Raw genomic sequence first — 111,757 nt, 5'->3', positions numbered from 1 at the left:
GACCGGTGAAGGCTTGATCGGCAGCCTGCTTGGCGGCGAGGGCGTCCGACGGCCTTGAGACCTCGACCTCCTCGGGTGCAGCAGGGTTCACGGTGCGGGGGAGGAGCTCGCGGACGGCCTCGACGCGTTCGTCGGAGGACCGTTCGTAGACCGTGGTCGGTTTGCCGTCGTACCCGAAGCGTTCGGCGGCGACGGTCTCACCGATCATCACCGTGGTGTCGAGTTCCGGGGCGAGGTCGAGCGGATCCAGGATGCCCACCACCGTGAAGTACTGGTCGCCGAGCTGGATCATCGAGCCGACCGTAGCGATACCCAGCCGTTCCGCGGCTTTCGACCCCAGGACGACCGCGGGGTAGCTCGCCGTCGCCCGGTTCAGCCACTCACCGGTGGCGAGGGTACCGCCCACGACGTCCAACAGGCTCTCCGTCACCGCCGCTGCGCCGAGGCCCCCACTCGACGCCCGGTCGATGAGGCTGCTGCGGTAGACGAGGACGCCGTTCAGCACTGCGGCGGAGCCGGCTTGTTCCACACCGTCGACCAGTCCCACCTTGCCGACGGTGTTCGTGGGCAGGGTCGCTGCCTCACCGAAGAGGTTCTGGCCCGGTTGGACGGTCAGCAGATTCGTCCCGAGAGCGGAGAGCTGCGCCTGCAGTTTGGCCTGACTGGATGAGGAGATGCCGACGACCGCGATCATCGCCGCGATGCCGATCGCGATCCCGAGGGCGGACAGGACCGCGCGCGTCGGCCGTGCCCGCAGACCCGTCGTCCCGAGCCGGAGGATGTCGCGACCGAGGAGCCGCGACCGTCGATCGTGGTCGGCGTTCATGTGGTCCTCGTTCATGCGGCCAGCCCCGAATCGCTCACGATCCGGCCGTCGCGGATCGCCACCTGGCGGGGGAGTCGCGCGGCGAGTTCGGCGTCGTGCGTGATCACGACGATGGTCGTGCCCGCTGCGTGGAGTTCGTGCAGCAGTTCGACGATGCTCGCCCCGGACACGGAGTCCAGGTTGCCGGTGGGCTCGTCGGCGAGGAGCAGCGGCGGGTCACCGACCACGGCGCGCGCGATCGCGACACGTTGGCGTTCACCACCGGAGAGCTGCGTCGGGCGGTGTCCGAGACGGTGTCCGAGGCCGACGCGTTCGAGGGCGACGACCGCTCGGCGGCGGCGCTCGGCCCGGGGGACCCCTGCGTAGATGAGGCCGTCGGCGACGTTGTCGACCGTGGTCGAGCCGTCGGCCAGGTGGAACTGCTGGAAGACGAAGCCGATGCGGTACGCACGGAGGGCCGAGAGCCTCGCATCGGAGAGACGTCCGACGTCCGAGCCCGCGATGCGGGCGGTTCCGCCGGTGGGCCGGTCGAGGGTCCCGATGAGGTTGAGCATCGTCGACTTGCCGGAGCCGCTCGGCCCGACGATGGCGACGAACTCGCCCTCATCGATCGTCAGGTCGACGCCCGCGAGCGCGAGGGTGGGTGGCTCGCCGTACTCACGGGTGACCCCCTCGAGGTGGATGATCGGCGGTCCGGCCGGCGGTGGCGGTACCGCTGCCGATGTCGTCGCGGCGTCGGTCATGAGACCGGCACCACGACGTCGAGGCCCTCGCGGATGCCGTCACCCGAGACCTCGACGCGACCATCGGCGAACAGGCCGGTCGTGACCGGGACCTGACGGCGCTTCCCCTTCCCCTCGACGACCTCGACGCCGAAGGTCTCGTCGTCGATCGCGATGAGCGCTTCCACCGGGACGGAGAGGACGTTCTCGCGTCGTTCCGTCGGGAAGCCCACCGTCACGGTCGCGCGCTGCAGCTCGGCTGCGGCCGCCGGATCGTCGAGCGTGATGCCGACCGGGATCGTGACCTTCTTCTGTCCGTCCGCATCCGACTCGGTCGGGACGCCGACGTCGGTGACCGTGCCGGTGGTCCGCTGTCCGCCGGGGAGGTTGACGTCGACCTTGGTCCCGACGACACCGAGACGCTGATCCGCGAGCTTCAGCGGGACGTCGATGCGCTTGTTCAGGGATGACACGGTGACGACCTTGTCGGATGCGGCGGTGCCGACCGCGGCGTCGACCGATGCGATCCGGACGTCGCCCGGCATGAAGACGATCGATCCGAGCTCCAGGCGTCCGGTCTCCTCGACGCCGAGGGCTTTCTGCCAGCGCTCGATGGCGCGCGCCGTCGACGCGGCGAACTCGCCGTCCGGTTCGCGGTCGAAGTAGCCGAGCGCCGCGAGGCTCATCTCGAGTTGCCGGACGTCCGGTCCGTCGCTCATGCCCGACTCGAACGCCCGCCAGGCGGGCAACGGCCCGTGGAGGAGCGTGACCGGGACGTTGGCGACGGCGTAGAGGGTGCCGCCGAGCGACACGGTGCTGCCCGGGGCGGGTACCGCCGTGACGATGCCGGCTCCGCCGCCGATGGTCCGCTGATCGGCGTAATCGAGGGTGCCGGTCGCCTGGGTCGTCCCGGCGAGGTCGCCGGCGGTGATCGGTGCGGTGCCCGTTCGAACGGTGTTCGAGGGCTCCTCCTGGTTGGACGCCTCGGCGGAGGAGAGCATCGCGATGCTCGCGACGGCGCCGCCCGAGATCAGGACGGTGCCGACGCAAAGGGCTGCGATGATTCGACGACGGGCGCTCATCGGCCGGTCGAACCGAGTGAACTGCTGTTGCTCAGGTCGAGTCCGCAGGCGTCGAGTACGTCTTCAGGGACGTCGCTCGGAATGCTCATCGCCTCGCCCTTGACCGGGTCGGGGACGTCGATGCCGTTCTCACGGAAGCACTCGGCCATCTGCAGCTGCTCGTCGAACCGGTCCGAGACGGACATGTCGCCGCCCGACGGTGCGGGCGGGGCCCCGAGCTTGTCGGTGCACGTCTTGGACGCAGCCGTGAAGGCTTCCTGGTCCGCGTCGCCGAGACTGATCGCGGCACCTGAGCCGTCCTTGCTGGGGTCGGGCATGTCCACGCCCTCGTCGCGCATGCAGGAGGCGAAGGCGAGCTGCCAGTCCTCGAAGCTCTGAACCGTGGACGGCGTCTTCGAGCCGGACTCGGATCCCGGTGAGCCCGATGCGCACGCGGCCAACGATCCCACGAGGATCGGGATGGCGATCAGTGCGGCGAGCGTGCCGAACGGGCGGCGGGTGAAACGGGCGGTGGCGGTGTCGGACATCTGCACTCCTCTGGGTGGGCTGACTGGTGACGACCAGTCCACTCGGCGGCGCGTTGCCCGGGCGTCAAGGAAAACGTTGACGTTCTCTGAACATGCGGCCCGGGAGCATAGATAACCGACATTCGGGGGATGCTCGACCGGCCTCCGTACGCTCCCCGTGTCATCACCACCCCACCCCACCCCACCCGAGAGGAACCCCCATGCGCGTCCTGGTTGCCGAGGACGAGGTCTATCTGGCCGAGGCGATCCGAGCCGGTCTCCGCCAGGAGGCCATCGCCGCCGACCTCGTCCACGATGGCGACGCAGCCCTTGAGGCGCTCACGATCAACGACTACGACGTCCTGCTCCTCGACCGGGACCTGCCGGGCACCCACGGTGACGACGTCTGTCGGCAAGTCGTCGTCGGGCACCCCGGTGTCCGGATCATGATGCTCACCGCTGCTCGCCGTCTCGATGACAAGGTGTCGGGACTGGGGCTCGGAGCAGACGACTACCTCGCGAAGCCGTTCGAGTTCCCAGAGCTCGTGGCCAGGCTCCGCGCGCTCGCCCGGCGCACGGCGGAGTCGCGCCCTCCGGTCCTCGAGCGCGCCGGAGTGCGACTCGACCCGTTCCGTCGAGAGGTCTTCCGCGACGGCGTGTACGTGAAGCTCTCGCGGAAGGAGTTCGCGGTCCTCGAGCAGCTGCTGCTCGCCGACGGCGGGGTCGTCAGCGCCGAGACCCTCCTCGAGAAGGCCTGGGACGAGAACGTCGACCCCTTCACGAACACCATCCGGGTGACCATCTCGAACCTCCGCCGACGCCTCGGCTCGCCGTGGGTGATCACGACCGTCCCGGGCGCGGGCTATCGGATCGAGGGCGACTGATGCCCCGTTCCGACGCCGCGGGGTTGCTCAGCCGCCCGAACCGCTTGACAGTGCGTATGCGCTTGACGCTGACGTACGCGCTGCTGTTCACCGTCGCCGGCTCGATCATGCTCGCGCTCATCTACGCCTTCATGCGGTACGTCCCGACGTACGCGATCACCGCGGTGCGGGCCGATGCGGCCATGGACGGCGCGACCCGTTGGCGGGCGACCGTGCCGAGCGAGGTCGCCGGGGCGGCCACCTACCAGCCGGCCGAGGGGCTGACCTCGGCGAACGGTGCAGCGGCACTCGTCGTCTCGGACCAGAGTGACATCCTGAACACCCTCCTCGTCTGGTCGCTCATCGTGCTCGTCATCCTCGCCGCGGCGAGCGCGTGGGGCGGCTGGATCCTGTCGGGCCGGCTGCTGCGTCCGCTGCACGAGATCAACGTGGCCGCGCAGCGGGCGGCGACCGGATCGTTCGACCATCGGGTCGCCCTCGCCGGCCCGCGGGACGAGATCACCGACCTCTCCGACACCTTCGACCACATGCTCGACCGGCTCGACCGGTCGTTCCGCGCCCACCAACGGTTCGCGGCGAACGCCTCGCACGAGCTGCGGACCCCGCTCGCGACGACCCAGGCGATGCTCGACGTCGCGGCGACCAGCGACGACCTCGACGACGAGACCGTCAGGGGACTGATCGCCCGGCTCCGTGAGACGAACACGCGCAGCATCCAGACCGTCGAGGCCGTCCTCGACCTCGCCGACCTCGAGCACTCGGAGCTGCGGGGTGAGACCGTGGCACTCGGAGAGCTGGCTTCCGAGGCCTGCGTCGCCGCCGCCTCCGCGGCTCGAGCGCGCGGGCTCGACTGCTCGGCCGAGGTGCAGGACCTCGCGGTCTGGGGCGACGAGGCCATGCTGCACCAGCTGTGCGGCAACCTCCTGCAGAACGCCGTCCGGCACAACGTCGACGGCGGCTTCGTGCGGGTCTCGGTGCGCCGGTCGGGCGGTCCCGCGGGCGGCGCGGTGGTCCTCCGGGTCGAGAACTCCGGGGAGTCGATCCCGGCGGACGTGGTCGCGAGGCTCACCGAACCGTTCTATCGCGCCGGCGGCCGGGTCGCGCGCGGACCGGAGCGGTCACGTGGGCTCGGACTCGCCATCGTGGAGAGCATCGCCGAGGTGCACGGGGCTTCGCTCGAGCTCACCGCGCGCTCGGAGGGCGGGCTGGTGGTGACGGTCACGTTCCCGCCGAGCGACCCGGACGCCGGCACCGAGGCGTCAGCTCAGCGCGCCGTGACGACGCGCTCGCCCCGTGCCCACACGAAGAATCCGGCGAGGGTGAACGCCCCGTAGAACAGGTACATCGACGCCGAGACCCAGTACCCGGCGCCGAACAGGAGCGGGACGCCGACGAGGTCGACCGCGACCCAGATGAGCCAGAACTCCACCCAGCGTTTCGCCATCCCCCAGGTCGCGAGCAGGGAGCCCATGAAGATCCACGCGTCGGCCCAGACCGGCTCGTAGGAACCGAGTGCCCGGAACACGGGGATCAGGAGCAGCGTGCCGCCGAGCAGGAGGCCGAGGAGGACGAGCCGCACACACCAGCCGGCCCAGCGGGGCCGGATCACGGCGACCGGACCGGTCGTCGCCTCGACCCGCTCGACCCGTCGCCACTGCACCCAGCCGTAGATCGACACGACGATGAACATGAGCTGGCGGCCCGCCTGCCCGAGGAGGTTGGTCGGGTTCGGCGTGTGGAAGACCGCGCCGAGGAAGACGGTCAGGAGGAGTGCGTTGCCGATGATGCCGACGGGCCAGGCCCAGGCACGGCGACGCATGCCGCCGAGGGCGCTCGCCAGGCCGAACAGGTTGCCGACGACCTCCCGCCAGAGGACCACCTGGTCGCCGACCCTGAACGTCGCGTCGAAGAGCCAGAGGAGGATCCCCACTGCAGTGCTCCGATCGGGTCCGTTGCCAGATGATGCGCGGTCACGCGACCGACGGTCCACCGTACAACGTGCAGAGCCGCCTCCCGATCGGGAGGCGGCTCTGTGACGATCTGCGGCTCAGGAAGTCTTTCGTGGGCACTTCGACAAGCTCAGTGACCGGGAGGAGTGTGTGGCTCAGTGACCGGGCGAGGTGTCCGCGGAATGTTCCGGTCCCTGAGCCTGTCGAAGGGCGGTCGGCGCTTCGACAGGCTCTGTGACGTTCCGCTGTTCGTCAGCGGTCGCCGGCTAGCTCGCGGCGGGCAGTCCTCCACCGGCGGCGATGACCTGCTCGAGGAAGGCGTCGGTGGCCTCGGCCTGCTTGCGCATGACGCGCTCGGCCTCCCCGGCGCTACGTGCCTCGGCAGCCGCGACCAGCCCGGTGACGTAGGCGGCGAAGATGTCCCACTGGAAGAAGCCGATCGTCGGCAGCGAGGTGTAGGTCACCCGGGTGTTCATCTGACGGGCGACCTGCTGCAGCAGCGAGTTGCCCGAACGCTCGACCATGAAGTCGGCGAAGGCGGAGGACGACCGGAGGACGTGCTTGTCACGCGCCTCGATGTCCGCGAGCACCGCGTCGCCGAGCTCGCGGAACGCCGCGACGTCCTCGTCGGTGAACTGCGGGATGCTCCACCGTGCGCTGAGCTCGTGGAAGCCGTTCAGGAGGCGCAGTGCTTCGGCGTACTGCTCGGCGGTGGGTTTCGCGACTCGGGTGTACCGCTGCGGTGCGGTCTCGACCAGTCCGATGTCGGCGAGCTTGCTGATCGCTTCGCGGATCGGGGTCCTCGAGACGCCGAGCCACTTCTCGAGCTCTTCGTCGTTGAGGCGCTCGCCGGGCTCGAGGGTGCCGTCCTCGATCGCGGTCAGGAGCTGCTCGAAGACGATGTCGCGCAGGAGCTTCCGAGGGCTCGTCTCGACGGTTTTGGGAACAGGCATGGGACTCCGATCGTCGAGCTGGGATATGACCAGTTCAGAATACCGATATCCAAGGTGTGTTGGATAGTTTTGTGCCTCATGTGTTGGTGAACATGCCGGATGCACAGGTGTAGCCGAGTGCGCCGGGCCTTGCTATCCTGGCGCGCACGGGCGCACCCCGGAGCGGCAGGAAGGTGGGACGCATGTCGACGGACTCGACGGCCAGCAGGCCCCGCCATCGGCGGATCCATCTCTTCCAGACGCTCGGGGCGCTGCTGGGCGGCGTGACGCGGGTGACCGTGCCCGTCCTCGAGGACGCCGACCGAGCGGCGCTCGTCGCCGAGCTGGACGAGGTGTCGCGAGTGATCGGCTTGCAGGACCCGGTCGCCTACGCCGAGCTCTCGTGGCCGCTCATGGACCATCTCGTCGCCCTCTGCCCGAATCGCATCCTGGTCACGACCGCTCGCGACGCACTCGCGCTGCTCTCGCCGCAACTCGAGGTCACCGCCGACACCGACTGGCTCGATTGGCCGTCACTCGCGGTGGACTTCCCGATCCTCCGGGACGCGGTCGCGGAGGGGGACGCGATCGCCGCGGAACTGGCCGTGGAACGACTGTGGGGCATGGCCGCGACGCTTCCGTGAAGCATTCCAAATGCTGATATGCTGAAGTCGTCGCTTGCGACACCACTGCCGGAGACGCCGGTCAGGACATTCGGGTTCCTGGCTCGAGCGCCCGGTGGTGAGTCGGGTGGGTGGGTTTCGGGTATCCGCCCACCCGGCGTCTCGAACCCCATCCAGAAACGACACAGCCCCCACGCCGTCGGGCGCAGGGGCTGTGTGGGGGCGGGTCGCTCAGCCGATGACCGGGCCGAACCGCTCGGGGAGCACGCTCTTGGACACCCGACGCAGTTCGGAGACCGGGATGGTCAGGACGTCCTGGATCTCGAGGGCGGGCTCGGTCGCGTCGCCGACGGCCGAGGCGTCGGTCACGCCGATGCGGAGCACCGGGTAGCCGCGGCCCTCGCACAGACCCTGGAACTTGACGTCGTCCTCGCGCGGCACCGAGACGATGACGCGTCCGGTGGACTCGGAGAAGAGCGCCGTCGTGAGGTCGACGCCGTCGCGCGTGAGCAGCTCGCCGAGGAACACCCGGGCACCGACACCGAAGCGCATGACGCTCTCTGCGAGCGCCTGGGCGAGACCACCGTCGGAGAGGTCGTGGGCGGAGGACACGAGACCCTCCTTAGCTGCGGCGTGCAGCAGCTCGGCCAGCGTCTTCTCGCCGGCGAGGTCGACCTTCGGCGGCAGGCCACCGAGGTGGTCGTGGATCGTCCCGGCCCAGGCGGAGCCGTCGAGCTCGAGTGACGTGGTGCCGAGGAGGTAGAGGTTGTCGCCCTCGTCCTGCCATCCGCTCGGGATGCGGCGCGCGACGTCGTCGATCACGCCGAGGACGCCGACGACGGGCGTCGGGAAGATCGGGACGTCGCCCGTCTGGTTGTAGAACGACACGTTGCCGCCGGTGACCGGCACGCCGAGCTCGAGGCAGGCGTCCGACAGGCCGGCGACGGCCTCGGAGAACTGCCACATGACCTCGGGGTTCTCCGGCGAGCCGAAGTTCAGGCAGTCGGTGACGGCGGCCGGGACGGCACCGGTGACGGCGACGTTGCGGTAGGCCTCGGCGAGCGCGAGCTGCGCGCCCTGGCGCGGGTCGAGCTGGCAGTAGCGGCCGTTCGCGTCGGTCGCGATGGCGAAGCCGAGGCCGGACTCCTCGTCGACACGGATCATGCCGCCGTCGTCGGGGAAGGACAGCGCCGTGTTCCCCATGACGTAGTAGTCGTACTGGTTGGTGATCCAGCTCTTGTCGGCGAGGTTCGCCGAGCCGAGGAGGGAGCGGAACTGCTGCTCCAGCTCGGCAGGGGCGTCCGTGCGGGGGAGGGCCGACGCGGAGTCGGCCTGCAGGGCGTCGATCCAGGTGGGGTAGGCGACCGGGCGCTCGTAGACCGGGCCGTCGACCGCGACGGTCGAGGGGTCGACGTTCACGATCTCCTCGCCGTGCCAGTTGATGACGAGGCGGCCGGTGTCGGTGACCTCACCGAGCACCGAGGTCTCGACGTCCCACTTGTCGGTGACGGCGAGGAAGGCGTCGAGCTTGCCCGGCTCGACGACCGCCATCATGCGCTCCTGCGACTCCGACATGAGGATCTCCTCGGGCGTGAGCGAGGGGTCCCGCAGCAGCACGTGCGACAGCTCGACGAACATGCCGCCGTCGCCGTTGGCCGCGAGCTCGCTCGTGGCGCAGGAGATGCCGGCGGCACCGAGGTCCTGGATGCCCTCGACGAGGCTGTCGCGGTAGAGCTCGAGGCAGCACTCGATGAGCACCTTCTCGGCGAACGGGTCGCCGACCTGGACGGCCGGACGCTTCGTCGGGCCGTTCGCGTCGAAGGAGTCGGACGCGAGGATGGAGGCACCGCCGATGCCGTCGCCACCGGTGCGGGCACCGAAGAGGACGATCTTGTTGCCGACGCCCGAGGCGTTGGCGAGGCGGAGGTCCTCGTGACGCAGGACGCCGACCGACAGGGCGTTGACGAGCGGGTTGCCCTGGTACACCTTGTCGAAGTAGGTCTCGCCGCCGATGTTCGGCAGGCCCAGGCAGTTGCCGTAGGAGGAGATGCCGGCGGTGACGCCGTGCACGACGCGCGCGGTGTCGGGGTGGTCGATGTCGCCGAAGCGGAGCTGGTCCATGACGGCGACCGGTCGGGCGCCCATCGAGATGATGTCGCGGACGATGCCGCCGACGCCCGTGGCCGCACCCTGGAAGGGCTCGATGTAGGAGGGGTGGTTGTGGCTCTCGACCTTGAAGGTCACGGCCCAGCCCTCGCCGACGTCGATGACGCCGGCGTTCTCGCCCATGCCGACCATGAGGTTCTTCTTCATGTCGTCGGTGACCTTCTGGCCGAACTGGCGCAGGTAGATCTTGCTGGACTTGTAGGAGCAGTGCTCGCTCCACATGACCGAGTACATGGCGAGCTCGCCGCTCGTGGGACGACGGCCGAGGATCTCGCGGATCTTCGCGTACTCGTCGGCCTTCAGGCCGAGGGCGCCGTAGGGCTGCTCGCGGTCCGGTGTCGCGACGGCGTTCTCGACGGTGTCGGCGACGGCGGAGCTGGTGGGGGTGGTGGTCGTCACGAGGGCAGGACTCCAAAGGAAGTGGTGGGATGCCGGACCCACCAATCTTAGCGGCGCGCGGCGACGAACAGATCCTCGGATGGGCGTCGGAGGTCGACGCCGATTCGTCACGGTGCGGTGCCTGATTCGCGGTCTCTTCACGAGCTTCGAGATCGACCGTGACGATCGGTGCGATGGTTGCGTCCTATCACCAACGAAGCGATCAACCGCTCGCTCGAGACGAACCAGGAAGGGCAACACCATGTCGAACACCACCAACTCCCCGAAGCCCACCGTCACGAAGGGTGTCGTCGGCGAGAACAACGCCGCCACGCAGACGAACACCCACGGCAAGACGGTCATCGACAACGGCGTGGTCGCGAAGATCGCCGGCATCGCAGCCCGCGAGGTCCGCGGCGTGCACGCCCTCGGTGGTGGCGCAGCCCGTGCCTTCGGTGCCATCCGCGACGCCATCGGCTCCTCCGACCTGTCGCAGGGCATCCGCGTCGAGGTCGGCGAGACCCAGGTCGCCGTCGACGTCGTGATCGTCGCCGACTACCCGGTCGACCTGCAGGCCGTCGCGAGTGAGGTCCGCGCCTCCATCATCCGCGCGATCGAGCAGTTCGTCGGCATGGAGGTCACCGAGGTCAACGTGACCGTCAGCGACGTCTTCATCCCGTCCGACGACGAGGACCAGAACGCCGAGGCGCGAGTCCAGTGACCGCCACCAACACCGGCATCCTGATCGGTGCCGTCCTCGCACTCAGCTGGGTGGCCTTCGGGTTCTGGGCGTTCGTGTTCGTCGCGGTCGCGATGGGGATCGGCGCCCTCGTGGCCCGCATCGTCACCGGCCAGACCGACCTGAACGCGATCGTCGACGCCGTCCGCGGGAAGCGCGTCTCGTCATGACCACCGCCGTCCTCGACCGGGGTGTCCCCTCGGTCGCCGAAGCTCCCGGCGTGCACCCGCACGGCGGGCCGGGCCGGACGCGGATCACCGCGAAGGCCCTCGAGCACGTCGCCGTGAACATCGCGGCCGAATCGCTCGGGGTCCCGGCGGGACGCGTGAAGGTCGAGCTCGCCGACGACCGGGGTGCACTCGCGCTCATCGTCACCTCGCCGATGCGCGCGATCCCACTGGCGCGCGTCTCGGCCACCCCCGACGCGCTCCAGCGTTCAGGGGGCTCCATCGTCGAACGGGTCTCGGCCGCCACCGGTGCCATCGCCGCTCGCGTCGAGCAGTTGTCCGGTTCGAGCGTCTCGCGCGTCTCCATCCGCGTGAGCGGACTCGAGATCGACCAGGAAGGACGCGTCTCATGACCGCAACAGCAGCCACGACCCCGGTCACCGGCCCGACGCGGGTGCTCCGGCGCCTGGCTCGCCGCGAACTGCACTCGCCGCGCTCGACCGCCGCGATCCTCCTCGCGGTCCTGCTCGTGCTCGTCGCGCTCTGGATCGCCGTGGAGACGGTGCTCGCCCTCATCGGCGTCCGCCCGCTCCTCGTCGCCCCGGGTGAGATCCCGGGAGCCGCGGCCAGCCTGCCGACGACGCAGCCCGTCATCCTCGCAGTCGCAGGCGCACTCGTGCTCCTGCTCGGGGTGGTCCTCATCGGGATCGCGCTCGGACCGGGGCGTCGTCACCGCCATCTGTTGTCGACCGGGCGCGTACTCGCGGTCGTCGATGACGAGGTCATCGCGTCGGCCCTCGCACAGCGCGCTTCGACGACGGCTGCCACGCATCCTGACGGCACCTCCGTGGCCGTCGGCCGGCGGAGCGCCGCGATCCGGATCACCCCCGCCAGCGGCATGCCCGTCGACCGGTCCGAGGTCGACCGCGCCGTCGCCGCCGACCTCGACGCGTTCGGCCTGCAGCCGTCGCTCCGGGCGACCACCTCCATCTCGTCGAACGGGAAGGTCGGACAGTGAACTCCACCAACCGCGGACTGAACCGTCTGCTCATCCTCCTCATCGGACTCGTGTTCGTCGTGATCGGGGCGGCGGCGCTCGCCGTCGTCACCGTGCCCGTCGTCGCCGACTGGTGGCGCGACAACCGTGACGCGGTGCTCGACACGATCGACGGCTGGTTCGCCTGGAACCCGTTCGCCGCTGCGCCCGGCGCGGACGCCGGACAGACGGCCCCGGTCCTCGTCCCGATCGCCGGGATCGTGCTGCTCGTGATCGTCGCCGCCCTGCTCATCCCGTTCGTCCTGCGTCAGGGTCGTGGCCGTTCCGGCGTCGTGCATCGCGCGACCGTCGAGCACGGCGACATCGTGCTCGAGACGGACGTCGCGGCCAACGCGCTCGGCGATGCGCTCGACGACACCGAAGCGTTCTCATCCGTCCGCGTCTCCGCCTGGAACGTGAACCGGGCGCAGGCGCTCAAGGTCGCCGTCACCTGCCGGCGCGGCGTCTCGCCCCGCACGGCGGTGGAGACCGTCAGCACGGCGGTGGAGTCGCTCGACCGCCTGCTCGGCGTCGAGCTCCCCGTCCTCGTCGAGGTCGGTGGCGGCTTCCGCGCCGCCAAGCCGAAGCGCGTCCTCCAGTGACCGTCACTGATCCGGACGTGCCGGCGCAATTGCAAGCCCCCGTCCGAATCGGCTGATCCGCAGCCGCGCGTCGCAGAATGCCAGTGTCGCGGGAAGAACCATCGGGACACATCAACGCCCCACGGCGATCCGTGGGAGAGGGAGCAACACCATGGGTAAGAAGATCCTCCTCATCATCGTCGGCCTCATCGCCTTCGGTGCCTACACGCTCGGCGCGAAGGCCGGACGCACCCGGTACCGCGAGATCAAGCACGCCGCAGAAGAGTTCTGGAACGACCCTCGCGTCGAGAAGGCGCGCAAGAAGGCCGTGAAGAACGCGAAGAAGGCCACGGCGAAGGCCCAGAAGGAAGTCCAGAAGAAGCTCCACTGAGTCCCGTCGCCCGCCCGTCCCCGGGTGGAACGCCGCCCGCTCGCCCCAGTCTGGGGGAGCGGGTGGCGTTCGTGCTCACAACACCTTCGAGAGGAACGCCCGCGTCCTGGCGTGCTGCGGGTTGGCGAGCACCTCGCGAGGTGCTCCCGTCTCCACGACGACGCCGCCGTCCATGAACACGAGTGAGTCGGCCACCTCCCGGGCGAACCCCATCTCGTGCGTGACGACGATCATCGTCATGCCGTCCTTCGCGAGTCCCTTCATGACGTCGAGGACCTCGCCGACCAGCTCCGGGTCGAGTGCCGAGGTCGGCTCGTCGAACAGCATGAGCTTCGGGTCCATCGCGAGGGCCCGCGCGATCGCGACCCGCTGCTGCTGACCGCCTGACAGGTGGCCGGGGTACGCCGCCGCCTTGTCGCTCAGACCGACCCGGTCCAGGAGTTCCCGGCCGCGCTGCTCGGCGACCGCGCGCCGTTGGCCTTTCACCTGCATGGGTGCCTCGATGATGTTCTCGAGCGCCGTCATGTGGGGGAACAGGTTGAACCGCTGGAACACCATGCCGATGTCGCGCCGCTGCTTCGCCGCCTCCTTGGGCTTCAACTCGTAGAGCTTGTCGCCCCGCTCGCGGTAGCCGATGAGGTCACCCTCGACGAGCAACCGTCCGCCGTCGACCCGCTCCAGGTGGTTGATGCAGCGCAGGAAGGTCGACTTGCCGGAGCCCGACGGCCCGACCAGGCACATCACCTCGCCGCGTCGTACCGTGAGCGAGATGTCCTTGAGGACCGTGTTCGAGCCGAAGGACTTCACCACGCCCTCGGCGCGGACCATGTCGGTCGTGTCCGTGATCGTCATCGTCGTTCTCCGCTCTCGCCGTCGGCAGGACTCTGCTTGGCGCGCGCCTCGGTCTCCTGGACCTGGATGGCCTCGGTCGTGACCGGTGCCCCCGCGTCGATCCTGGTGAGCCCGCGCGCGAACCGCTTCTCCAGGAAGTACTGACCCACCATCAGGACCGAGGTGAACAGCAGGTACCAGAGCGACGCGACGATGAGCAGCGGGATCGGGTTGAACGTCTCGGACGAGATGTCCCGCGACCTCGTGTAGAGCTCCTGCGTGAACGGGACGGCCGTCACGAGCGAGGTGGTCTTGAGCATCGAGATCACCTCGTTGCCCGTCGGCGGGATGATGATCCGCATCGACTGCGGCAGGATGACCCGCCGCATCGTCTGCGCCCAACTCATCCCGAGCGCCGTCGACGCCTCCTCCTGTCCGCGGTCCACCGACAGCAGACCGGCGCGCACGATCTCCGACATGTAGGCGGCCTCGTTGAGCGCCAGCCCGATGACGGCGATCCAGAAGGTGTTCAGCGCGGCGTCCGTCGGCAGCTGCGCGATCGGCGGGAGGAACGGCAGGCCGATGTTGAGCGTCGGATAGATCGTCGCGAGCAGGCCCCAGAAGACCAGCTGCACGTAGACCGGCGTCCCGCGGAACAGCCAGACGAAGCCCCATGCGATGGCCTTGAGCACCGGGTTCGGCGACAGTCGCATGATCGCGAGCACGACGCCGAGGACGATGGCGCCGATCATCGAGTACACCGTCAGCTGCAGCGTGATGAGCGCTGCCATGGTGATCCGCCGGTCGAAGACGTACTTGCCCACGGCCGGCCAGTCGTACGCCGGTCGCGTCGCCGCGTCGACCACGAAGGCGACGAGCAACAGCACGATGATGACGGCGAACACGTTCCGCCACGGATGGCGGAGCTTGACGACCTTCAACGGCACCGGGGGCGCGGACGCCGTTCCGGTGGTTCTGGAGTCGCTCACGGTCAGCTCGTCGCGCCGTTGATGTCGATCTTGTCGATGGCGCCGGACTCGACGCCCCACTTGCTCAGGATCGAGCCGTAGGTGCCGTCGTCCATGAGGGACTGCAGGGCGGCCTGGAGGGCCTTGCCGAGGTCGCCACGGTCCTTGGCGATCGGCATGCCGTAGAGGAACGTGGAGTAGACGTCACCGGAGAGTTCGAGCTTCCCGTCGCTCTGCTGGACGGCGTACTGCACGACCGGGGAGTCGGCGGTCATCGCGTCGGCGCGGCCGAGCGTGACCGCTGCCGTCGCCTCGTCCTGCGTGTCGTAGCCGAGGGCCTCGATCGCGGGCTTGCCGGCGTCGGTGCAGGCCTGTGACTTGGCGGGGACGTCGTCGAGGGCCTCCGTCGTGCCGTTCTGGACGGCGACCTTCAGCCCACAGGCGTTGTCGGGGTCGACGGACTTGCCCGCGAGGGTCGCCCACTGGATCCCGGCCGTGAAGTAGTCGACCATGTCGACCTGCTGCTGACGCTCCTTGGTGTCGAAGAAGGACGACAGCCCGACGTCGTACTTGCCACCGGTGATGCTCGGGATGATGTTGTCGAACTTCGCAACCTGGTAGTCGGTGGTGAGGCCGAGCTTGCCGGCCATCGCGTCGGCGAGCTCGATCTCCCAACCGATCGGGTCGCCGTTCGCGTCCTTGAACTCGTTGGGCGCGTAGGTCGCGTCGGTGCCGAGGATGAGCTTGCCGGCCTGACGGATGTCGTCGGGGAGCAGGGCCTCGGCGGCCTTGTCGACGGTCACCGCGGCCGTGGAGCCGGTGGCGTCGGGTGTGGCGACCTCGTTGTTGACGCAGCCGGTGAGCAGCAGCGCGGCGGCGGCCGTGAGTGCGGCCGGGAGCAGGTATCGGTTCTTCATGTCAGGTTCCTTGCTCGGTTGATGTGGTGGTGGAGGTGAAGACGCGGCGTCCGGCGATCCAGGTCCCGACGGTCCTGGTGTGCGCGATCTCGGTGGTGGGGCCGGCGAACGGGTCGCGATCGACGAGGACGAGGTCTGCGACGGCGCCGACCTCGATCACTCCGGTGTCGTCGCGGTGGTCGATCCGGTTGGACCCGTGCGTGTACGCGGCGATCGCCGCCCCGAGCGTCAGCGACTGTCCCGGGTTGAGCGGTTCGGGGTGGTGGTCGGGATCGTCGGCCGGGAGCGTCCGATTGACCGCCACATGCAGGGCCTGCCACGGGTCGGGGGTCGTGACGGGCCAGTCCGATCCGGCGCAGAGCAGGGTGCCGAGTCGTGCCGCATCGCCGAACGGATACTGCCAGGAGGCGCGTTCCTCGCCGAGCAGGGGCAGGTTCAGCTCGACCATCTGGGGCTCCCACGTGGCCCAGAGCGCCTGCATGTTCATCGTGACGCCGAGTCGGGCGAACCGCGGCAGGTCGTCGGGGTGGACGATCTGCACGTGCGCGATGTGGTGCCGGTTGTCGCTCTCGCCGTTGCGCTCCCGCGCGGCCTCCAGGGCGTCGAGGCACTCGCGGACCGCCCGGTCGCCGATCGCGTGGAAGTGGACCTGGAACCCCGCGGCGTCGAGCCTCGAGACCGCCTCGATGAGGATCGCGGGCTCCAAGAAGGAGATGCCGCGCTCGGGCGCGGTGTCGCCGCAGTGGCAGGTGTGAAGGTAGGGGTCGATCATCGCGGCGGTCCGGTTCTCGGGGATGCCGTCCTGCATGATCTTGACGGTGCCCGCGGTGAAGCGCCCGGTCGTCGTCCCGAGGGCTGCGGCGCGGCGTGCGATCGCGTCGCGGCGTGCGATGAGGTCGTCGATCTGCTCGAGTCCACGATCCCGGTCCCACCAGAGCGCGCCCACGACGTCGCTGGTGAGCGACCCGTCCGCCATCGCCTGCAGGTAGGCGTCGCTCGTGTCGGTGTGGCTGCCGTAGTCACCGACGATCGCGTCCTGCCAGCCGGTGACGCCGAAGCTGTGGAGGGTCTGCTGGGCTGCGATGAGGGCGGCCGCGACGTCCCCGCCGGTGTCGACGGGGACGAACCGGGACACGAGCGAACGGGCACCCTCGTGGAGCATGCCGTTCGGGGTGCCGTCCGCGTCCCGCTCGATCCGGCCGTCGGCGGGGTCCGGTGTGGTGTGGTCGATGCCGGCGAGGCGGAGTGCCGCGGTGTTCACCCAGGCGCCGTGGTGGTCGCGGTTCTGGAGGAAGACGGGGCGGTCCGGCACCACCCGGTCGAGGTCAGCGGCGAGCGGGGTGCCGCCGGGGAAGGCGGCCTGTTGCCAGCCGCCGCCCACGATCCACGGGCGCTCGGGGTGGGCCTCGGCGTAGGCCGCGATCGTGGCGAGGTACCCCTCGGGTGTGCGCTCGGCCGACAGGTCGCACGCGAGTTGTTCGAGTCCGGCCTCGACGGGGTGGACGTGCGCGTCGACGAAGCCGGGGAGCAGGAGACCGCCTCGGAGGTCCACGATCTCGGTGTCGGGACCGATCGCCGCGTGTGCGGCGGCGTCGAGGGCGACGATCCGGCCGTCGGCGACGGCGACGGCTCCGGTCTGCGGCGTGAGCAGGGCGTTCCGGAAGACGGTGCCTCCGGTGAAGACCGTGTCCGCGTTGCTCGTCATATCACCTGCTCGAAGCGTCGGTGGTGCCGTCTGGCCGGCGCGTCATCCTCGGCGCGCTAGCGGTATCGAGAGCATAACCCGGATCGAGGTGACGGATTCGTGCGTCCGATCGCGTTTCTGCAACGGAATCCTTCAGCCGAAGCGTCAGCGCACGCGAACGGGCCCGGAGCAAGCGCTCCGGGCCCGGCTGATTGCAGGAGGTGTCGACGTGGCTCAGGCGACGAGCGTGCGCAGTCCTTCGACCAGCGGCGTCGTGGGACGTCCGATCAGTCGACCGAGGTCGCCGCTCGCGTCGGCGAGGAGTCCGTCACGGGTGTTGCCGTCGAGGGCGACGACGAATCCCGCGGTGCCCTCGTCGAGACCGGCGGCCAGCAGCGCCTGCAGGTGGTCCTCGGGGGAGAGGTCCTGGTAGACGACCTCGCGGCCGACGACCTCGCCGATCGCCTGCGCCAGCTCGGGGTGCGACCACGCGACGTCGCCGGCGAGCTCGTAGGCCTTCCCCTCGTGGCCCTCGGTGGTGAGGACGACGGCGGCCGCCTCCGCGTAGTCGGTGCGCGACGCGCTCGACACGAGACCGTCGCCGACGCTCCCGACGAACGATCCGGCCGCCTTGGCCTGGTCGACGGACTGGCCGTAGTTCTCGGTGTACCAGCCGTTGCGGAGGATGGTGAAGGGGAGGCCGGACGCGTGGATGAGCTCCTCGGTCGCCTTGTGCTCGGGGGCGAGGATCAGCGGGGAGGTGTCGGCCCGGAGCGCGCTCGTGTAGACGAGGCGGGCGACGCCGGCGCGCTTGGCGGCGTCGATGACGGCGGCGTGCTGGGCGACGCGCTGGCCGACCTCGCTGCTGGAGACGAGCAGGACCGTGTCGCCGGCCTCGAGGGCGGCCTCGAGAGTGGCCGGGTCGGCGAAGTCGACCTTGGCGGTGCGGACGCCCTGCGCGGCGAGATCGGCGAGCGCCTCGGTCCGGCGGCCGGTGGCGACGATGGTGGCGGGGTCGGTGCCGCGGGCGAGCAGGTGCTCGACGACGAGGTGGCCGAGCTGGCCGGTGGCTCCGGTGACGACGAGAGACATGTGAGGGTCCTTTCGATGGGGTTCGCTGAGGAGGAACCCGCTTCCGATCACATTACTTCCCGATCTGCAGTACCCACTTTGAGGTAAGCTACTGTCCGATGAGTAAGGAATGAGTCATGACAAGCGTAGACACGCAGCTGGGAAGACGCCCCGGATTCACCGACGGCATCCTGCCCGCCGCCTGCCCCTCGCGCACGATGCTCGACCACGTGACCAGCAAGTGGGGCGTCCTCGTCCTCCTGGCGCTGTCCGACGGCACCCATCGCTGGGGTGAGCTGCGACGGGTGGTCCAGGGCATCAGCGAGAAGATGCTGGCCCAGACACTCCGCACGCTCGAGGAGGACGGCCTCGTCGTCCGCGTCGCGCACCCCGAGATCCCGCCCCGTGTCGAGTACAGCCTGAGCGACCGCGGTCGCGACCTCAACGAGCACCTGATGCCCTTGATGGCGTGGATCGACCACAACGCGTCGGAGATCCTCGGACGCTAGGCGGTCCGGCCGAGTGCCGCAAGGACGTCCACGAGCGTCGACGGGTCGCCGACGTTCCCCGGGACGACCACGTAGAGCTTCTCCTCGTCCTCGGGTGTCACCACGCTCCACACCGAGACCCCGGGCAGCACCTGCCCGAGGACGCGTGCGCGCCTGGCGCCGAGGCCGACCCGGGCGACCTCGGCGGAGGTGATGCCGCCCTTCGACACGACGACCTCCACCGATCCTCGGAGCGCAGCGGTCGCCGACGTCAGTGCGGTCATCACCCGCTCGCCGTGGTCGAGCGTATTGTGCGAGGCGTCCCGTTCCCGCTCGGACGAGATCGCGGCGAACCCCGTCGCGGCGAGTCTCGCTCGAGCGGCCTCCGCCACGGCCCGTCCTGTGGCGACGGCATCCTGGAGGGCGTCGCTCGTGGGGACGATCTCGGCGGGGCCGAACGCCGCCTCGACGGGCGCGAGCTGTCGAGTCGCACCGATGGTGTGGGAGCCGCAGACGAGGAGCGCGGCGACCGGCTTCGTGACGAGCGGCGAGGGGAGGAGGCCGTCGCTCTCGACGCCCGCGATGGCCGCAGCGAGGGGTGACGCTGACCGGACGACCACGTCGGCTCCGTCGGCCCAGGCCGCCGTGATGGCCTGCGCGATGATCCGGACGTCGTCTCCCGTCTCCGCGTCCGGAAGGAGCACCGTTCCGGGAACGGCTTCGCGGAGAGCTGCACGGAACTCGGCGGCGCCGTCGCGGAGGCCCGCCAGACCGAAGTGGGTGGCCTCCCGCCCGGACTGTTCGCGCACGTAGTCCGGCAGGTGTCCCGAGCGGAACGGGAACACGGGGTCCTGGGCGTACTCCGTCTCGTGGGCCGGCAGTGTCTCGTCACCGATCCGGACGTAGTGGGTGCCGTCGATCGTCGTGCGCCCGCCCTCCGGGAAGGCCGGGACGAACACGATGACGCTGCGGTCCCCGGTGAAGACGGCGGTCTCGGGGAACACGTGCCCGCGCAGGGTCGAGTCACCTCGGAGGACGATGTGGATGCGTTCTCCGAGACGACGGCCGGCCTCCGCCGCCTGCTCGCGGGTGCGTTCCAGGAGCGCGACGGCCTCGTCCTCCGGGACGGCGCGGGTGTTGGTGAGCAGGTAGACCGCGTCGGCTCCGTCGAGGGCCTGCTCGATGAGGTCGGCGTCCCACTCCAGCAGGACGTCGACGCCGGAGGCCGACTGCGTGCCCGTGGGGTCGTCGTCGAGGATGAGGGTCTTCATGCGTCGGTCTCCTGGGTGGTGGAACGTGCGGCTCCGAGGGGCTGGGGCGTCATGCGTGGGGCTCCTGGGCGGTGCGACGTGCCGTCGTCGAGAATCAGGGTCTTCATGCGTGCGTCTCCTGGCGGGGGTGGCCGGCATCCTGGTAGGTCTCGATCACTCGGGAGTCGTCGCGTGCGCCGAGGCCGGACGCCGCAGCGGCGAGGAAGCGTTCGCGCGCTGCGTCGAGGACGGGGGTCGCGGCTCCGGCGGCGCTCGCCGCATCGGCGACGAGGCCGGTGTCCTTGACGAAGATGTCGACGCGGCTCATCACCGGGGCATCGGTGTCCTGCAGCATGCGGGGTCCGCGGTCCGACAGCATCCAGGACGCGGCCGCACCGGACTCGACGAGGGGGAGGACGGCCGCCGGGTCGAGGCCGAGCGAGGACGCGAGGGCGAGGGCTTCGGCGGCTGCGGCGATGTGCACGGCGCAGAGGTGCTGGTTGACGACCTTGATCGCTTGGCCGTCGCCGATCGCTTCGCCGACGATCCTGGCGGTGCCGAGGGCGGCGAGCGGCTCCGCTGCGGCCGCGGTGGCGGCGGGGGATCCGGAAACGAACATGGTGAGCTCGCCGGTGCTGGCGCGTGCCACGCCGCCGGTGACAGGGGCGTCGACGACCGCTGCGCCCGCGGCTTCGAGGCGAGCGGCCTGCTCGACGACGGAGGCGGGACCGACGGTGCTCATGATGATCCAGGTCTGGCCGGAGGGATCGGTGGCGGCGAGGGCGAGGGTGACGAGTTCGGCGAGCTGGTCGGGCGTCGCGACCATGACCACGACGGTGTCGGCCTGTGGCGCCTCGGTGATCGACTCGACCGCGCTGATGCCGGCGGCGTCCGCGCGTTCCCGTGCAGCGGGGAAGGGGTCGACGCCCGTGACCCGGTGGCCGGCCGCGGCGAGCTGGGTGGCCATCGGCAGGCCGATCGCGCCGACGCCGACGAAGGTGATGGTGCGTGCGGGCAGTGGCGTCGATGCCATGGCGTCCTCCGGTGGATTGGTTGGACCAATCGTAACCGCGGATGTCGGGACGAGCAAGCGCCCGGTGGTGGGTGCCCGGCTGTCCGTCGACACGGGGTACGCGGCTTCTTCCGGCCATTGAGCTTGTCGAAATGCCCCCGAGGACCCGTCGACAGGCGCACTGCGGCGCAGCTCAGCGATCGAGGGTGATTCGGGCGACGCTAGCCCGATGACCGAGGTGGCGCGGCTCGGCTGCCCTTCGACAGGCTCAGGGACCGAAAAGCGTGCGAGCACAGTCCAGCCCGGTCACTGAGCCTGTCGAAGTGCCCACGAGGAACCCTTCGACTGGCTCGTGTACCGAAGCGTTCCGGGTTCACCTCTGCCGGTCACTGAGCTTGTCGAAGTGCCCACGAGGACTCCTCGTCGTTCCGGGTACACCTCTTCCGGTCACTGAGCTTGTCGAAGTGCCCACGAGGAACCCTTCGATTGGCTCGGGTACCGAATCGGTTCCGGGTACACCTTTCCCGGTCACTGAGCCTGTCGAAGTGCGCACGAGGAACCCTTCGACAGGCTCAGGGACCGGCGGGGGTTAGAAGGGTGCGGGGTCCGGTTCGGTGCGGTGGTGTTTGCCGTCGGGTGTGGTCCAGTCGAGGACCCCGCCGGGCCCGTGGTAGAGGTTCCATCCCGGGAGGTGTTTCATGCGGTGGTGATGTCGGTAGAGGCAGGCGAGATTGCCGACATCCGTCGTCCCGCCGTCCTCCCAGGCAACCGAGTGGTCGAGGTCGCAGGCCCTGGCTCGCCTGCCGCAGCCGGGTGCGCGACAGGTGCCGTCCCGGAGGCGGACCGCGCGTTGCAGGTCGGCCGGAACGCGGTACTGGTTCCGCCCGACGGAGAGCACCGCACCGGTTTCCGGTTGGACGAGGATCCGGGTGAAGCTCGGTGCGTTCACCGCGATACGTGCCGCGGTCTCGGGGTCGATCGGACCGTAGCCGTCGAGCATGCCGGGTGCGTCGGAGACGCCGGCCATGGTGAGTGCCGGGACCGTGATCTGCACGGTCGGCTTGATGTGCTCCTGGACCTCGATCGGGTGCGGGAGCACCGAGCTCGACATCACGTCTTCCGGGGTCACGCCGGTCAGGGCGAGCGCCGCCAGGGCGTCCGCCTGCAGCTGTCCGCAGGCGCGAGTGTCGCCAGCTGCGCGTGACTCCACTGCCGCGGCCTCGACGCGCTCCATGATGCCCTGGGCGATCGGTGCAGTGGTGAACAGGTGCACCCAGGCCATGCCGTCGGCGGCCGGTTCGAACTCGACCCGGCGGTCGGTCTCCGAGCGGACCGCTCGGGCGGTGATGGACTCGGGGTGGAGGCGTTCGCGCAGGACGCGGGCTCGCCTGCGGAGGTTCGCGTTGGTGGACTCCTCCGCAACCGGCAGGACCTCAGCGAGGAATGCCGCCCGCCCCGCGGTCGGCACGTCATTGAGTTGGTCGATGATCGTCTGTGCGTGCCGGGCTGAGATGCGACCGGCCTCGAGCGAGGCGAGCACGGCGGGTGCGTCGTTGAGGAGACGTTCCGCGTCGTTCGTCGCCCGCTGGACCGTCTGCTCGGGCGTGCGGGTCGCCATCGCGAGGGCCGCGCAGGTCGAGCGGCGGGAGAGCGCCTGCCGTTCGGCCGGCGGGAACACGGCCGGAACGACCGAGTCCGCGAGGGCGTCCGCATATGCGGCAGAGCGAGCCAGCAAGCGCGCCTCGCGCGCATCGAGAGCCGCCCGCAGCCGGTGGATCTCCGCGTACTCGTCCGAGAACTCCGCAAGCTGCGCGGCGCGCTCGTCGCTCGCGCGGATCGCTGCGGAAGTGGTCTCGGTCATGACTTCAGTCCACCATGGACCACTGACATTCCAGATGCTGAGTCGGCCCGGTTGTGGAAGTTGCTCGTGAGCCCTTCGACAGGCTCAGGGAGCGGAGGAGGCGTACCGGATTCGCAAGGTTCTCCGCGTGCCCTTCGACAAGCTCAGGGGCCGGAGGGGGTATGCCGGATTCGCGGGGTTCATCCGTGTGCCCTTCGACAGGCTCAGGGACCTGAGGGGGTATGCCGGATTCGCGGGGTTCACCCGTGTGCCCTTCGACAGGCTCAGGGACCGGAGGGGGTTGCTCAGGGACCGGAGGAGGTTGCTCAGGGACCGGCGAGGGTGGCTCACGGACCGGAAGGTTTTCGCGCGCGCCTCTTCCGGTCACTGAGCTTGTCGAAGTGCTGACGTGGGCACTTCGACAGACTCGGAGGCCGGAGGGGTGTGGCCGGACTCGTGGGGTTCCATCGTTGGCCCTTCGACAAGCTCAGGGAGCGGGGAAGGGTTGCTCGTCGACGGGGTTGGTGAGTGGGAGGGTGCGCCGGTTTGGATGTGTTCCGCGGGCCCTTCGACAGGGGCAGGGACCGGTTGAGGTGGCCCGAACGGCGTGGCGGCCGCGACGCGTCAGCTCGCGCCGTCGTCGGCTTCGAGCTGCAACCAGTCCTCGAAGTGCCGGCGCATCGCGCGTCGGGCGGCCTCGGCGTCTCGAGCGGCCAGGGCGTCGACGACGGCGTAGTGCACGCTGTCGGTCCGCCGGACGCCGCGCTCGTCCGGCTGCTCTACCTCGATCGCGCGGAGTCGACGCTGCCGGATCGTCTCGCGGAGCACGTGACTGAAGCCCTCGTGCATGAGTCGGAAGATCGGGTCGTCGACGATGGCGTTCAGTCGGCTGTGGAAGTCGACGTCGGCCTCGAGCGCCGCATCGTGATCCCCGGCGAGCGTCGCGGCGATCATGCGATCGACGTCGTCGCGCAGCACCGCGACCGCTTCGTCGGTGACGAGCCCGGCCGCCGCCTCGGCGACGGTCTCCTCCAGCATCATGCGCGACCGGGCGAACTGATCGTCGGACAGGTAGCCCAGCTGACGGGAGATGGTGAACCAACTGCGGACGAAGTCGTCGCCAGGAGCGTCGATGGAGGTGCCCCGACCCTGAGTGCGGTGGAGGAAGCCGAGCCGTTCGAGGACCGCGAGCTGTTCGCGAAGGGCACCGCGGCTCATCTGCAGTGCCTCGCCGAGTTCGCGTTCCGGCGGCAGTCGCCGCGCGGTGGTGCCGGGCTCCGGCGTGGCCAGTTCGACGAGCCTCGCCACGAGCGCTTCGAGCGGCTCCGCCATGCTGCCCCCTCGATTAGTCCGACCAGTGTTGATGGTAGCCGGTGGTGCGGGCCGCCCTTCGACAAGCTCAGGGACCGGATTGGGGCTCAGGGACCGGATTGGGGCTCGGGGACCGGATTGGCGCTCTAGGACCGGATTGGGGCTCAGGGACCGGGGTGGTAGGGATCTGGGACCGGGGTGGGGCTCAGGGACCGGGGCGGCGCTCAGGGACCTGGGTGGCACTGCGGGATCCCTCCACCGACGCAACACGCCCGCCCCGACGGATCGGGACGGGCGTGAAGACGACGGGTGTTTGCTAGACCGCCTGGAGGGCCTGCACAGCGCTCGTGAAGAAGGCGAGACCGTCGACACCGGAGCGCATGGCGAGCGGGGTGTCGGGACCGAAGCCCGGCTCGATCGCGTGCTCGGGGTGCGGCATGAGCCCGACGACGTTGCCGGCCGGGTTCGTGAGGCCGGCGATGTCGTCGAGCGAACCGTTCGGGTTCACGCCCGCGTAGCGGAAGGCGACTAGGCCCTCGCCCTCGACGCGCGCCAGGGTCTCGGCGTCGGCGATGTAGCCGCCGTCGGCGTTCTTGAGCGGGATGGTGATCTCCTGCCCCTTCGAGAACTGGTGGGTCCAGGCGGTGTCGGCGTTCTCGACCGTGAGCAGCTGGTCGCGACGGATGAACTGCTGGTGGGCGTTCCGGATGAGGCCACCGGGCAGCAGGTGTGCCTCGACGAGCATCTGGAAGCCGTTGCAGATCCCGAGGATCGGCATGCCCTTGCCGGCGGCGTCCTTCAGCTCGGTCATGATCGGCGAGACTGCGGCGATCGCGCCGGCACGGAGGTAGTCGCCGTAGCTGAAGCCACCCGGCAGGATGACTGCGTCGACACCCTGGAGGTCGTGGTCGCCGTGCCAGAGCGCGACGGGCTCGGCACCCGCCATGCGGACCGCGCGCTGAGCGTCGCGGTCGTCGAGCGAACCGGGGAAGGTGATGACACCGATACGGATCGTCATGCCTCGGAGCCCTCGGGGTAGTGGATGGCCACGACGTCCTCGATCACGGCGTTCGAGAGGATGTCGTCGGCGATCTGCTGCACCGTGGCGCGCGTGGCGTCGGTGATGGGGCCGTCGACCGTGAGCTCGAAGCGCTTGCCGATGCGGACATCGGTGAACTCGCTCTTGCCGAGACGCGCGAGGGCGCCGGCGACGGCCTTGCCCTGGGGGTCCAGCAGTTCGGCTTTCGGCATGACTTCTACGACGATGGTCGGCACGGAGGTCTCTTTCGTTGCGACGCGGCGGGGATGCGAACAGTCTAGCGCCGAGCGCACGACGCGACGCCGACGAGGTGCGTCGGACGGGCGTCGTGGTCAGCGGGTCATTCCGGGAGGGCGGCGTCCGCTTCGTTCGCGTCGCCGGCGATGCCGCGGGCGAGCGTCTTGTTGCGGAAGAAGTCCGGTCGGAGCTTCGCCTGGATGAGCATGATGACGATGCCCGCCACGATGATGATCATGCCGAGGATGAACACGAGCCCGACACCGCCGATGTTCGACCCGCTGCCGTAGTCGGGGTCGGCGCTCTCGATGATCGTGGTGAAGAAGAGCACGCCCAGGATGAGACCGCCGACGAGCGGGGAGAAGAACTGGAAGAAGAAGTTCCGTGCGCTCGAGAACCACTGCTTCCGGAAGTACCAGACGCACGCGAACGCCGTCAGGCCGTAGTAGAAGCAGATCATCATGCCGAGGGTCGTGATCGTGTCCCAGAGCACGTCCTCGGAGATGAAGCGCATCACCGCGTAGAACACCGACGCGACGACACTGGAGACGATCGTCGCGTAGCCGGGCGTGAAGAACTTCGGGTGCACCTTCGAGAACTTCGGCGACAGCGCGCCGTAGTGCCCCATCGCGAGCAGGGTCCGCGCGGGGGAGACGAACGTCGACTGCAGTGAGGCGGCCGAGGAGGACAGCACCGCGATCGACACGAGGATCGCGAGCGGACCGAGGATGGGCCCCGCGAGCGAGAAGAACACGTTGCCCTGGATGTCCTCGTTGCCGAGCCCGAACTCGCCGTCGCCGACGCCCGCGTAGTTGATGAGCGCGACCGACAGGAACAGGTAGAGGACGACGATGATGACGACCGTGGCCGTGGCGGCCTTGCCGGGCGTCGAGCTCGACCCCTTCGTCTCCTCGCTCATCGTCAGCGTGACGTCCCAACCCCAGAAGATGAAGATGGAGAGGGAGAGGCCGGCGGCGAAGGCGCTGAACGAGCCGACGGCGAACGGGTTGAACCAGTCGAGCGAGATCGGGAGGGCGTCGAACGCGTCACCGCCCGCGACGTGGGCGAAGGCGACGATGCCGAACAGCACCATCACGAGCAACTGGAAGCCCACGAGCACGTACTGCAGCTTCTGCGTCGTCTGCATGTCGCGGTAGGAGATGAGTGTCGCCCCGAGCATGAACGCCAGACAGGTGATGACGTTGATGAACGGGTTCGACGTGAGGCCCGCGATGTCGGGGTTCTGGAAGATCTGCGACAGCATCAGGTAGAAGAAGTCGACCGCGATACCCGCGAGGTTCGACAGCACGACGATGGTCGCGGCGATGAGGCCCCAACCGGCCATCCAACCGACCCACGGGCCGAACGCGCGCGTCGCCCAGGTGAACGATGTGCCGGAGTCCGGCATGCGGCTGTTGAGCTCCCGGTAGCCGAAGGCGACGAGCAGCATCGGGATGAAGCCGACGAGGAAGATGGCCGGCACGTGGGTGCCGACCTCCGCGACGGTCGGACCGAGGGCACCGGTCAGGGTGTACGCCGGGGCGATGCACGAGATGCCGATGACGATCGCGCCGACGAGGCCGACGGTGCCGGCGCCGAGGCCCTTCTTGGAGAGGGCGCCCGTCGCGGTCGTCTCGGGGTGGGCGACGTCGCGCGGGGGAGTGGTTTCGGGAGGAGTCATGTCGGGTCTCCGAGGGTCAGCACGGAGTCGCGGGGAACGACCACCATGGGTACGGGGAGCTCCCGCAGCATCTTCGCTGCCGTGGAGCCGAGGAAGAGGTGCTTCGGGGTGGCGAGTCGGCTGGAACCGACGAGCACGATCTCCGCGGGCTTCCACTCGAGGTGCGAGACGGCGTCCTCGATGCGGGTGCCCGAGGCGATCTCGGTGGTCACGTCGATGTCCTTCGGCAGGTGCTCGGTCGCGTAGGCGAGGACCTCCGCCGCGTGCGACTCGGCCCGGGCGGTCGCCTCGGGGTGCTCGGCGCCCTCGGGCTGGTCGAGCGCGACGAGCGAGACCAGACGGAGCGGGATGACCGCGTTCTTGGCGACGACGATCGCCGCGTCGAGCAGCTGGTGCGCGCCGGCACGGGTGCCGATCGCGCAGGTGATCCGGCTGACCGTGCCGCCGGTGGGCTGCGCGTCGAGGAGGTCGCGGCTGCCGACCGGAGCGAGGGCGACCGGGACGACCGCCGAGTGCAGGAGCGTGTTCGCGACGCTGCCGAGCGTGAACCGGCCGAGGAGTCCGCCGCGCGCCGCACCGATGATGATGAGCCCGCCCTCGAGGATGCGGGAGGCCTCCAAGAGGCCCTCCGCGAACGACTCGTCGTACACGAGGTGCGTCTTGGCCGTGATGTCGGCGGGGACCGCGTCGAGCGCCTCGGCGAGCCAGCGGTCGGCCGTCTCACGGAGGAACCGTTCGTAGCCGGGGTCCGCCGGGGTGATCGTCGGGCGTTCCTCGTTCGCGAGCACGAGGACGATGTCGAGCCGGGCGCCGGTGGTCCGAGCGATCCGGATGCCGAGCGCGAGCGCGTCGCGTCCCGCCGGCGTATCGGTGTAGCCAACGATGTATCTCATCTGGTGTTCGCTTTCGATCGGGTGCGCCCTTCGACAAGCTCAGGGACCGGGACCAGGATGCACGGCGGTGTGCGGGTGTTTCGTTGGTGCAGGGTATCGACGGGGGTGGCCCTTCGACAAGCTCAGGGACCGGAGGCGGTGGGCGGGGAGCGGAGCACCCTTCGACACGCGGTTCCTGAGCTTGTCGAAGGGCGGGGACCGAGGCCCTTCGACAGGCTCAGGAACCGGGAGGCGCTTACGCCTGGTGGCGGGCGATGATCGCCTCCGCGGTGTCGGCGCCCTTGCGGATCGCGCCGTCGACGTGCTGGTATCCCTCGGCGGCGAGGTCGCTCGTCGACCAGTAGATCGGGCCCACCGGCGTCGACTGCATGGCGCCGTAGCGCGAGAGTCCACCGAGGTCGAAGCTCGCCGCGTACGCGCCTCGCGTCCACTCCTCGCTACCCCAGTCGCTCTCGTAGTAGACGACGGGGGAGAGGGCCTGCTCGCCGTAGTAGTGGGACAGCGAGGTGAGGATCCGCTCGCGACGCTCCTCCGCGCTCAGCTTGAAGACCTCGTCGGCGCGCTCGTCCGAGACGAACCCGACGAGCGTGCCGCGCGGGTCCTCGTGGTTCGTGTTGTCGTAGGCCTCGTGGACGAGCTCGTACGGGCTGAACGCGGTGGCCGAGAGGCCGTCCTCGCGCCAGAACGGCGTCTCGTACACGGCGTGGACCTTGATGACGAGCCCGAGCGACATGTGCTGGTGCATCTGGTGGCTGAGGCGCGGCAGCGGCGGCTGGAAGTCGATGCGGGAGTAGAGGTTCGGCGGGACGGCGACGATCGCGTACCGCGCGTTGACCGTCACGCTGTCCGCCTCGGCCGAGACGCCGGCGTCGGACCACTCGAGGCGACGCACGGGCGAGGACAGGTGGACGTCGTCGCCGAGGGCCTCGGCGAGCTTGATCGGGACCTGCTGCAGGCCGCCGACGACGCGCTTGTCGAGGATGAAGTCGGCCTCGACGAGGTGGGTGAAGCTGCCGGCGGACGCCGCCATGAGGAGCGCCTGCAGGAGCGAGAAGGAGTGGGAGGGCTTCGTGAGCATCGCGGCGGCGATGAAGAGGGCGATGTTGTCGCGCGCCTCGACGTCGTCCGTCTGGTCGGCGAGCCAGGCGCTCCACGAGATGCGGTCGTACTCCTTCGCCCGGGCGTGCGCCCACGGCTCGGTGACGCCGACCTCCTCGACGAGCTCGTCGAGGAGGGTGATGAGTCGCTCCATCTCGGCTGCGGTCGACTCGGCGACGGGGAAGATGTCGCCCGTGAAGCGGGTGCGCACGCCCTCGGCGTTGACGTAGACGCTGTCACCCTCGCGGTAGCGGGAGTAGGTGTCGAGCCCGAGCTCCTCGAGCGTGGCGAGCAGGGCGGTCTGGTCGGGGGAGACCCACTGGCCGCCCAGCTCGAGCATGGCTCCGTCGATGTGGTTCGTCCAAAGTCGACCACCGACGCGGTCGCGCGCCTCGAGGACGGCGACGGACAGGCCCGCCGCGCGGAGCTTCGTGGCGGCCGTGAGCCCGGAGGCCCCGGCGCCGATGATGACGACGTCGCGTTCGATAGCGCTCATGAGGTGTCTTCCTGTTCGTGGCCCTTCGACAAGCTCAGGGACCGGGGTGGTGCTCGGGGGACCGGGTGGTGCTCGGGTGACCGGGGTGGTGCTCGGGTGACCGGGTGGTGCTCGGGGCCGGGTGGTGCGGGTGTCGGCTGGTGCTCGGGACCGGCGCCGATAGTCGAGTATGGCGGATCCGGCGGTCGGATGGAACCGGGGATGGCGAGGTCGCCGGTCGTATCGGCGATCGGCGACGGTTTCCGTTGTGTCGACCGAGGCGGGTCAGCCGATGGGCGTCATGGTGTACTTCGTGTACAGGTATTCGTGGATGCCCTCGAGCCCGCCCTCGCGTCCGATGCCCGACTGCTTGACACCGCCGAACGGTGCGGCGGCGTTCGAGATGACGCCGACGTTGAGGCCCATCATGCCGGTCTGCAGACGGCCGATCATGCGCTGTCCGCGGGCGAGGTCGGTGGTGAACACGTAGGAGACGAGCCCGTACTCGGTGTCGTTCGCGAGCCGCACGGCCTCGTCCTCGTCGTCGAACGGCACGATCGCGAGGACCGGGCCGAAGATCTCCTCGCGGAGGATGTCGGACCCCGGCACGACCCCGGTGACGACCGTCGGCTGGAAGAAGGTGCCCGGTCCGTCGACGGCCTCGCCGCCGGTGAGGACCTTGGCGCCGCGCTCGACGGCGTCGCCCACGAGGGTCTTCGCCTTCGTGACCGCTCGGTCGTCGATGAGCGGGCCGATCGTCACGCCGTCCTCGGTGCCACGACCGATGCGGAATGCGTTGACCTTCTCGGTGACGCGCTTCGCGAACTCGTCCGCGACGTCGCGGTGGACGATGAAGCGGTTCGCCGCGGTGCACGCCTGTCCGATGTTGCGGAACTTGGCGGCCATCGCGCCCTCCACGGCCTTGTCGAGGTCGGCGTCCTCGAACACCACGAACGGGGCGTTGCCGCCGAGCTCCATCGAGGTGCGGAGGACGTTCTTCGCGGACTGCTCGATGAGCTTCTGACCGACGGCCGTCGAGCCCGTGAAGCTCAGCTTACGGAGCCGCGGGTCGGCGATGATCGGGCCGGACACTGCGGAGGAGCTGGAGGTGGTGATGACGTTCACGACGCCGGCGGGGAGCCCGGCGTCCTCGAGCAGCTTCACGAAGTACAGGGTCGTGAGCGGCGTGAGCTCGGCGGGCTTGACGACGACCGTGCAGCCGGCGGCGAGCGCCGGGGCGATCTTGCGGGTCGCCATCGCGAGGGGGAAGTTCCACGGGGTGATGAGGAAACACGGACCGACGGGGTGCTGCGAGACGGTCATCATGCCGGTGCCCTCGGGGTTCGACCCGTAGCGTCCGGAGATGCGGACGGCCTCCTCGGAGAACCAGCGGAGGAACTCACCACCGTAGGTCACCTCGCCGTTCGCCTCGGCGAGCGGCTTGCCCATCTCGAGCGTCATGAGGAGGGCGAACTCCTCGCGGCGCTCCTGGAGGAGGTCGAAGGCCTTCCGGAGGATGTTCGAACGGGTGCGGGGAGCGGTCGCCGCCCACTCGTCCTGGGCTGCGACCGCGGCGTCGAGGGCCGCCGTGCCGTCGGCGACCGAGGCGTCGGCGATCGTCTTGATGACGTCGCCGGTGGACGGGTCGCTCACGTCGAGCGTCGCGCCCTCCGTCGCGTCGCGCCAGACGCCTCCGATGAACAGGCCGTTCGGGACCTTGGCGAGCAGATCGGTTTCACGTGCGTCGGTCATGGGTGGAGCTCCTTGGTGGTGTCGGTGCCGTCGGTCACAGTGTTTCAGCGTGCATGCCCCTCGACAAGCTCGGGGACGACCACATCGGTCCCTGAGCTTGTCGAAGGGCGGGGCCGCCTCGGTCCCTGCCCTTCGACAGGCGGTTCCTGAGCTTGTCGAAGGGCGGAACCGGCGGGCGTGGCGTCAGTTCGCGGCGAGCGCCTCGAGGACGACGTCGAGTCCTTCGTCGAGCAGCTCGAGGGGGATGGTCAGCGGCGGGAGGAAGCGGACCACGTTGCCGTAGGTGCCGCAGGTGAGGACGATCACCCCGGCCTGGTGGGCGGCCTTCGCGACGCGTGCTGTGAGGGCGGCGTCGGGCTCGCCGGTGGCTGGGTCGACGAACTCGACCGCCATCATGGCGCCGCGCCCGCGGATGTCGCCGATGCGGGGGTCGGAGGCCTGTGCCGCGGTGAAGCGGTCGAGGATACGGGTTTCGATCGCCCGGGCCGAGGCTGCGAGGTCCTCCTCCTCGTACGCTTCGATCGCCGCAAGGGCAGCGACACAGGCGAGTGGGTTGCCGCCGTAGGTGCCGCCGAGGCCGCCGGCGTGCGGGGCGTCCATGATCTCCGCGCGTCCGGTGACGGCGGAGAGTGGCAGGCCGCCTGCGATGCCCTTGGCGGTGATGATGAGGTCGGGCACGATGTCGAAGTGCTCGGACGCGAACATCGCACCCGTGCGGGCGAAGCCGGTCTGCACCTCGTCGGCGATGAAGACGACGTCGTTCGCGCGGGCCCAGTCGAGCAGGGTCGGCAGGAAGCCGTCCGCCGGGACGATGAAGCCGCCCTCGCCCTGGATGGGTTCGATGATGATCGCCGCGAGGTTGTCTGCGCCGATCTGCTTCTCGATCTGGGTGATCGCGCGCTGCGCCGCTTCGGGACCGGTGAGCCCGCCGTCACGGAAGGGGTAGGACAGTGGCGCGCGGTACACCTCGGAGGCGAAGGGGCCGAAGCCGCTCTTGTAGGGCATTGACTTCGCGGTCAGGGCCATTGTCAGGTTAGTGCGGCCGTGGTACGCGTGGTCGAAGGCGACGACCGCCTGCTTCTTCGTGTGGCTGCGGGCGATCTTCACCGCGTTCTCGACCGCTTCGGCGCCCGAGTTGAACAGTGCCGTGCGCTTGGCGTGGTCGCCGGGGGTGAGGCGGTTGAGCGCCTCGGCGACCTCGACGTAGGAGTCGTAGGGGGTGATGGTGAAGCAGGTGTGGGTGAACTCCTGCAGCTGTCGGGTGACGGCCTCGACGACGCGCGGGTTGCTGTTGCCCACGCCGGTCACGGCGATGCCGGACCCGAGGTCGATCAGGGAGTTGCCGTCGACGTCGACGAGGACGCCACCACCCGCGCCGGCCGCGAAGACCGGCATCGTCGTGCCGACGCCGGATGCGACCGCAGCGTGCTTCCGGGCAATGAGTTCCTCGGAGATCGGTCCGGGGATGGCGGTGACGAGGCGACGTTCCTGGGGGAGCGAGGGTCCGCCGAGGATGGAGGGCGCGGGGGCTGCGGTGCTGCTCGTCATCGGTACTCCTTCGGCTGCCGCGTCCGGCGGGGGCGCCGAGGTCGTCCGCGAGCAGTGCACCCAGGCTAGGCAGCGGCTCGCGCCGTGGCAGTCGACAGTCTGTCCATGCAAACGGTGTTTGTTGGACGATCCGGCAACCATGCGTAGACTCGCGCCATGGCACCGACGCTGCAGGACCTCCTCGACCACCGTGCGCTCGGCCTGAAGCTCGTGGTGGCGGGGTCCGAGGGTGCGCTCGACCGGCAGGTCGCCTGGGTCTCCGGGTCGGACCTGCCGGACCCCACGCCGTTCCTCCTCGCCGACCAGGTGCTGCTCACGACGGGCACGCAGTTCGGGACCGCGGTGTCGACGACGCAGGTCGAGGCGTACGTCGCCCGTCTCGCCGACGCCGGTGTCGCCGGACTGGGGTTCGGCACCGAGGTGATCACGGCAGGGACGCCGCCGGAACTCGCCGAGGCCTGCGCGGCGCACGGGATGCCGCTCATCGAGGTCCCGTACCGCACGCCGTTCATCGCCGTCATCCGGTACGCGGCCGACCTCCTCACCGAGGCGGCGCGGGCGAGGGACGCCTGGGCCCTGGGTGCCCAGCGCGCCATCGCGTTCGCCGCGCTCCGCCCCGACACGACGGCCGCCGTCGTCACCGAACTCGCGCGGTCGCTCGGTGCCTGGGTCGTGCTCTTCGACGCGCATGCGACCCCGGTGGCGATCGCGGGCGACGGGCCCACCGCCGGTCCCGAGACCGAGCGCCTCCTGGAGCGGGTGGCCGGCGAGGCCACCATGCTCCTCAGCCGCGGGCAGCGGTCGGGTGCGACGCTCGCGAGCCGCACCCGCACGGTCTCGCTCCAGACCCTCGGTCGGCGTGGGGACCTCCGGGGTGTCCTCGCCATCGCCGGGACCGACGGCCCCCTGGACGCCGCAGCCCAGAGCGTCGTCACCTCCGTCGTCGCCATCGCCGGGCTCACCCTCGAGCAGGGCGGCGCGCTCGGACGGGCTGGGCGCTCGCTGCGCACCGGCGTCTGGCAGCTGCTCCGCGCCGGACAGACCACCGCGGCGCGTGAGGTCGCCGAACAGCTCGGTACGCCGTTGCCGACCGGAGCGGTTCGCGTCGGCGTCTGCTCCGGGCCGACCGAGGCACGCGAGGCACTCCTCACCGAGCTGGAACGGGCCGAGACGCTCAGTCCAGGTTCGCTCTTCGTCGCCGAGCAGGACGGACGGCCCGTCCTCCTCCTCGCAGCGGCCGAGGTGGACACCGAGACGGACGTCGATCGGGCGGTCGAGGCGGTGATCGCGGCGGCCCCCGCTCGGCGGCTCGGCCTCTCCCGAGCCGTCGCGCTCGCTGAACTGACGACGGGGATCGAGCAGGCGGTCTCCGCACACGAGCACGCCGTCTCCGCCGGCGAGGCCGTCGTACGGTTCGGGGCGCTCGCCGCAGCGGGGATGGCAGGGTTGCTCGACCCCGTCCGCGCCGCCGCCGTGGCCGAGGAACTGCTCGAGCCCGTGCTCCGCGTCGACCGCGATGAGGGCTCCGACCTCGTGCCGAGCCTCCGCGGCTGGCTCGAGGCGAACGGGCAGTGGGAGCCCGCCGCGCGGCGACTCGGGATCCATCGACACACACTCCGCAACCGCATCACCCGGGTCGAACAGGTGCTCGGGCGACCCCTCGACACCTTCGCCGCTCGGGCCGAACTCTGGCTCGCGCTGGTCAGCCTGGGAGCCTCCGGTTCGGTCATTCCACGCTGACGCGCACCGATCCTCGTTCGCCCGCCGTGGCCAGGCGTGGCCTGCGAGCGGGCTCCGATTCGTTTCGAAATTTGAGTTGACGACCAACTAAGATCCACATATATTTAAAATATGACTGGACAAGAGCTCCCTTTGCGGCTGAACTACTCGCTCATGGTCGCTGAAACCGATGACGGACTTGCGCTCCATGTCGCGGACGCTGAGCCCTTCACTGTCCGCGGCGACTACGCTCTTCTCCTCGCTGTCCTCGGTGCGGTCAATGCCGCTCGCAACGAATCAGAGATCGCCGCAGTGCTGGCAGACGCCTATACCGAGGAACGGGTGCGAGAGGTTCTCTCCTTCGCTCGTGCTCACAACCTGTTGAAGTCCGTGGCTCTGACGGATCGCATAGTCGCCGAGAGTCTCGGCAAGTGGGACAGGCAGATCAGAAACTTCACCAACCTCAGCGGCATCGATGATGATGCGGCAGTGGACCTGCACCGCCGGCTTGTGAATGCACACGTACTCATCGTCGGTGTTGGTGGTGTCGGAGGCTATGTGGCATCTGCTTCCGCCATGATCGGTATCGGCCGGATATCTATCGTCGACTTCGACTCGGTGGAGCTCAGCAACACATCGCGTCAAGTGTTGTATACGGAGGCAGACATTGGGCGGCGCAAGCTTGATGTGGCTGTTTCGGAACTCACTCGTAGAGCCCCTAGTGCATCGATTCATGCTGTCGACTGCGAGATCACGGATGATCAATCCATGGTCGAGGTGGTCGAGACAGCCAAATCCCTCAACGGGGCAATCGATTTGTTGGTCCTCTGCGCCGATCAACCGCGAGGAGAGATCACATATATTGTGGACCGTGCCAGCCAGTCGGCAGGTGTTCCTTTTCTCGTCTGCAGTCCTCATGATTTCTCGCACGCCTCAGTCGGACCACTCGTCATCCCGGGCATCACCAAGAGCTACTCTGATGCGTTCCCCAGTACCATAATTAGAACAGACAATGTGCTCGTACAGGCGGTGAACGCACAATTCACCGCGAACATCATGGAGCCTTACAACGGAATCGCCGCAAAAATGGCGATGATTGAAATCGTCAAGTTTATCACCGGCTATGCTCGTCCATTTGTTCAGGACCGCGTGGTCAACCTTGATACCGCCGATTGGTCCGTGACCGTCCATGAGATCGACTAACTCGGAGGCTCTTCCAGTTGCCGTCCGATCTGCCGAGAACACCTACGAGGCGCTGAGCGTTCTCAAGAAGCGGGGATTTATTGACCTCGATCTTGCGACGGTAGATGCACGCCGCTACGCATCGGATGGGCCGGCACTACGACGTATTCTCGATGAGGCTAAGACGGTAGGTGAATTCCTGAAGAGGCTACCCGAGCTTGGTGCGGAGTTCGGCTGCCTCATCGAGCGGTTGGAGCAGGTCGGCGGCCGCAGTTCGGTGTGGTCCGGTAACGACGAGAAGCAGGCGCAACGTCCGCAATTCTTACAGCCGATGATTCCGTGGCGCGGGTCAGCTGCACGCACCTCGGAGCTCGCCGCCGCAGAGATTGTCCTCTCGAAGAGGACGAGGAACAACCTCCTGGTTTGTGGGCCCGCCGGAAGCGGAAAGACGGCGCTCGTGGAGTTGATCGCAGAATCGCGTCCGGAACTCGGACCATTCTGGCGAGTCGACTCTGGTGCGCTCGTAGGCGGGACGAAGCACCGAGGAGAACTCGAGGAACGCCTCCGCGATCTGTATCGCTATGCCCTGGCGACGGGATCCGTCATGTTCATCGACGAAATCCATGCGCTCGCTCGGATGGGTGTCGCAGAAGGATCGATCAGCGCGCTCGACGTACTCAAGCCATATCTCGTCGACCCTCACTTTCGCGTCATCGGAGCGACCACGACGCTCGAGCTCCCGTTCGTCATAGCCGACCCCGCGTTCCATCGACGATTCTCCGTCCTGCATCTCAAGAGCCTCACCCGCGAACAGCTTCGTACCGTGTTTACCGATTACCTGTCCACCTCCCTCGAACTGGTCCCGCTCAAGTCCAGCTTCGACGCAATCATCGAGTTTGTGGACGTCATCAGATCCGATACAAGTCGGGTCGACGCGATGCTCGATTTCCTGGAGCACGGAGAGGCCTGGATCCGCGTACACGGGGCGTCCGGAATTGAAACGAGCGCGCTTTTCAAATCGATCTCGTCGAGCTACGAGGAGTTCCGAGCCTGTCGAGATCCTTCTTCAGGACAGCACAGGAGAGGAGGTGAAGGATGAACAACGACACTCAGCTGGTTGCAGGTGCGTTCGCGATCGTGGCAACCGACGCGCAGACTGTGACCGCCATGCGTAACAACGCTTCAACGCCGTAAATCACGGGTGGGCGGAGCGGTCGCTCCTGGCTGCTCCGCCCGTTCCCGTCATGGAGAGGGACCTTCGCGTGCGTATGAGTGCGTACTTCGGCGTGAGTGCCGGCTTCACTATCGGTCGTGTGCTTCCGCAGGCGGTGCTGACGCCGATCTTGTTGGAGAAAGGCCTCCAGTTCGACACGATCATCTGGACGCAGCTGATCTACATGGTCGTTCTCACGGTGACCCAGTTCCCGGCTGGACTGCTCGCTGACAGGTACTCGCGCAAGCGCCTGTACGTGCTATCGATCCTCGTCGTCGGCGTGGCATACAGCATCATCTGGTGCGGCGACGGGCTCGCAGCCATGTGCAGCGCCTGGGCGATCTACGCCGTGGGCATGGCACTCAACGGCTCGACGATGGACATCCATTTCGCAACCTTGCTCCGCGAGGATGACCAAGCGTTCCGCAGGTTCTTCGTCGTCGATCGGAATGTGGTGCTCTGCGCCACGATCGCTAGCGCCAGTGCGACGACAGTGCTGTATCCGCTTGTCGCGTCCGACGTGTACGTCCTGTCGGTCGCGTTGTTCGTCGGTTCGGCAGTCTGGGGTGCATTCTGCCTGCCGGAAACAGCAGTGGTTCGCCGATCCAGAATGGAGCCGCCGCCACGACTTCTCGCATCGCTACGAGAGGATCGTTACATCGTGTCAGCGGTCCTCCTCGTCGCCCTGACGCAGTTGGCATTCACGCCGTTCTTTCAGATGTGGCAGATGGTCTTTCTCGATTCAGGCCTGACCGCTGCATGGTTCGGACTGATCTTCGTGCTCTTCCAGTGCGTCAACATCGCCGCGAACGCCGCGTGGAGACGCCTACCTCACCGGACCTGGATGAGTCCTGCGCTGCTGTGCCTGATCGCCCTCATCGGTTGTGGAATCGTCGCATTCGACAGCCTGATTCGCGTCCTCCTCGTCGTCATCCTGCCCTTCCCGCTGTTCCTGTACTCGAATTCGCTGGTGTTCTCGCTGCAAACGCGCGCGCCTGCAGCGTTGCTGTCCTCCATGAACGCCCTCATGGGCACGGGCAACACCATCGGTGCGTTCCTGATGCTCGGTCTAAGCCTGCTCGGACTGCAGGTGTTCACCCCGGGAATGCTCCTCGGCATCAGCCTGATCGTCTGTGCGGTCGCGTCAGTCGCATTGCTGACCGGGTCGATGGTCGCCCGGAATCTGCGGCGCCGTGCACTCCGCTCGACGGAGCCGGACCACACTCGGTGACATCTGCTCTGGCTCGCGCTGGTCAGCCTGCCGGACGGCGATGCGTTGCGGTCCCGCGCGGCCGTTCTGTAGCCTCGACCGCACGGCGCGCGTGTGCTCCGTGGAACCACGAAGGGGGCAGCGCGCATGAGGATACGAACGGTGGTCGGCCGGGTGCCGGTCACGATCGCCCTGGTGCTGGTCGTCCTCGTCGTCGGGGTCGTCGGGCGTGGCCTCTGGGAGTCGACCGCGGCGCAACCGTGGTGGGACGCGGTCGCCTACGGCCTGCCCGCCTTCGAGGCCGGGCGCTGGTGGACCCCCGTCACCGGGACGTTCCTCGTCGTGGAGCCGTGGGCCTACGTGTTCGCGGTGATCGGGTTCGCCTGGGTCGGCCTGCTGGAGTGGTGGCGGGGATCGAAGGTGGCGCTCATCACCTTCGCCGCCGGTCAGCTCGTCGCCGTCCTCGCCACCGCCGGGTTCCTCTGGGCCGCGAGTCAGCTGCCCTGGCCGTGGGCGACGAGCCTCGCCGGGATGCTCGACGTCGGTCCCTCCGGCGGGACGATGGCGTGCTTCGCCGCGTGTGTGTCGCTCTTCGCCTCACCGTGGCGGCAGCGGGGCTGGATCATCGTCGCGTCCTACGCCGCGATCGGGGTCCTCTTCATCGGCTCGCTCGCGGACCTCGAGCACGCCTTCGCGGTGCTCTTCGTCCTCGCGGTGAACCGTTCCTTCCGCATCCAGCGGGCCAGCGTGCGCGAGCGTCGACTGCTCGCGTTCACGACGAGCGTGGCCCTCGGTGTCGTCCAGATCGTCGCCCTGCTCGTGCCGACCAACGGCCCGTTCGGTCCGACCGCTCCGGCGGAGGGGCCGTGGCTCGACGTCGCGATCGACACGGTCGTGATCATCCTGGTCGCCAACGGCCTGCGGCTCGGTCGCCGGTGGGCATGGGTGCTGAGTGTCGTCTGGGCGATCCTCAACGTCCTGGTCGCGGTCCTGTACCTGGCGCTGTCTCCGTTGGACCCCGCCGAGCTCCCGATCGACTGGGGCGACACCGACGTGTTCCTGGCGACGTCGGTGCTCTGGCTCGCCTTCCTCGTCTACCTCGTCGCGACCCGCAGTGCGTTCTCGTCCCACCGACGCCGGCAGCTCGGCGTCGCGCGGAAGCAACAGCAGGACCTGCCGTCGGCGGACGACGCCCGCGCGCTCATCCGGACCGAGGGCGGCGGCTCGCTCTCCTGGATGGCCACGTGGGACGGCATGGAGTACTTCCGCACCTCGGTGGGCCTCGTGCCGTACCAGAAGCACGCCGGTGTCGCGATCGTGCTCGCCGACCCGCTCGGTCCACCGGAGCACCTGCGGGCGAGCGTCGCGGAGTTCGTCCAGGCGGCCGAGCGTGACTCCCTCATCCCGTGCTTCTTCAGTTCCAGCCGGGCGACGAAGGACGCGATGCCCGAGGGATGGCGCGACCTCATCATCGCCGACGACACGATCGTCGACCTCCCGGGTCTCGCGTTCACCGGCAAGGCCTGGTCGAACATCCGCACGGCGCTCAACAAGGCCGAGCGCGAGGGGATGGTCTTCCGGATGAGCACCTACGCCGCCGAGACCTGGGGCGTCCGACAGCAGATCCGCGCCATCTCCGAGGGCTGGGTCGGCGACAAGGGTCTGCCGGAGATGCGGTTCACCCTCGGGACCCTGCAGGAGGCCGACGACCCCGAGGTCCGTCTGGCACTCGCGATCTCACCGGACGGCGACGTCGACGGCTTCCTCAGCTGGCTTCCGGTCTTCGGCCCCGACGGCGAGCACCGCGGGTGGACGCTCGACCTCATGCGGCGACGCGAAGAGGGCTTCGGTTCGGTCATGGAGTTCCTCATCGCCTCCTCGGCCAAGGTCTTCGCCGAGGAGGGCGCGCAGATCCTCTCGCTCTCGGGCGCGCCGCTCGCGCACCGGGTGGAGGACGACGAGGGGCGCATCGCGCACCTGCTGGGTCAGCTCAGCGGCATCCTGGAGCCGGTGTACGGCTTCTCGTCCCTCCACCGGTTCAAGCAGAAGTTCAACCCCCGATCTGAGCCGATCTACCTCCTGTACCGCGACGAGGGCGACCTCACGCGGATCGCCGCGGCGCTCACCCGCGCGTTCCTGCCGGACGCGACGCTCCGCCAGTTCGCCGGCGCCGGGATCGACATGCTCAAGCGCGACTGAGCGGAGGCCGACCCTCAGGCGGTGTCGCCGCCCGGGAGGCCGGCGGCGCCGAGGTGCGTCGCCCCGCGGGACCGCGCACGCTGCTCCGCGAGCGCGGCGGCGAACTCCGCCTCCCAGCCGGAAGCGACCTCGATGCCGAGGCGCCCGGCCTCCTCGATGGTCAGCTCCTTCGGGAAGCCGTTCGTATCCGACAGTCGGAACACGTCGTGTCCCGTCATGACCCGCCCGGCGTACCCCTGGACCATCTGGAGGCCTGCGCCCAGCGTGCGTCGGAACGACTGCTCCTCCTTGACGAGGACGGCGACGACCTCGTCGCGGGCGGCGGCCACCTCCGGGTAGTCGTCGGCGTACAAGCCGGCGATGACGGGCACGATCTCACCGAAGAAATTCTCGTGGAGGTCGAGCGAGAGTGCGAGCCGGATCGCCCGTCGGAGCAGCCGCCGCATGACGTAGCCCTGCTCCTTGTTCGACGGACGCACGCCGTCCACGGCCAGGAAGGTCGCACCCCGCAGGTGGTCGGCGATGATGCGCATGGCGGCGGTCTCGTCCTCGTAGCGTTTCCCGGTGAGCTCCTGGAGTCGCTCGACGATGGGCCACAGGAGCGAGATGCGGAAGACGTCGTCGGAGTCGATCGACGCGGCGGCGATGCGTTCGAGGCCGCCACCGAAGTCCACGTTGCGTCTGGCGAGTTCCTCGAACGAGCCGTCCTCGCGTCGGCGGTACTGCATGAACACCTGGTTGCCGATCTCCATGAACCGTCCGCCGTCGCTCGCGGGATGCGCGAGGCCGTAGGACGGATCCTGGAACTCGGGGCCGAAGTCGTAGAACACCTCGCTGTCGGGGCCGCACGGGTCGCCGATCGGGGTGCCCTCGAGTGACCCGCCGCGGGACCACCAGTTCTCGCCGCCGTCGTAGAAGAAGATCCGCTCTCCGGGCCGCACCCCGCGCGCGTCGCCGTCGGCCTGGGAGCCGATCTCCGCGATCCCGTTGGAGACCCCGCGTTCGGCGAACACGGACGCCCAGATCGACGCGGCCTCGTCGTCGCGTGGGATGCCGTTCGCGGGATCGCCGATGAAGCAGGTGACGGAGATCCGCTCCGGATCCAGCCCGACGATGTCGACCAGGAAGGTGAAGAACTGCCGGATCTGCGTCTCCTTGAAGTAGTCGCCGAGCGACCAGTTGCCGAGCATCTCGAAGAAGGTGGTGTGTCGGTTGTCGCCGACGTCCTCGATGTCCTGGGCACGGACGCACGGCTGGCTGTCGGTCAGCCGCCGCCCGTCGGGGTGCTCCTCACCGAGGAGGTACGGCAGGAGTGCCTGCATGCCGCTGCCGTTGAACAGGGTGCTCGTGTCGCCCCGCGGGACGAGCGGTGCCCGTTTGATCAGCGCGTGGCCGTTCCGTTCGAGGAAGTCGAGGTAGGCGTTGCGGATCTCGTGGGCGTCCATGCCGACACGATTCCAGCTTTCGGGCCCGAGGGGAAGCCGGTCGGCGCGGCGACCTGGGCCACTGCGGTCGCGGGTCACCGGCCGTCACGCCGCGAGGGGGTCTCGACGCCCCGATCGTCCTGGAATGCGGCCCCCGGCGAGCCGCTCGGACCATAATGTACGAAATGCGGCCCCTCCAAGCGGCCCGCGGGCCGACACGGAGCCCGGAGACGACGAAGGATGTTTGGTGAGGCGATGACGAAATTCTGGCGGTCCCGATCGGCTGGCGTGCTCTCGGCGGTGGTGATGGCGCTGCTCGCCACATCGGTCGGCATCGCGCCCGCGGCGTCAGCCGACAGCGACACCCCGTCGGGCGAACCGGTCGCCGTCGAGGACGGCATGGGAGCCGAGCTTCGAGCGGAGGAACAGCAGCGCAGAGTGGCGCCCGCGCCCCTCGGTGAGGCGAGCGTCCCGGCCCGCGCCGACGGCCAGCTCTTCGGTATCGACATCGCCACGTCGCAGACCAACATCGACCTCCAGGCGTTCAAGGCGGCGGGTGGGCAGTTCACGATCATCAAGATGGGCGGCGGGAACGCCTCGGACAGCCCCTACGTCGCGCCCGCCTACCGTGCGCAACTCGCCCGTGCGCGAGCCGCAGGACTCCTCGTGGGTCACTACTGGATGAACGGCGACAAGAACGGTCTCACGCCGACAGCCGCGGCGGACTACTTCGTCGCACAGAGCGACATCCGCATCGGCGAGGTCGTCGCGCTCGACATTGAGGCCATCGACGGCGTCGCGGCGTACACGCCCGCGCAGGCCATGGAGTGGATCCAGCGTGTGCAGCAGAGCTACCCCGGCCTCAAGGTGCTCATCTACCTCAACCAGAACGCGGTCAACAACGGCGATTGGAGTGCGGTCGCGAACGCCGGCCACCCGTTGTGGGTTGCGGTGTGGGGCTCGAACAACGGGGCGCCGAACGGTTCGCCGCAGCTGACCCGGAACTGGTCCGACTGGTCGATGTGGCAGTACTCGAGCCGCGGCGTGGTGGCCGGGTTCTCCGGTGCCGTGGACGTGAACCTCGCGAAGGCCGACACGTTCACCCGGAACGGTTGGGCCCCGGTCGACCGGCTGGCCGGCTCCGATCGCTTCGGCACCGCCGTCGCCGTGTCGCAACGAGCGTTCCCCAGCGGGAACGCCGGCGTCGCCTACGTGGCCAACGCGCTCTCCGCGCCGGACGCCCTGTCGGCAGCGCCTGCAGCGGCCAAGGAGAACGGCCCGGTGCTGCTCACCCTCGCCGACGCCGTACCCGAGGCGGTGATGACCGAGCTGCGTCGTCTCAAGCCGAAGACCATCAAGGTCGTCGGCGGTGAACAAGCCGTCTCGGCAGCGGCGCTCGCGCAGCTCAGTACCGTCGCACCCGTCGTGCGGTACGCGGGCGACGACCGCTTCGCGACCTCGTTGGCGGTCGCGAGCGAGGTCTTCCCGGCAGCCGACAAGGCGTTCATCGCCACCGGACTCAGCTTCGCCGATGCGCTCACCGGGGCGGCGGCGATCTCCGACGCAGGGCCCATGCTGCTCGTCGACGGCACCGCACCGACCGCCGACGCCGCCACGCTCGGTCGTCTGGCCGCCATGGACGTGAAGAGCGTCTACATCGCGGGAGGCACGGTGTCGGTGTCGCAGGGCATCGCGGACGGCATCGGGAGCCAGGAGGGAGCCGGGAACGTCATCCGACTGGCGGGGTCCGACCGGTTCGAGACCGCGGTGGTCATCAACTCGGAGTTCTTCAAGGACTCCTCGCCCGCGACGTTCTACCTGGCCACCGGGAGCGACTTCGCCGATGCACTCACGGGTGGCGCCCTCGCCGCCCTGAAACACGCGCCGCTCTACCTCTCCAGGCAGTACTGCATCCCTCCGACGACGAACGCGGTCCTCCGGGCCAACGCGTCGAACGTCACGTTGCTCGGCGGAGTGAGCGTCCTCAACGAGAACGTCGGTCGTCTGCTCTCCTGCTGACGCAGCGCGGGGTGCCGCCCGGTGCTCCGGCAGCGGCAGCGGTCACGCGGGCCGCTGCCGGCATGTCGCGTCGATTCAGTCGTGGAGCGAGCGCAGGGCGGTCACGACGTCGTCGTGCCAGCGGCGGGCCGCAGGGAGCACGCCGCCGAAGATGGGGGTGTCGTGCGTCGCGCCCAGGTACATCGTCCCGCTCGCGTCGACGCCGTCGGCCCGGAGCGCGGCGAGGTAGGCCGCGCCGTCGCCGCGGAGCGGGTCGTACTCGGCCGTGAGGATCACGGCGCGGGGGAGGTCCGCGTGCGACCGCGCGAGGAGGGGCGACGCGTGCGGCTCCTTCGCCTGACGTCGATCCAGGAGGTAGGTCTTCGCGACGGAACGGAGCTCGTTGATCGCGAAGATCCTCGGGATGCCCATCTCCCGCACGGGACGGAGGTCGATGTGGCCGCCGGTCAGGTCCGTGACCGGCACCTCGAGCAGCTGGAGTCGGATGGGCAGCCGGCCGCGTTCACGATTCACGAGCGTGAGCGCCGCCGCGATGCTGCCGCCGGCGGACACCCCGGCGACGGCGATCCGCCCCGAGTCGATCCCGAGCGTCGCGGCCTCGGCGAACAGCCACTCGAGCGCCGCGTGGGCCTGCTCCAGCTGGGTCGGGTACCGGTGCTCGGGAGCGAGCGCGTAATCGACGGCGGCGATGACCACGCCGGCGTCGGCCGCCCGACGACGGAACCCCGCGTCGGTCGTCGGGTAGTCGATCCCGCCGATGCGGAACGCCCCACCGAAGAAGGACAGGACCGCGGGCACCGCCTGGTCGCCGTCGGACGTCGGCGGGTGGTAGAGCCGGATCCGGACGTCGGGGAAGCCGGCGACCGGGATCGTGTGCTCCTCGATGCGCAGCTGCGGGCCCGCGACGCCGACGGTCGCGAGCTCCTTCTTGTCCCAGTTCCGCGCGGCCTTGCGGTGCTGTGCGCGCGTCTTCTTGCGGCGGGGTGCGGCGGTGGTGGCCTTCGCCGTCGGGCTCGAGGGCTTCGCCTTCGGCCCGGCGGCCTTCGGGGAGGTCGCCGTCGGGTCCGCCGCGGGAGCGGGCTTCGGGCGCGCGACGGTGGTCGTCTTCGGTCGCAGGAAGAAGGCCTTCGCCTGCTCGAGTGCGGTCGAGATGAGGTAGGCGCGGTGCGTCCGCGCTCGTTCGACGAAGATCGGGTCGAGGGGCAAACGACTCACCTGCTCTGCTGCTCGGATGGGCGGATTCCAGCAGTCTAGGCGGCACGGCGGACGACGGCCGTGGCTTGCCTGATCGATCCTTCCGCGGGGCTTCACCTCCTGTTCACCGGGAAGCCCGGCCCTGTTCGGGCGCCGCTCGTAGCGTGATCACACGTACGGCACACAGCAGTGCCCGCGTCGGTCACTCGCGGTTCCGATCCACCGGAGCCACGCGCGGAGCGGGCGGGTGCATCGGTCCTTCTGAAAGGTACGTCCCAGCACATGAAGCTCTCCCTCACCCGCGTCGCTGCGCTCGGCGCCGCCGCCCTCCTCTCGATCGGCCTGGCCGCCTGCTCGAGCGCCACCGCCAGCGACACCGGTTCCGCCGCGGCCGGGACCTTCGCGGTCGACGACCAGACCCTCGTCTTCGGCGTCGTCCCCGACTCGGTCGACACGCAGACCAACTACCAGCCGCTCATGGACTACATCGCCCAGGAGACCGGCAAGAAGGTCGAGTACCACGAGTCGACCGACTACGCGGCCCTCATCGAGGCGGCCGTCGCCGGGAAGATCGACGTCGCCTCCTTCTCCGGCTTCACCTACGTGACCGCGCTCAACAACGGGGCCAAGATCACGCCGATCTCGTCGATCATCACCGTCAAGGGGCAGGAGCCGGGCTACTACTCCGAGGCGATCGTCCCGAAGGACTCGTCGATCACGAAGATCGAGGAGTTCAAGGGCAAGAAGGTCTGCTTCGTGGACCCGTCCTCGACGTCCGGGTACCTGTTCCCGAGCTACAACCTGCTCGAGGCCGGCATCGACCCCGAGAAGGACATCACCCCGGTCTTCGCCGGCAAGCACGACGTCTCGGTGACGAAGACCGCCGAGGGCGTCGAGTGCGAGGCGGGCTTCGCCGAGGACTCCGAGGTCGAGAAGAACGACGGCGTGAAGGTCATCGACCGCACGATGGTCCCCGGTGCGCCGATCGTCGAGTCCGACTCGCTGCCCGCCGACGTGAAGGAGAAGCTCGAGAAGGCCCTGTCCGAGGTCACGATCGACCAGATCATCGACTCCGGCGTGAAGAGCGCCGACAGCGACGCCTTCCGCGCGACCTTCTACGGCACCTCGCCGGTCGACGACGCGTACTACGACACCATCCGCGACATCTGCAAGAAGACCAACGCCAAGCAGTGCCAGGCCTGACCTGAGCGCCGGTCCCGCCCTTCGACAAGCGGTTCCTGAGCTTGTCGAAGGGCAGTGACCGGTGCTCCGGTACCCGGTCACCGAGCCTGTCGAGCTGCGACATCCGCACCACCATCAACCTCACGAGAGGCAGCAGTCATGAGCGTCACCGAGCAGCAGGCGCGTCGCACCGCACCCGACGGAGCGGAACCGCTCGTGCGTCTCCGCGGGGTCACGAAGCGCTTCGACCGGACGGTCGCCCTGCAGCGCGTCGACCTCGACATCCGTCGCGGCGAGATCGTCGTCCTGCTCGGTCTGTCGGGCTCCGGCAAGTCGACGCTCCTCCGTCACCTGGACGGCCTCGAGCGGCCCACCGCCGGGTCCGTCTCGGTCCTCGGCGACGAGGTACCGGCCCTCGGGCAGCGTGCCCTGCGCCGGCTCCGCGCCCGCGTCGGGTTCGTCTTCCAGCAGTTCGAGCTGGTCCCGTCGCTCACCGTCCTCGAGAACGTCCTGACCGGTTCGCTGGCGGGCGTCCGCGGACCGCGTCTCGGCATCCTCGGCTACGGCCGCACCCTGAAGTTGAAGGCGCTCGGCCACCTCGACCGCGTCGGGCTCCTCGAGCGCGCCTACCAGCGCGCCGACACCCTCTCCGGCGGTCAGCAACAGCGCGTCGCCATCGCCAGAGCGCTCATGCAGGACCCCGAGATCCTCCTCGCCGACGAGCCCGTCGCCTCCCTCGACCCGGAATCGAGCGAGCAGGTGATGGCCCTCATCCGCGAGATCGCGATCGACCGCGGACTCACCGTCGTGTGCAGCCTGCACCAGGTCGACCTCGCGCTCTCCTGGGGCGACCGCATCGTCGGTCTCCGCCACGGCGAGGTGGTCCTCGACACCACGACCGACGGCCTGTCGAAGACCGAGGTGATGGAGATCTACGGCCGGGTCGCGACGAGCACCCGTGAGCTGCAGGCGATCGCTGTGGAGTTGGAGACCGACGAGCTGCTCGGCGACCCCGACGACGACCTCCGCGGCCTGCTCGGTGTCGAGGAGCGCGTGGGCGAGGACGAACTGCCCGACGACCCGGAGTGGGAGTTCGACGCCGATGTCGACGGCCGCGAGCCCGACGAGCTCCGTCGACCGGGCAGGACCCGCTGATGGTCGTCACCGCACCCGCGAAGACGGCACCGCCCGCCGGTCGCCCGCCAGGACTCTCCGGACCCGTTCCCGTCGGTCGGCTCCGACCGCAGACGATCGCCGCCGTGCTCACGCTGATCGCGCTGCTCGCGTTCTCGGTCTACTCGCTCCTCGAGGTCGGGATCTCGATCCCGAACATGGTGGCGAGCTGGGGCAACGCGGTCAACTTCTTCAACCGGGTGGGCACGATCACGTTCCCGCCGCCCGGGGAACTGCTGTCGCTCACCGCCCTGACCCTGGGGATCGTCATCTCCGGCACCGTCCTCGCTGCGGTGCTCTCGATCCCGGTCGCGTACCTCGCGGCCGCCAACACGACCCCGGGACCGGCCTGGCGCGCGGTCGGTCGGTTCGTCGGCGTGCTCAGCCGTGCCGTGCCCGATGTCGTCATCGCGATGATCCTCGTGCTCATGTTCTCGCTCGGCTCGCTGCCCGGCATCATCGCGATCGGGCTGCACTCCGTCGGCATGATCTCGAAGCTCTTCGCGGACGCGATCGAGCAGGTCGACGAGGGGCCACGGCTCGCGATCCGGGCGGCCGGCGGCTCGAAGCTGCAGGAGTTCACCTCGGGTGTCCTGCCGCAGGTCCTCCCGTCCTGGGTGGCCACGGTCCTCCACCGCGGCGACATCAACCTGCGCGGTTCGGTCCTCCTCGGCTACGTCGGCGTCCTCGGCCTCGGCCGTGAACTGTCGCTCGCGTTCAAATCCCTCGACTACTCGCTCGGCATCGGACTCGCGATCGTCATCTTCGCGCTGTGCGTCGTCATGGAGATCGTGTCGAGCACCGTGCGGACCGTGATGCTCGGGGTGCAGCCGACCGGACGTGGACTCGGTGACCGCGTCGTGCGTCGGGTGGCCGCGGGCCGGGAGGCACGTCGTGCGGCGGGTGGGAGCAACCGCACGGTCGCCTCTCCGAGCGCCGAGTCCCGGATCGCCGCTGCAGCGAAGCGTCCGTGGACGCCGGCCCGCGTCCGCGACACCGTCGGTGCCTGGCTCGCCGTGGCGGTCGTGGTCTGGGGCGTCGTCGTGTCCGACATCCAGTGGGGCGACCTCGTGACGTTCTGGGCCAAGGCCCCCGACGTCCTCGTCCGACTCTGGCCTCCGTCGTTCGGCATGCGCACGACGGAGCAGATGGTCGAGGCGATGTTCGAGACCGTCGCGATCGCCTTCGCGGCGACCCTCATCGCCCTCGTCTGCTCGATCGTCATCGGGTCCCTCGCCGCACGGAACGTCGCCCCGAACCGCGGTGTCCGCACCGGCGCCCGGTTCGCGCTCGTCGGCATCCGCGGCATCCCGGAGCTCATCCTCGCGATCCTCCTCATCGTGGTCACCGGGCTCGGGGCCCAGGCGGGGACGCTCGCGCTCGGCATCTGCGGGATCGGCCTCCTCGGCAAGCTCATCGCGGACTCCTTCGAGGAGGTCGCGCCCGGACCGGAACGCGCGCTGACCGCCGTCGGCGCGACGCGCCCACAGGTCTACGCCGCCGCGACGCTCCCGCAGGGCGCCCGTGCACTGGTCGGGCACACCTTCTACACGCTCGACACGAACATCCGCGCCGCGACCATGCTCGGCATCGTCGGCGGAGGCGGCATCGGCTACTACCTGATCCAGGCGGACCAGGGCGGGAACTACGACCAGGTCACGGCCATCGTGCTGATGATCCTCGCGGTCGTCCTCGTCGTCGAGGGCATCGCCATGTGGATGCGGAGGGTGTTCTCGTGAACGGACGACGGATGAGCGGCGGGGTATCGGCAGCGCGGGTCGGCCTCGGTGTCGGCTCGCTCAGTGCTTCGGCCGATCGCGCGGACGTCGTGATCGTCGGAGCCGGCATCGTCGGGCTGTCCGCTGCGCTCGCCGCTGTGGACGCCGGTGCCGAGGTCGTGGTCGTCGAACGCTCGGCCGAAGCCCAGGGCGCGTCGGTCCGCAACTTCGGTCACCTGGCGGCGACGCCGCAGGCCGGGCTCGCCTCGCGCCTCGCCGCACGTTCGGCCGAGATCTGGCAGCGACTCGAGCAGGACGCGGGATTGTGGGTCCGGCGCTCGGGCACGCACGTGGTCGCCCGGCACCTCGACGAGTTGCGTGTCCTCGAGGACTTCGCGGCGTCCCGTGCCCAGGCGGGAGCCGCGGCCGACGTCCGCCTGTACGACGCGGCCGAGTTCCTGCAGCAGGTGCCGGTCAGTGCCGACGACGTGGTGGGCGGCGCCTGGCTGCCGCGCGACCTCCAGGTGAACCCGCGCCAGGCGCTGGGCGCCGTCACGGCGTACCTGGAACGTCGCGGTGTCGAGTTCCGGCGCCGGACGACCGTGACCGGACTGCGCTCCGGCTTCGTCGACACCAGTCGCGGCGTCATCGCCGCAGGCCTCACCGTGGTCGCGGTGAACCACGACATCGACACGCTCCTCCCCGAGCTGGCCGAGCGGGCGGCTGTCCGTCGATGCGCGCTCGACATGGTCCGGGTGCGCGCCGAGCTTCCGAGGCCGATGCCCGCGCCGCTCCTGACCGGGTGGTCGCTCCTGCGCTACGCCGGATTCGCCGACTCGCCCGCCATCCCGGCACTCCGGGAGCGACTGCAGCAGGACCACCCTGGGCTCGCGTCGCTCGACGTCAACCTCATGGCGACCCAGCTGCCGGACGGCTCGATCATCCTCGGCGACACCCACAGCCGCGGCGAGGCGGTGTCCCCGTTCCAGTCCGAGCACGCCTTCGACGAACTCCTGCGGGCCGGAAGCACGCTGTTCGGGACAAGGCTCGACGTCCTCGAACGCTGGCAGGGCGTCTACGCCACCGCTCCGGAGGAGTTGCTCATCGACGAACCGACCCCGGGCGTCCGTGTGGTCGCCGCGACCACGGGCATCGGGATGACCACCGGACCCGCGCTCGGCGAGCTGGCCGTCGCCGAGCACCTCGGCCCGACCTTCTCGCCGGCGCAGCCGACCAGCATCCGTGCCGCATCAGCCCACCTTCAGAAAGGCCTCTCGTGACCAGCATCGATCGACCCCAGCAGGACAGCACCGCGGCACCCGACCTCGACGACGACGTGGAGACCGACCTCGCCGACCTCGACGAGCTGGAGGGCGGGTTCGACGACGCGCACGAGGACGACCTCCTGCTCGAACTGGTGGTCCTCGACCTCGCCGGGACGACGGTCTCGGACGACGGCGTCGTCGAGGACGCCTTCCGCGTCGCCGCCGAGACGATCGGCATCAACACCGAGGACGCGCTCGACGCGGCCATCGAGCTCGTCCGCGACACGATGGGCCAGTCGAAGCTCGACGTGTTCCTCATGCTGACCGACGGCGACGAGGCTCGAGCCGCTTCCGGCAACGCCGCCTTCGAAGAGGCCTACGAGCGCCTCGTCGGCGAGGGGCGCGTCGAGGCGATCGCCGGAGCCGAGGACACGGTTCGGCGGCTCCGCGAGCTCGGCGTGGGCGTCGTGTTCACCACCGGGTTCGCCCCCGCCACGCGCGACGCGCTCCTCGCGAGCCTCGGGTGGTCCGAACTCGCCGACGACGCCCTGTCGCCCGCCGACGCCGGTCGAGGGCGTCCAGCGCCGGACCTGCCGCTGACCGCGCTCCTCCGGTTCGGTGCGAGCGCTGTCGACACCATGGTCGTCGTCGGCGACACGGCCAGCGACATGCTGTCCGGGGTGAACGCCGGCGCCGGGCTCGTCGTCGGGGTGCTCACCGGAGCACACGACGAGGAGACGCTGCTCGAGGCGGGCGCCGACGAGATCATCACGAGCATCGCCGAGTTGCCCGCGCTGCTCGGTCTCGACTGAACGATCGACCGGGGGAACCATGCACACGACGCTCACCGCGCACGAGGGCAACGACGTCTTCATCAGACCGTCGCCGATCGCGATGGTCTGGCAGGGGCCGGGGCACCCGCACCAGGCGATGGCGGTGCCCGGGGTGACGCTCGGGCCGGGCGACGTCCTCGTCGAGGTGGAACTGGCGACCGTGTGCGGCTCCGACGTGCACACCGTCCTCGGGCACCGCGACGCCGCCACGCCGCTCGTCCTCGGGCACGAACAGGTGGGACGCGTCGTGGCGGTCGGGGGACCCGTCACCGCGGTGGACGGCACGGTCCTCGTCGCGGGGATGCGGGTCGTGTGGTCGGTCGTCGTGAGCTGCGGCGTCTGCGACCGCTGCTCCGCCGGCCTGGAACAGAAGTGCCGCCGGCTCGCGAAGTACGGGCACGACCGGGTCCACCGCGGCTGGGAGCTGAGCGGCGGATTCGCCACCCACGTCGAACTCCTCGAGGGCACGGCCATCGTGATCGTGGGGGAGACGCCGCCCGCCGCCGTCTTCGCGCCGGCGTCCTGCGCGACGGCCACCGCGATCGCCGCACTGGATGCGGCCGGGCACGACCTGCCCGGCACGGCGGTCCTCGTGACCGGCGCCGGGATGCTCGGGCTGACGGTCGCAGCCATCGCGACCGATGCCGGGGCGCGCGTCGTCGTGAGCGATCCGGACCCCGCCCGCCGGCTGCTCGCCGGTCGCTTCGGCGCCATCGCGACCGTCGACCCCACGATCGGCGCCGCCGAGCACCTCGACGCCGCGCACCTGGCGGCGGGCGTTGAGGGCTTCCCGGTGGCCATCGAGATGTCCGGCGACGCCCGTGCCGTCGATGCCGCCATCGCGTCGCTGTCGATCGGCGGGACGGCGGTCCTCGTCGGCAGCGTGTCGCCCGGTGCGCCGCTCGGCATCGACGCCGAACGGATCGTCCGACGCCTCCTCACGGTGCGCGGCGCACACAACTACCGACCGCGGGATCTGGCACGCGCGGTCGACTTCCTGACCGGTGCGTGGCGTCGGTATCCGTTCGCCGAACTCGTCGGTCCGGAGTTCCCCCTGCAGGACGTCGACGACGCGCTCGTCGCGGCTGCATCGGGCGCGTTCCCGCGCGTCGGGGTCCGACCCTGAACGGACGACGGGGTGTGCTTCGTCCAGGCGCGGATCGTCCGACGAGCCCGGCGGGGTTCGGCAGACGGCTCGGCGACGGCACCCAGGACGGCGTGACCCCTTCGAGCGCCCCCATTCCGGGGGCCATCGGCGTCGATCCGCCGCGGATTTCCGCCGATCTCGGCTCGTGAATCCCGCCGCATGACCCACCTTGTGGGGTATCCTCGGGCCATGACGGTCACGACTCGCCACCCTGGTGTGGTCCGTGTCGGTGGTCGCCTCATGGTCGTGGATCCGTTCGCGGAACGAGGTGAGCTCACCGAGGATCAGCAGCGCGGCCACCAGCTGCGGCGGAGGATCACGCTCCTGCTCGGTGCATTCCTCCTGCTCAGCGGCTTCGTCGTCGGCGCGACGGTGGGCGTGATCGTCGAGTGGTCACTCGTCCACGACGACCGCTCGTCAGTGTCGCTCCCCGGCTTCGACCCGGAGTGGGTGCCCGGACTCGACGTCGTCGGTGCCTTGCTCGGTGCCATCCTCGTCGCCGTCTTCCTGCTCGTGTCGGCCGAACGACGCAACCGTCGTCGTCGCCTGGATGGCGGGCACCAGCCGTCGCGGTGGATCGACCCGCTCAACGATCACCTCATCGGGCTGAGCGACGACCTCCCGTGGACCTCACTCTGGACGCTGACGCGCATGTACGCCACCGCGGAGCGCCTGCAGCGCGAGCTCGTGGAGCGCAGCGGTACCCGCAGCGAGGTGGGCAGTGACGATTCCTGCGATCTCGTCGAGGCGCGGCTCGCGGCTGACGATGCACGCGACGCACTCGAGAAGACGGCCACGCTCATGGGCGTCATCGTGCCAGAGGGGCCGCTGCCCGATGCGCAGGCCATCCTGGCCGACAACGCTCGGCTCCGCGCCCGTCGGAAGACGAGCTGACCGGCACCTCCGCGATGCGGATGGTTCCCGTGGTCAGCGCCCGCTGCCGGTGAGGCGCTCCAGGAGTTCGCGGTAGCGGTCGGCCGTCTGCGTGACGATCTCGGCAGGCAGGGTCGGAGGCGTGGGTGTCGACGGGTCGTCCTGGTCCCAGTTGTGGGCCAGCCAGTTGCGGACGATCTGCTTGTCGAAGCTGGCCATGCGTGCGGTGGGGTCGTCGCTCGTCAGGTAGACGTCGCGGTCCCAGTACCGGCTGGAGTCGGAGGTGAGCACTTCGTCGCCGAGCGTGATGACGCCGGTCCCCGGGTTGCGGCCGAACTCGAACTTCGTGTCGGCGAGGATGACGCCGTGGCGTTCCGCCGTCAGTGATGCCGTCTCGTAGATGCCGAGCGACAGGTCCTTCAGTGCGACCGCGTCGTCCTCGCCGATGAGCTCGACCATGCGGGAGAACGAGATGTTCTCGTCGTGCTCGCCGAGCGGCGCCTTGTACGCGGGGGTGAACAACGGCTCGGGCAGGCGATCGCCGTCGCGGAGGCCGTCAGGCAGCGGGATGCCGCAGACGGTGCGGTTCGCGACGTACTCCTTCCAGCCGGAGCCGGTGAGGTAGCCGCGGACGACGCACTCGACGGGGAACATGTCGAGCTTCCGGACGAGCATCGCCCGACCGGCGAACTCGGCCGGGATGCTGGACACCGCGACACCCGCGGCGTCGAGCTCGTGATCGGGGACGAGATGGTTCGGCACCTCGCGGAGCTGGTCGAACCACCAGAGGCTCAGACTGGTGAGCAGATCGCCCTTGCCGGGGATGCCCGGCTCGAGCACGTGGTCGAAGGCGCTCACCCGATCGCTCGCGACGACGAGCAGCAGGTCGTCCGGCCCGCCGGCCGGCTCGTACAGGTCGCGGACCTTGCCCGAGTAGACGTGGTTCCAGGCGTTGGTCTCCGAGGGTGCGCTCACTCGTTCATTATCGTGCATGCAGTACGGCGGCGTTGTTGGTTGCAGCGATGCCCCATCGTCGTGCTCGAAGGATGACGAGCAGTCCGAACGTCACCCTCGCTGAGAGCAGCACCGCCCACAGCGACACGATGCTCAGGACACCGAGCCAGTGCAGGCCGAGCATCAGCGGGAGTGTGACGCCCCAGAGCGTCACCGCAAGCGGTACGAGCATCGTCGATGGTCGTATGAGGACCTTCAGCGCAGCCGATGCGAAGCCGATCGCAGGCTCGAGCAGGATCTGCGTCCCCGCCAGCGCGATCGCGAGGTCAGCCCCCGCCGATGACGGGATGCCGAGCACCTCTGCGACCTGCTCTGGCATGGCGATCATCAGTATTCCGATCGGCGTGGTCGCCAAGCACATGATGAACGTGAGCGAGCGCAGCAGCCTCGGTTCGTTCTGAGGGTTGACGGCTCGGAGGCGTGTGAGCCTGCCAGCGAGGATCCCGACTGTCTTGATCGGGATGATGAGCGTCCGGAGGGTGGCGACCAGGATCGCCGTGGTGGCTCCCGTCGCGGCATCGACACTGATCGCGATCTGGATGGTGAGCGCGAACGTCGAGGCGAGGATGATGCCGTCCCAGGACGCTGCTCCGACGCGTGGTACGCCGGCGAACGCGTCACGAGGACGTGCTCGGAGCCAGGACCAGCCGAGCTTGAGGGTCCCACGAGCGACTGGTCGCAATCGTCGACAGCTGCGCACGACCGCGACCAGGCTCCCCAACCCGTTCACGATGCCGCAGGAAGCGACGACGACGAGAGGGTCAGGACACACCGACGCGATGAGGAGGGAGATACCGACGCTGATGACGGTCGACTCGACCGTGTACTGCACCATTCGAACGTCCTCGCCGCGTACCTGCTGCCACCCGGCGATCGCCTGCCCGACGGGGAACAGGAACGACCCGATGAGCAGTGAACTGTAGGCCGCGACGAACGTCGGCTTGTCGACATCACCTGAGACCAGCACCACTGTTCCGACGAGCGCTGCGAGGATGATGAGGGTCGCGGTCGCGGCGAGTGCGGTTGCGACCAGCTCGGCGAAGACAAGTCGTTGCCGCGAGGTCGACTCGCCTGCGGCAATCGAACGGCTCAGTCGGGCGACGGCGGCGATGCCATGCCCTGAGCACAGCACCGCCACCAGCCCGTAGACCGACAGCGCGAAGCCATAGCTGGCAGTCACCTCTTCGCCGAATCGCTGCAGAGCGCTCAGGACGACGAGTCCACCGACGCCCGGAATGAACGAACCGGCTCCCAGCACGAGGCCGCGGAACGCGAAGTCCCTGCGGAACCGCTCAGGCGAGGTGCCTGCCTGCATTTGCTACGCCTTTTCGTGAACGAGAGCGTTGACCTGGTCGAGTGTCATTCCACGTTCGCTCTGCAGGAACCGGATCTGTTTCGTGGCCGCAACGACCTGCCGCGGCTTTTCGACCCTACGAAAGCTCCCGTTGCCGGAACGAGGCTCGTGAGAATCTGTGGATAACTCGAATCGTGGCCTACGCGACGACTTGCGGCGGACTCGCGGTACGCGTATATTCCACGTGGAATAGTTCGCATGGAGTGATGGGAGGGTCATGGGCAAGACCAAGCCGCTCGGACTGCTCGCCGTCGCCGCGCTCGGCTACCTGGCCGAGCGCCCCATGCACCCCTACGAGATGTACCAACTCGCGCTCCACCGCCAGGAGGATCGCGTCGTCAAGGTGAGCCCCGGCTCGCTCTACCGCGCCGTCTACGGACTCGAGGCCGACGGCCTCGTGCTCGCCTCCGGGACCGACCGCGAGGGAGCCCGGCCCGAGCGCACCACCTTCGAGATCACCGACCTCGGCCGGCACCTGCTGGGGGAGCGGCTGCGCGAGCTGCTCAGCACCCCCACGAACGAGTACCCGGAGCTCGGGCTCGCGCTGTCCGAGGCGCACGAACTGGGCGCCGAGGAGGTGCGGATGCTGCTCGAGACCCGTATCCTCCGGCAGCAGGCCGAGCTCGCCGACCTCGATCGCCGCATGACGTGTGCGCTCGAGCGCGGGATCCCGCGCGTGTACTGGATCAACGTCCCCTACTCGGCCGCCATGCTGCGCGCCGAGATCGCCCACCTCGAATCGCTCCTCGCCGAGATCGCCGACGGTGCACTCGCCTGGCACGTGCCGGGGACCCGTGCGCCACTCCACGAGCAGGCGGCGACCCCGCCCGTGTCCGCTCAGCCGACACCCTCCACCTGAACCTCCGGGACGACCGACCAGTCCGGCCGGCGGTCCCGCTCATCCTCGCGTCCCGAACGCGAACCCGTCCTCCGTGCAGAAAGGGACATCATGTCCACCACCCCCACCACGCCTCGCCAGGGCGTCTCCGGTCCGACGCCAGGGGCCGTGCGCCCCTGGCCTGCGCTCTGGTCGCTCGTCATCGGATTCTTCATGATCCTCATCGACACGACCATCGTGTCCGTGGCGAACCCCGCGATCATGCGCGGCCTCGACACCGGCATCAACAACGTCATCTGGGTGACGAGCGCCTACCTGCTCGCCTACGCCGTGCCGCTCCTCATCACCGGCCGCCTCGGCGACCGCTTCGGCCCGAAGAACCTCTACCTCATCGGCCTCGTCGTCTTCACGCTCGCCTCACTGTGGTGCGGCCTGTCGGGCTCCATCGAGATGCTCATCGTCGCCCGCGTCGTGCAGGGTCTCGGCGCCGCGCTCATGACCCCGCAGACGATGGCCGTCATCACGCGCATCTTCCCGCCGGACCGCCGCGGTGCGGCCATGGGCCTCTGGGGAGCGACCGCTGGTGTCGCGACGCTCGTCGGCCCGATCCTGGGCGGCGTGCTCGTCGACGGCCTCGGGTGGGAGTGGATCTTCTTCATCAACGTGCCCGTCGGTGTCATCGGCTTCATCATGGTCTGGCGGAACGTCCCCGCGCTCGCCACGCACCCGCACAAGTTCGACGTGCTCGGGGTCGTCCTGAGCGGGCTCGGGATGTTCCTCCTCGTGTTCGGCATCCAGGAGGGCCAGAGCTACGACTGGGGCACGATCACCGGTCCGATCACCGTGTGGAGCCTCATCATCGCCGGTGTCGTCGTCCTCGGCCTGTTCGTCCTGTGGCAGGCCGTCATGAAGGGCGAGCCGCTGCTCCCGCTGGCGTTGTTCCGCGACCGCAACTTCTCGGTCGGCAACCTCGCGATCTCGACGATCGGGTTCACGATCACGAGCATGTCGCTGCCGCTCGTCTTCTTCTACCAGACCGTCCGCGGCCTGACCCCGACGCAGTCCGCGCTCATGCTCGTCCCGATGGCCGTACTCTCCGCCGGGCTCGCGCCCGTGGTCGGGCGGGCGATCGACCGCGTGAACCCGAAGTGGTTCGCCCTCGCCGGGCTCCTCCTGCTGGCCCTCGCGCTCGGCTGGTACTCGATCCTCCTCACGCCCGAGCAGCCGATCCTCATGCTGCTCCTCCCGAGTGCCGTCCTCGGCCTCGCCAACGGCTTCATGTGGGGCCCGGTCTCCAACCTCACCACCCGGGGGCTCCCACAGCACCAGGCCGGCGCCGGCTCAGGTGTGTTCAACACGACGCGTCAGATCGGTGCCGTCCTCGGCAGTGCGGCCATCGCCGCGCTCATCCAGGGACGCCTCGCGGCCGAGCTGCCCGCTGCGCCCGGTGGGGCGGCCGGTGGCGTGAGCGAGGTGACGGGTGGTGAGCTGCCGGAGTTCCTGCACGCCGGGTTCACCACCGCCATGGCCCAGTCGTTGCTCCTCCCGGCAGGCCTCGCGCTCGTGGGCGCGGTCGTGGTCCTGTTCTTCCAGAAGCCGAAGGCGGCCGCCTGGTCGAGCCCGGAGACCCAGCACGGACAGGCCGCCGCGGTCGCCGCGGCTGCCGCGACCGCCCGGTCCGAAGCCGAGTAGCGGCTCCGCCGACACGGCGACACCGGACGGTCACGGGCCGAGGAGGTCCGTGACCGTCCTGGTGTCGCCGTTCCAGAACCGGAGCCCGGTGACGAGCCCGGACGGGAGGTCGCCGAGCGACCGGAGCCCGTCGAGTGCCGCCGCGGTCTGCTCGCCGACGACGCGTCGGGAGAGCGTGACGTGGGGTGTCCAGGCGCCGGGCCGGGTGTGCTCGAACGCACCGGTGACGTCTCCGGCCACACGTCCGTGCAGCTCCAGCAGCTCGTGCGTGGGGATCACCGTGAGCGCGAGGACGGCGCCCGAGCGACGCGGGAACAGCAGCGGAGCCCCGAGTCGGACGGCGAACGGCGCGAAGACCGGCCTCCCGGTGAGCTCGAGCTCCTCGCCGGCCGACAGCGTGACGTGCGGACGGTTGCTCGCACCGCGATGCGTGGCGAGACTGCTGATGCCGAGGTCGAGGAGCGCGTGCCAGCGGTCGCGGACGGCAGCCTCGAGGGCCTCGTCGAAGGTCAGATCGACGCTGCGCACCGGTCAGCCGATCGGGAAGAAGCCGTGGACGGCGGCGGCGAAGGATCGCGGCTGCTCCACCCAGGGGTAGTGTCCGCACCCGTCGAGCACGATGGCCTGGCCGAGCGGGAACCGCTTCGCGAGGTCGACGACGGGCGCGAGTCCCGTCAGGCCGTCCTCGGAGCCCGCGACCACGAGGACGGGAGCCGTCACGGTGCGGAGGGCGTCGCGGATGTCCTCGACCTCGTCGATCGTGGGCGTGTGCACGAACGCGTCCTGCGCGGCCGGATGCCAGGCGCCCAGCCGCTCGTGTTCGCGGGCGGTGTCGTCCCACTCGCCCCAGGCGATGGGCGCCACCGCCGGGAACAGCCGGTTCCCCGAAGCGGAGTCCGGCGCCGCGAGCAGCGCGGGCAGCGCCTCGAGGAAGCCGGGGTACCAGTCCTCCGCCGCGTGCCGCGCGATGATCTCCGCGCTGTCGTCGTCCGTGTCGACGAGCCACGTGGCGGGCGGCGTGATGAGGCACAGGCGGTCGAGCCGGTGCGGGTAGCGCGCGGCGTAGCTCACGGCGACGCGGGTACCGGCGGAGTGCCCGATGAGTTCGAGACGGTCGACGTCCAGCCAGCGACGCACGGCCTCGACGTCCTCGGCGAGTTCCGGCCAGCTGGCCGCAGCGGTCGACGGTCCGCTCTCGGACCGTCCGACCCCGCGCTGGTGCAGGACGATGAGGCGCCGTCTGGTGCTCAGGCCGCCGAGATCACCGAGGTAGACCGGGTGACGCGCCGGGCCGCCGGCGAGGACGACGAGGGGCGGCAAGGCGTCGTCGCCGATCACGTCCACGTGCAGCCTGGTGCCGTCGTGACTCTCGACGACGGCCGACGGCCCGGTTCCCGCTGCGGCGCTCATCCGGGCCGCGATCAGGAGACGCGTGCGGCGATGTCGGTGCGGTACTGACCGCCCTCGAGTTCGATGCGCGACAGCGCCTCGTACGCACGTCCGCGTGCCTCGGGGAACGTGGATCCGAGGGCCACGACGTTGAGGACGCGGCCGCCGGTGGCGACCAGGCCACCGTCGACGTCAGCCGTCGCGGCGTGGACGAGGTGGACTCCCTCGACGGCGACGGCGGCGTCGAGGCCGGTGATGCTCCGGCCCGTGACGGGCGTCTCGGGGTAGTTCTGGCTCGCGAGCACCACCGTCACCGCGCTCGCCTCGGCGAACGCGGGTCGCGGCTGCTCGCCGAGCGTGCCGGTGGCCGAGCCGAGCAGGAGCGTCGACAGCGGCGTGACGAGCCGGGGGAGGACGACCTGCGTCTCCGGGTCGCCGAAGCGCGCGTTGAACTCGATCACCCGGATCCCGCGTTCGGTGAGGATGAGGCCGGCGTAGAGGAGACCCTGGAACGGGTTGCCCTCCGACGCCAGCTGCCGCACGACGGGGACGGCGACGGTCTCGAGGACCTCGTCGACGAAGGCCGTCTCGCTCCCGAAGCGGTTGTCGAGCCAGGGCAACGGGGAGTAGGCGCCCATGCCGCCGGTGTTCGGGCCGGCGTCGCCGTCGAGGAGCCGCTTGTAGTCCTGCGCGGGGGAGAGCGGGAGTACCGTCTCGCCGTCGGTGATGAAGAACAGGGAGACCTCCTGGCCGTCGAGGAACTCCTCGACGAGGACGCCGCCGTAGCCGAGCCAGTTGGTGGCGTGCTGGATGGCCGCATCGCGGTCGTGGGTGACGAGGACGCCCTTGCCCGCCGCGAGGCCGTCGGCCTTGACGACGTAGGGTGCACCGAAGTCGTCGAGCGCGGCGATCGCTGCGTCGAGGTCCTCGGCGCGGACCGCGCGACCGGTGGGCACGCCGGCTTCGTCCATGATCCGCTTCGCGAAGGACTTCGAGCCCTCGAGTGCGGCCGCCGAGCGGTTGGGGCCGAAGACCGGGATGCCGGCGGCGCGCAGCTTGTCGGCCACGCCGGCGACGAGCGGGGCCTCGGGCCCGATGACGACGAGGTCGACCGCTTCGTCGCGGGCGAAGTCGCGCACGATCGAAGGGTTCTCCTGGTCGATGCCGACCACGGTCACATCCCCCGCGATGCCCGCGTTGCCGGGGGCGGCGATGATGTGGTGCCCGGCCTCTTCGGAGAGGAGAGCCTTGATGATGGCGTGCTCGCGAGCACCGGAACCGAGGACGAGGATCTTCACCCGTCTAGCTTAAGGCGCAATGGCCTAGCCTCGAATGCATGGCCAGACCCAGGATCACGGACGCCGTCGGTCGCGCAGCCCTGGAGCAGGCGCTCGGGCACGCACCGGCGTCGCGCACGGACACGGCGACCGCGGTCCGCTACCTGTTGGAGCTCCTCGTCGAGCGGGCGCCCGGCAACACCGTCGAGGTGCGGGTGCCGCCGTTCGGTGCGGTGCAGTGCATCGAGGGCCCCCGCCACACCCGAGGCACACCGCCGAACGTCATCGAGATGGACGCACCGACCTGGCTCGCGCTCGCCTCCGGCCGCATCGACTGGACCACGGCGATGGCCGGCGGCACGGTGCACGCGTCCGGCCAGCGGGCGGATCTCACTGGCCTCGTGCCACTGCTGCTGCCGCGCTGACGGTCCGGGTACATTGGTGCGGTGACCTCTGACATCGACGCCCCAGCCGAGACGACGCTCGACGCGACGATCGTCATCCCCACGTACAACGGCGAGCGGTATCTCGAGCAGATCCTCTCGGCGATCGAAGGCCAGGACTACGACGGCACCTACGAGACCCTCGTCATCGATTCCGGCTCCACCGACCGCACACTCGACATCGTCGCCGCCCACCCGGACGTCCGGCTGCACGTCATCCCGAACAGCGAGTTCGGCCACGGCCGGACCCGCCAGCTCGCCGCCCGGCTCGCCCGGGGGAAGTACGTCGCGTACCTCACGCACGATGCGATCCCGGGTGACTCACGCTGGTTGCACGAGCTGACCACACCCTTGGACCCCGAAGGCATGGACGTCGTCGCCGTCATGGGCAAGCAGATCGCACGCCCGAACTGCTTCCCGCTGCTCAAGTACGAGATCCACGACGTGTTCCACAACTTCGGGCCGGACTTCGGCACGACCGTCTTCGCGAACGACGGCTTCGCCGACGGGAACGGCGGACTGCTCGACGCCCTCGCGTTCTACTCCGACGTCAACTCGGCCACGCGCCGCGACCTGCTGCTCGGCGACATCCCGTACCGCGACCTCCCGTACTCCGAGGACATGGCCTTCGGCGCCGACATCATCGCGGCCGGACTGCGGAAGGCGTACGCACCGCGGGGCTGGGTCGTCCACTCCAACGACCTCACCCTCGACGAGTACCGGAAGCGGATCTTCGACGAGACGACGGCGTTGCGTCGGATCGGGAAGCCGATCACGCGGCTGAGTCGGTTCCGGCAGGTGGGGTACACCGTCTTCGGCGCCCTTCGGGACGCGAAGCGGATCGTCCGCGACCCCCAGTACAGCTGGAAGCGACGTGCCTACTGGTTCGTCATGAACCCGGCCTATCACGCGGCGAAGTGGAGCAGCTACTACGTGGCCTCCCGCGTCGACCTGGACGACGAGGCCGCCATGCGCGCCGGCTCGCTGGAGCACAGCCGCAAGTAGTCCGCGGACGGAGCTCCGCGCGCGCACTGCTCGCTGCTCCCAGCGAACCGGGGTGGTGCATCACCGCCTCGTGCGCTGTGATGGAGGCATGAGCACGAATCGGCTGTTGGTCCTGGGCGGGACGGAGTTCGTCGGGCGAGCGGTCGTCGACGAGGCCGTCGCCGCCGGCTGGGAGGTCACCGTCTTCCATCGCGGTACGAACCGTTCCTCGCCGTCGGACGCGGTCACCGTGCTGCACGGCGACCGGACGATGCCCGGCGGACTCGACGCGCTCCGGGTCGGGTCGTGGGACCTCGCCGTCGACACCTGGTCATGGGCTCCGGTCGCCGTCCGCGACGCGGCCGCGCTGCTGGCGGACCGGGTCGGGAGCTACGTCTACGTCTCGAGCCGTTCGGTCTACGCCGACCCGCTGCCCGCCGGCGCCGCCGAGGACGCGCCGGTCGTCGACGGGTCGGCGCACGACGACGGCTTCGCGGACTACGCCCGTGCCAAGCGCGGCGGTGAGCTGGCCGCCGTCCAGGCGTTCGGCGACCGAGCGGTCCTGGCGCGAGCCGGCCTCATCCTCGGCCCGCACGAGAACATCGGACGACTGCCCTGGTGGCTGGCGCGGATCGCCGAGGGCGGTGAGGTGCTCGCCCCTGGTGCCGCTTCCGACCCCATCCAGTACATCGATGCGCGGGATCTCGCGGCCTTCCTCCTCGCCGCCGGTTCGACGGGCGCGAGTGGTGCGTTCAACGTCGTCAGCGAGCCGCGGGCGACGACGTTGGGGGAGCTGCTCGACGCCTGCGTCGCCGCGACCGGGTCGGGTGCGACCCTCCGCTGGGTGGATCAGGAGCGGGTGCTCGCGGCCGGGATCCACCCCTGGACCCAACTGCCCGTCTGGCTCCCCACCGGACCGGACGCCGACGCGATGCATCACGGTGACGTCTCGCGTGCGGTTGCGGCGGGTCTCCGTCGTCGTCCGGTCACCGAGACCGTCGCCGACACCTGGGTGTGGCTGCAGGCACTCGGCGGCGTGGCGCCGCAGCGCCCGGACCGGCCCGTCGTCGGACTGGACCGTGCCATCGAGCGGGCCGTGCTCGCCGGGAACTGACTGCTGTCAGTGGATCTCGCGGAGGAGGGCGAGCCGACTGCGCGTCCTGACCGCGTCGCGGGCGAACCCCTCCGGTCCGAGGGCGGGATCGGTCATGAAGGTCTCCTGGTCGGTGGCGGCCACGACGTGGAGTTCGACGCCGAGATCGCACAGGGCGTCGACGAGGTGGACGAATCGGGCGCGCGCCTCCCGGGTGAGGGCGTGGGACTCGGGCAGGGCGTCGAGGACCCACCGGCCGTCGTCCGCCGCCCAGGCGAGGTAGTCGCCGACCGAGGTCGGACGCTCGATGAGTTCGGCGCTGGCGAACCAGAGGACGCCGTCGCGCGCGGCGGCTGCCTGGAACGTGTGGCCACTGATCGTCAGCGTCGTCGCCTCGCCTGGCCCCGGACGGTGGAGGCCGAGTGCCGCGAGGTGGGCGTCCGCGGACTCGCCGGCGATGGACCAGCTGCCGCGGGCGAAGCCGTCGCCGTGCCTGACCGGGGAGCTGCGACGGTGGTCGGTCGAGCCGGCGAGTTCGAGCACCTGCATGTTCGCTTCGATCAGGGCGATGCCGGGTTCGAAGATGTAGTGGTGAGCCGGGTCCGGCAGCAGATCCTGCGGCGCGGAGTTCGAGCTCGTCAACAGGGTCACCTGTCGGGCGAAGAGCGCGTCGAGCAGCCGGATCATGAGCGCGCCGTCGCCGGGATCGTGCACCTGGAACTCGTCGAAGAGCACGACGTCCACCTCGTCCAGCAGTTCGTCGACCGCTTGCTCGACCGCGTTCGTCACCGCTCCGGCCGCCGCGCGGAACCCGGCGCCCGGCTCACCCGTCGCCCGAGCGGCGTCGGCGGCCTCCGTGCGGACCCGGTGGATCGCGGCGTGCAGCCCGCGGAAGAAGGAGTGGAAGTGGACGCGACGCCTCCGATGCGTCGGGAGCGCCTCGAAGAACGCGTCGAGGAGCCAGGTCTTGCCCCGCCCGGCCGCACCCCACAGGTACAGGTGCCCGGGTCGGTCCTCGCCGATCCGGAGTGACGCCAGACGCCTCGCCACTTCCAGCTGCTCCGGCTCGAGCGTGAACCCGGCGTCGGCGGCGGCGGACTCGACCGCCGAGAGCAGGGTGTCGTCGGGAGGGATCGGAGCGGGATCGGTCGTCTCGGTCCCCGTCGTGTCCACCGCTCGATCGTACCCGTCGGCACGTCGACCGCGGCCGTTCACCATCGGTTCACGATGCCCAGGATCGTGGGGGAGAATGGAGGCATGACAGACGCCACCGGGCAGCCAGCACCGGAAGCTCAGCACCCATCCGAACCGACCGGTCCGACGCCCTCGACCGAGCCCGACACCGAGCTCGCGACCGTGTACTCCTCCGGTTCGGTCTCGGTGCGCCGGTCGCCGCGCTACTGGCGGTTCCTCGTCATCGGCGTCTTCGTCGGCATCATCGCCGCGCTCATCCTCACCTTCGCGTTCCCGGGGAGCGCCGACTACTCGCTCACCCAGGTGTTCGGCTTCCTCCTGCTCGTGTGCGTCGTCGTCTTCGGTGCGATCGCCCTCGTCGTCGGTCTCCTCATCGACCGTTCCATGGCGCGACGGACGCGGATCGTCGCAGCGGATAGAGTTGACGTGCATCCAGCCGGGACCCCCGCGGCCGACGCGGAACCGAACGGTTCCGTCAGTGCCGAGCCAGGTGAGTCCGGCCCCCCGAATCCACCCATCGCAGAAGGTTCAGGACGGTCATGACCTCATCCACCAGCTACCGGGAGGCCGGTGTCGACACGGCAGCCGGTGACCGCGCCGTCGAGCTCATGAAGGCCGCCGTCGCGAAGACGCACGGTCCGGAGGTCTTCGGCGGCTTCGGCGGGTTCGCCGGCCTGTTCGACGTCTCGGCGCTCACCGCCTTCCGTCGGCCCCTGCTCGCGACGTCGACCGACGGCGTCGGCACGAAGGTCGCGATCGCCCAGGCCATCGACAAGCACGACACCATCGGCCAGGACCTCGTCGGCATGGTCGTCGACGACATCGTCGTGGTCGGGGCGAAGCCGCTCTTCATGACCGACTACATCGCCTGCGGCAAGGTCCACCCGGAGCGCATCGCCTCGATCGTCTCGGGCATCGCCCAGGCCTGCTCCGACACCGGGACGGCGCTCATCGGCGGCGAGACCGCGGAGCACCCCGGACTCCTCGGGGTCGACGACTACGACGTCGCCGGCGCCTGCACCGGTGCGGTCGAGGCGGACGCCATCCTCGGTGAGCACCGCGTCGAGGACGGCGACGTCGTCCTCGCACTCGCGTCCTCGGGCCTGCACTCGAACGGCTTCTCCCTCGTGCGGCACATCCTCGCCCAGGCGGGCGTCGGCTACGCCGACCACAGCGACGACCTCGGCACGACGTTCGGCGAGGCCCTCCTCGAGCCGACGCGGCTCTACACCCTGCCCCTCCTGCGGCTGCTCGACGCCCCGGCCTTCGCGGGTGGCGTCCACTCGCTCAGCCACGTCACCGGAGGCGGGATCGCCGCCAACCTCGCGCGCGTCCTGCCCAAGGGGTCCTGGGCCGAGGTCGACCGCTCCACCTGGAGCCCGTCGCCGGTGTTCCGGACGCTGAGCGAGCTGGCCGGATCCTCGCTCGAGTCGAGCGAGGGCACCTGGAACCTGGGCGTCGGATTCTTCGCCGTCGTCTCGACGGCAGTCGCCGCCGGTGTCACGGCCGCGCTCGAGGCCGACGGGATCGCGACCTGGCAGGTCGGCACCGTGCACCTCGGCGACGCCGCCGCAGACCTCAGCGCGTTCGAACAGGGTGCCAAGGGGGTCGACGGCGGTGCCGTCCGCCTCGTGGGCGCCTACCGCGACTAGTCGCACCGCTCCGGCACACCTTCCTCCGTTCCGTCACTCGCCCAGCACGAACCCCAAGGAGTCCCCACGCATGTGCGGCATCGTCGGCATCGTCTCAACCGAGCCTGCCAACCAGCAGGTCTACGACAGCCTCCTGCTCCTTCAGCACCGCGGTCAGGACTCCACCGGCATCGCGACCGCCGACGGCAGCACCTTCCACATGGTCAAGGCCAAGGGCCAGGTGCGTGAAGCCTTCCGCACCCGCGACATGCGCTCGCTCCTCGGCAACATGGGCCTCGGCCACGTGCGCTACGCGACGAAGGGCGATGCCGCCAACGAGAGCGAGGCGCAGCCGTTCTACGTGAACGCGCCCTACGGCATCACGCTCATCCACAACGGCAACCTCACGAACACGCGCGAGCTCAGCAAGGACCTGTTCCATGTCGACCGCCGCCACGTGAACTCCACGAGCGACACCGAGCTGCTGCTCAACGTCCTCGCGACGGAGCTGCAGGGGCAGATCAGCGGTCTCGACCTCGATCCCGACCAGGTGTTCAACGCCGTCGAGAACGTGCACGAGCGGGTCGAGGGGTCCTACGCGACGATCGCCCTCATCGCCGGTCACGGCCTGCTCGCCTTCCGCGACCCGTTCGGCATCCGCCCGCTCATCCTCGGCAAGCGCCAGACGGGCCTGGTCGGCAACGACTGGGTGGTCGCCTCGGAGTCGCTCGTCCTCGAAGCCGGCGGCTACGAGATCGTCCGCGAGATCGCCCCGGGCGAGGCCGTCTTCATCACCGCTTCGGGTGAGCTGTACTCGCGGCAGTGCGCGAAGAACCCGCGGCTCGTTCCGTGCTCCTTCGAGTACGTGTACCTCGCTCGCCCCGACTCCGTCATGAACGGCATCTCGGTCTACGAGGCCCGACTGCGTCTCGGCAACCGGCTCGCCGACACCATCGCCGAGTACACGCCGATGGGCGACATCGACGTCGTCATGCCGATCCCGGACTCCTCCCGCCCAGCGGCCATGCAGGTCGCCCAGAAGCTCGGCATCGAGTACCGCGAGGGCTTCTACAAGAACCGGTACGTGGGGCGCACCTTCATCATGCCGGGCCAGGCGCAGCGCAAGAAGAGCGTCCGTCAGAAACTCAACGCGATGGGCTCGGAGTTCAAGGGCAAGAACATCCTCATCGTCGACGACTCGATCGTCCGCGGCACGACGTCGAAGGAGATCGTCGACATGGCGCGTCTCGCCGGAGCGAACAAGGTGACCTTCACCTCCGCCGCACCGCCGGTCCGCTACCCCCACGTGTACGGCATCAACATGCCGTCCCGCCAGGAGCTCGTCGCACACGGCAAGAAGATCCCCGACATCGCCCGCGAGCTGGGCGCTGACAACCTCATCTACCAGGAGGTCGCCGACATGAAGGCCGCCATCCTCGAGGGCTCCGGTATCAGCGACCTCGAGATGAGCTGCTTCACCGGCGAGTACATCACCGGGACCGTCTCCGAGGAGTACCTCGAGTGGGTGGAGCGCTCGCAGCTCTCCTGAGTCCCACCTGAACGACGAAGCGCGCGAGCCCCGAGGGGATCGCGCGCTTCGTCGTTCAGGAACCGGCTACTACTCCGACGTACCGGGCTGCTCGAGTGGCGCCGGCGTGGCCGCGGGGGCCGCCTTCGGCTTCGTGGTGCGCGGCTTCGCCGGTGCCTTCGCGGTGGCCGGCTTCGCAGCGGCGCCCGTCGTCTTCGTCGTCGGTGCCTTCGTGGCTGCGGCCTTCGGCGTCGTGGTCTTGGCTGCTGCGGCCTTGGGCGTCGTCGAACCGGTGGTGGCGCGCGTCGAACTCGTCTTGCGGACGGTGCTGCCCGCGGCCGTCGCCGACGTGGTCGTCTTGGCGGCGGGCTTCCGGGCCGTCGTCGAACGCGTCGTCGTCGACCGGCTGGTCGACGTACGGGGCGCGCTCACGGCCGCGGCCGGTGCAGTGGCCGACACGGTCTCGTCGCGTCCGGTCGTGTCGGCGGGGCCGGTCTCGTCGCTCGCGAGGCGCGCCTCGGTCTCGTCGGCGGCGGCTGCGACGGTCTCGGCGTCGCCGGTGGAGGTCGACTCGAGGACGATCGACTCGGCCGGTTCGGCGGACGTGTCCGGTGCGGCTGCGGCCTCGGGTGCTCGGTCGGTGCCGGAGAAGACCGCGGCGAACTGCTCGGTCGGGGTGGGCTCGGCGGCGCGCACCCAGTCCGAGGTGGGCTCCGCTGCCGGCGCCTCAGGGGTCGGAGACTCGGTCGACGGTGCCTGGTAGGCGCCGTACTGCTGCGTCGCCTGGGACCCCTGCTGGGTCTGCTGCGTGCCGTAGCCGCTCGTCTGGCCACCCGCGTACTGCGAGGTGTCGTAGGCGGTCGTCTGTCCGTACTGTGCGGGGTCGTACACCGGCGCCTGGCCGGTCTGGCCCGCCTGGTACGGGTGCTGCTCGTAACCGCTCTGGCCGGCGTACGGTGCCTGCGTGGCGTTCGGCTGCGAGGCGGCCTCACGAGCGGCAGCGCGCTGCTGCTGCTGGTTCACGAGGCGCGCGACCTCGGCGTCGATGGCGTCCTCGGTGATGTGCTTGGACGGGCCGTAGGCGTCGAGTCCGACGAAGACCAGGGCGATGCCCATCACGAAGATCGGCCAGATCGGCCAGAAGTATCCCCAGGCGCCGGTGAGGAGCCAGATGACGATCAGGAGGACGGAGACCGCACCCCAGACGGCGAGAAACTGCTTGAAATCGTGCTGCGCCTTCAGGCGCTTCTTGGCGGCAACGCGGAGTTCGTCGGTGTTCATCCGTCCAGGCTAGTCTCCGCCCAGCGAGAACTCCATTTGCCAACAGTCGTCTGAGAGATCACCCAGCCGCGAGGTGCTGGAGCGAGGGCGAACCGCCGATGCGGGGGCGCGCCGGAACGGTGCGAAGGGCGCGCCTACGCGCCCTTCGCCTCACCGTCGGCGTACTTCTCGGCGTATTCAGCCCACTTGGCGATCTCGTCGTCGTAGCTCTCGTCGACGCCCGTGCCCGGGTGGTCGACGGAGTGCCCCGTGAGCTCGCGCTCGAGCGCGTTGTAGTTCACGTCCGGGCTGAACGACTTGAGCTCACGAGCGATCTTCGTGTGCTTTGCCTTTTGACGGCCACGACCCATGCGAGACCCCCTCATGATTTTCTGACCGGCCGCGCTTGCGGGGCGTCCGGGGCTTTCGCCTACCAGGGAACGATAAAGACTAGCGTTGAGCTTACCATGCCGCCCGTGGACGGGGCGCTCGTACGGAGACGGTCTGCCGGCCACCGGTGCCGACACCGCGACGGAACGGGGCTGGGCCGGGACGTCGAGTGGTGGGACGATGGACCCATGACCGGAACCCTGCACATCACCGGAGATGCGGACGCCGACCGCCTGTTGTCGACCGACCCGCTCGCCCTGCTCGTCGGCATGCTGCTCGACCAGCAGGTGCCGATGGAGACCGCGTTCGCCGGCCCGCTGAAGATCAGTGACCGGCTCGGTTCCTTCGACGCGGCCACCATCGCGCGGGAAGACCCCGAGGCGTTCGCCTCCCTGTTCAAGACGAGTCCGGCCGTGCACCGGTTCCCGGGGTCCATGGCCGGCCGGGTGCAGGGGCTCTGCGCCGCGATCGTCGACGACTGGGACGGCGACGCGGAGGCGATCTGGACGCGAGACGCGCCCGACGGCCCGGAGATCCTGAAGCGCCTGCTCGCCCTGCCGGGGTTCGGTGAGCAGAAGGCGAAGATCTTCCTCGCGCTCCTCGGCAAGCAGTACGGGCTCGACGCGGCCGACTGGCGGGAAGCGTCGGCGCCCTACGGCGAGGACGGCAGCCTCCGGTCCGTCGCCGACATCGTCGACCCGGAGTCGCTCGCGCAGGTGCGGGCGGCGAAGCAGGCGGCCAAGGCCGCCGCGAAGCGTACGAAGGGGGAGTGACGACATGAGCGAAGCGCAGCGGGGTACCGCGATCGTGGTCGGTGTCACGCCGGGGCAGCCCGACACCGTGCTCGTCGAGGCGGCGTCGTTCGCGCAAGCCTTCGCCTGCCGGCTCGTCCTCGCCCACGTCGACGCGAGCCGGTTCGTCGTGGTCGAGAACGTCGACGGCACCGTCACGTCGCTGCCGTTCGACGCCGATCTGCACGACTTCGAACCGGAGCCAGCCGATCCCGGCCTGGAGGCGACGGCGCATCGTCTCCTCGACGACAGCGGCGTCGTGTGGGAGCTGACCCAGCTCGCCGGGGACCCGGCGCGTGCCCTCGGCCGACTCGCCGATTCGGTGTCCGCGCGGGCGATCATCGTCGGGACACGGGAGCGTGGCCTCCGGAAGGGCATCCTCGAGTTCTTCAACGGTTCCGTCGCCGCGACGCTGGCCCACCGGCAGGCGCGTCCGGTGATCGTGGTCCCACTCGCGCCCAGCGCCACCGACGAACCCCTCTGGGACGCCCCCGCCGGCGACCTGCGGTGACGGCCGCTCCGACGGGGACACGGGCTCCGCACCTCCAACCCGCCACGATCGCGATGGTCGGGCTCGGTGGCGCGGTCGGGACGGGTGCCCGCGAGGCGATCTCCCTCGCCATCCCGCCCATCGGTGGTGTCCCCGTGGCCATCCTCGGCATCAACGTCGTCGGCGCCTTCCTGCTCGGTCTCCTCCTCGAGTCGCTCCTCCGACGCGGGTCCGACGCCGGCCGTCGACGCGATCTCCGCCTCTTCCTCGGCACCGGCGTCCTCGGCGGCTTCACGACGTACAGCGCGCTCGCGGCCGACAGCAGTGTCCTCCTCATCGAGGGGAGCGACCTCGTGGGGGTGCTGTACGCGGTGGGGAGCGTCGTGCTGGGCGCCCTGGCGAGCTGGGGCGGCATCGTCCTCGCCCGACGGATCGGCGGTGGCCGCTCGTGACGCCCTGGCTCTTCCTCGCGATCGCGGCGGCCGGCGGTGTCGGCGCCGCGGCCCGCTTCGTCGTCGACGGCATCGTCCGTTCCCGTGTGGGCGGCGCCTACCCGTGGGGCACGACCGTGATCAACGTCAGCGGGTCGCTGCTGCTCGGCCTCGTCACCGCGCTGGCCCTCGGAGGGGTCGTCGACGAGGCGTGGCGGCTCGTCCTCGGAGGCGGGCTGCTCGGTGGGTACACGACGTTCAGCACGGCGAGTGTCGAGACGGTCCGGCTGCTCCACGACGGACGTTCCCGGGCCGGACTGGCGAACGCGTTGGGCATGCTCGTCGCGTCGGTCGTCGCGGCCCTGGTCGGCTACGGGCTCGGTTCGCTCCTCGCCTAGCCGCTCGTTCGCCCGAAGATGGGCGAACGGACGCGGCGGCTATGCCTCGAAGCGGCGGTTGTGCCGGAGGTTCAGCACGATCGGGATCCCGAGGGCGACGATGAGCAGCAGGATGCTCCAGAATCCGATCTCCGACCACAGCAGGAAGACCCCGAAGACCCCGAGTCCGCCCGACAGGCCGCGCAGGATGATCGTGAACTGCGGGAGTCGCTGCGGGCGGCCCTGCCACATCGGCAGCGGCGAGTCGGGGTTCGCGGCGATGAGGCGGACCATCGACAGCGTCCCGAAGACGGCCGCGAGGAACAGCAGCGAGAGACCCCAGGTGAACATGTCCCCAGTCTGTCAGTCTGCGACAACTCCCTCACGCCGTCGCCGGTGCGCGTGGCCGATCAGGAGCGGGGCTGCCCCGTGTTGCGGTCGATGTGCGGCTTCCGCTCGATCGGCTTCTTGACGCGGACGATCTCGCCACGTCGTTCCTGGCCGGGCAGCGGCCGTGACCGACGTCCGTAGATGAGCTCGGAGGAGTCGAGCAGCCAGGGCACGAGGGCGACGGTCACGCCGTGGACGAGCATGATCTGGTTGCGGATCCGCGACGCCCGTCGGTTGTGGAGGAGGCTCTCCCACCAGTGCCCGACGATGTACTGCGGCATGTAGACGGTGACGACCTCGGCGCCGTGCTCGGCACGGTGCGCCTTGATGTACTTCGCGAGCGGCATCGCGAACTCGCGGTACGGCGACTCGAGGATGACGAGCGGCACGTGGATGTTCTGTTCGATCCACTGCTGCTCGAGCAGCTTCGTGGCCTCCGGATCGATCGACATATGGACCGCTTCGAGGCTGTCGTGCTTGGCGGCGATCGCGTAGTCCAGCGCCTTGAGGATCGGCTTCTGCATCTTGCCGACGAGGACGATCGCGTGGTCGCCGGTCGCGCCGAAGGTCGTGGTCGGGTCGACCTCGACCTCCTTCTCGACGTCGCGGTAGTAGCGGTTCACGCCGAGCATGAGGACGAAGAGGATCGGCATGAGCACGAAGACGAGCCAGGCGCCATGGGTGAACTTCGTGATCGTCACGACGATGAGGACGCTCGCCGTGAGCAGGGCGCCGAACGCGTTGATCGCGAGGCCCCGGTAGACGGAGCCGCGGTTGTCGCAGCCCTCCCGCAGCATCCGCAGCCAGTGCTTCACCATGCCCGTCTGGCCGAGGGTGAACGACACGAACACCCCGATGATGTACAGCTGGATGAGCTGGGTGAGGTTCGCCTGGTACACCACGAGGATCGCGCATGCGGCGAGACCCAGGATGATCATGCCGTTCGAGAACACGAGGCGGTCGCCACGGGTGTTGAGCGACTTCGGCGCGTAGGAGTCGCGCGCGAGGACGGCGCCGAGCAGCGGGAAGCCGTTGAACGCCGTGTTGGCCGCGAGGAGCAGGACGCACGCGGTCGCCGCCTGGATGAGGAAGAACGGGATGCTGTTCGCGCCGAAGACCGCGGTCGCGACCTGGGCCATGAGGCTCGGCTGCGGCGTCGTCGCGCAGTCCGCGAACCCTTCGAGGTGACAGGCGTTCTCGGCGTAGTGCACGCGGGAGATGAGGGCGAGCGCGGTGAGGCCGACGAACAGCACGATCGCGGTGCCGCCCATGAGGACCAGCGTCTTCTGGGCGTTCTTGATCTGCGGGCGACGGAACGCCGGGACGCCGTTCGAGACCGCTTCGACACCGGTGAGTGCGGAGCAACCAGAGGAGAAGGCGCGGAGGAGGAGCAGGATGAATGCCGCCTGGGTGAGACTCTCACCCTGCACGGTGAACTCGGCGCTCGACGCGACCGGGGCGTCGCCCATGAACGTGCGGGCGAGTCCCGCGACGATCATGACGAGCACGCTCGCGATGAAGAAGTAGGTGGGGATCGCGAAGGCCTTGCTCGACTCCCGCACGCCACGGAGGTTCACGGCCATGAGGACGAGGACGAATCCGACGGCCAGCTCGACGCGCCACGGGTTCAGCCCGGGGATCGCGGAGATGATGTTGTCGACGCCCGAGGCCACCGAGACGGCGACCGTGAGGACGTAATCCACCAGGAGAGCGGAGGCGACCACGAGGCCGGCCTTCTCGCCGAGGTTCCGGTGGGCGACCTCGTAGTCGCCACCACCCGACGGGTACGCCTTGATGAGCTGGCGGTAGCTCGCGACGACCACGACGAGGAGGATCACGACGCACGCCGCGACCCACGGCGCGAAGCTCAGGAAGGCGAGCCCGCCGAGCGTCAGGATCATGAGGAGTTCCTGCGGCGCGTACGCCACACTCGACAGTGCGTCGCTCGCGAAGATCGGCAGTGCGAGCCGTTTGGGGAGGAGCTGGCCCTCCAGGTTCTCGGTCGGCAGCGGGTCCCCGATCAACCAGCGTTTTGCCGATCGTGGTTCTGTCCCGGGCTCTCGACCCTCAGTTGTCACGAGCGGCGATATTACTCCTTCGGGAACCGGAGTCAAGCGGGGATGAGCTGGATGGACAGGCATCGTCACCCGACCGTGACGCAGTGTTCATCGAGCGGGGGAGTGGCGGACCCGGATGGTCGACCAATATCCTGATCGACGGCTGTTGCCTGGCTGTGAGCCTGAACAGTCGCTCGTGATCGACACCCACCTCAAGGACCCTCATCGTGACCGCTCGCCGTCGTCTCCTCCCGCTCGCCCTCGCCGCTCTCGCTGCGGCCCTGACGCTCTCCGGTTGCAGTGTCGTGGAGGGCATCCTCCCGAAGCCCGCCGAGACCCGGGATGCGCAGTCCGGCGAGATCGTCGGTGGAGGCACCACGGACGTCTTCACCCTCTCGGTCGGCGACTGCCTGAACGACGAGTCGTCGTCCGACGAGGTCACGGAGGTGCCGACCGTGCCCTGTTCCGAGCCGCACCAGTACGAGGTGTACGGCGAGGTCACGCTGACCGGCGACGAGTGGCCCGGCGAGGAGGCCGTCACGCAGCAGGCCGACGACGGTTGCTACGCGCAGTTCCAGGCGTTCGTCGGGATCGTCTACGAGGACTCCAGCCTCGAGTTCAACTACTACACGCCGACCGAGGCCAGCTGGAACGGGGTGGACGACCGGCTCGTCACCTGCGTGATCTACGACTCGGCGGCGACCACGGGCTCGCTGGCCGGCGCCGCACGGTAGGCCGACCGCACGCGCCGTATCGACGGAACCGCCCGACTCCCGTGAGGGGCCGGGCGGTTCCGTGTCTCGGCCTGCGTGTCGGGGTGCTCAGCCCTGGAGGCGCTCCCGCAGGCGGTCGCGGACGGCGACGAGGTCGGCACGCAGGGCCGACACGGTGTCGTCGTCGAGCACGCCCCCACGGGCGACGTGCTCGCGGAGTTCGGCTCGGACCGCCTGCCGGAACTCGTTGATCGACACGTCGGTCTCGTGGAGCGCCAGGCGACCCTGCACCTTCTGGTCGGCGCTCTCCTCGGCGGTCGACGTCCAGCTCGGACCGGGCTTCGCGGACTGCTTCGCCTCGCGCGCGGCGGAGGCGAGATCGGCCCGGAGGCTCTTCATGGCCGCCGTGACCCCGCTGCGGACCTCGTCGGCGATGCGACGGACGGAATCGGTGAGCTGGTCCTCGATGCCGTCGAGCTCGCCCGCCCGTGCTGCGAGCTCCGCCCGGCCCGCCTCAGTGATCTCGTAGACGGTCTTCCTGCCGTCACTCGTCTTCGTGACGAGTCCCTCCTCCTCGAGCTTCGCGAGGCGCGGGTAGATGGTGCCGGCGCTCGGGCTGTAGGTGCCACCGCTCCGGTCGGTGAGCGCCTGGATGAGTTCGTAGCCGTGCTTCGGCGACTCGTCGAGCAGGCTCAGGAGGTACAGCCGCAGGCTGCCGTGGGCGAAGACGGGGCTCATGCGCCTGCCTCGCTCCCTGCGGTGGTGGCCGCGCCCGCCGGCTCGGCAGCCGGCCGGCGGAGGACGGTCACCGCGCCGCCGACGGTGTTCATGCGCACCTCGGCGAACTGTCCGGACAGGGCACCGGTGTGCGAGTTGTACCCACCACCGCGCAGTCCCTTGAGGACGACGCCGTCGATCGCCAGGCGGCCGCCGACCGAGTTCGCCGTGTAGCGCGCGGCGAGCTCCTCGTCGAGGCGGACCGTGATCGCGCCGCTCACGGTGTTCAGGTCGAGCTGCTCGCACGCACCGTGGATGTCGAGGAGCAGGTCGGAGGAGACGCCGTCGATCGAGGCGCGCGTGATGTCGCCGGAGACGGTGACGTCGCCCGAGACCGTGTGCGCCTGGATGCGACCCGTGTGGTTCTGGACCGTGAGCTCGCCGCTCACGGAGTTGAGGTCGAGTCGCCCGGTCATCCGGTCGGCCACGAGGTCGCCGGACACCGTGTTGAGCTTGGCGTCTGCGGTGAGGCCTGCGACCAGTCCACTGGCGCTGACGACACCGAACGTCAGGGCGATGTCGCGGGGGACGAGGACACTGACCTGGGCCGTGGCGCGATTGGCGCCGAAGTTCGAGAACACTTCGAGGAAGTTGTCCCAGCGCAGCTGCGGGTGGTCGATCTCGGCGACGTCGCCGTCGATGGTGATCTTGAGGTCCTTGCCGGTGACGGCCCCCACCTCGATGCGGGCGCCGGGCTCGTCGTGTCCGATGATGTCGACCTGGCCGCCGATGAGGCCGACCTTGAGTCGTCTCACGAGTTCGAGGTCGATGATGCGGCTCTCGCCGGGAGCGATGATCCACTTCTCCTGTGCCATGGTGCGGTTCCTTCCGAGTGATCGCGATATATCGCGTTGAACTGGAATTCACGATATATCGCGTCTCGGCGCGTGGCAACCCCCGGAACCTCCGGGATCACCCTGAGTCGACCCTGGGATCGGCGACCGCTCAGTACCAGGGAGCGATGGCCAGGTCGTCCGGTACGGACCCCTCGTCGCTCGGCGGTCCGTCGCCGTCGAGGCAACTCGACCCGGCCGGGACCTCCGAGCGCGCCGACCACGGGTCGTCGGCCTCCGCATGGAAGGGTACGTACCCGACGAGCTTCGAGGACGGAGGCCTCACCTCGGCCTCGAGCGCAGCGGTGAAGTCGTCGAACTCCTTCGTGGCGTACACCGTCGCGCCCTCCAGCCCGGACGACCGATCCAGCTCGCAGGAGACGGCCACCGGTCGCCAACCTGCCTCGCGCAGCTGGGCCAACATGGCGGTGGCGGCAGGCCAGGCGGGCCCGCTCACTCCTGGTTCCGCGGTGACGTCCGTCGGCCAGAGGTCGTCGACCGTGATCGCCCCGCGTTGCACACTGACGTTGGCCGAGGTGTCCGGAACCCGTGGCCCGGTGACGCTGCCGTCCGCGAAGAGCGGATCATCGGCCAACGCGGTGAGCCGGGCATCGTCGGTCTCGTCCGCCACGACGGGGGTCGACGACAGGCCGCATCCCGTGCAACAGAGCGCCGCGACGAGGATGGTCAACGACACGGTCGCGAGGCGACGATGGATCTGCTGCATGACGGCCCCTTCCGCGGCGCCCGGGTGGACGCGTCACCCTCACCGTAACCGACGCCCCGTCTTGCGCCAGGTCCGACGCCCACCGGGCTATGGGGAGTGCTGCCCATCGTCTTGGGGAGCCGGCTGGGACAGGGTGGAGCCATCGGATCAGGCGCATCACCGGGATCGGCCGGGCAGCGCGAACAACACCGGAGAGCGGGGAACCATGAGCGGCACGATGCAGGTGGACGATGCGGGCCTGGCGGCGGTCGTCCAAGCGGTCGCCGGGGCGGCCTCGAGCGCGACGGGGATCTTCTCCACGTGCCTCGACACGTCGTTCCTCGACGAGCAGGTGGCCACGAGTGCCGCCGCCTTCGAACTGACGTGGCGGACCGAGATGACGGAGGCGGGCAAGACGCTCGACGACTTCGCGCGGTGGATGCAGAACGTCGCGGACACGATGGCCGGTACGGATGCGGCGCTCGCCGAGGACGCCTCATGACCGCGCCGTCGCCGCCGGCCCGGACATGCACGGCTGCTCAGCCCGACCGCCGTGATGCGGCCGAGCGGGCCGAGACCGGCGCGAGGGTCGCGTCGCTGGCCGCAGAACTCCGAGGTGCCGGCGTCCCCGCCGGCGTCACCGAGCAGGTCGCGAGTGTGGTCCGCACGGCCGGTCTCGACGCCGTCATCGGCCTCGGCGCCGGCATGCTGACGGACGAGCAGGCGGGGGCGGTGTTGCTCGACGCCCTCCTCGACGCGCGTCGCCGAGGAGCCGACAGTGCGGAGACGGCCGCCGAACTGCGCGCGGTCGCCAAGCTGCAGACCGTCGTCCTGCGGCTCCTCTCCGGCCTCGCCGCGACCAGGAGCACCACCGGAAACAAGGACCGACCATGAACCTCTCCGAACTCCGCACCAAGAGCTCAGCCGAGATCGACGTGCTCGCCACCTTCATCGGCTCGTTGAGCGGCGACCCGTTGAGCTTCATCACGTCGATCGGTTCGTTCGTCGATCGCGCGGTCGGGCTCATCCCCAGATCCTCGACGTTCGCGGACACCCCGCCGCCGGGTGACCCGGCCACCATCGACGGGCTCGCGGAGCAGTACGAGAACGCGGCGCTCGCCGCGGAGGCGATCCAGACCACGCTCTCCACCGTCACCGGGTCGAGCCTGCCGGACGCCCTCGTCGGGGTGACGGGCGCGAGCGCGACGCAGGTCCTGGCGTCCGTCGACACCCTCGTCGGCGCCGAGATCGAGGGGCTCCGATCCGGGGCCAGCGGCCTCCGAGACTACGCGGACGCCATCACCTCGGCGCGCACCGCACACCAGCCGGGTGCCGACAGCATCCGCGACGGCCACCGGACCATCGGGAACATCTCCGTGAACCCGTGGGCGATGACGAACCCGATCACCGGAGCAGGAGAGGTCGCCGGGGTGATCTCGGACCTCATCCGCGGAGCCGGTCAGATCCTCGACGGCGTATCCGTCTGCCACGAAGCCTACGAGGACGCATGGGCGGCCGGTGAGGCGCTGCAGCGGGCCCTGTCGGACTCCGAGGGCTACGCCGTGCTCGCCGGCGTCGAGGTGCCCGTGGGCCAGACGAGGCTGGACGTCCTCGTCTCGCGGACGCAGTTCCCGAACGGCGACCCCGACGGTTCGGTCCTCTCCGAGACGGAGTGGGCCAATTACGTCCAGAACTGGAACGCGATGAGCGACGACGAACGGGAGCGCATCCTCGCGGCGATGGAGGAGTCCGGCGACCCCGCCGTCAGCGCCCTCCTCATGAGTGCGATCGCCACCGGCGCCGGCAGTTCCTCCGTGCTCGCCCTCGCCGACGCGATCAAGAACGCTCCCCCCGGCGAACGCCAGCGCATGATCGACGAGCTCACGAACCTCGGCGTCGGCGACAACGGGGACGCCACGGTGAACGGCGAGACCTTCGACCAGTACAACAACAAGACCTGCGGGTCGACGACGCTCATCACCCTCGCCGCCCAGTCGGACCCGTTCCTCGCCTACTGGCTGCAGACCGGCGAGTTCCTCGACGGCCATGTGCCCGACTACCTCCGGGGTCTCGACCTCGCCGATGCGGCCGGTCTGGACACGGAGGATCGGATGACGTTCCTGCAGCAGGCCGTCCAGGACCGCGCGAACGACCTGTTCCCCGGCCCCATCGACTACCCGAACGTCGCGGGCACGGCACCCGGCGGCGCGGTCGCCGAATCCGACCGCACCGGTACCGACTACCACATCGACTGGACCAACGCCCTGGGTGGTGACTCGGGCCGAGGGGCGGCACTCACCGAGGCCGCGGCGGCAGCGAACGACGGGACGCCCGTCCCGCTCCTCGTCGGCCCGAGCGACAACACCATCCCGCAGCATTACGTGCTCATCATCGGCTTCCACGACGGCGACTACGAGATCTATGATCCGTCGACCGGCGAGACGAACTCCGTGGACGAGGACATCATGCTGAACGGCTCGGATGAGCCAGTCACCGGCTTCGCGAACTGGAACCAGATCTACGCGGTCGTGAACCCGAGCTGACCCTTCGACAAGCTCAGGGACCGGGTGGGGTTGCTCAGGGACCGGGTGGGGTTGCTCAGGGGGCTGGAGGCCGGGGGCGGCACGGGGAGCACGTGGGGTGGCTCGGGCACTGGAGGCCGGGGCGGCTCGGGGGCCGGGGCGGTGGAGAGCGACGTCCGCTTACCGCCAGCGGTACTCGAGCTCCGGGCGCCCCGGGGTGCCGTAGCGCGGTGAGCGCTCGACAGTGCCCGTCTCGGCGAGGTACTCGAGGTAGCGCCTGGCCGTCACCCGTGACAGGGACCCGGCGGCTGCCGCTTCGCTCGCGGAGAGCGGTCCGGTGGCCTGCCGGAGGAGGTCCGAGACCAGACGCAGGGTGTCCTCCGAGAGTCCCTTCGCCAACTGCGGGCGGGAGGACGGCGCCCGCAGCGTGGCGAGGGTGAGGTCCACCTCGTGCTGGCTCGCGACCGAGCCCTCCGCCGACATCGTGTGCCGGAAGGAGCGATACGCCTCCAGCTTGTCGGCGAACGCGGGGAACGCGAACGGTTTGATGAGGTACTGGACGATGCCCGCCGAGACCGCCGCTCGGACGATCCGGAGATCACGGGCCGCGGTGATGGCGATGACGTCGACGTCGATACCCGCCGTCCGGATGCGTCGGCAGAGCTCGAGACCGTGCGCGTCCGGCAGGTTGAGGTCGAGCAGGACGAGGTCGATCCGGTCGTCGGGGGAGCGGTGGGCCGCAGCTGCCCGCAGCGCCTGCATCGCGGTGGCCGCATCGCCCGCCACGGCGGCGAGTTCGAAGCCCTCGACGCGGCGCAGGTAGGACGCATGGGCCTGCTGGGTGATCGGTTCGTCCTCGACGACCAGGACCCGGATGCGCTCGCTCATGTGCCTGCCTCGTCCCGGACGCCGACCGCGGCCGGCAGCGTCACGACGAACGCCGAGGACGGCTCGCGGACGACCTCGATCGTGCCGCCGAGTCGTGTCACCGCCTGCTGGACCAACGCGAGACCGAACCCCCGACCGTAGCGGCCGGGCTCCTTCGTCGACCAGCCGCGCACGAACGCGAGGTCGAGGGCCTCCGGGGGCAGGCCCGGTCCGCTGTCGGTCACCTGGATCACGAGCTCCGTCGTCTCGGCGTCGGCGGACCGCCCGGCGCCGAGCTCGTCCGGCAGCCCCTGCCCGAGGTAGACCTCCACCCAGGGGCGATCGCCGGACGCCGCGTCGATCGCGTTGTCGATGAGGTTGCCGAGGATGGTGACGATCACGGCCGGGTCGACGCGCACGCGTCCGAGCGCGGGGTCGCTCTCGAGGTGCAGCTCGACCCCCTGCTCGGCCGCCTGCGCCGTCTTGCCGAGCAGCAGCGCCGAGATCACCGGCTCCTGTTCCGCCGCGAGCACGCGGTCGGTCAGCCGTTGACTCGCTCCGAGTCCCTGCGCCGCGAGGTCGAGCGCCTCCTCACGCCGGTCGAGCTCGATGAGCGAGACGATCGTGTGCAGCCGGTTCGCGAACTCGTGGGTCTGCGAGCGCAGGGCGTCGCTCATCGTGCGCATCGACGCCAGCTCGCCGCTCAGGTGTTCGATCTCGGTGTGGTCGCGCAGCGTCATCACCCACCCACGCGGGTGCGGGCCTGCCGTCTCGCCCGGACCGACCGCCGACTCCTGGTTCACGACGAGCACGTGGTCGCGTGTGAGGTGGATCTCGTCCACGGCCTGGCGTCCGCTCGCGAGGAGCTCGCGCAGGCCGGCGTCGATCGGCAGCTCGTCGACCGGCGCCGCTCCCGGGGAACGCTCGCCGAGGGGCAGCCCGAGCAGTTCGGACGCCTGGTCGTTGACGAGCACGAGACGGCGGTGGCGGTCCACGAGGACGAGCCCCTCCCGCACCGAGTGGAGCACCGACTCGTAGTAGTCGAACATCCTGGCGAGGTCCTCCGGTCCGCGCGACCCGGTGACCCGTGCGAGGTAGCGGCGGAGCGTCCAGGAGCCGATCGCGCCGATGACGAGCACGAGCAGAGCCGTTCCGAGCAACCACGGCACCCGGGTCTCGAAGGTCTCGGACACGTTGCTGACCGTGACGCCTGCGGCGACGAGGGCGACGACCTCGCCGGCGTCGTCACGGATGGGTGCGACGGCGCGGACGGAGGGGCCGAGCGTGCCCGTGTACGTCTCGGTGAAGGTCCGTCCCTCGAGCGCCGGTCCGATCGTGCCGATGAACGGCTTGCCGATCTGGTCGCGCTCGCGGTGCGTGTACCGGGTGCGATCCGGAGCCATGATCGTCACGAAGTCGACACCGGTGTCGCGCATGAGTGCCTCGGCGTAGGGCTGGAGCGCGTCGGACGGGCGATCCGAGCCGAGCTGCGCGACGACGTAGGGGTTGTCCGCGACGCCGTTCGCGACGTCGAGGCACTTCGCGACCGCGCGGTCCTCGGTCTCGGTGCGGGCCTGGAACCACAGCAGGACTCCGGCGACGAGCGTCATCGCGACGACCGCGACGAGCTGTACGAGGAAGAGCCGCGAGGCGATGCTCCTGGACCGACCGGCCATCGCGTCACCTCCGTCTGCTCCGTCGCGTCGACCCCTCAAGTATCGGGGGTGACGACGGCCACAGGCGTCGCCGACCGCGACCAGTACGACCACAAGCGGTCACTACGACCACAACCCGGTCGATCCGCCGGCGTGGTCGCAGCATGGGTCGATCGACCACCCGCTGCCGCACTGACGCGGCCGACGAAACGGATCCGGAATGGCAATGACGCTCTCCTCCCTGAAACGGCTGGACAAGACCCACTACCTCTACCTCGCGGTGATCGTCGCGGTGCTCGCCGGCATCGTCGTCGGACTCGCCGCCCCGGAGTTCGCGAAGGGACTCAAACCCATCGGCGACGCCTTCGTGGCGCTGATCAAGATGATGATCGCCCCGGTCATCTTCTGCACCATCGTGATCGGCGTCGGGTCGATCGCGAAGGCCGCGACCGTCGGCAAGGTCGGCGGGCTCGCGCTGCTGTACTTCATCGTGATGTCGACCTTCGCCCTCGCGATCGGCCTCGTCGTCGGCAACCTCATCCAGCCGGGCGCCGGCTTGAACCTCGCCGAGACGAGCTACCAGGTGGAGGGGGAGGCCAAGAGCACGACCGAGTTCATCCTCGGCATCATCCCCACGACGCTCGTGTCCTCGCTGACCGGCGGCAACATCCTGCAGGTCCTCTTCGTCGCCCTGCTCGTCGGCTTCGGCCTGCAGAAGATGGGGACGACGGGTGAACCGATCCTGCGCGGCATCAAGCTCATCCAGGCGCTCGTGTTCCGGGTGCTCGCGATGATCATGTGGATCGCGCCCATCGGTGCCTTCGGTGCGATCGCCGCCGTGACCGGGTCCGCCGGTGCGAGCGCGCTCGTCGGACTCGCCACGCTCATGATCGCGTTCTACATCACCTGCGCGTTGTTCATCGTCGTCGTGCTCGGCGGGGTCTTGCGCCTCGCCACGGGCTTCAACATCTTCAAGCTCATGAAGTACCTCGGCCGCGAGTACCTCCTCATCGTCGGCACCTCCTCCTCCGAGGCCGCGCTGCCGCGACTCATCGCGAAGATGGAGCACCTCGGTGTCTCCAAGCCGGTCGTCGGCATCACCGTCCCGACGGGCTACTCCTTCAACCTCGACGGCACCGCGATCTACCTCACCATGGCGTCGATCTTCATCGCCGACGTCATGGGCGTCCCGATGAACCTCGGGGAGCAGATCTCGCTCCTCGTGTTCATGATCATCGCGTCGAAGGGCGCCGCGGGCGTCACCGGCGCCGGTCTCGCGACCCTCGCCGGCGGCCTGCAGGCCAACCGACCCGACCTCGTCGACGGGGTCGGCCTCATCGTCGGCATCGACCGCTTCATGTCGGAGGCGCGTGCGCTCACGAACTTCACCGGCAACGCGGTCGCCACGATCATCATCGGCACGTGGGTGAAGGAGGTCGACCGGGTGCAGGTCGGCGAGGTCCTCTCCGGTCGCTCGCGGTTCGACGAGGCGACGATGAGCGTCGACGACCACACGGGCGCAGTGGCGGTGGCGAAGCCCTGAGGGATCGGCCCTTCGACAGGCTCAGGGACCGGACATCCGGTCCCTCCCGGTCCCTGGGCCTGTCCCTCCCGGTCCCTGAGCCTGTCGAAGGGTGCTCAGTTGGCCGGGGAGTCGACGATCGGCTTCGACGGCGGGGTGTCGCCCTCGAGCACAGCCTCGTCCACGGCGGTGGTCGAGTGTTCCGTCCGCGGAGCGATCCGGAACAACGGGATCGTGTAGCCGCAGATCGGGCCGATGAGCACGGCGAAGACCACCGTTCCGATGCCGACGTTCCCGCCGAGCAGCCACCCGATGCCGAGGACCACGAGCTCCACGCCCGTGCGCCCGACCCAGATCGGCCACCCGGTGACGCGGTGGATGCCGGTCATGAGGCCGTCTCGCGGGCCGGGGCCGAAGTTGCCGCCGATGTAGAGGCCCGAGGCGACGCCGAGGAGGAGCAGTCCGCCGGCGAACAGCAGGATACGCGCCCACAGGTCGAGGTCCGCGGGGATGAACGCCAGCCCGATGTCGGCCGAGGGCCCCACGAGGAGGACGTTCAGGACGGTGCCGACACCCGGCCGCTGCTTGAGCGGTATCCAGGCGAGGAGCACGAGCCCGCCGACGATGATCGTGATGAGTCCGAAGCTCAGGCCGGTCCGCAGGTTGAGTCCCTGGGTGAGGACGTCCCACGGGGCGACGCCGACCGCACCGCGCACGATCATCGCGATGGCGATGCCGTACAGGAAGAGGCCGATGAGGAGTTGGAGCACACGACGGGTCATGGTGGACAATCCAATTGCACGATTGGCTTTGGCGCTAGAGGCCAATCTGGGTATCGTGGTTCAATGGCTTCCATCACCCTGAGTGCCCGATCGCTCGCCGCCCTGCTCGGGCAGTGGAAGACCGCTGCGCCCGCATACCGCGGTCTCGCCGACCGCATCCGACTCCTCGTCCTCGACGGACGCATCCCGGTCGGCACCCGTCTGCCGGCCGAGCGGGAACTGGCCGATCGGCTCGCGCTGAGCCGCACCACGGTCACCGCGGCGTACCGCGAACTGCGCGAGGCCGGCTACCTCCGCAGCATCCGCGGTTCGGGCAGTGTCACCCTCCTGCCGTCGGCGCCCACTGCGCTGGCTCCCGTGCCACAGGGCGGGTTCCTCGACTTCAGCAAGGCGGCAGTCCCGCCGTGCCCCGAGATCATCGACGCCGTGGCCACCGCCGCCGCAGAACTGCCGCGGTACATGCACGACTTCGACTACGACCTCGTCGGCATGCCCGAGCTGCGGCAGGCCATCGCCGACCGCTACACCGCGCGCGGGCTGCCCACCGACCCCGACGAGATCATGGTGACCGTGGGGGCCCAACACGCGATCGCCCTCATCGCACGCACCCTGCTCAGCCGAGGTGACCGCGTCCTCGTCGAGATGCCGAGCTATCCCCACGCCTACGAGGCGCTCCGGGCGGCCGGGGCCAGGCTCGGCGCCGCGACCGTCTCCTCGGAGACCGGCTGGGACGTCCGCGAACTCGAGCAGTGGTTCGAGCGCACGAGCCCCGCGATGGCGTACCTCATGCCGGACTTCCACAACCCGACCGGGGCGTCGATGCCGCTCGAGACCCGCCGACGGGTCGCCGCAGCAGCCGAGCGGCACGGGACGGTGCTCGTGATCGACGAGACCACGGCCGAGCTCGACATCGACCGGCCGACGGACGAGGGCCTCGACGGCACCCCGTTCGCCGCGCTCCAGGGCGCGCCGGCGTCGATCATCACGATCGGTTCGGTGGGCAAGACGATCTGGGGAGGCCTCCGCATCGGGTGGATCCGGGCCGAGCGCGGCACGATCAGGAAGCTCGTCTCGGCACGCTCGCTGGGCGACCTCGGCACGCCGATCCTCGACCAGCTGACCGTCCAGCAGCTGATGCCGGCGATGGACGGCATCGTCGCCCGGCGCGGCGTCGCGCTCGGCGAGACCCGCGACCGGCTCGTCGACCTCTTGGCCGACCGCCTCCCCGAGTGGACCGTGCCGCGGGTCGACGGTGGGATCGCCACCTGGGTGAACCTCGGCGAGGCCGCGTCATCGCAGCTCTCGCTCGCGGCTCGCAGCCACGGGCTCGTGATCGTCGCCGGGCCACGGTTCGGGATCGACGGGGCGTTCGAGCGCTACTTGCGCATCCCGATCAGCTATCCGTGGGCCCAGACCGAGCAGGCGGTCGAGCTGTTGACGCAGACCTGGCACTCCGCGATGTTCGGGCACGTGCCGGCTCTGGACTACCTCGAAGACGTCGTCTGACCTCGTCGCCGACGAGCGTGACACCGCTCCACACGCAGTGCTTGTGCGTGCCGTGTCCAGCCTCCGCGCGAGACCGCCGTCGGACGGGTGTGCGGTGACATAATTACAGCGTCCGCACCTCTCGCAACAACCGAAAGCGGCTCCGTGCACCTGCTCTCCGTCCTCAGCATGAAGAACCGCGCGTTGATCGCGCTCGTCACCATCGTGGCCGCCGTGTTCGGCGTCCTGGCGGTGGGCGGCCTCAAGCAGGAGCTCATCCCGTCGGTCCAGTTCCCGCAGCTCGCGATCATCACGAGCTACCCGGGTGCGGCACCCGAGGTCGTCAACGACGACGTCTCGACCCCGATCGAGACCGCGATCCAGGGCGTGCCCGGTATCGAGTCCACCTCGGCGACGTCGAGCACGAACTCGAGCCTCATCAGCGCGACCTTCACCTACGGCACGGACCTCGCCACCGCCGAGCAGAAGATCACCCAGGCGATCAACCGCATCAAGTCGACCCTGCCCGACACCGTCGACCCGCAGGTGGTCAGCGGCAGCATCGACGACCTCCCGGTCATCCAGATCGCCGTGTCCGGCGCGGCCGACCAGGACTCCCTGGCCGAGGTGCTCTCGAGCTCCGTGGTCCCCGACATCAAGGACGTCGACGGCGTCCGCGACGCGGCGATCGTCGGCGAGGTGGGCAAGCGGGTCACGATCACCCCCGACGACGCCAAACTGGCCCTCGCGGGGCAGACCAGCCGGGTCATCGGGACGACGCTGCAGCAGAACGGCTCCCTGCAGCCCGCGGGCGACATCACCGAAGGCGACAAGACGTTCTCCGTGCAGACGGGCACGAAGCTCACCTCGGTCGACGACATCGCCGCACTGCCGATCACGGGCGCCCTCGCCGCCGACGGCTCCGTCCTGACCATCGGCGACGTCGCGGCGGTCGCCCTGAGCGACGACCCGATCACGTCGATCTCGCGCGTCGACGGCGAGCCGGCGCTCACCATCGCCGTCACGAAACTGCCCGCGGCGAACACCGTCGAGGTCTCGCAGGGCGTGCGCGACATCCTTCCTGAGCTCGAGCGCACCATCGGGGCCGACGCCAAGCTCACCGTCGTCTTCGATCAGGCGCCCTACATCGAGCAGTCCATCGAGGCCCTGACGACGGAAGGCCTGCTCGGCCTCGTCTTCGCGGTGCTGATCATCCTCGTGTTCCTCCTCGACGTCCGGGCCACGCTGGTGACGGCGATCTCCATCCCGACGTCCGTGCTCATCACCTTCATCGGTCTCCAGGTCGCCGAGTACTCGCTCAACATCCTCACGCTGGGCGCGCTGACGATCGCCATCGGGCGCGTGGTCGACGACTCGATCGTGGTCATCGAGAACATCAAGCGACACCTCTCGTTCGGCGACAACCGCACGGGTGCACAGCGCGCCGGGTCGATCCTGAGCGCCGTCCAGGAGGTCGCAGGCGCGATCACCGCCTCGACCATCACCACGGTGGCCGTGTTCCTGCCCATCGCGTTCGTCGGCGACGTCACCGGAGAACTCTTCCGACCCTTCGCCCTCACCGTCACGATCGCGCTGCTCGCGTCGCTCCTCGTCGCGCTCACCATCGTGCCCGTGCTCGCCTACTGGTTCCTCCGCGCCCCGAAGGCCCAGCGCCTCGCAGCCGCAGCCGCAGCGGAGGAAGCGCCGTCCGACGCGACGAGCGGACCGGTCCGGAGCCGACGCGAGCGCCGGGTCAGCGTGCAGGACGAAGACGACCTCGAGAAGCCGTCACGGCTCCAGAAGGCCTACCTCCCGATCATCCACTGGACCCTCAAGCACTCGGTCACCACCCTGCTGCTCTCGGTGCTCGTGCTCGTCGGCACCTTCGCGCTGACGCCGTTCATGAAGACCAACTTCCTCGGTGACTCCGGCCAGAACACCCTCACGGTCACGCAGACCCTGCCGGTCGGCACGAGCCTCGACGCTCAGGACGCGGCGGCGAAGCAGGTCGAGACGAAGCTGCGCGACATCGACGGCATCGACACCGTCCAGCTCTCGATCGGGTCGAGCGGAAGCTCCCTGCGCGACGCGTTCTCGGGCGGCGGTGGCGGAGCCATCACCTACTCGATCACGACGAGCGAAGACGCCGACCAGACGGCACTCCAGAAGACGGTCCGCAAGGACCTGTCCGGACTCGACGATGTCGGCGAGATCGAGGTCGCCGCGTCCGCGGGCTTCGGCGGGTCGAGCGACATCGAGATCGACATCACCTCCGCACGGCAGAGCGATCTCGCTGAGGCCGCCGACGCGATCCAGCAGGCCGTCACCGGTCTCGACGGCATCGACCAGGTCACGAGCAACCTCAGCGAATCGCGGCCCTACGTCCAGGTGGCCGTCAACCGCGACGCCGCCGCCGCAGCAGGGTTCAGCGAGGTCGCGCTCGGTGCGTACGTCTCGCAGCTCATGCAGCCGACGACGGTGGGCTCCATCGTCATCGACGACACCACGCTCACCATCTACGTCGACGCCCAGGACCCGCCGACCACCGTCGACGCCCTCGCGGCGACGGAGGTCCCGACGGCCACCGGCCCGAGACGCCTCGACACCCTCGCGACGGTCTCGCAGGTCGACGGACCCGCGACGATCTCGACCGTCAAGGGGCTGCGCTCAGCCACGATCAGCGCGACTCCGGGCAGCGACAACCTCGGTACCGCCAGCGCCGAGGTGCAGACGGCGATCGACGACGTCAAGCTGCCCGCCGGCACCACGGCGACCCTCGGGGGTGTCACGGCATCGCAGAGCGACGCGTTCGGACAGCTGGGCCTCGCGCTCCTCGCCGCGATCCTCATCGTCTACGTCATCATGGTCGCGACCTTCCGTTCGCTGCGGCAGCCGCTCCTGCTGCTGGTGTCGGTACCGTTCGCCGCGACCGGCGCGATCGGGCTCCAGATCATCACCGGCGTGCCGCTCGGCGTACCGTCGCTCATCGGCGTGCTGATGCTCATCGGTATCGTCGTGACGAACGCGATCGTGCTGGTCGACCTCGTGAACCAGTACCGGCGCCGCGGCATGACGGTGATCGAGGCCGTCGAGCACGGTGCCGCACGCCGGCTCCGTCCGATCCTCATGACGGCGCTCGCGACGATCTTCGCCCTCACCCCGATGGCACTCGGCATCACCGGACACGGTGGTTTCATCTCGCAGCCGCTCGCGATCGTCGTCATCGGCGGGCTCGTCTCCTCGACCATCCTGACGCTCGTCGTGCTCCCCACCCTATACAACCTCGTCGAGGGGTTCCGCGAACGTCGCGAGCAGCGGCGGGCTGCAGCCGAGCCGAAGCCGACGGCGCGCACGGTCGCCGCGATCGAGGGGCCGCGGGCCGCGACTGTCCCCGCGGAGGAGCCGGTCCTCGTCGGCGCCGGTGGCGGAAGCACTGCAACCGCGCCGAGCGTGCCTGACGCCTCCGTTCCGTCGGCCTCGGCGGATGTGGCTCCGGTGGACGCGGCTCCAGATGGCGCCACTCCCGCTGACGCGGAACCGGCGGAGGAGGCCCCGATCGATTCGGTTGCTGCCGACGCCGATCCTGCCGATGCGGCTCCCACGGACTCGGATGCGGCACTCGAGCCGCAGGTCGCTGCGCCGAGTGAGCCGGCGGTGGATCGACCGATGACGCGGCCCGCCGCGCACGAGGTGCACGAAGCCCACGAGGTGCACGAGGTGCACGGGGCGCATGTGGCGACGGGTGACGAGCTGCCGCGCACCGAAGCGATCACCCTTCCCGACGCGGTCTCCGAAGGCCCTGCGGACGAGGTCGCTCATTCCGGCGAGCACGCAGCCCCTGCGGTGCAGCCTGAGCCGGAAGCGACGGCTGAGCCGGTCGCCGAGCCCGAGCCGATCCTGGAGACGGAGCCGGCCGGAGAGGCTGAGGCGGCGGAGAAGTCCGAGCTCCCTGCTGACTCCAGCCCGACGAGCGACACCCAGCCGACGCCTGACGCTGAGCCGAAGCCCGATGCCGACCCGGCACCCGGGACTGAGCCGTCTTCGGGCACCGAACGGCCGAAGCGCCGCCGCGCGCAGTGGCCGTGATCGACCACCTCCCGCTCGGTCGATGAGCTGAGGTTCGAGCCCCTCGACACGAAGCCCTCGGGAACGCCGTCACCGGCGCCCGAGGGCTTCGTCGTGTGACGCCCGATTCAGCGGAGATCGCCGACCGCGCCGGTGACCGCCCGCACGACCTCGCCCGACTGCACCAGCGCGGTGACCGCCTCGATCTCGGGGGAGAGGAACCGGTCGGGTCCGGGACCCGTGACCTGCTCACGCACCCGGCGGAGCACCGCCCCGGTGCCGACGGCCGGCTCGAGCGGGCTGCGCAGGTCGAGGCCACGGGCCGCCGTCATGACCTCGATCGCCAGCACGCTGCCGAGACCGTCGATCGCCCGACGGAGCTTCCGCGCCGCCGCCCAGCCCATCGAGACGTGGTCCTCCTGCATCGCGGAGGACGGGATCGAGTCGACGGACGCCGGGTGCGCCAGCCGTTTCAGTTCACTCACGATGCCGGCCGCCGTGTACTGGGCGATCATGAGGCCCGAGTCGACACCCACCTCGTGCGCGAGGAACGGTGGGAGGCCGTTGCTCCGGCTCCGATCCAGGAAGCGGTCGGTGCGGCGCTCCGACATGGACGCGACATCGGCGACGGCGATCGCGAGGAAGTCGAGCACGTAGGCGACCGGGGCGCCGTGGAAGTTCCCGTTCGACTCGACCCGCCCGTCCGGCGTGAGCACCGGGTTGTCGACGGCACTCGCGAGCTCCCGCTCGGCGACCATCGCGGCGTGGTCGACGGTGTCCCTGGCGGCACCGTGCACCTGCGGGGCGCAGCGCAGTGAGTAGGCGTCCTGCACCCGGGTGCACTCGGGACCCCGGTGGCTCGCGACGATCGGGGAGCCGTCGAGCAGCAACCGCAGGTTCGCGGCGCTCTCGGCCTGACCCGCCTGCGGGCGCAGGGCCTGCAGGTCTGCGGCGAACACCGCGTCCGTGCCGAGCAGGCCCTCGACGCTCATTGCCGCGGCGACGTCGGCTGTGCGCAAGAGCATCCGCAGGTCGTCCACGGCGAGCGCGAGCATCCCCAGCATGCCGTCGGTGCCGTTGATGAGCGCGAGCCCCTCCTTCTCGGCGAGCTGTACCGGCTTGAGGCCGGCGTCCGCGAGCGCCTCCGCAGCGGAGCGCGTGCGCCCGGACGCATCGGTCACCTCGCCCTCGCCCATCACCGCCAACGCGCAGTGTGCGAGGGGCGCGAGGTCGCCGGAGCAGCCGAGCGACCCGTACTCGCGCACGACCGGGGTGATGTCGGCGTTCAGCATCGCCGCGTAGGCGCGGACCGTCTCCATCCGCACCCCGGTGCGGCCCGTCATGAGCGTCGAGAGGCGCAGCGTCATGAGAGAACGCACGACCTCCCGCTCGACGACCTCGCCGCTGCCTGCGGCGTGCGAGCGGACGAGGCTCGCCTGCAACTGCGCGCGGCGCGCCGGCTCGATGAACGTGGTCGCGAGCGCACCGAACCCGGTCGAGATCCCGTAGTGGGGCTCGGGGTCGGAGGCGAGCGCCTCGATGATCCGACGGGATGCGGCGACACCGTCGAGGGCCGCGCCATCGAGGTCGATCCGCGCGCCGTGTCGGGCGACGGCGACGACCTCGTCGATCGACAGCGGCCCTGCGCCGAGGGAGACCGAGGCCGGGCCGGCGGGTTGGGGATACGAGCGACCGGAGGTCGTCGGGTCGCTGGTGGTCGGGGTCGCGCCGGGCTGGATGTCCATGTTCCGATGGAACACCCGGACGCCGACCGCGGCGGTGCGCGTAGAGTCGTCCGTGTCTGGGATGACAGACATGGACGACCAGGCGGCCGCGTCCGAGCCGCGGAGACGAGGTCAACGGTGAGTCAGGTCCCGGCAGCCGACGCCACCCTGCGCGTGCTGAGCCATCTCGCCGGCGCCCGCGGCCCGCTTCCGGCCGCGGCGATCGCCTCGGCGCTCGACCTGCCGAGATCGACGGTCTACCACCTCCTCAGCGTGCTGCAGGAGCACGGCTTCGTGGTCCACCTGCCCGAAGCCCGTCGCTACGGGCTCGGGGTCGCCGCCTTCGAACTCTCCGGCGGGTACGCCCGCCAGGAGCCGCTCAGCATGCTCGGGCGCCCGTTGCTCGCCGAGCTGGTCGACCGGGTGGGCGAGAGCGCGCATCTCGCCGTGCTGCACGGCCGGGACGTGCTCTACATCGTGGATGAGCGGGCACCGCGTCGGCCGCACCTCGTCACCGACGTCGGTGTGCGCCTCCCGGCTCACCTGACCGCCAGCGGCTGCGCGATCCTCGCCGCGCTCCCGGCCGGCCAGCTGCGCGCCCTGTTCCCCGACCAGGCGGCGTTCGTCGACCGCACCGGCCACGGGCCGAAGCGGTACCGCGAACTCCGCCAGGTCCTCGCCCAGACGACGCAGGACGGTTATGCGCGCGAGGCCGGCGGGGTGACGCTCGGCCTCGCGAGTGTCGGGGTGGTCGTCCGTGACCACACGGGGTGGCCGGCGGCGGCGATCGCGGTCACGTACGACGCCGATGCCGGGCTCGACCCGGCGTGGTTGGCCCGCGAGATCCACCCGGCGGCGGCCGAGCTGTCGCGGCGGATCCGGGGTCGCTGAGCGCTCGGCGGAGCGGGCGGGCGGAGCGTGCGGGCGGCTCCGGAACCGTGGTCAGGCGACCGAGCGCAGGATGAGCTCGAGCAGTGCGGTCGCATACGCGTCGGGCGCCGTCGCGGCGCTGAACCGTCGAAGTTCGCCGCCGAGCTCGACCACGACGGTGTACGCCTCGGCGTCGCCGAGCGACAGGAGGACGTCGAGTTCGTCGTCGAGGGTCGGCTCACCGTCGGTCGGTGCAGCGGGGGAGACCGCGCGTTCGAGTGACCGGAACGAGCCGCGCAGCAGAGCGCGCAGCTGATGCTCTGAGGGCAGCCAGAGCGTCTCCTCCTGGTCGACGGAGTCCAACGCCCACTCGGTCGTGCCGTTGAAGCCGAAGCTGCGGCCACCCGGGTGCTCGTGCACCTCGACGGTCATCTCGCTGACCGTGAACACATCGCCGGCGAGCTCGCCGCCATCGATGGTGAAGCGGTCGCCGGGTTCGGGGGTCCAGCGCAGGCCGGCGGTGCGGAGCGCTCGGGCGAGGTCAGCGGAGATCATCAGTCCAGTATCGCCGACCACCGTGCGATGCGGCTGGCAACCCCTCGATTCGGACGGAACCCTGTGCGAGGGTGGATGAACTCTTCGAAGGGTCCGATGATGCCCGCACCTGATGATGGCCTATCCGGTCGGTTCCCTGCGCGCGGCCGCGTGACCACACGACGGTTCGAGGGTGCGACCGGGATGCAGGAGGCGTCGGGCGCGCTGCGATTCGTGGACGTGGACCCCGACCGGTTCTCGATGACCGTCGACTCGGTCGTGCTCGGCGAGTACGTCCTCCATCGCAACACGGTCGGGCCCGGGACGTTCGACGTCCTCGCCGACGCCTACGGGCTCGATGAGCCGGTCGCGACGATCGTGATGCTCATCGAGGGTGCGGCCAGCCTGGTCCACGGACGACAGCAACTCGACCTGCTCCCCGGGACCGGAACGCTCACGGAGGGCGCCGAGACGTATCGGACGACGATCCACGACTACGCGACCTATCTGTACGTGTTCGTGCCGATGCGTGCGCTCCGCCGCCTCGGCATCGCCCCGACCAGCGCCCTCGGCCCCTTGGCGCCGTCGCCCCTGTTGCGGGCGAGCGCCGCGTTCCTCGTGGAGGTCATCTCCGCGTTCGAACCGATCGGCGGCGCCGCACAGCTCAGACTCTGCCGCGTGATCGACACGATGCTCGCGACGCTCTACGCGGAGAACGACCTCTTCCGGGCCGAGGGTGAGGCCGGCCGGGTTCCGCTCCGGCTCCGGATCATCGAGCACATCGCCGCGTCCTTCGCCGAGCGGGAGCTGCGACCAGAGACGCTGGCGCGTCGCTTCAACATGTCGACCAGGTCCCTGCAACGGGTGTTCGAAGGCTCGGGCACGAGCGCCGCCGGCGAGATCGCCGAGCGGCGGGTGCAGCTCGCGCTCGCCCTCCTCTCGGACCCCGACCACCGGGGCCTGTCGATCGCCGAGGTCGCGGCCCGCTGCGGCTACCACTCGCAGGCGCACCTCCGACGAGCGGTCGTCGCGCACACCGGACTCAGCCCGAGCCAGTTCCGGGAGCAGACGAAGGCGGAGGACGCCTGACGTCGCAGCGTCGTCAGGCCGCCGGATCAGCCTGCGGTACGCCTGCTTCGACGCGGGGCCGTCAACCATGGACGCAGCAGCCTCGTGACGAGCGGTAGGAGCCAGTAGGTCATGATCGGCGTCAGGATGAGCGTCGAGATGAGCACGTGGAGGAACACGCCGAGCGGTTCCCAACCGGGCACGAGCGCCGTGACGAGGAGGGTGAAGACGAGGTTGAGCGGGAAGAAGCCCAACCAGATGCTCACCGCCTGCTTCCAGCGCGGCGGTGCCGGCGGGATCGGGTCCGGGTCGCCGGAGAGCTCGGCCTCCTCGACGCGGAGGATCCCGTCGGGCGCGTCGAACCACCCCTCGATCCCGCTGCGCCGCTCGACGCGGGACTGCTCCATGAACTCGCGGCCGCTCGAGAGCCACCAGGCGCGTTCCTTCGACTCCTCCCAGTCGGTGAGCGTCTGTTCGTCCGCGAAGCGGTAGAGCATGTACCAGACGTCGCTCTCGGCGCCGGCGCGCACCCAGCCGGAGCCGAGGAAGCCGGGGTATCGGTTCGCCAGGTTGATGCCCGCCTGGACCCAGATGGTGGCCTCGGAGATCGACGCCGGGTTGACGCGTCGCTCGATCGAGACGGTGATGGGATCGTGTTCCATGCGCCCAGTAGACCGCACTCGTGTTTCGATCTCGTGTCCCGCTGTGGCCCCCGTAGAGTCGAGGCATGGCGACTCCTGACTTCGTACTGGCCCTCCGCGAGCGGATCGGGCACGCGCCCCTCTGGTTGACGGGGGTGACCGCCGTCGTCTTGCGCGGTCTCGGGACGCCCGAGGCGGAGGTCCTGCTCGTGCGGCGACAGGACAACGGGGCGTGGACGCCGGTCACCGGCATCATCGACCCGGGCGAGGAGCCCGCGGTCGCGGCGGAGCGCGAGGTCCTCGAGGAGGCGGCCGTGGTCGCCGTCGCCGAGCGTCTCTCCCAGGTGCAGGTGCTCCCGCAGAACGTCTACGACAACGGCGACATCACGCAGTACATCGACCTCGTGTTCCGATGCCGCTACGAGTCGGGCGAGCCGTATCCGGCTGACGGCGAGAACTCCGAGGCGCGGTGGTTCCCGCTCGATGCCCTGCCCGAGCAGGTCTCGCAGAACTTCCGCACCCGGATAGCGCTCGCCGCCTCCGACACCCCTGAGGCCCACTTCACCCACTGACGTCCCTCCACCTGCCCGCGAACTGTCACTTGAGGCTAGTTCCGGGGCCCGTGACTAGCGTTTGGTGACAGTTCGCGGGCTGGCGGGGGTGGCTGCGGCGATGGCGTCGGCGGCTCGGACGAGAGTGAGGTGCGAGAGCGCCTGCGGGGTGTTGCCGACCTGCCGCGCCTGCTGCACGTCGTACTCCTCGGACAGCAGGCCCAGGTCGTTGCGGAAGGACAGCAGCCGGTCCATCAGCTCGCGGGCGTCGTCGAGTCGGCCCGAGGCCGCGTACTGCTGCACGAGCCAGAACGAGCACGCGAGGAACGGGTGCTCGTCGCCCGGCAGACCGTCGACCCCGCTCGTCGTGCGATAGCGCAGGAGCAGACCGTCCTGGAGGAGGTCCTCCTCGATCGCGGCCACCGTCGCGAGCATGCGCGGGTCGTCGGGCGCCACGTAGCCGATCTGCGCGAGGACGAGCAGCGACGCGTCGACCTCGGTCGTCCCGGCGTGCTGGACGTAGCACCCGCGTGCGTGGTCGACGTTCTCGCGCTCGATCGTCTCGCGGAGGGTCTCGCGCAGGGCCTCCCAACGTTCGACGGGCCCGTCCATGCCGTGCTCGCGAACCGCTCGGACGCCGCGGTCGAGCGCCGCCCAGATCATGGCGCGCGAGTGGGTGAAGTGCTGCTCGTCGCCCCGCACCTCCCAGATGCCGCGGTCGGGGCGGTTCCAGTGCTCCTCGAGGACGCCGAGCAGCGCGCGCTGGAGGCTCCACGAGAAGTCGTCGTCCGCGAGACCGACCGAGCGCGCCTCGTCGAGGGCGATCATCACAGACCCGAAGACGTCGCCCTGGTACTGCGTGTAGGCGCCGTTGCCGACGCGCACGGGGGCGGCACCGAGGTAGCCGGGCAGGCTGTCGAGCTCCTCCTCCACGAGGTGGCGTTCGCCGGCGAGGCCGTACATGATCTGCAGGTCGTTCGGGTCACCGGCGATCGCCCGGAGGAGCCACCTGCGCCAGTCGTGCGCCTCCTCGGTGAAGCCGTGCTGCATGAGGGCTTCGAGGGTCAGCGAGGCGTCGCGCAACCAGACGTAGCGGTAGTCCCAGTTCCGGACGCCCCCGAACGACTCCGGCAGGCTCGTGGTCGCGGCGGCGACGATGCCCCCGGTGTCCTCGTGCGTGAGGGCGCGGAGGACGAGTAGCGACCGCACGACCGCCTCCTCGTACTCGTCGGCGGGATCGCAGCGGGACGCCCAGTCGCGCCACCAGGCGATCGTGTGGTCGATGCGCGGGCCGACGTCGACCGGGTCCGGCACCTCGCGGTGCGAGGGGTACCAGGTGAGGGTGAGGTCGACGGTGTCGCCCGCGGAGACCTCGACGGTCGCCGAGTGGGCGTGGTCGGACGCCGTCAGGTGCACGCCGCGGACCACGACGGCGTCGGGGCCGGCGACCGCGACGATCCCGGATCCGTCCGGGAGCTGCCGCACCCACGGGATCGCGTCGGCGTACCCGAAGCGGAGGCGAACCTCGACGTCGACCGCGACGGTGCCGCTGAGCCCCTCGACCCGGCGGACCACATCCGCCCGGCGGTCGCCGTGGGGCATGAGGTCGGTCACGCGCACCTGCCCGTCGGGAGTCGTCCAGACGGTCTCGAGGACGAAAGTGTCGTCGAGGTAGGCGCGGCTCGCCGTCGCCCGAGCGTCGGCGGGCCGGACCGTCCAGCAGCCGTGGTCCTCGGTGCCGAGCAGCGCACCGAACATCGACGGCGAGTCGAACCGGGGGAGGCACAGCCAGTCGATGCTGCCCTCCGACGACACGAGCGCGGCGGTGTGGCAATCACCGATGAGGGCGTAATCCTCGATGGGGCTGGGCATGCACCCATGCTGCCACGCCGCCGCGCGCCTGCCTGGGAGCGATGCTCCGTGACTTCTCAGGGTGGATCGGGTAACGTAGATGAGTCGGCTCTAGACACCGCGTTTGTACCGCGGAGGGTTATGTCAGTCTGGTGGGCCGGTTTCGTCGGAGAGAACTCCGCGAACACACACATGATGTGGACGGCCCCGGCCAGTGATCGCCCGGGTATGAGCATGCCGCAGCGCAGCCGAGATTTCGGATGGCGCTGTGTGAGTCATGCAGGTTGTTCATGCGAACGAGTTATAACCCGGAAAGCATTTCTCCATGCCCAAGAACAACACCCCCGCCGGCAAACGCCCGGCCAAGAACTTCGACCCCAAGTCCAAGTACGGCGAGAACAAGCGGCCCTTCGGCTCACGCCCCGGCGCGAAGTCCGGCAGCAAGAGCGAAGGCCACCGCGGCTACCGTCCCGACGCCGGTGGAGCGCCGCAGAAGTCTCGCTGGAACGCAGACGAGCGTGCCGAGCGCGCCGCCCGCTTCGAGTCGGAGGAGCGCGGCGACCGCGCACCCCGCGGCGACCGCAACGAGCGTCCCGCGTACAACCGTGGTGGCGACCGCAATGAGCGTCCTGCGTACAACCGTGGTGAGCGGACTGAGCGTCCATCGTACGGCGACCGCAACGAGCGTCCTGCGTACAACCGTGGTGGCGACCGGAATGAGCGTCCCGCGTACAACCGTGGTGAGCGGTCCGAGCGTCCTTCGTACGGTGACCGCAATGAGCGCCCGTCGTACAACCGCGGCGAGCGGACCGAGCGTCCCTCCTACGGTGACCGGAACGAGCGTCCTGCCTACAACCGTGGTGAGCGGTCCGAGCGTCCCTCGTACGGCGACCGGAACGACCGTCCCGCGTACAACCGTGGTGGCGACCGCAACGAGCGTCCTGCGTACAACCGTGGTGAGCGGTCCGAGCGTCCCTCGTACGGCGACCGGAACGACCGTCCCGCGTACAACCGTGGTGGCGACCGCAACGAGCGTCCTGCGTACAACCGTGGTGAGCGGTCCGAGCGTCCCTCGTACGGCGACCGGAACGACCGTCCCGCGTACAACCGTGGTGGCGACCGCAACGAGCGTCCGGCCTACAACCGGGGTGAGCGCACGGAGCGTCCCTCGTACGGTGACCGCACCGAGCGTCCCGTGTACAACCGCGGCGAGCGGACCGAGCGTCCGTCCTACGGTGACCGCCCGGCCCGTCAGGGTGACCCGCGTCAGGCGAACCGCACCGACCGCCCCGCGCGTTCCTACGACGACCGTCCGAAGCGTTCCTTCGAGGAGCGTCCGGCGCGTTCGTACGACGACCGCCCCAAGCGGTCCTTCGACGACCGCCCGAAGCGTTCCTTCGACGACCGCGGCGCGTCCGACGCCGGCCGCGGCAGCGACTACTACCCGAAGCGCGACGCCGGCTCCTACACGCCCCAGGACGACGTGGTGCTCGAGCGCCTCGAGGCCGACGCGATCCAGGCCGGCGACGTCGAGGGTGTGACCTTCGAGAGCCTCGGCCTCGGCGGCAACATCGTCCGTGCGCTCGCCGAGCTCGGCGCCGACAGCCCGTTCCCGATCCAGGCGGCGACCATCCCGGACGTCATCGCGGGCCGCGACGTACTCGGCCGTGGCCGCACCGGCTCCGGGAAGACCATCGCCTTCGGTGCCCCGCTCGTCGAGAAGCTCATGGAGAACGGTGGCGGCAAGAACCGCAAGCCGGGTCGCAAGCCCCGCGCCCTCATCCTCGCCCCGACGCGTGAGCTCGCCCTGCAGATCGACCGCACCGTGCAGCCCATCGCGCGCGCCGTCGGCCTCTTCACCACGCAGATCTACGGCGGTGTCCCGCAGGGTCGCCAGGTCGGCGCACTGCAGCGCGGCGTCGACATCATCGTCGGTACGCCCGGTCGCATCGAGGACCTCATCGAGCAGGGTCGCCTCGACCTCTCGCAGGTCACGGTGACCGTCCTCGACGAGGCCGACCACATGTGCGACCTCGGCTTCCTCGAGCCCGTGCAGCGCATCCTGCGTCGCACCGCGCCCGACGGCCAGAAGCTCCTCTTCTCCGCCACCCTGGACAAGGGTGTCGCAGCCCTCGTCAACGAGTTCCTCCCGAACCCGTCGGTGCACGAGGTCGCCGGTGAGGACCAGGCGTCCTCCACGATCGACCACCGCGTGCTGGTGGTGGAGCACAAGGGCAAGGACCGCCTCATCGAGGAGCTCGTCAACCGCACCGAGAAGACCCTCGTGTTCGCCCGCACCCGGGCGTACGCCGAGCGTCTCGCGGAGCAGCTCGGCATGGCGGGTATCCCCGCCGTCTCGCTCCACGGCGACCTCAACCAGGCGCGCCGCACGCGCAACCTGGAGAAGCTCACCTCGGGTCGGGTCAACGTGCTCGTCGCCACCGACGTCGCCGCCCGCGGCATCCACGTCGACGACATCACGCTCGTCGTGCAGGCCGACGCCCCGGACGAGTACAAGACGTACCTGCACCGTGCCGGCCGCACCGGTCGTGCCGGCAAGATCGGTCGCGTCGTCACGATCATCCCCAAGGCCCGTCGCCGCCGGATGACCGAACTGCTCGACCGCGCTGAGATCGAGGCCGCGTTCGACGACGCCGCCCCCGGCGACCAGCTCGTCGAGGACATCGCCACCGCGTAGTCCGCACCGCATCAGGAACGCCCGCCGAGCTCACGCTCGGCGGGCGTTCTCGCGTGTCAGGCGGTGAGGGCCGCCCGTTCGTCGTCGCGCGGCGCGAGGACGACGGCGTCGTCGACCCCGTCGAAGGTCCGGACCGGACGGGTGGCGTCCCAACGCTGCCAGCCCGGGTCGCCCGCCTTCGCGAACGCGACCCAGGCGTCGTGCATCGCGGTCGCGAGCGACTGCGGGGCCGAGGGGCCCGCCATCCGGACGGCCTCCGGGGAGTCGAGGTGGTCGAAGACGAAGCCGATCTCCATCGCGTGGGCGGCTCCGAGGGCACCGTGCCCGTCCTCGCCGACGGGGCTCCGCCAAGCGAACTCGTACACCCACGTGTCCGCACCCGCGGCTGCCCGCGCGTCGGCGACCCGGTTGAGTGGCACGCGCAACAGTACGTCCGTCGCCATCGCGCCGAGGATCTCCCCGGTCGAGGCCCTCGGACGGTTCCGTCGGAAGGTGCGGACCGTCGCCGCGGGGATCCCGAGCTTGAGGCGTGCCGCGAGCAGATGGATGCGTTTGATCGTCGGGAGGAGTCCCGTCGGAACGAACCACAGTCGGTACTCCTCCGTCGTGCTGCCGATGAGGACGGGGATGCCGGCCGCCCGTCCGGCGAGCAACGCGTCGAACGGACTGTCCGGTACGAGTGGTGCGGCCGTCGCGACCGCGAAGCCGGCACCGCCGTTCAGCGGGTTGCCGCCCGCCATGGCCCGCTCCTGCGCGGCCACGAGCCCCTCCGGTGGAACACGTCTGAAGCCTGCTCGGGTGGTGGGGACCCCCAGATCCTTCGCCATGAGCTTCGAGATGCGGCCCGCCCGCTCGCGCGTCTGCGCCTCCAGCGGCCCGCTCTGGATGATCGCCCGGCGCATCACGGCTGGAGCGTCCGGGTGGGTGAGGAGCGTCGCCACCGAGGCGCCGCCCGCGGACTCGCCGAACACGGTGACGTTGTCGGGGTCGCCGCCGAACCGGGCGATCTCGTCCTGGACCCAGGTCAGGGCCGCCAGTTGGTCGGCGATGCCGAGGTTCAGCGGGACGTCGTCGAGCACCGAGAACCCCTCGGACCCGAGACGGTAGTTGACAGAGACGAGGACGACGCCGTCGCGAGCGAATGCGGTGCCGTCGTAGGCGTCGAGCGCGTTGGAGCCGTGGACGAACGAGCCTCCGTGGATCCAGACCATCACCGGGCGCAGGGCGGTCGACGGCTCGGTCGGTGTCCACACGTTGACGTTGAGGATCTCGTTCCCCGGCACGGTCACCGTGGAGAGGAGGTCGCCGACCGCGCCGGCATACGGGGCCTGCGGGGCGGTGGCGCCGGGCCGGGTCGCGTCCCGCGGCTCGTCCCAGGGCTCGACCGGCTGGGGGAGGCGGAACCGGTCGTCGCCGAACGGCGCCGCCGCATACGGGATGCCGAGGAAACTTGAGACACCGTCTGCGCTGCGTCCGGTGACCGGGCCGCTGCCGGTGTCGACGGTGATCGGCGTGGGCTGGTCGTCCGACCGGGTGTCGTCGGCGGCCGGTTCCAGCCCAGGGTCGATGCTCATACGCGTCCGTTCGTCGATGCTCGGGTGACCAACTGTATCGACGGCGGTCGTACGCGTGCCTGTGCATCGGACGGGAGACGGGTGCGGAAGACTGGAACGATGCAGATCCGTCCGTTCACCCCAGCCGACACCGACGCCGTCATCGCCCTGTGGAGCATCGTCGGTCTCACCCGACCGTGGAACGATCCGGCGAAGGACATCGAGCGCAAGTTGACGACGCAGCCCGAGCTGTTCCTCGTCGGGGCGGATGCCGACGGTGCCGTCGTCGGCACCGCGATGGTGGGGTACGACGGCCACCGCGGATGGGTGCACTACCTGGCCGTGTCACCGGCGCAGCAGGGTGGTGGACTCGGTCGGGAGCTCATGGCCGAGGCCGAGCGCCTGCTCATCGGACTCGGGTGCCCGAAGATCAACCTCATGGTCCGGACAGGCAACGACCGGGTGATCGGGTTCTACGAGGCGCTCGGGTACGGCACCGACGAGGTCGCGCTGCTCAGCAAGCGGCTCATCCCCGACGCCTGACGCTCTCGGTCAGAACAGGGTCGGCTGGACCTGCAGGCCGGTCGTGACGAACTCCGGGGCGCGCTTCCGCAGCTCGGCCCGCTCGCCGTACCCGTCGCGCAACATGCCGAGCGCCGATGAGCGGACACCTCCGGTGGCCGGGTCCTCGGTGCCGCGCTCGAGCCCGTGGTCGCGGATCATCGGGCGGATGCGCGCCGCCAGCCACTTCCGGTACTCCTTCGGGGCGTAGGCGCCGTCGGCGTACATCGAGGTGTACCGCTCGACGAGCTCGGGGTGCTCCCGCGACAGCCACTGCATGAACCAGGGTTTGACGCCGGCCTTCAGGTACAGGGTCGAGAAGAGGACGGTGCTCGCTCCCGCCTCGCGGATCCGCGACAGGGCGAGGTCGAGGTGGTCGACCGTGTCGGTCAGGTAGGGGAGGATCGGCATCATGAAGACCCCGACATCGAAGCCGAGGTCGGCAGCGGCGCGGACGGTCGCGAGTCTGGCCGCCGCCGTCGGGGTGCCGGGTTCGATCGACTGCTGGAGTTCGTCGTCGTAGATGGCGATCGACATGGCGAGGTCGACCGGTACGCGCTGAGCGACCTCGGCCAGGAGGGGCAGGTCGCGCCGGAGCAGCGTGCCCTTCGTCAGGATCGAGAACGGGGTTCCCGAGTCGGCGAGGGCCTTGATGATCCCCGGCATGAGGCGGTACTTGCCCTCAGCGCGCTGATACGGGTCGGTGTTCGTGCCGAGTGCCACCGGGTGCCTGCCCCAGCTCGCCTTCGCGAGCTCCTTCTCGAGGACCTCGGCGACGTTCACCTTGACGATGAGCTGCGAGTCGAAGTCCTTCCCGGCATCGAGGTCCAGGTACGAATGCGTCGGTCGGGCGAAGCAGTACACGCAGGCATGGGAGCATCCCCGATAGGGGTTGATGGTCCACCCGAACGGCATCACGGACTGGCCGGGCACGCGGTTGAGTGCGGACTTCGCGAGCACCTCGTGGAAGGTGATCCCGGCGAACTCGGGCGTCTGGACGCTGCGCACGAGGTTGTTCAGCTTCGCGAGGCCCGGCAGCGCCGACGTCGCCTCAACCCCGAGTTCCTGTCCGCTCCACCGCATGCCTCCATTAGAACATATGTTCGAGTCCGACGGGTGACTCCGGACGATCAGTTCCGGATGACGGGACCCGGACCGACGGTGAGGCTCCACCACAGGAGGGCGGCGCTCACGAGCCAGAAGACGATCATGAAGCACCAGTCGCGGGTGCGGAAGGGGATGCGTGTCCGCTCCGTCCGCTGCGGATGGGCGCCGAACGCGCGGGCGTCCATGGCGAGCGCGACCCGCTCCGCGTGACGAATGGCACCGGCCAGGAGCGGCACGACGGTGCCGGCGGCGCGACGGACGGCGGCGATCGGTCCTCGACCCTCGGCCACGCCGCGGACCCGGTGGGCGGAACGGATCACCTCCAGCTCGTGCCCGAACCGCGGCACGAAACGGTAGGCGGCGAGCGCCGTGTACCCGATCCGGTAGGGCACGTGCAGCTGCTGGATCATCGCGCGGACGAACTCCGGACCGGTCGAGGTGAGGCCGCCGATGCAGGCGAGGACGAGCAGGGCCGCGAGTCGCAGCGCCGTCGCGAGGCCGACGAGCAGCGCCCCGAGGAAGAACCGGTAGTCGCCGACCTGGAACAGCAGGACGGACTGGTCGACGCGGCTCGGGTCGGTCCACAGGCCGAAGCTGAAGGACATGATCGCGACGATGAGCGGCAGCGCCACGAAGAGCAGGAGGGCGACCGTCCGCGTGAGTCTGGCCCCGACGAGGATGACCACGATCGCGAGGGCGATGAACAGCGCCGGCGTGACCGGGTCCCTCGTGAACGCGAGCAGGATCATCACCGGGAGCGGAGCGCCGAGCTTCGCGAGCGGGTTCAACCGGTACAGGAATCGACCGGCCGGTGCCGTGCTCGAGGCGTACGGGTCGATCGTCGTGGCGCTCATCGAGCGGCCGCCCCGGGCAGGTCGTCGAGTCTCGACAGGTGCCGCCAGTCGGGGTGGTTCACCAGCGAGCGCATCGCCTGGGCGAGCGGTGGTGGGCGGAGCCCCGCGCGGCGCAGGAGCTCGTCGTCGCCGAGGACCGCGGCGGTCGTGTCGTGGGCGAGCAGGCGACCGCCGGCCATCACCGCGACGTGACTCGCGTGATCGGCGACGAGCTGGAGGTCGTGGGTCACGACGAGGACCGTGGTGCCCTGCGCGTTGAGTCCGGCGAGGAGGTCCAGGAGCTCGTTCGCCCGCGCCCGGTCCTGACCGAAGGTCGGTTCGTCGAGCGCGAGCACCGGAGCTCCGGCGATGAGGGCGCTCCCGACGGACAGTCGGCGCTTCTGGCCGCCGGACAGCAGGAACGGGTGCACGTCGCGTGCGGATTCCAGGCCGAACCGCCGCAGCAGGTCGTCGACGCGCCGCTCGATCTCGGCGTCGTCGACGCCCCGGATCCGCAGGCCGTGCGCGAGTTCGTCGTGGACGGTGTGGGCGATGAACTGGTGCTCGGGGTTCTGGAAGACGAAGCCGATGTGCGCCGCGATCGTCCGGACGTCGCTGCGCCCCGGGTCGATCCCGCCGACGTCGATGCGGCCGCGGGGAGGCCGGACCACCCCGGCGATCGCCTGGAGCAGCGTCGTCTTGCCGGCACCGTTCGTCCCGATCACCGCGAGGAAGTCGCCCGTCCCGACCTCGAGGCTCACCTCGCGGAGGATCGGGGTGCGCCGGCGGCCGCGACCGCGTTCGACGCTGAGCCGGTCGACGCGGACCGCCACCGACCGCTCGGCGGTGACCGGGGCGGCGGTTGCTGTCGGCAGCGCCGGCAGTGCGGTCGCGTCGAGTGCGGCGGTCAGCTCGGCGGGTGTCAGGGGGAGGCCCGGCAGCAGGACACCGCCCTCCCGCAGTCGCAGGGCCGCGAGCGTCGCGACCGGGAGCCAGACACCCATGGCGAGGAGTTCGTCGAGGTGTCCGAGCAGGACGTCGCGGGTCGGGCCGTCGAAGGCGAGCCGCCCGTCGCGATCGAGGACGACGACCCGGTCGACGAGGTCGATGGCGGCGTCGAGGTTGTGCTCGACGAGCAGGATCGCGTGCCGCTTCCCGACGCCGTCGGGTCCGGAGACGAGTGAACGGAGGGCTGCGTAGACCTCCTCGATCCCGGCCGGATCGAGGTTCGCCGTCGGCTCGTCGAGGACGAGGAGGTCGCTCCCCATGGCCAGGGCGCAGGCGATCGCGAGTCGCTGTCGGCCTCCGCCTGAGAGTCGGTCGGGGTTCTCAGCCCGGCGCTCCCAGAGCCCGACCTGCCGGAGCGCGCGCTCGGCGCGGGACAGCACCTCCTCGACGGGGAGCAGGAGGTTCTCCGGGCCGAAGCACACCTCGTCGAGGACCGTTCCGGTGACGATCTGCGCGTCGGGGTCCTGGAACACCATCGCCACGTGCTCGCTCAACTGCGCGACCGTCGAGGTGGCCGTGTCGAGCCCGCCGGTGACCACAGCACCCTCGAACTCGGCCGGGACGGCGTGGGGGACGAGGCCGTTGAGGGCCAGCGCGAGCGTCGACTTCCCCGAGCCGCTCGGACCGAGCAGGAGGACAACCTCACCGGGTGCGACCTGGAACGACACGTCGTCCGGGGTCCACTCCTCACGCTCGTCGTGGCGGATGCGCACCCGCCGGACGACGGTGGCGGGGTGCGTCGGCGGTACGGGGTCCACTCAGGCCCGCGTGCCGGCCGAGCCGCGGTCGCGCTGCAGGGGTTTCGCGATGGACCGCCCCACACCGGCTCTCGCGAGGGCTGCTGCGACCGCCCGCCCGAGCGCGGTGAAGGCGATCGGGCTGAGGACGAAGAGCGCGATGTAGACCGTCTGGGCGAGGGGTGCGAAATGCTCGATCCCGAGGACGACGAGCACGGAGCCGCCGAAGACGAGTCCGGCGATGCCCGCTGCCAGGTAGAAGACCCAGGCCCTCCAGACGCGGTAACGCGACACGGCGAAGGGGATCTCCTGCAGGAGCCCGATCGCGAGGCCGGTGCCGAAGTACCGGAAGAACCACTGCGGGCTGAACGCCGCTGAGACGAGGCCGGCGGTGAGCCCGGTCATGAGGGCCACGCCACCACGTCGGAGGAGCGCCTGCGAGACGACGCCCGGCAGGAAGTACACGCCGATGATGAGGCCGTAGAGCACGGGGGCGGTCGCGGAGATCGTGCCGCCGACATACCCGGAGACGACGAAGACGAGGCCGCCGCCGACGCCGATGGCGGCGCAGGTCAGCAGCAGTCGCGTACTCAGACGTTGCATGAGCCCACCTTCACGAGCAGCCGATCTCCTGAGGACAGCCTATCCTTTATCAGCCCGTCGAGATGCCGACCGACACCGCTCGGAACGGGGTCCCGAGCGCCCCGTCCGGGCGATCAGATCGAGCGTCGGCGCGGGGTCAGACGGACGTTCGGCAAGGGCGGCGCAGGGATGCGGTCCGTGCCGTGGCCGGCGACCGACCCGAAGCGCGGCGACCCCGCCTCCCAGTCCTCCCGGGCGGACGCGATGTCCTCGTGGCTGCGACCGACGAAGTTCCACCACATGACCAGCTCCTCCGGGAACGGCGTCCCTCCGAGGAGCACGAAGCGGGCACCGGTCGCGCTCCGGAGCTCGAGGCGATCGCACCCGGGCGCCAGGTAGAGCAACGGGCCGGAGCCGAGTTCGACGCCGCCGACCTCGAGCGCCCCGTCGATCACCAGGACGCCGTGCTCGAAGGACGGATCCACCGGCACCTCGACGACGGTGTCGGCCTCGATCGTCACGTCGGCACCGAGTAGTGGCGAGTGGACGGTCGCGGTCGACGTCACGCCGCCCAGCGTGCCGATGAGGACGGTCGCCTCCAAGCCTGGAGCGCGGTGGACGGGCAGGTCCGTGTGCTGCTCGAACGCAGCCGGCACCTGGGCGGCGGCCTCCGGGAGCGCCACCCACAGCTGGAGGCCGTGCATGGCGGCCGCCTCCTCGCCCACCGAGAACTCGGAGTGCGACACGCCTCGACCGCTCGTCATGAGGTTGAGCTCGCCCGGGCGGACGACCACGTCGCTGCCCACGCTGTCGCGGTGGCGGATGTCGCCGACGAGCGGCCACGTCACGGTCTGCAGGCCGGTGTGCGGATGCGGCAGCACACGCATCAGCGAGCGGTCCTCGTCGAAGCGGTCGAGGAAGCACCAGGCGCCGATCATCGGCAGCTCGCGCTGTGGGAGGGTGCGATGGACGCTCAGGCCGCGGACGCCGCCGAGGGGGACCTCGCGGGCCTCGAGGAGTCTCGTCCCGGATCCGTCGGGTGCATGGCAGACGCTGGGCACCGGGTCGGCGTCGAGTCTCGTCATGAGCGCCTCCTTATCACGGACAACGCTACTCCCGCGCGGCCTGACCTCGGCCCGCACCGACGTGGTTGACTGGGCGCGGGGCCCGTCCGGCTCCGCCGCTGCCGAGATTGGGGATCCCATGGGCCTGTTCGACAAGCATGAGGACGCACCGGAACCGCTCGCCCGCGGCCTCTGGCACGACCGCATCGGCACGTTCGCGACCCGGAGCATCCAGACGCTCGCCATCGTCGCGGTCGCCGCACTGATCGTCTTCGCGCTGACCCAGCTCTCCCTCGTGATGATCCCCGTCGTCATCGCACTCATCCTCGCCTCGGCGATCTACCCGCTCATGCGGTGGATGCGGTCGAAGGGGCTCCCGTCGATCCTCGCCACCTGGATCGCCCTCGTTTCGATCCTCGTCGTCCTCGGCGGCATCGGATGGCTCATCGTCTGGGCCGTTCGCAGCCAGTGGGACGACCTCGTCGACTCCGCCTCGAAGGGCTTCGGGCAGCTGCAGGACTGGCTCGGCACCCTGCCGTTCGACATCGACGAGAAGCAGATCGAGGACGCCAAGCAGACCGCGGTCGACTTCCTCACCTCGAGCCAGTTCGGCAGCGGGGCGCTCGCCGGCGTCTCCGCGACGGCGAGCTTCCTCACCGGCCTGGTGCTCATGGTCGTCGTCCTGTTCTTCTTCCTCAAGGACGGGCCGCGTCTCTGGGAGTTCCTGCTCCGCCCCTTCACCGGAACCGCGTACGACCGCGCCAAGCGCATCGGCGGCAAGACGGTGGACACCCTCGGCGGGTACGTGCGCGGCACCGCCACGATCGCGGCCGTCGACGCGATCGGCATCGGCATCGGCCTCGCGATCATCGGGGTCCCGCTCGCGCTGCCGCTCAGCGTCATCGTGTTCCTGACCGCCTTCATCCCGATCGTCGGTGCGACCGCCGCCGGCATCCTCGCGGCCCTCGTCGCGCTCGTCGCCAACGGTCCGGTCGCCGCCCTCATCGTCGTCGGCATCGTCGTGCTCGTGAACCAGCTCGAGGGCAACTTCCTCCAGCCCGTCGTCATGGCACGCTCGCTCAAGCTGCACGCCCTCGTCGTCCTCCTCGCCCTGACCGCCGGCACCATCCTCGGCGGCATCGTCGGCGCGGTCCTCGCCGTCCCGATCGCCGCGGTCGCGTGGGGCATCATCGGCGTCTGGAACGGGCCGGACCAGCCGGCCGAGCCCATGCGGCAGAAGCGACCCGAGTCCGTCTGAGGGAGGCCGTCCGGGTCGTGGGTCCGCTCGCCGGATAGCATGTGATCGTGGACCCCCACGATCTCCTCGGCCTCGTCTTCGAGGTCTTCACCTGGATCGGCTTCGGCAGCGCCGTCGTCGTGCTGCTCGTCATGCTCATCGCGCGGGCCGCGGACGGCAGCTGGGTGGAGACGCACGGGGTCATCGTGGATCTGCCGGACGACGCGGGCGGCGAGGACGTCGATCGAGGTCCGGGGCGCGAGGTCCGCTGGATGACCGAGGCGGCCGAGCTGTACTCACGACCCGTCACGGATGCGGAGTTCGACGCCCTCCGCGACCCCGAGGAGCCGAACGTCTTCTACGCCCGCCGGGAACCGTCGCGCGCACGCTTCCGCAGGACGGCCGATCACACGAGGGCGCTCCGGCTGCTCTTCGGCGTGACCTTCGGCATCGGCGTCGTCTGCTCCATCGCCTCGATCGTGCTGTTGTTCGTCGCCGACACCGGGGCCTGAGCACCCCTCCCCGGTCCCTGAGCACCCCTCCCCGGTCCCTGAGCACCCCTCCCCGGTCCCTGAGCCTGTCGAAGGGCGACGCTCGGGTAGGCTGTGTGCACGAGCGTCGACACCTGGTCCGCTCGCTCTCCCGGAGGCATCGCATGACGGAACGGTGGGCCCGTGTCGCCCGCGGCACCGCCGCAGCCGCGTTCGCCACCTTCGCCGCCGCCCTCTCTCACACGATCGGCGGGGCCGCCGCACCGTCCGCGTTCGTGCTCCTGGTCGGCGGCACCTTCGCCGTCCTGGTCTGCGTCCTCCTCGCCGGCCGCCGCATCACCGCACTCGGGGTCGTCGCCTCCGTGCTCGTGAGTCAGCTCGGCTACCACGCGCTCTTCACCCTCGTCCCGAGCACCGTCAGCGCCACGGTCGCATCCGGCGGTGCGACCGGCCCCGCGAACTGGCACCGGCACGGGGTCGTCGAACTCGCGACCGGCGGCGTCACCGCGGCGCACACCCACGGCGACACCACGATGTGGGCGGCGCACCTCGTCGCGGCCGTCGCGACCATCGCAGCCATCCTGTTCGCTGAACGCGCGACGCTCGCCGCGCTCGCCGCCCTGACCGTCCGGATCCTCGCCCGCCGTGCCGCACCGACGCACCTCGTCCCCGCGCCCCGCCGGGTGCGCTGGGTCCGCGTCAACCGTCGTCCCCGCAACCTCGGGGTGGTCCTGCTCCACCTGCGACACCGCGGTCCGCCGGCGCTCGCCGCCGCCTGACCGACGCACCACCCTCCGACCGGGACGGGTGCCGTGCGTGGCCGGTCGGCCCCGACGCAGCAGCACCCTTCGGCGCGCCATCCGGCGTGACCATCCCCTTTCCGCACGCTCGACGCCGTGCGGAGCAGTCGACAGGACGATCATGAACGCAACCACCCCCCGCCGCACCTTCCGCAAGCCCGCCGTACTCGGTGCCATCGCCATCGGCGCCGGAGCGCTCCTCGCGGTCGGCGCACCGCTCGCCGCCAGCGCCCACGTCAGCGTCACGCCGACCTCCACGGCCGCCGGCTCCTACACGGTGCTGAGCTTCGCCGTCGGTCACGGCTGCGACGGCTCGCCCACGACGAGCCTCTCCTTCGAGATCCCCGAGGAGATCAACGCCGTGACGCCGACGGTCAACCCGAACTGGACCATCGACAAGCAGATGGCCCCGCTCGCGAAGCCCATCACCGACAGTCACGGTGAGCAGCTCGCCGAGCGCGTCGGCACGGTCGTCTACACGGCCAAGACGCCGCTCGCCGACGGCTACCGCGACACCGTCTCCTTCCAGGTCCAGCTGCCGGCCGACGCCGAGGGCAAGACGCTCGTCTTCCCCGTGACGCAGACCTGCGAGGTCGGCCAGACCGACTGGACCGACGTCGCGAAGGACGGTCAGACCGAGGACGACCTCGAGTCGCCGGCGCCGGTCGTGGTCGTGACGGCTGCCGAGGCCGGCGACCACCACGGTGGTGCTGCCATGGACGACGACGGTGACGGCGACCACACCGAGGCCGCCGCCGCGACCGACGCCGGCACCACCGACGTGCTGGGCCGCGTGCTCGGCATCGCCGGTCTCGTCGTCGGTGCCGCCGGCATCGTCATCGCTGCCTCTGCACGCCGCGCAGCGTCCGACGCGAAGCGCCAGGCCTGATGACGGTCTCCCGTCGTCGCCGCCTCGTCGGCACCGCTGCGACCGCGTTCCTCGCGGTCGCGGCGGTGCTCGCCGTGGCCCAGCCGGCCTCAGCGCACAACAGCATCATCTCGACGACGCCGGCCGAGGGCTCGACGATCACCGAACAGCCGGAGCAACTCGTCATCACGACGAACGACAACCTGCTCGACCTCGGGGACGCCGGCCAGTCCAACCAGATCCAGGTGACCGGTCCCGGCGACGAGCGGCTCTACTACGGCACCGCGTGCGCAGCCGTGAACGGCCCTGCGCTCGTCATGCCGCTGCAGCTCGGTGAAGCGGGTGAGTACACCGTCGTCTGGCAGCTCGTCTCGACCGACGGCCACCCGCTGTCGGGCAGCTACACCTTCGAGTGGGCGCCGGCCGAGGGCCAGGAAATCGCCGCGGGGAGTGCGAAGCCCGCGTGCGCGACGAGCGGTGCTTCCACCGTCGAGCCCTCGTCGGAGGCGGGCGGTGTCGAGCCGGAGTCGTCCGCTGGCGGGCTCAGTGGCGATGTGTGGTGGATCGTCGGCGCGATCGGCGTCGTCCTGATCGCCGGCATCGGCGTGCTGCTCGTGACCCGGCGGAAGCCGGAGCCGACCTCGGACGACCAGGGCACGGACACCTCTTCGCCCTGAGCCGCACCCCGTCCGGTCCCGAGGGGCCACCCCTTCCGGCACCGAGAGGCCACCCCGTCCGGCCCCGAGAGGCCACCCCTTCCGGTCTCCTGAGCCGCACCCAGTCCGGTCCCTGAGCTTGTCGAAGGGCGGTCCGGTCGATGGTGTCCTCGGATGGCGAGGTGCTTCGTGGGCACTTCGACAGGCTCAGTGACCGGGGGAGGTGACACGCTTCGGTCCCTGAGCTTGTCGAAGGGCGGTCCGGTCGATGGTGTCCTCGGATGGCGAGGTGCTTCGTGGGCACTTCGACAGGCTCAGTGACCGGGGGAGGTGACACGCTTCGGT

At 69.9% G+C, this 111,757-nt stretch carries 104 protein-coding genes (1 of these 104 cut by a window edge); 53 read left to right on the top strand and 51 right to left on the bottom strand.

The features are described 5' to 3' along the window. The 4 genes in view from ACQ3HE_RS07640 to ACQ3HE_RS07625 are tightly spaced (each overlapping or abutting the next) and all read right to left on the bottom strand, a layout consistent with a single transcriptional unit that may run on beyond the window. A protein-coding gene (locus ACQ3HE_RS07640) for an ABC transporter permease (protein ID WP_430892024.1) crosses the window boundary here: on the bottom strand, window positions 1-841 show its 5' portion. Its footprint begins 371 nt before the window's first position; only the first 841 of its 1,212 coding nucleotides appear in the window; the start codon lies at window positions 839-841; its stop codon lies off the left edge, out of view. After that, window positions 838-1,569, bottom strand: a complete 732-nt coding sequence (locus ACQ3HE_RS07635; protein ID WP_430892023.1) for an ABC transporter ATP-binding protein — start codon at window positions 1,567-1,569, stop codon at window positions 838-840. Before ACQ3HE_RS07635 ends, ACQ3HE_RS07640 begins: the two co-directional genes overlap by 4 nt. Next, window positions 1,566-2,630 carry a peptidoglycan-binding protein gene (locus tag ACQ3HE_RS07630; protein WP_430892022.1) on the bottom strand — a complete coding sequence of 355 codons (1,065 nt, stop codon included), beginning with the start codon at window positions 2,628-2,630 and terminating at the stop codon, window positions 1,566-1,568. The genes ACQ3HE_RS07635 and ACQ3HE_RS07630 overlap by 4 nt, the downstream gene beginning before the upstream one ends. Further along, on the bottom strand, window positions 2,627-3,157 hold the full coding sequence (locus ACQ3HE_RS07625; protein ID WP_430892020.1) for a hypothetical protein: 531 nt from the start codon (window positions 3,155-3,157) through the stop codon (window positions 2,627-2,629). The genes ACQ3HE_RS07630 and ACQ3HE_RS07625 overlap by 4 nt, the downstream gene beginning before the upstream one ends. Window positions 3,158-3,357: 200 nt before the next feature. Here ACQ3HE_RS07625 and ACQ3HE_RS07620 point away from each other — a divergent pair, with 200 nt between their 5' ends. Both ACQ3HE_RS07620 and ACQ3HE_RS07615 read left to right on the top strand, forming a co-directional pair. Continuing rightward, the gene (locus ACQ3HE_RS07620; protein ID WP_159877646.1) at window positions 3,358-4,020 is read left to right on the top strand and encodes a response regulator transcription factor; all 663 of its coding nucleotides are present in this window, start codon (window positions 3,358-3,360) and stop codon (window positions 4,018-4,020) included. 62 nt (window positions 4,021-4,082) lie between these two features. Further along, on the top strand, window positions 4,083-5,354 hold the full coding sequence (locus ACQ3HE_RS07615; RefSeq protein WP_430892019.1) for a sensor histidine kinase: 1,272 nt from the start codon (window positions 4,083-4,085) through the stop codon (window positions 5,352-5,354). Here ACQ3HE_RS07615 and pnuC read toward each other — a convergent pair. Both pnuC and ACQ3HE_RS07605 read right to left on the bottom strand, forming a co-directional pair. After that, window positions 5,285-5,950, bottom strand: a complete 666-nt coding sequence (pnuC, locus tag ACQ3HE_RS07610; protein ID WP_430892017.1) for a nicotinamide riboside transporter PnuC — start codon at window positions 5,948-5,950, stop codon at window positions 5,285-5,287. The genes ACQ3HE_RS07615 and pnuC overlap by 70 nt on opposite strands. A 285-nt stretch (window positions 5,951-6,235) precedes the next feature. Further along, complete coding sequence (locus ACQ3HE_RS07605) at window positions 6,236-6,922, bottom strand: GntR family transcriptional regulator (RefSeq protein WP_430892015.1); 687 nt, start codon at window positions 6,920-6,922, stop codon at window positions 6,236-6,238. A 182-nt stretch (window positions 6,923-7,104) separates the two neighbouring features. Here ACQ3HE_RS07605 and ACQ3HE_RS07600 point away from each other — a divergent pair, with 182 nt between their 5' ends. Then, on the top strand, window positions 7,105-7,545 hold the full coding sequence (locus ACQ3HE_RS07600; protein ID WP_159877654.1) for a GntR family transcriptional regulator: 441 nt from the start codon (window positions 7,105-7,107) through the stop codon (window positions 7,543-7,545). A gap of 210 nt (window positions 7,546-7,755) precedes the next feature. Here ACQ3HE_RS07600 and purL read toward each other — a convergent pair whose 3' ends face one another. Beyond that, entirely contained in the window at window positions 7,756-10,089 is a 2,334-nt protein-coding gene (gene purL / locus ACQ3HE_RS07595; protein ID WP_191940468.1) for a phosphoribosylformylglycinamidine synthase subunit PurL, read from the bottom strand. Window positions 10,090-10,330: 241 nt separating this feature from the next. Here purL and ACQ3HE_RS07590 point away from each other — a divergent pair, with 241 nt between their 5' ends. From ACQ3HE_RS07590 to ACQ3HE_RS07565, 6 genes are all read left to right on the top strand, one after another. Then, entirely contained in the window at window positions 10,331-10,789 is a 459-nt protein-coding gene (locus tag ACQ3HE_RS07590; protein ID WP_079001390.1) for an Asp23/Gls24 family envelope stress response protein, read from the top strand. Continuing rightward, a complete protein-coding gene (locus ACQ3HE_RS07585) occupies window positions 10,786-10,977 on the top strand; it encodes a DUF2273 domain-containing protein (RefSeq protein ID WP_056008790.1) in 192 nt (63 codons plus the stop codon). The genes ACQ3HE_RS07590 and ACQ3HE_RS07585 overlap by 4 nt, the downstream gene beginning before the upstream one ends. Next, a complete protein-coding gene (locus ACQ3HE_RS07580; RefSeq protein ID WP_079705038.1) occupies window positions 10,974-11,387 on the top strand; it encodes a hypothetical protein in 414 nt (137 codons plus the stop codon). Before ACQ3HE_RS07585 ends, ACQ3HE_RS07580 begins: the two co-directional genes overlap by 4 nt. Next, window positions 11,384-11,992: an Asp23/Gls24 family envelope stress response protein gene (locus tag ACQ3HE_RS07575; RefSeq protein ID WP_079705039.1), complete on the top strand. Its 609-nt coding sequence runs from the start codon at window positions 11,384-11,386 to the stop codon at window positions 11,990-11,992. Before ACQ3HE_RS07580 ends, ACQ3HE_RS07575 begins: the two co-directional genes overlap by 4 nt. Next, entirely contained in the window at window positions 11,989-12,612 is a 624-nt protein-coding gene (locus ACQ3HE_RS07570; protein ID WP_430892013.1) for an Asp23/Gls24 family envelope stress response protein, read from the top strand. Before ACQ3HE_RS07575 ends, ACQ3HE_RS07570 begins: the two co-directional genes overlap by 4 nt. A 151-nt stretch (window positions 12,613-12,763) precedes the next feature. Then, a complete protein-coding gene (locus ACQ3HE_RS07565; RefSeq protein WP_064294172.1) occupies window positions 12,764-12,982 on the top strand; it encodes a hypothetical protein in 219 nt (72 codons plus the stop codon). 75 nt (window positions 12,983-13,057) lie between these two features. Here ACQ3HE_RS07565 and ACQ3HE_RS07560 read toward each other — a convergent pair whose 3' ends face one another. The 5 genes from ACQ3HE_RS07560 to ACQ3HE_RS07540 form a co-directional block, all read right to left on the bottom strand. Then, a complete protein-coding gene (locus ACQ3HE_RS07560) occupies window positions 13,058-13,834 on the bottom strand; it encodes an amino acid ABC transporter ATP-binding protein (protein ID WP_274598595.1) in 777 nt (258 codons plus the stop codon). Continuing rightward, a complete protein-coding gene (locus tag ACQ3HE_RS07555) occupies window positions 13,831-14,802 on the bottom strand; it encodes an amino acid ABC transporter permease (protein ID WP_430892011.1) in 972 nt (323 codons plus the stop codon). The genes ACQ3HE_RS07560 and ACQ3HE_RS07555 overlap by 4 nt, the downstream gene beginning before the upstream one ends. Window positions 14,803-14,804: 2 nt before the next feature. After that, window positions 14,805-15,698 (bottom strand): ABC transporter substrate-binding protein, encoded by an 894-nt coding sequence (locus tag ACQ3HE_RS07550; RefSeq protein WP_194599353.1) that lies wholly within the window; start codon window positions 15,696-15,698, stop codon window positions 14,805-14,807. Between the two features lies 1 nt (window position 15,699). Continuing rightward, the gene (locus tag ACQ3HE_RS07545) at window positions 15,700-17,403 is read right to left on the bottom strand and encodes an amidohydrolase (protein WP_430892010.1); all 1,704 of its coding nucleotides are present in this window, start codon (window positions 17,401-17,403) and stop codon (window positions 15,700-15,702) included. 213 nt (window positions 17,404-17,616) lie between these two features. Then, a complete protein-coding gene (locus tag ACQ3HE_RS07540) occupies window positions 17,617-18,474 on the bottom strand; it encodes an SDR family oxidoreductase (protein WP_430892008.1) in 858 nt (285 codons plus the stop codon). A 116-nt stretch (window positions 18,475-18,590) separates the two neighbouring features. Between ACQ3HE_RS07540 and ACQ3HE_RS07535 the strand changes: the two genes are divergently transcribed. Beyond that, window positions 18,591-18,962, top strand: a complete 372-nt coding sequence (locus ACQ3HE_RS07535; protein ID WP_430892007.1) for a winged helix-turn-helix transcriptional regulator — start codon at window positions 18,591-18,593, stop codon at window positions 18,960-18,962. Here the strand turns inward: ACQ3HE_RS07535 and ACQ3HE_RS07530 are convergent. From ACQ3HE_RS07530 to ACQ3HE_RS07520, 3 genes are all read right to left on the bottom strand, one after another. Continuing rightward, the gene (locus tag ACQ3HE_RS07530) at window positions 18,959-20,212 is read right to left on the bottom strand and encodes a four-carbon acid sugar kinase family protein (RefSeq protein WP_430892005.1); all 1,254 of its coding nucleotides are present in this window, start codon (window positions 20,210-20,212) and stop codon (window positions 18,959-18,961) included. The two genes, ACQ3HE_RS07535 and ACQ3HE_RS07530, sit on opposite strands and share 4 nt — an antisense overlap. Before the next feature lie 103 nt (window positions 20,213-20,315). Beyond that, window positions 20,316-21,224 (bottom strand): NAD(P)-dependent oxidoreductase, encoded by a 909-nt coding sequence (locus ACQ3HE_RS07525; RefSeq protein WP_430892003.1) that lies wholly within the window; start codon window positions 21,222-21,224, stop codon window positions 20,316-20,318. Between the two features lie 568 nt (window positions 21,225-21,792). After that, the gene (locus tag ACQ3HE_RS07520; RefSeq protein ID WP_430892001.1) at window positions 21,793-23,064 is read right to left on the bottom strand and encodes an HNH endonuclease signature motif containing protein; all 1,272 of its coding nucleotides are present in this window, start codon (window positions 23,062-23,064) and stop codon (window positions 21,793-21,795) included. A 127-nt stretch (window positions 23,065-23,191) separates the two neighbouring features. Here ACQ3HE_RS07520 and ACQ3HE_RS07515 point away from each other — a divergent pair, with 127 nt between their 5' ends. Continuing rightward, window positions 23,192-23,434, top strand: a complete 243-nt coding sequence (locus ACQ3HE_RS07515) for a hypothetical protein (RefSeq protein ID WP_430891999.1) — start codon at window positions 23,192-23,194, stop codon at window positions 23,432-23,434. A 233-nt stretch (window positions 23,435-23,667) separates the two neighbouring features. Here ACQ3HE_RS07515 and ACQ3HE_RS07510 read toward each other — a convergent pair whose 3' ends face one another. From ACQ3HE_RS07510 to gabT, 8 genes are all read right to left on the bottom strand, one after another. Continuing rightward, a complete protein-coding gene (locus ACQ3HE_RS07510) occupies window positions 23,668-24,375 on the bottom strand; it encodes a FadR/GntR family transcriptional regulator (protein ID WP_430891998.1) in 708 nt (235 codons plus the stop codon). Between the two features lie 295 nt (window positions 24,376-24,670). Beyond that, on the bottom strand, window positions 24,671-25,372 hold the full coding sequence (purQ, locus tag ACQ3HE_RS07505) for a phosphoribosylformylglycinamidine synthase subunit PurQ (RefSeq protein WP_430891996.1): 702 nt from the start codon (window positions 25,370-25,372) through the stop codon (window positions 24,671-24,673). Further along, window positions 25,369-25,629, bottom strand: a complete 261-nt coding sequence (gene purS, locus ACQ3HE_RS07500) for a phosphoribosylformylglycinamidine synthase subunit PurS (RefSeq protein ID WP_064294182.1) — start codon at window positions 25,627-25,629, stop codon at window positions 25,369-25,371. The genes purQ and purS overlap by 4 nt, the downstream gene beginning before the upstream one ends. Window positions 25,630-25,733: 104 nt before the next feature. Continuing rightward, window positions 25,734-27,311 carry an APC family permease gene (locus tag ACQ3HE_RS07495; RefSeq protein WP_079705048.1) on the bottom strand — a complete coding sequence of 526 codons (1,578 nt, stop codon included), beginning with the start codon at window positions 27,309-27,311 and terminating at the stop codon, window positions 25,734-25,736. Beyond that, entirely contained in the window at window positions 27,308-28,204 is an 897-nt protein-coding gene (locus ACQ3HE_RS07490; RefSeq protein WP_079705049.1) for a universal stress protein, read from the bottom strand. The genes ACQ3HE_RS07495 and ACQ3HE_RS07490 overlap by 4 nt, the downstream gene beginning before the upstream one ends. Window positions 28,205-28,439: 235 nt before the next feature. Further along, on the bottom strand, window positions 28,440-29,798 hold the full coding sequence (locus ACQ3HE_RS07485) for a flavin monoamine oxidase family protein (protein ID WP_430891995.1): 1,359 nt from the start codon (window positions 29,796-29,798) through the stop codon (window positions 28,440-28,442). A gap of 264 nt (window positions 29,799-30,062) precedes the next feature. Next, window positions 30,063-31,529 carry an NAD-dependent succinate-semialdehyde dehydrogenase gene (locus tag ACQ3HE_RS07480; protein WP_430891994.1) on the bottom strand — a complete coding sequence of 489 codons (1,467 nt, stop codon included), beginning with the start codon at window positions 31,527-31,529 and terminating at the stop codon, window positions 30,063-30,065. Between the two features lie 183 nt (window positions 31,530-31,712). After that, window positions 31,713-33,077 carry a 4-aminobutyrate--2-oxoglutarate transaminase gene (gene gabT / locus ACQ3HE_RS07475; protein WP_430891993.1) on the bottom strand — a complete coding sequence of 455 codons (1,365 nt, stop codon included), beginning with the start codon at window positions 33,075-33,077 and terminating at the stop codon, window positions 31,713-31,715. A 156-nt stretch (window positions 33,078-33,233) separates the two neighbouring features. On the opposite strand from gabT, the gene ACQ3HE_RS07470 reads away from it, so the two are divergent. From ACQ3HE_RS07470 to ACQ3HE_RS07450, 5 genes are all read left to right on the top strand, one after another. Next, on the top strand, window positions 33,234-34,817 hold the full coding sequence (locus ACQ3HE_RS07470; protein ID WP_430891992.1) for a PucR family transcriptional regulator ligand-binding domain-containing protein: 1,584 nt from the start codon (window positions 33,234-33,236) through the stop codon (window positions 34,815-34,817). Window positions 34,818-34,928: 111 nt separating this feature from the next. After that, on the top strand, window positions 34,929-35,999 hold the full coding sequence (locus tag ACQ3HE_RS07465) for a ThiF family adenylyltransferase (protein WP_430891991.1): 1,071 nt from the start codon (window positions 34,929-34,931) through the stop codon (window positions 35,997-35,999). Further along, entirely contained in the window at window positions 35,986-37,077 is a 1,092-nt protein-coding gene (locus tag ACQ3HE_RS07460) for an AAA family ATPase (protein WP_430891990.1), read from the top strand. The genes ACQ3HE_RS07465 and ACQ3HE_RS07460 overlap by 14 nt, the downstream gene beginning before the upstream one ends. A 169-nt stretch (window positions 37,078-37,246) precedes the next feature. After that, complete coding sequence (locus ACQ3HE_RS07455; RefSeq protein ID WP_430891989.1) at window positions 37,247-38,422, top strand: MFS transporter; 1,176 nt, start codon at window positions 37,247-37,249, stop codon at window positions 38,420-38,422. A 126-nt stretch (window positions 38,423-38,548) separates the two neighbouring features. After that, window positions 38,549-40,600, top strand: coding sequence for a bifunctional lysylphosphatidylglycerol flippase/synthetase MprF (locus ACQ3HE_RS07450; RefSeq protein WP_430891988.1), 2,052 nt, complete (start codon window positions 38,549-38,551; stop codon window positions 40,598-40,600). Window positions 40,601-40,614: 14 nt separating this feature from the next. On the opposite strand, the gene ACQ3HE_RS07445 is transcribed toward ACQ3HE_RS07450, so the two are convergent. Continuing rightward, complete coding sequence (locus tag ACQ3HE_RS07445; RefSeq protein WP_159877686.1) at window positions 40,615-42,045, bottom strand: alanine--tRNA ligase-related protein; 1,431 nt, start codon at window positions 42,043-42,045, stop codon at window positions 40,615-40,617. A gap of 234 nt (window positions 42,046-42,279) precedes the next feature. Between ACQ3HE_RS07445 and ACQ3HE_RS07440 the strand changes: the two genes are divergently transcribed. After that, on the top strand, window positions 42,280-44,043 hold the full coding sequence (locus ACQ3HE_RS07440) for a cell wall-binding repeat-containing protein (RefSeq protein ID WP_430891987.1): 1,764 nt from the start codon (window positions 42,280-42,282) through the stop codon (window positions 44,041-44,043). A gap of 75 nt (window positions 44,044-44,118) precedes the next feature. Here ACQ3HE_RS07440 and ACQ3HE_RS07435 read toward each other — a convergent pair whose 3' ends face one another. Then, entirely contained in the window at window positions 44,119-45,258 is a 1,140-nt protein-coding gene (locus ACQ3HE_RS07435; RefSeq protein WP_430891986.1) for an alpha/beta hydrolase, read from the bottom strand. 261 nt (window positions 45,259-45,519) lie between these two features. Here ACQ3HE_RS07435 and ACQ3HE_RS07430 point away from each other — a divergent pair, with 261 nt between their 5' ends. From ACQ3HE_RS07430 to ACQ3HE_RS07400, 7 genes are all read left to right on the top strand, one after another. Continuing rightward, complete coding sequence (locus ACQ3HE_RS07430) at window positions 45,520-46,440, top strand: phosphate/phosphite/phosphonate ABC transporter substrate-binding protein (RefSeq protein WP_124768654.1); 921 nt, start codon at window positions 45,520-45,522, stop codon at window positions 46,438-46,440. 138 nt (window positions 46,441-46,578) lie between these two features. Beyond that, window positions 46,579-47,574: a phosphonate ABC transporter ATP-binding protein gene (phnC, locus tag ACQ3HE_RS07425; protein WP_411557874.1), complete on the top strand. Its 996-nt coding sequence runs from the start codon at window positions 46,579-46,581 to the stop codon at window positions 47,572-47,574. After that, entirely contained in the window at window positions 47,574-49,331 is a 1,758-nt protein-coding gene (gene phnE / locus ACQ3HE_RS07420) for a phosphonate ABC transporter, permease protein PhnE (RefSeq protein ID WP_430891985.1), read from the top strand. Before phnC ends, phnE begins: the two co-directional genes overlap by 1 nt. Further along, on the top strand, window positions 49,328-50,590 hold the full coding sequence (locus ACQ3HE_RS07415) for a TIGR03364 family FAD-dependent oxidoreductase (protein WP_430891983.1): 1,263 nt from the start codon (window positions 49,328-49,330) through the stop codon (window positions 50,588-50,590). Before phnE ends, ACQ3HE_RS07415 begins: the two co-directional genes overlap by 4 nt. Continuing rightward, complete coding sequence (locus tag ACQ3HE_RS07410) at window positions 50,587-51,387, top strand: HAD family hydrolase (RefSeq protein WP_430891981.1); 801 nt, start codon at window positions 50,587-50,589, stop codon at window positions 51,385-51,387. Before ACQ3HE_RS07415 ends, ACQ3HE_RS07410 begins: the two co-directional genes overlap by 4 nt. A gap of 19 nt (window positions 51,388-51,406) precedes the next feature. After that, window positions 51,407-52,534 (top strand): zinc-binding dehydrogenase, encoded by a 1,128-nt coding sequence (locus tag ACQ3HE_RS07405; RefSeq protein ID WP_430891979.1) that lies wholly within the window; start codon window positions 51,407-51,409, stop codon window positions 52,532-52,534. Window positions 52,535-52,744: 210 nt separating this feature from the next. Beyond that, window positions 52,745-53,449, top strand: coding sequence for a hypothetical protein (locus ACQ3HE_RS07400; RefSeq protein ID WP_430891977.1), 705 nt, complete (start codon window positions 52,745-52,747; stop codon window positions 53,447-53,449). A gap of 33 nt (window positions 53,450-53,482) precedes the next feature. On the opposite strand, the gene ACQ3HE_RS07395 is transcribed toward ACQ3HE_RS07400, so the two are convergent. Both ACQ3HE_RS07395 and ACQ3HE_RS07390 read right to left on the bottom strand, forming a co-directional pair. Further along, a complete protein-coding gene (locus tag ACQ3HE_RS07395) occupies window positions 53,483-54,421 on the bottom strand; it encodes a phosphoribosylaminoimidazolesuccinocarboxamide synthase (RefSeq protein WP_430891975.1) in 939 nt (312 codons plus the stop codon). After that, a complete protein-coding gene (locus tag ACQ3HE_RS07390) occupies window positions 54,411-55,757 on the bottom strand; it encodes a hypothetical protein (RefSeq protein WP_430891973.1) in 1,347 nt (448 codons plus the stop codon). The genes ACQ3HE_RS07395 and ACQ3HE_RS07390 overlap by 11 nt, the downstream gene beginning before the upstream one ends. A 256-nt stretch (window positions 55,758-56,013) precedes the next feature. On the opposite strand from ACQ3HE_RS07390, the gene ACQ3HE_RS07385 reads away from it, so the two are divergent. Together ACQ3HE_RS07385 and ACQ3HE_RS07380 are read left to right on the top strand one after the other, a co-directional pair. Next, window positions 56,014-56,655, top strand: a complete 642-nt coding sequence (locus ACQ3HE_RS07385) for a PadR family transcriptional regulator (RefSeq protein ID WP_430891971.1) — start codon at window positions 56,014-56,016, stop codon at window positions 56,653-56,655. A 90-nt stretch (window positions 56,656-56,745) separates the two neighbouring features. Further along, entirely contained in the window at window positions 56,746-58,326 is a 1,581-nt protein-coding gene (locus ACQ3HE_RS07380; RefSeq protein WP_430891969.1) for a DHA2 family efflux MFS transporter permease subunit, read from the top strand. A 30-nt stretch (window positions 58,327-58,356) separates the two neighbouring features. On the opposite strand, the gene ACQ3HE_RS07375 is transcribed toward ACQ3HE_RS07380, so the two are convergent. The 3 genes from ACQ3HE_RS07375 to purD are packed head-to-tail and all read right to left on the bottom strand — an operon-like array spanning window position 58,357 to window position 61,013. Next, window positions 58,357-58,854: a 2'-5' RNA ligase family protein gene (locus tag ACQ3HE_RS07375; protein ID WP_430891967.1), complete on the bottom strand. Its 498-nt coding sequence runs from the start codon at window positions 58,852-58,854 to the stop codon at window positions 58,357-58,359. A gap of 3 nt (window positions 58,855-58,857) precedes the next feature. Next, window positions 58,858-59,736 carry an alpha/beta fold hydrolase gene (locus ACQ3HE_RS07370; protein WP_430891966.1) on the bottom strand — a complete coding sequence of 293 codons (879 nt, stop codon included), beginning with the start codon at window positions 59,734-59,736 and terminating at the stop codon, window positions 58,858-58,860. 11 nt (window positions 59,737-59,747) lie between these two features. Beyond that, the gene (purD, locus tag ACQ3HE_RS07365) at window positions 59,748-61,013 is read right to left on the bottom strand and encodes a phosphoribosylamine--glycine ligase (protein WP_159877702.1); all 1,266 of its coding nucleotides are present in this window, start codon (window positions 61,011-61,013) and stop codon (window positions 59,748-59,750) included. Window positions 61,014-61,051: 38 nt separating this feature from the next. Here purD and ACQ3HE_RS07360 point away from each other — a divergent pair, with 38 nt between their 5' ends. The 3 genes from ACQ3HE_RS07360 (at window position 61,052) to ACQ3HE_RS07350 (ending at window position 63,533) form a co-directional block, all read left to right on the top strand. After that, window positions 61,052-61,417 (top strand): sterol carrier family protein, encoded by a 366-nt coding sequence (locus ACQ3HE_RS07360; protein WP_274499386.1) that lies wholly within the window; start codon window positions 61,052-61,054, stop codon window positions 61,415-61,417. Between the two features lie 21 nt (window positions 61,418-61,438). Further along, a complete protein-coding gene (locus tag ACQ3HE_RS07355; protein WP_079705069.1) occupies window positions 61,439-62,440 on the top strand; it encodes a glycosyltransferase family 2 protein in 1,002 nt (333 codons plus the stop codon). 88 nt (window positions 62,441-62,528) lie between these two features. Then, a complete protein-coding gene (locus tag ACQ3HE_RS07350) occupies window positions 62,529-63,533 on the top strand; it encodes an NAD-dependent epimerase/dehydratase family protein (protein ID WP_430891964.1) in 1,005 nt (334 codons plus the stop codon). 6 nt (window positions 63,534-63,539) lie between these two features. Here ACQ3HE_RS07350 and zapE read toward each other — a convergent pair whose 3' ends face one another. After that, the gene (gene zapE / locus ACQ3HE_RS07345) at window positions 63,540-64,685 is read right to left on the bottom strand and encodes a cell division protein ZapE (protein WP_430891962.1); all 1,146 of its coding nucleotides are present in this window, start codon (window positions 64,683-64,685) and stop codon (window positions 63,540-63,542) included. Window positions 64,686-64,769: 84 nt separating this feature from the next. On the opposite strand from zapE, the gene ACQ3HE_RS07340 reads away from it, so the two are divergent. The 3 genes from ACQ3HE_RS07340 (at window position 64,770) to purF (ending at window position 67,886) form a co-directional block, all read left to right on the top strand. Next, a complete protein-coding gene (locus ACQ3HE_RS07340) occupies window positions 64,770-65,249 on the top strand; it encodes a DUF2273 domain-containing protein (RefSeq protein WP_430891961.1) in 480 nt (159 codons plus the stop codon). Continuing rightward, window positions 65,246-66,358, top strand: coding sequence for a phosphoribosylformylglycinamidine cyclo-ligase (gene purM / locus ACQ3HE_RS07335; protein WP_430891959.1), 1,113 nt, complete (start codon window positions 65,246-65,248; stop codon window positions 66,356-66,358). Before ACQ3HE_RS07340 ends, purM begins: the two co-directional genes overlap by 4 nt. A gap of 70 nt (window positions 66,359-66,428) precedes the next feature. After that, a complete protein-coding gene (gene purF, locus ACQ3HE_RS07330) occupies window positions 66,429-67,886 on the top strand; it encodes an amidophosphoribosyltransferase (RefSeq protein ID WP_079705073.1) in 1,458 nt (485 codons plus the stop codon). Between the two features lie 69 nt (window positions 67,887-67,955). Here purF and ACQ3HE_RS07325 read toward each other — a convergent pair whose 3' ends face one another. Both ACQ3HE_RS07325 and ACQ3HE_RS07320 read right to left on the bottom strand, forming a co-directional pair. Beyond that, the gene (locus ACQ3HE_RS07325) at window positions 67,956-69,146 is read right to left on the bottom strand and encodes a 2TM domain-containing protein (RefSeq protein ID WP_430891958.1); all 1,191 of its coding nucleotides are present in this window, start codon (window positions 69,144-69,146) and stop codon (window positions 67,956-67,958) included. A gap of 134 nt (window positions 69,147-69,280) precedes the next feature. Beyond that, window positions 69,281-69,496, bottom strand: coding sequence for a DUF3073 domain-containing protein (locus ACQ3HE_RS07320; protein WP_064294210.1), 216 nt, complete (start codon window positions 69,494-69,496; stop codon window positions 69,281-69,283). A gap of 207 nt (window positions 69,497-69,703) precedes the next feature. Here ACQ3HE_RS07320 and ACQ3HE_RS07315 point away from each other — a divergent pair, with 207 nt between their 5' ends. From ACQ3HE_RS07315 to crcB, 4 genes are read left to right on the top strand one after another with little or no spacing between them, the layout of a single operon-like run. Next, the gene (locus ACQ3HE_RS07315; RefSeq protein ID WP_430891956.1) at window positions 69,704-70,288 is read left to right on the top strand and encodes an HhH-GPD-type base excision DNA repair protein; all 585 of its coding nucleotides are present in this window, start codon (window positions 69,704-69,706) and stop codon (window positions 70,286-70,288) included. A gap of 4 nt (window positions 70,289-70,292) precedes the next feature. Further along, the gene (locus ACQ3HE_RS07310; protein WP_124768671.1) at window positions 70,293-70,817 is read left to right on the top strand and encodes a universal stress protein; all 525 of its coding nucleotides are present in this window, start codon (window positions 70,293-70,295) and stop codon (window positions 70,815-70,817) included. Further along, entirely contained in the window at window positions 70,814-71,248 is a 435-nt protein-coding gene (locus ACQ3HE_RS07305) for a fluoride efflux transporter FluC (RefSeq protein ID WP_430891954.1), read from the top strand. The genes ACQ3HE_RS07310 and ACQ3HE_RS07305 overlap by 4 nt, the downstream gene beginning before the upstream one ends. Then, window positions 71,245-71,625 carry a fluoride efflux transporter CrcB gene (gene crcB, locus ACQ3HE_RS07300; protein WP_430891952.1) on the top strand — a complete coding sequence of 127 codons (381 nt, stop codon included), beginning with the start codon at window positions 71,245-71,247 and terminating at the stop codon, window positions 71,623-71,625. Before ACQ3HE_RS07305 ends, crcB begins: the two co-directional genes overlap by 4 nt. 39 nt (window positions 71,626-71,664) lie before the next feature. Here the strand turns inward: crcB and ACQ3HE_RS07295 are convergent, their stop codons facing one another. Beyond that, entirely contained in the window at window positions 71,665-71,955 is a 291-nt protein-coding gene (locus tag ACQ3HE_RS07295; RefSeq protein ID WP_064294214.1) for a hypothetical protein, read from the bottom strand. A gap of 59 nt (window positions 71,956-72,014) precedes the next feature. Next, window positions 72,015-74,018: an APC family permease gene (locus ACQ3HE_RS07290; RefSeq protein WP_085511822.1), complete on the bottom strand. Its 2,004-nt coding sequence runs from the start codon at window positions 74,016-74,018 to the stop codon at window positions 72,015-72,017. Between the two features lie 260 nt (window positions 74,019-74,278). Here ACQ3HE_RS07290 and ACQ3HE_RS07285 point away from each other — a divergent pair, with 260 nt between their 5' ends. Continuing rightward, window positions 74,279-74,785, top strand: coding sequence for a septum formation family protein (locus ACQ3HE_RS07285; protein ID WP_229940073.1), 507 nt, complete (start codon window positions 74,279-74,281; stop codon window positions 74,783-74,785). Window positions 74,786-74,872: 87 nt separating this feature from the next. Here ACQ3HE_RS07285 and ACQ3HE_RS07280 read toward each other — a convergent pair whose 3' ends face one another. The 3 genes from ACQ3HE_RS07280 to ACQ3HE_RS07270 all read right to left on the bottom strand — a co-directional run bounded on the left by ACQ3HE_RS07280 (window position 74,873) and on the right by ACQ3HE_RS07270 (window position 77,101). Then, a complete protein-coding gene (locus ACQ3HE_RS07280) occupies window positions 74,873-75,502 on the bottom strand; it encodes a PadR family transcriptional regulator (protein ID WP_124768676.1) in 630 nt (209 codons plus the stop codon). Continuing rightward, window positions 75,499-76,356, bottom strand: coding sequence for a DUF4097 family beta strand repeat-containing protein (locus tag ACQ3HE_RS07275; RefSeq protein ID WP_137242313.1), 858 nt, complete (start codon window positions 76,354-76,356; stop codon window positions 75,499-75,501). The genes ACQ3HE_RS07280 and ACQ3HE_RS07275 overlap by 4 nt, the downstream gene beginning before the upstream one ends. A 130-nt stretch (window positions 76,357-76,486) precedes the next feature. Next, window positions 76,487-77,101 (bottom strand): hypothetical protein, encoded by a 615-nt coding sequence (locus tag ACQ3HE_RS07270; protein WP_137242312.1) that lies wholly within the window; start codon window positions 77,099-77,101, stop codon window positions 76,487-76,489. A gap of 205 nt (window positions 77,102-77,306) precedes the next feature. On the opposite strand from ACQ3HE_RS07270, the gene ACQ3HE_RS07265 reads away from it, so the two are divergent. From ACQ3HE_RS07265 to ACQ3HE_RS07255, 3 genes are read left to right on the top strand one after another with little or no spacing between them, the layout of a single operon-like run. After that, a complete protein-coding gene (locus tag ACQ3HE_RS07265; protein ID WP_124768679.1) occupies window positions 77,307-77,582 on the top strand; it encodes a hypothetical protein in 276 nt (91 codons plus the stop codon). Further along, a complete protein-coding gene (locus tag ACQ3HE_RS07260; protein WP_124768680.1) occupies window positions 77,579-77,974 on the top strand; it encodes a hypothetical protein in 396 nt (131 codons plus the stop codon). The genes ACQ3HE_RS07265 and ACQ3HE_RS07260 overlap by 4 nt, the downstream gene beginning before the upstream one ends. Further along, window positions 77,971-79,623: a hypothetical protein gene (locus ACQ3HE_RS07255; RefSeq protein ID WP_430891950.1), complete on the top strand. Its 1,653-nt coding sequence runs from the start codon at window positions 77,971-77,973 to the stop codon at window positions 79,621-79,623. Before ACQ3HE_RS07260 ends, ACQ3HE_RS07255 begins: the two co-directional genes overlap by 4 nt. A gap of 159 nt (window positions 79,624-79,782) precedes the next feature. On the opposite strand, the gene ACQ3HE_RS07250 is transcribed toward ACQ3HE_RS07255, so the two are convergent. Further along, a complete protein-coding gene (locus ACQ3HE_RS07250) occupies window positions 79,783-80,490 on the bottom strand; it encodes a response regulator (RefSeq protein WP_430891949.1) in 708 nt (235 codons plus the stop codon). Further along, window positions 80,487-82,145 (bottom strand): ATP-binding protein, encoded by a 1,659-nt coding sequence (locus tag ACQ3HE_RS07245; RefSeq protein WP_430891947.1) that lies wholly within the window; start codon window positions 82,143-82,145, stop codon window positions 80,487-80,489. The genes ACQ3HE_RS07250 and ACQ3HE_RS07245 overlap by 4 nt, the downstream gene beginning before the upstream one ends. 199 nt (window positions 82,146-82,344) lie before the next feature. On the opposite strand from ACQ3HE_RS07245, the gene ACQ3HE_RS07240 reads away from it, so the two are divergent. Then, window positions 82,345-83,667, top strand: coding sequence for a cation:dicarboxylate symporter family transporter (locus tag ACQ3HE_RS07240; RefSeq protein ID WP_086474609.1), 1,323 nt, complete (start codon window positions 82,345-82,347; stop codon window positions 83,665-83,667). A 95-nt stretch (window positions 83,668-83,762) separates the two neighbouring features. Here ACQ3HE_RS07240 and yczE read toward each other — a convergent pair whose 3' ends face one another. Next, window positions 83,763-84,428: a membrane protein YczE gene (yczE, locus tag ACQ3HE_RS07235; RefSeq protein WP_064294226.1), complete on the bottom strand. Its 666-nt coding sequence runs from the start codon at window positions 84,426-84,428 to the stop codon at window positions 83,763-83,765. Between the two features lie 63 nt (window positions 84,429-84,491). On the opposite strand from yczE, the gene yczR reads away from it, so the two are divergent. Together yczR and ACQ3HE_RS07225 are read left to right on the top strand one after the other, a co-directional pair. Continuing rightward, complete coding sequence (gene yczR, locus ACQ3HE_RS07230; protein WP_159877738.1) at window positions 84,492-85,934, top strand: MocR-like transcription factor YczR; 1,443 nt, start codon at window positions 84,492-84,494, stop codon at window positions 85,932-85,934. Between the two features lie 144 nt (window positions 85,935-86,078). Then, a complete protein-coding gene (locus ACQ3HE_RS07225; RefSeq protein WP_430891945.1) occupies window positions 86,079-89,999 on the top strand; it encodes an efflux RND transporter permease subunit in 3,921 nt (1,306 codons plus the stop codon). A gap of 107 nt (window positions 90,000-90,106) precedes the next feature. Here the strand turns inward: ACQ3HE_RS07225 and hutH are convergent, their stop codons facing one another. Beyond that, entirely contained in the window at window positions 90,107-91,795 is a 1,689-nt protein-coding gene (gene hutH, locus ACQ3HE_RS07220) for a histidine ammonia-lyase (protein WP_430891944.1), read from the bottom strand. Between the two features lie 45 nt (window positions 91,796-91,840). Between hutH and ACQ3HE_RS07215 the strand changes: the two genes are divergently transcribed. Next, complete coding sequence (locus ACQ3HE_RS07215) at window positions 91,841-92,593, top strand: IclR family transcriptional regulator (RefSeq protein ID WP_079705092.1); 753 nt, start codon at window positions 91,841-91,843, stop codon at window positions 92,591-92,593. 51 nt (window positions 92,594-92,644) lie between these two features. Here ACQ3HE_RS07215 and ACQ3HE_RS07210 read toward each other — a convergent pair whose 3' ends face one another. After that, on the bottom strand, window positions 92,645-93,127 hold the full coding sequence (locus ACQ3HE_RS07210; protein ID WP_064294230.1) for a hypothetical protein: 483 nt from the start codon (window positions 93,125-93,127) through the stop codon (window positions 92,645-92,647). Between the two features lie 150 nt (window positions 93,128-93,277). On the opposite strand from ACQ3HE_RS07210, the gene ACQ3HE_RS07205 reads away from it, so the two are divergent. Next, window positions 93,278-94,195 (top strand): AraC family transcriptional regulator, encoded by a 918-nt coding sequence (locus ACQ3HE_RS07205; protein ID WP_430891943.1) that lies wholly within the window; start codon window positions 93,278-93,280, stop codon window positions 94,193-94,195. A 26-nt stretch (window positions 94,196-94,221) separates the two neighbouring features. On the opposite strand, the gene ACQ3HE_RS07200 is transcribed toward ACQ3HE_RS07205, so the two are convergent. Beyond that, the gene (locus ACQ3HE_RS07200) at window positions 94,222-94,836 is read right to left on the bottom strand and encodes a putative antibiotic biosynthesis monooxygenase (RefSeq protein ID WP_064294232.1); all 615 of its coding nucleotides are present in this window, start codon (window positions 94,834-94,836) and stop codon (window positions 94,222-94,224) included. A gap of 65 nt (window positions 94,837-94,901) precedes the next feature. Between ACQ3HE_RS07200 and ACQ3HE_RS07195 the strand changes: the two genes are divergently transcribed. Further along, complete coding sequence (locus tag ACQ3HE_RS07195; RefSeq protein ID WP_430891942.1) at window positions 94,902-95,387, top strand: NUDIX hydrolase; 486 nt, start codon at window positions 94,902-94,904, stop codon at window positions 95,385-95,387. Window positions 95,388-95,441: 54 nt separating this feature from the next. Here ACQ3HE_RS07195 and ACQ3HE_RS07190 read toward each other — a convergent pair whose 3' ends face one another. Beyond that, complete coding sequence (locus tag ACQ3HE_RS07190) at window positions 95,442-97,298, bottom strand: glycoside hydrolase family 15 protein (RefSeq protein ID WP_430893075.1); 1,857 nt, start codon at window positions 97,296-97,298, stop codon at window positions 95,442-95,444. A gap of 244 nt (window positions 97,299-97,542) precedes the next feature. Between ACQ3HE_RS07190 and ACQ3HE_RS07185 the strand changes: the two genes are divergently transcribed. Then, entirely contained in the window at window positions 97,543-99,915 is a 2,373-nt protein-coding gene (locus ACQ3HE_RS07185; RefSeq protein ID WP_430891941.1) for a DEAD/DEAH box helicase, read from the top strand. Between the two features lie 56 nt (window positions 99,916-99,971). On the opposite strand, the gene ACQ3HE_RS07180 is transcribed toward ACQ3HE_RS07185, so the two are convergent. Next, the gene (locus tag ACQ3HE_RS07180) at window positions 99,972-101,489 is read right to left on the bottom strand and encodes a carboxylesterase/lipase family protein (RefSeq protein ID WP_430891940.1); all 1,518 of its coding nucleotides are present in this window, start codon (window positions 101,487-101,489) and stop codon (window positions 99,972-99,974) included. Window positions 101,490-101,588: 99 nt separating this feature from the next. On the opposite strand from ACQ3HE_RS07180, the gene ACQ3HE_RS07175 reads away from it, so the two are divergent. Then, window positions 101,589-102,011 (top strand): GNAT family acetyltransferase, encoded by a 423-nt coding sequence (locus ACQ3HE_RS07175; RefSeq protein WP_159877752.1) that lies wholly within the window; start codon window positions 101,589-101,591, stop codon window positions 102,009-102,011. 9 nt (window positions 102,012-102,020) lie between these two features. On the opposite strand, the gene ACQ3HE_RS07170 is transcribed toward ACQ3HE_RS07175, so the two are convergent. The 5 genes from ACQ3HE_RS07170 to ACQ3HE_RS07150 all read right to left on the bottom strand — a co-directional run bounded on the left by ACQ3HE_RS07170 (window position 102,021) and on the right by ACQ3HE_RS07150 (window position 107,381). Continuing rightward, on the bottom strand, window positions 102,021-103,112 hold the full coding sequence (locus ACQ3HE_RS07170) for an Rv2578c family radical SAM protein (protein WP_430891939.1): 1,092 nt from the start codon (window positions 103,110-103,112) through the stop codon (window positions 102,021-102,023). A gap of 47 nt (window positions 103,113-103,159) precedes the next feature. After that, complete coding sequence (locus ACQ3HE_RS07165) at window positions 103,160-103,990, bottom strand: energy-coupling factor transporter transmembrane component T family protein (protein WP_430891938.1); 831 nt, start codon at window positions 103,988-103,990, stop codon at window positions 103,160-103,162. Further along, complete coding sequence (locus ACQ3HE_RS07160) at window positions 103,987-105,735, bottom strand: ABC transporter ATP-binding protein (protein ID WP_430891937.1); 1,749 nt, start codon at window positions 105,733-105,735, stop codon at window positions 103,987-103,989. The genes ACQ3HE_RS07165 and ACQ3HE_RS07160 overlap by 4 nt, the downstream gene beginning before the upstream one ends. Next, the gene (locus ACQ3HE_RS07155; RefSeq protein WP_079705103.1) at window positions 105,736-106,317 is read right to left on the bottom strand and encodes an ECF transporter S component; all 582 of its coding nucleotides are present in this window, start codon (window positions 106,315-106,317) and stop codon (window positions 105,736-105,738) included. A gap of 113 nt (window positions 106,318-106,430) precedes the next feature. Beyond that, window positions 106,431-107,381, bottom strand: coding sequence for a pirin family protein (locus ACQ3HE_RS07150; protein ID WP_430891936.1), 951 nt, complete (start codon window positions 107,379-107,381; stop codon window positions 106,431-106,433). Between the two features lie 118 nt (window positions 107,382-107,499). Here ACQ3HE_RS07150 and ACQ3HE_RS07145 point away from each other — a divergent pair, with 118 nt between their 5' ends. The 5 genes from ACQ3HE_RS07145 to ACQ3HE_RS07125 all read left to right on the top strand — a co-directional run bounded on the left by ACQ3HE_RS07145 (window position 107,500) and on the right by ACQ3HE_RS07125 (window position 111,433). Beyond that, window positions 107,500-108,618: an AI-2E family transporter gene (locus ACQ3HE_RS07145; RefSeq protein WP_079705105.1), complete on the top strand. Its 1,119-nt coding sequence runs from the start codon at window positions 107,500-107,502 to the stop codon at window positions 108,616-108,618. 47 nt (window positions 108,619-108,665) lie between these two features. Then, a complete protein-coding gene (locus ACQ3HE_RS07140; RefSeq protein ID WP_274499415.1) occupies window positions 108,666-109,109 on the top strand; it encodes a DUF3592 domain-containing protein in 444 nt (147 codons plus the stop codon). A 143-nt stretch (window positions 109,110-109,252) separates the two neighbouring features. Next, window positions 109,253-109,867, top strand: coding sequence for a hypothetical protein (locus tag ACQ3HE_RS07135; RefSeq protein WP_138946406.1), 615 nt, complete (start codon window positions 109,253-109,255; stop codon window positions 109,865-109,867). A 142-nt stretch (window positions 109,868-110,009) separates the two neighbouring features. Further along, window positions 110,010-110,777, top strand: coding sequence for a YcnI family copper-binding membrane protein (locus tag ACQ3HE_RS07130; protein WP_430891935.1), 768 nt, complete (start codon window positions 110,010-110,012; stop codon window positions 110,775-110,777). After that, window positions 110,777-111,433: a copper resistance CopC family protein gene (locus tag ACQ3HE_RS07125; RefSeq protein ID WP_430891934.1), complete on the top strand. Its 657-nt coding sequence runs from the start codon at window positions 110,777-110,779 to the stop codon at window positions 111,431-111,433. Before ACQ3HE_RS07130 ends, ACQ3HE_RS07125 begins: the two co-directional genes overlap by 1 nt. Window positions 111,434-111,757: the final 324 nt, after the last annotated feature.

Origin of the sequence: Plantibacter auratus (assembly GCF_050587365.1) — a bacterium.
GTDB classification, from domain to species: domain Bacteria; phylum Actinomycetota; class Actinomycetes; order Actinomycetales; family Microbacteriaceae; genus Plantibacter; species Plantibacter auratus.
The sequence above is the reverse complement of the archived record's forward strand: the minus strand, read 5'-3'. Positions and strand labels throughout refer to the sequence as shown.

What these genes read in the sequence shown, in the direction of transcription:
- ACQ3HE_RS07635 (WP_430892023.1), bottom strand. Translation starts at nt 1,569, where the DNA reads ATGACCGACGCCGCGACGACATCGGCAGCGGTACCGCCACCGCCGGCC.
- ACQ3HE_RS07630 (WP_430892022.1), bottom strand. Translation starts at nt 2,630, where the DNA reads ATGAGCGCCCGTCGTCGAATCATCGCAGCCCTTTGCGTCGGCACCGTC.
- ACQ3HE_RS07625 (WP_430892020.1), bottom strand. Translation starts at nt 3,157, where the DNA reads ATGTCCGACACCGCCACCGCCCGTTTCACCCGCCGCCCGTTCGGCACG.
- ACQ3HE_RS07620 (WP_159877646.1), top strand. Translation starts at nt 3,358, where the DNA reads ATGCGCGTCCTGGTTGCCGAGGACGAGGTCTATCTGGCCGAGGCGATC.
- ACQ3HE_RS07605 (WP_430892015.1), bottom strand. Translation starts at nt 6,922, where the DNA reads ATGCCTGTTCCCAAAACCGTCGAGACGAGCCCTCGGAAGCTCCTGCGC.
- ACQ3HE_RS07600 (WP_159877654.1), top strand. Translation starts at nt 7,105, where the DNA reads ATGTCGACGGACTCGACGGCCAGCAGGCCCCGCCATCGGCGGATCCAT.
- ACQ3HE_RS07590 (WP_079001390.1), top strand. Translation starts at nt 10,331, where the DNA reads ATGTCGAACACCACCAACTCCCCGAAGCCCACCGTCACGAAGGGTGTC.
- ACQ3HE_RS07580 (WP_079705038.1), top strand. Translation starts at nt 10,974, where the DNA reads ATGACCACCGCCGTCCTCGACCGGGGTGTCCCCTCGGTCGCCGAAGCT.
- ACQ3HE_RS07575 (WP_079705039.1), top strand. Translation starts at nt 11,384, where the DNA reads ATGACCGCAACAGCAGCCACGACCCCGGTCACCGGCCCGACGCGGGTG.
- ACQ3HE_RS07565 (WP_064294172.1), top strand. Translation starts at nt 12,764, where the DNA reads ATGGGTAAGAAGATCCTCCTCATCATCGTCGGCCTCATCGCCTTCGGT.
- ACQ3HE_RS07560 (WP_274598595.1), bottom strand. Translation starts at nt 13,834, where the DNA reads ATGACGATCACGGACACGACCGACATGGTCCGCGCCGAGGGCGTGGTG.
- ACQ3HE_RS07550 (WP_194599353.1), bottom strand. Translation starts at nt 15,698, where the DNA reads ATGAAGAACCGATACCTGCTCCCGGCCGCACTCACGGCCGCCGCCGCG.
- ACQ3HE_RS07545 (WP_430892010.1), bottom strand. Translation starts at nt 17,403, where the DNA reads ATGACGAGCAACGCGGACACGGTCTTCACCGGAGGCACCGTCTTCCGG.
- ACQ3HE_RS07540 (WP_430892008.1), bottom strand. Translation starts at nt 18,474, where the DNA reads ATGTCTCTCGTCGTCACCGGAGCCACCGGCCAGCTCGGCCACCTCGTC.
- ACQ3HE_RS07535 (WP_430892007.1), top strand. Translation starts at nt 18,591, where the DNA reads ATGACAAGCGTAGACACGCAGCTGGGAAGACGCCCCGGATTCACCGAC.
- ACQ3HE_RS07530 (WP_430892005.1), bottom strand. Translation starts at nt 20,212, where the DNA reads ATGAAGACCCTCATCCTCGACGACGACCCCACGGGCACGCAGTCGGCC.
- ACQ3HE_RS07525 (WP_430892003.1), bottom strand. Translation starts at nt 21,224, where the DNA reads ATGGCATCGACGCCACTGCCCGCACGCACCATCACCTTCGTCGGCGTC.
- ACQ3HE_RS07520 (WP_430892001.1), bottom strand. Translation starts at nt 23,064, where the DNA reads ATGACCGAGACCACTTCCGCAGCGATCCGCGCGAGCGACGAGCGCGCC.
- ACQ3HE_RS07510 (WP_430891998.1), bottom strand. Translation starts at nt 24,375, where the DNA reads ATGGCGGAGCCGCTCGAAGCGCTCGTGGCGAGGCTCGTCGAACTGGCC.
- purQ (WP_430891996.1), bottom strand. Translation starts at nt 25,372, where the DNA reads ATGACGATCCGTATCGGTGTCATCACCTTCCCCGGTTCGCTCGACGAC.
- ACQ3HE_RS07495 (WP_079705048.1), bottom strand. Translation starts at nt 27,311, where the DNA reads ATGACTCCTCCCGAAACCACTCCCCCGCGCGACGTCGCCCACCCCGAG.
- ACQ3HE_RS07490 (WP_079705049.1), bottom strand. Translation starts at nt 28,204, where the DNA reads ATGAGATACATCGTTGGCTACACCGATACGCCGGCGGGACGCGACGCG.
- ACQ3HE_RS07485 (WP_430891995.1), bottom strand. Translation starts at nt 29,798, where the DNA reads ATGAGCGCTATCGAACGCGACGTCGTCATCATCGGCGCCGGGGCCTCC.
- ACQ3HE_RS07480 (WP_430891994.1), bottom strand. Translation starts at nt 31,529, where the DNA reads ATGACCGACGCACGTGAAACCGATCTGCTCGCCAAGGTCCCGAACGGC.
- gabT (WP_430891993.1), bottom strand. Translation starts at nt 33,077, where the DNA reads ATGACGAGCAGCACCGCAGCCCCCGCGCCCTCCATCCTCGGCGGACCC.
- ACQ3HE_RS07470 (WP_430891992.1), top strand. Translation starts at nt 33,234, where the DNA reads ATGGCACCGACGCTGCAGGACCTCCTCGACCACCGTGCGCTCGGCCTG.
- ACQ3HE_RS07465 (WP_430891991.1), top strand. Translation starts at nt 34,929, where the DNA reads ATGACTGGACAAGAGCTCCCTTTGCGGCTGAACTACTCGCTCATGGTC.
- ACQ3HE_RS07460 (WP_430891990.1), top strand. Translation starts at nt 35,986, where the DNA reads ATGAGATCGACTAACTCGGAGGCTCTTCCAGTTGCCGTCCGATCTGCC.
- ACQ3HE_RS07455 (WP_430891989.1), top strand. Translation starts at nt 37,247, where the DNA reads ATGAGTGCGTACTTCGGCGTGAGTGCCGGCTTCACTATCGGTCGTGTG.
- ACQ3HE_RS07450 (WP_430891988.1), top strand. Translation starts at nt 38,549, where the DNA reads ATGAGGATACGAACGGTGGTCGGCCGGGTGCCGGTCACGATCGCCCTG.
- ACQ3HE_RS07445 (WP_159877686.1), bottom strand. Translation starts at nt 42,045, where the DNA reads ATGGACGCCCACGAGATCCGCAACGCCTACCTCGACTTCCTCGAACGG.
- ACQ3HE_RS07440 (WP_430891987.1), top strand. Translation starts at nt 42,280, where the DNA reads ATGACGAAATTCTGGCGGTCCCGATCGGCTGGCGTGCTCTCGGCGGTG.
- ACQ3HE_RS07430 (WP_124768654.1), top strand. Translation starts at nt 45,520, where the DNA reads ATGAAGCTCTCCCTCACCCGCGTCGCTGCGCTCGGCGCCGCCGCCCTC.
- phnC (WP_411557874.1), top strand. Translation starts at nt 46,579, where the DNA reads ATGAGCGTCACCGAGCAGCAGGCGCGTCGCACCGCACCCGACGGAGCG.
- phnE (WP_430891985.1), top strand. Translation starts at nt 47,574, where the DNA reads ATGGTCGTCACCGCACCCGCGAAGACGGCACCGCCCGCCGGTCGCCCG.
- ACQ3HE_RS07405 (WP_430891979.1), top strand. Translation starts at nt 51,407, where the DNA reads ATGCACACGACGCTCACCGCGCACGAGGGCAACGACGTCTTCATCAGA.
- ACQ3HE_RS07400 (WP_430891977.1), top strand. Translation starts at nt 52,745, where the DNA reads ATGACGGTCACGACTCGCCACCCTGGTGTGGTCCGTGTCGGTGGTCGC.
- ACQ3HE_RS07395 (WP_430891975.1), bottom strand. Translation starts at nt 54,421, where the DNA reads ATGCACGATAATGAACGAGTGAGCGCACCCTCGGAGACCAACGCCTGG.
- ACQ3HE_RS07390 (WP_430891973.1), bottom strand. Translation starts at nt 55,757, where the DNA reads ATGCAGGCAGGCACCTCGCCTGAGCGGTTCCGCAGGGACTTCGCGTTC.
- ACQ3HE_RS07385 (WP_430891971.1), top strand. Translation starts at nt 56,014, where the DNA reads ATGGGCAAGACCAAGCCGCTCGGACTGCTCGCCGTCGCCGCGCTCGGC.
- ACQ3HE_RS07380 (WP_430891969.1), top strand. Translation starts at nt 56,746, where the DNA reads ATGTCCACCACCCCCACCACGCCTCGCCAGGGCGTCTCCGGTCCGACG.
- ACQ3HE_RS07370 (WP_430891966.1), bottom strand. Translation starts at nt 59,736, where the DNA reads ATGAGCGCCGCAGCGGGAACCGGGCCGTCGGCCGTCGTCGAGAGTCAC.
- ACQ3HE_RS07360 (WP_274499386.1), top strand. Translation starts at nt 61,052, where the DNA reads ATGGCCAGACCCAGGATCACGGACGCCGTCGGTCGCGCAGCCCTGGAG.
- ACQ3HE_RS07350 (WP_430891964.1), top strand. Translation starts at nt 62,529, where the DNA reads ATGAGCACGAATCGGCTGTTGGTCCTGGGCGGGACGGAGTTCGTCGGG.
- ACQ3HE_RS07340 (WP_430891961.1), top strand. Translation starts at nt 64,770, where the DNA reads ATGACAGACGCCACCGGGCAGCCAGCACCGGAAGCTCAGCACCCATCC.
- purM (WP_430891959.1), top strand. Translation starts at nt 65,246, where the DNA reads ATGACCTCATCCACCAGCTACCGGGAGGCCGGTGTCGACACGGCAGCC.
- purF (WP_079705073.1), top strand. Translation starts at nt 66,429, where the DNA reads ATGTGCGGCATCGTCGGCATCGTCTCAACCGAGCCTGCCAACCAGCAG.
- ACQ3HE_RS07325 (WP_430891958.1), bottom strand. Translation starts at nt 69,146, where the DNA reads ATGAACACCGACGAACTCCGCGTTGCCGCCAAGAAGCGCCTGAAGGCG.
- ACQ3HE_RS07320 (WP_064294210.1), bottom strand. Translation starts at nt 69,496, where the DNA reads ATGGGTCGTGGCCGTCAAAAGGCAAAGCACACGAAGATCGCTCGTGAG.
- ACQ3HE_RS07315 (WP_430891956.1), top strand. Translation starts at nt 69,704, where the DNA reads ATGACCGGAACCCTGCACATCACCGGAGATGCGGACGCCGACCGCCTG.
- ACQ3HE_RS07310 (WP_124768671.1), top strand. Translation starts at nt 70,293, where the DNA reads ATGAGCGAAGCGCAGCGGGGTACCGCGATCGTGGTCGGTGTCACGCCG.
- ACQ3HE_RS07295 (WP_064294214.1), bottom strand. Translation starts at nt 71,955, where the DNA reads ATGTTCACCTGGGGTCTCTCGCTGCTGTTCCTCGCGGCCGTCTTCGGG.
- ACQ3HE_RS07280 (WP_124768676.1), bottom strand. Translation starts at nt 75,502, where the DNA reads ATGAGCCCCGTCTTCGCCCACGGCAGCCTGCGGCTGTACCTCCTGAGC.
- ACQ3HE_RS07275 (WP_137242313.1), bottom strand. Translation starts at nt 76,356, where the DNA reads ATGGCACAGGAGAAGTGGATCATCGCTCCCGGCGAGAGCCGCATCATC.
- ACQ3HE_RS07270 (WP_137242312.1), bottom strand. Translation starts at nt 77,101, where the DNA reads ATGCAGCAGATCCATCGTCGCCTCGCGACCGTGTCGTTGACCATCCTC.
- ACQ3HE_RS07265 (WP_124768679.1), top strand. Translation starts at nt 77,307, where the DNA reads ATGAGCGGCACGATGCAGGTGGACGATGCGGGCCTGGCGGCGGTCGTC.
- ACQ3HE_RS07260 (WP_124768680.1), top strand. Translation starts at nt 77,579, where the DNA reads ATGACCGCGCCGTCGCCGCCGGCCCGGACATGCACGGCTGCTCAGCCC.
- ACQ3HE_RS07255 (WP_430891950.1), top strand. Translation starts at nt 77,971, where the DNA reads ATGAACCTCTCCGAACTCCGCACCAAGAGCTCAGCCGAGATCGACGTG.
- ACQ3HE_RS07250 (WP_430891949.1), bottom strand. Translation starts at nt 80,490, where the DNA reads ATGAGCGAGCGCATCCGGGTCCTGGTCGTCGAGGACGAACCGATCACC.
- ACQ3HE_RS07245 (WP_430891947.1), bottom strand. Translation starts at nt 82,145, where the DNA reads ATGGCCGGTCGGTCCAGGAGCATCGCCTCGCGGCTCTTCCTCGTACAG.
- ACQ3HE_RS07240 (WP_086474609.1), top strand. Translation starts at nt 82,345, where the DNA reads ATGGCAATGACGCTCTCCTCCCTGAAACGGCTGGACAAGACCCACTAC.
- yczE (WP_064294226.1), bottom strand. Translation starts at nt 84,428, where the DNA reads ATGACCCGTCGTGTGCTCCAACTCCTCATCGGCCTCTTCCTGTACGGC.
- yczR (WP_159877738.1), top strand. Translation starts at nt 84,492, where the DNA reads ATGGCTTCCATCACCCTGAGTGCCCGATCGCTCGCCGCCCTGCTCGGG.
- hutH (WP_430891944.1), bottom strand. Translation starts at nt 91,795, where the DNA reads ATGTCTGTCATCCCAGACACGGACGACTCTACGCGCACCGCCGCGGTC.
- ACQ3HE_RS07210 (WP_064294230.1), bottom strand. Translation starts at nt 93,127, where the DNA reads ATGATCTCCGCTGACCTCGCCCGAGCGCTCCGCACCGCCGGCCTGCGC.
- ACQ3HE_RS07200 (WP_064294232.1), bottom strand. Translation starts at nt 94,836, where the DNA reads ATGGAACACGATCCCATCACCGTCTCGATCGAGCGACGCGTCAACCCG.
- ACQ3HE_RS07195 (WP_430891942.1), top strand. Translation starts at nt 94,902, where the DNA reads ATGGCGACTCCTGACTTCGTACTGGCCCTCCGCGAGCGGATCGGGCAC.
- ACQ3HE_RS07185 (WP_430891941.1), top strand. Translation starts at nt 97,543, where the DNA reads ATGCCCAAGAACAACACCCCCGCCGGCAAACGCCCGGCCAAGAACTTC.
- ACQ3HE_RS07180 (WP_430891940.1), bottom strand. Translation starts at nt 101,489, where the DNA reads ATGAGCATCGACCCTGGGCTGGAACCGGCCGCCGACGACACCCGGTCG.
- ACQ3HE_RS07175 (WP_159877752.1), top strand. Translation starts at nt 101,589, where the DNA reads ATGCAGATCCGTCCGTTCACCCCAGCCGACACCGACGCCGTCATCGCC.
- ACQ3HE_RS07170 (WP_430891939.1), bottom strand. Translation starts at nt 103,112, where the DNA reads ATGCGGTGGAGCGGACAGGAACTCGGGGTTGAGGCGACGTCGGCGCTG.
- ACQ3HE_RS07165 (WP_430891938.1), bottom strand. Translation starts at nt 103,990, where the DNA reads ATGAGCGCCACGACGATCGACCCGTACGCCTCGAGCACGGCACCGGCC.
- ACQ3HE_RS07155 (WP_079705103.1), bottom strand. Translation starts at nt 106,317, where the DNA reads ATGCAACGTCTGAGTACGCGACTGCTGCTGACCTGCGCCGCCATCGGC.
- ACQ3HE_RS07150 (WP_430891936.1), bottom strand. Translation starts at nt 107,381, where the DNA reads ATGACGAGACTCGACGCCGACCCGGTGCCCAGCGTCTGCCATGCACCC.
- ACQ3HE_RS07145 (WP_079705105.1), top strand. Translation starts at nt 107,500, where the DNA reads ATGGGCCTGTTCGACAAGCATGAGGACGCACCGGAACCGCTCGCCCGC.
- ACQ3HE_RS07135 (WP_138946406.1), top strand. Translation starts at nt 109,253, where the DNA reads ATGACGGAACGGTGGGCCCGTGTCGCCCGCGGCACCGCCGCAGCCGCG.
- ACQ3HE_RS07130 (WP_430891935.1), top strand. Translation starts at nt 110,010, where the DNA reads ATGAACGCAACCACCCCCCGCCGCACCTTCCGCAAGCCCGCCGTACTC.
- ACQ3HE_RS07125 (WP_430891934.1), top strand. Translation starts at nt 110,777, where the DNA reads ATGACGGTCTCCCGTCGTCGCCGCCTCGTCGGCACCGCTGCGACCGCG.